General features: G+C 66.0%; 114 protein-coding genes and 2 pseudogenes (2 of these 116 cut by a window edge). 63 read left to right on the plus strand and 53 right to left on the minus strand.

The features are described from left to right. From BMY03_RS20615 to BMY03_RS20625, 3 genes are all read left to right on the plus strand, one after another. Nucleotides 1-3,102, plus strand: the 3' portion of a protein-coding gene (locus BMY03_RS20615; protein ID WP_094012133.1) for an efflux RND transporter permease subunit. 9 nt of this gene lie to the left of the window's left edge; 3,102 of the gene's 3,111 nt are visible here — the last part of the coding sequence; its start codon lies beyond the left edge, outside the window; it ends in the stop codon at nt 3,100-3,102. Beyond that, nucleotides 3,099-4,583, plus strand: a complete 1,485-nt coding sequence (locus BMY03_RS20620) for an efflux transporter outer membrane subunit (RefSeq protein WP_094012134.1) — start codon at nt 3,099-3,101, stop codon at nt 4,581-4,583. The genes BMY03_RS20615 and BMY03_RS20620 overlap by 4 nt, the downstream gene beginning before the upstream one ends. A gap of 136 nt (nt 4,584-4,719) precedes the next feature. After that, nucleotides 4,720-5,529 carry a substrate-binding periplasmic protein gene (locus BMY03_RS20625; protein ID WP_094012135.1) on the plus strand — a complete coding sequence of 270 codons (810 nt, stop codon included), beginning with the start codon at nt 4,720-4,722 and terminating at the stop codon, nt 5,527-5,529. Nucleotides 5,530-5,559: 30 nt separating this feature from the next. On the opposite strand, the gene BMY03_RS20630 is transcribed toward BMY03_RS20625, so the two are convergent. Continuing rightward, nucleotides 5,560-5,841, minus strand: a complete 282-nt coding sequence (locus BMY03_RS20630) for a hypothetical protein (RefSeq protein WP_094012136.1) — start codon at nt 5,839-5,841, stop codon at nt 5,560-5,562. 309 nt (nt 5,842-6,150) lie between these two features. Between BMY03_RS20630 and BMY03_RS20635 the strand changes: the two genes are divergently transcribed. Then, entirely contained in the window at nt 6,151-8,238 is a 2,088-nt protein-coding gene (locus BMY03_RS20635; protein ID WP_094012137.1) for a putative bifunctional diguanylate cyclase/phosphodiesterase, read from the plus strand. Here the strand turns inward: BMY03_RS20635 and BMY03_RS20640 are convergent. Beyond that, nucleotides 8,235-8,498, minus strand: a complete 264-nt coding sequence (locus BMY03_RS20640; protein WP_094012138.1) for a DUF1652 domain-containing protein — start codon at nt 8,496-8,498, stop codon at nt 8,235-8,237. The genes BMY03_RS20635 and BMY03_RS20640 overlap by 4 nt on opposite strands. A 291-nt stretch (nt 8,499-8,789) precedes the next feature. On the opposite strand from BMY03_RS20640, the gene BMY03_RS20645 reads away from it, so the two are divergent. Further along, the gene (locus BMY03_RS20645; protein WP_094012139.1) at nt 8,790-10,016 is read left to right on the plus strand and encodes a pyridoxal phosphate-dependent aminotransferase; all 1,227 of its coding nucleotides are present in this window, start codon (nt 8,790-8,792) and stop codon (nt 10,014-10,016) included. On the opposite strand, the gene BMY03_RS20650 is transcribed toward BMY03_RS20645, so the two are convergent. Together BMY03_RS20650 and BMY03_RS20655 are read right to left on the minus strand one after the other, a co-directional pair. Continuing rightward, nucleotides 9,933-10,589, minus strand: a complete 657-nt coding sequence (locus BMY03_RS20650) for a DUF1345 domain-containing protein (protein ID WP_023630793.1) — start codon at nt 10,587-10,589, stop codon at nt 9,933-9,935. The two genes, BMY03_RS20645 and BMY03_RS20650, sit on opposite strands and share 84 nt — an antisense overlap. A gap of 69 nt (nt 10,590-10,658) precedes the next feature. Then, entirely contained in the window at nt 10,659-11,840 is a 1,182-nt protein-coding gene (locus BMY03_RS20655) for an NnrS family protein (protein ID WP_094012208.1), read from the minus strand. Nucleotides 11,841-12,055: 215 nt separating this feature from the next. Between BMY03_RS20655 and BMY03_RS20660 the strand changes: the two genes are divergently transcribed. Beyond that, complete coding sequence (locus tag BMY03_RS20660) at nt 12,056-12,970, plus strand: site-specific integrase (protein WP_023630795.1); 915 nt, start codon at nt 12,056-12,058, stop codon at nt 12,968-12,970. A gap of 22 nt (nt 12,971-12,992) precedes the next feature. Here the strand turns inward: BMY03_RS20660 and BMY03_RS20665 are convergent, their stop codons facing one another. Continuing rightward, entirely contained in the window at nt 12,993-14,171 is a 1,179-nt protein-coding gene (locus tag BMY03_RS20665; protein WP_094012140.1) for a type II secretion system F family protein, read from the minus strand. 11 nt (nt 14,172-14,182) lie between these two features. Next, nucleotides 14,183-14,608, minus strand: a complete 426-nt coding sequence (gspG, locus tag BMY03_RS20670) for a type II secretion system major pseudopilin GspG (protein WP_094012141.1) — start codon at nt 14,606-14,608, stop codon at nt 14,183-14,185. Nucleotides 14,609-14,793: 185 nt separating this feature from the next. Here gspG and BMY03_RS20675 point away from each other — a divergent pair, with 185 nt between their 5' ends. The 4 genes from BMY03_RS20675 to BMY03_RS20690 all read left to right on the plus strand — a co-directional run bounded on the left by BMY03_RS20675 (nt 14,794) and on the right by BMY03_RS20690 (nt 20,162). Continuing rightward, nucleotides 14,794-15,393, plus strand: coding sequence for a lytic transglycosylase domain-containing protein (locus BMY03_RS20675; RefSeq protein WP_094012142.1), 600 nt, complete (start codon nt 14,794-14,796; stop codon nt 15,391-15,393). A 143-nt stretch (nt 15,394-15,536) separates the two neighbouring features. Beyond that, the gene (locus BMY03_RS20680) at nt 15,537-16,982 is read left to right on the plus strand and encodes an ATP-binding protein (protein ID WP_094012143.1); all 1,446 of its coding nucleotides are present in this window, start codon (nt 15,537-15,539) and stop codon (nt 16,980-16,982) included. Between the two features lie 290 nt (nt 16,983-17,272). After that, nucleotides 17,273-18,766 (plus strand): sensor histidine kinase, encoded by a 1,494-nt coding sequence (locus BMY03_RS20685; protein WP_094012144.1) that lies wholly within the window; start codon nt 17,273-17,275, stop codon nt 18,764-18,766. After that, entirely contained in the window at nt 18,735-20,162 is a 1,428-nt protein-coding gene (locus BMY03_RS20690; protein ID WP_094012145.1) for a sigma-54-dependent transcriptional regulator, read from the plus strand. The genes BMY03_RS20685 and BMY03_RS20690 overlap by 32 nt, the downstream gene beginning before the upstream one ends. A 165-nt stretch (nt 20,163-20,327) precedes the next feature. Here the strand turns inward: BMY03_RS20690 and BMY03_RS20695 are convergent, their stop codons facing one another. From BMY03_RS20695 to BMY03_RS20705, 3 genes are all read right to left on the minus strand, one after another. After that, nucleotides 20,328-20,627, minus strand: coding sequence for a hypothetical protein (locus tag BMY03_RS20695; RefSeq protein WP_023632980.1), 300 nt, complete (start codon nt 20,625-20,627; stop codon nt 20,328-20,330). A 108-nt stretch (nt 20,628-20,735) separates the two neighbouring features. Continuing rightward, nucleotides 20,736-22,088: a GntP family permease gene (locus BMY03_RS20700; protein WP_038706074.1), complete on the minus strand. Its 1,353-nt coding sequence runs from the start codon at nt 22,086-22,088 to the stop codon at nt 20,736-20,738. A 114-nt stretch (nt 22,089-22,202) separates the two neighbouring features. Next, nucleotides 22,203-22,742 (minus strand): gluconokinase, encoded by a 540-nt coding sequence (locus BMY03_RS20705; protein WP_094012146.1) that lies wholly within the window; start codon nt 22,740-22,742, stop codon nt 22,203-22,205. A 207-nt stretch (nt 22,743-22,949) separates the two neighbouring features. Between BMY03_RS20705 and gntR the strand changes: the two genes are divergently transcribed. After that, nucleotides 22,950-23,969 carry an HTH-type transcriptional regulator GntR gene (gntR, locus tag BMY03_RS20710; RefSeq protein ID WP_094012147.1) on the plus strand — a complete coding sequence of 340 codons (1,020 nt, stop codon included), beginning with the start codon at nt 22,950-22,952 and terminating at the stop codon, nt 23,967-23,969. Between the two features lie 112 nt (nt 23,970-24,081). Further along, on the plus strand, nt 24,082-24,768 hold the full coding sequence (locus BMY03_RS20715; RefSeq protein ID WP_232888226.1) for an RHS repeat-associated core domain-containing protein: 687 nt from the start codon (nt 24,082-24,084) through the stop codon (nt 24,766-24,768). 105 nt (nt 24,769-24,873) lie between these two features. Here the strand turns inward: BMY03_RS20715 and BMY03_RS20720 are convergent, their stop codons facing one another. Then, the gene (locus BMY03_RS20720) at nt 24,874-25,731 is read right to left on the minus strand and encodes a bile acid:sodium symporter family protein (protein WP_094012149.1); all 858 of its coding nucleotides are present in this window, start codon (nt 25,729-25,731) and stop codon (nt 24,874-24,876) included. Between the two features lie 173 nt (nt 25,732-25,904). On the opposite strand from BMY03_RS20720, the gene BMY03_RS20725 reads away from it, so the two are divergent. Further along, a complete protein-coding gene (locus BMY03_RS20725; RefSeq protein WP_094012150.1) occupies nt 25,905-26,783 on the plus strand; it encodes a Dyp-type peroxidase in 879 nt (292 codons plus the stop codon). Nucleotides 26,784-26,861: 78 nt separating this feature from the next. Here the strand turns inward: BMY03_RS20725 and BMY03_RS20730 are convergent, their stop codons facing one another. The 5 genes from BMY03_RS20730 to BMY03_RS20750 form a co-directional block, all read right to left on the minus strand. Next, nucleotides 26,862-28,148 (minus strand): alginate export family protein, encoded by a 1,287-nt coding sequence (locus tag BMY03_RS20730; protein WP_232888233.1) that lies wholly within the window; start codon nt 28,146-28,148, stop codon nt 26,862-26,864. 168 nt (nt 28,149-28,316) lie between these two features. Beyond that, nucleotides 28,317-29,084 (minus strand): SDR family oxidoreductase, encoded by a 768-nt coding sequence (locus BMY03_RS20735; RefSeq protein ID WP_094012152.1) that lies wholly within the window; start codon nt 29,082-29,084, stop codon nt 28,317-28,319. Continuing rightward, nucleotides 29,081-29,872 (minus strand): SDR family NAD(P)-dependent oxidoreductase, encoded by a 792-nt coding sequence (locus BMY03_RS20740; protein ID WP_244891347.1) that lies wholly within the window; start codon nt 29,870-29,872, stop codon nt 29,081-29,083. Before BMY03_RS20740 ends, BMY03_RS20735 begins: the two co-directional genes overlap by 4 nt. Further along, nucleotides 29,869-30,687, minus strand: a complete 819-nt coding sequence (locus BMY03_RS20745) for a molybdenum cofactor biosynthesis F family protein (protein WP_038706079.1) — start codon at nt 30,685-30,687, stop codon at nt 29,869-29,871. The genes BMY03_RS20740 and BMY03_RS20745 overlap by 4 nt, the downstream gene beginning before the upstream one ends. 114 nt (nt 30,688-30,801) lie before the next feature. Beyond that, complete coding sequence (locus BMY03_RS20750) at nt 30,802-32,289, minus strand: aldehyde dehydrogenase family protein (RefSeq protein WP_038706080.1); 1,488 nt, start codon at nt 32,287-32,289, stop codon at nt 30,802-30,804. 243 nt (nt 32,290-32,532) lie between these two features. Between BMY03_RS20750 and BMY03_RS20755 the strand changes: the two genes are divergently transcribed. The 5 genes and pseudogenes from BMY03_RS20755 (at nt 32,533) to feaR (ending at nt 37,681) form a co-directional block, all read left to right on the plus strand. Continuing rightward, a complete protein-coding gene (locus BMY03_RS20755; protein WP_094012153.1) occupies nt 32,533-33,702 on the plus strand; it encodes a p-hydroxyphenylacetate 3-hydroxylase oxygenase component in 1,170 nt (389 codons plus the stop codon). A gap of 70 nt (nt 33,703-33,772) precedes the next feature. After that, a pseudogene (locus BMY03_RS20760) lies at nt 33,773-34,282 on the plus strand (flavin reductase family protein); the annotation flags it as partial. A 223-nt stretch (nt 34,283-34,505) separates the two neighbouring features. After that, entirely contained in the window at nt 34,506-36,005 is a 1,500-nt protein-coding gene (locus BMY03_RS20765) for an APC family permease (protein WP_023631204.1), read from the plus strand. Continuing rightward, complete coding sequence (locus tag BMY03_RS20770; RefSeq protein WP_094012154.1) at nt 35,986-36,549, plus strand: DUF3156 family protein; 564 nt, start codon at nt 35,986-35,988, stop codon at nt 36,547-36,549. Before BMY03_RS20765 ends, BMY03_RS20770 begins: the two co-directional genes overlap by 20 nt. A 166-nt stretch (nt 36,550-36,715) precedes the next feature. After that, the gene (feaR, locus tag BMY03_RS20775) at nt 36,716-37,681 is read left to right on the plus strand and encodes a transcriptional regulator FeaR (RefSeq protein ID WP_023631206.1); all 966 of its coding nucleotides are present in this window, start codon (nt 36,716-36,718) and stop codon (nt 37,679-37,681) included. Between the two features lie 84 nt (nt 37,682-37,765). On the opposite strand, the gene BMY03_RS20780 is transcribed toward feaR, so the two are convergent. The 7 genes from BMY03_RS20780 to BMY03_RS20810 all read right to left on the minus strand — a co-directional run bounded on the left by BMY03_RS20780 (nt 37,766) and on the right by BMY03_RS20810 (nt 47,196). Then, nucleotides 37,766-38,131, minus strand: coding sequence for a cupin domain-containing protein (locus BMY03_RS20780; RefSeq protein WP_094012155.1), 366 nt, complete (start codon nt 38,129-38,131; stop codon nt 37,766-37,768). A gap of 30 nt (nt 38,132-38,161) precedes the next feature. Then, entirely contained in the window at nt 38,162-39,460 is a 1,299-nt protein-coding gene (locus BMY03_RS20785; RefSeq protein WP_046855715.1) for an NAD(P)/FAD-dependent oxidoreductase, read from the minus strand. Nucleotides 39,461-39,727: 267 nt separating this feature from the next. Beyond that, complete coding sequence (gene cprA / locus BMY03_RS20790; RefSeq protein WP_094012156.1) at nt 39,728-40,885, minus strand: cationic peptide resistance protein CprA; 1,158 nt, start codon at nt 40,883-40,885, stop codon at nt 39,728-39,730. A gap of 366 nt (nt 40,886-41,251) precedes the next feature. Further along, the gene (pdeM, locus tag BMY03_RS20795) at nt 41,252-41,932 is read right to left on the minus strand and encodes a ligase-associated DNA damage response endonuclease PdeM (protein WP_094012157.1); all 681 of its coding nucleotides are present in this window, start codon (nt 41,930-41,932) and stop codon (nt 41,252-41,254) included. Between the two features lie 4 nt (nt 41,933-41,936). Beyond that, entirely contained in the window at nt 41,937-44,531 is a 2,595-nt protein-coding gene (locus BMY03_RS20800) for a ligase-associated DNA damage response DEXH box helicase (protein WP_094012158.1), read from the minus strand. Next, nucleotides 44,531-46,186 (minus strand): ATP-dependent DNA ligase, encoded by a 1,656-nt coding sequence (locus BMY03_RS20805; protein ID WP_094012159.1) that lies wholly within the window; start codon nt 46,184-46,186, stop codon nt 44,531-44,533. The genes BMY03_RS20800 and BMY03_RS20805 overlap by 1 nt, the downstream gene beginning before the upstream one ends. Beyond that, a complete protein-coding gene (locus BMY03_RS20810; protein WP_094012160.1) occupies nt 46,186-47,196 on the minus strand; it encodes a ligase-associated DNA damage response exonuclease in 1,011 nt (336 codons plus the stop codon). The genes BMY03_RS20805 and BMY03_RS20810 overlap by 1 nt, the downstream gene beginning before the upstream one ends. A 173-nt stretch (nt 47,197-47,369) precedes the next feature. Here BMY03_RS20810 and BMY03_RS20815 point away from each other — a divergent pair, with 173 nt between their 5' ends. Further along, nucleotides 47,370-47,834, plus strand: coding sequence for a PA2171 family ribosome-binding persister protein (locus BMY03_RS20815; RefSeq protein WP_094012161.1), 465 nt, complete (start codon nt 47,370-47,372; stop codon nt 47,832-47,834). Between the two features lie 34 nt (nt 47,835-47,868). Here the strand turns inward: BMY03_RS20815 and BMY03_RS20820 are convergent, their stop codons facing one another. Next, nucleotides 47,869-48,372, minus strand: coding sequence for a CinA family protein (locus BMY03_RS20820; RefSeq protein ID WP_094012210.1), 504 nt, complete (start codon nt 48,370-48,372; stop codon nt 47,869-47,871). Between the two features lie 182 nt (nt 48,373-48,554). Between BMY03_RS20820 and BMY03_RS20825 the strand changes: the two genes are divergently transcribed. After that, the gene (locus BMY03_RS20825) at nt 48,555-48,788 is read left to right on the plus strand and encodes a PLD nuclease N-terminal domain-containing protein (RefSeq protein WP_094012162.1); all 234 of its coding nucleotides are present in this window, start codon (nt 48,555-48,557) and stop codon (nt 48,786-48,788) included. A gap of 9 nt (nt 48,789-48,797) precedes the next feature. Next, nucleotides 48,798-48,947 (plus strand): hypothetical protein, encoded by a 150-nt coding sequence (locus tag BMY03_RS26420; protein WP_177182939.1) that lies wholly within the window; start codon nt 48,798-48,800, stop codon nt 48,945-48,947. 16 nt (nt 48,948-48,963) lie between these two features. Here the strand turns inward: BMY03_RS26420 and BMY03_RS20830 are convergent, their stop codons facing one another. Then, nucleotides 48,964-49,794, minus strand: coding sequence for an alpha/beta fold hydrolase (locus tag BMY03_RS20830; protein ID WP_094012163.1), 831 nt, complete (start codon nt 49,792-49,794; stop codon nt 48,964-48,966). A 130-nt stretch (nt 49,795-49,924) separates the two neighbouring features. Between BMY03_RS20830 and BMY03_RS20835 the strand changes: the two genes are divergently transcribed. Next, a complete protein-coding gene (locus BMY03_RS20835) occupies nt 49,925-50,365 on the plus strand; it encodes a MerR family transcriptional regulator (RefSeq protein WP_094012164.1) in 441 nt (146 codons plus the stop codon). 32 nt (nt 50,366-50,397) lie between these two features. Here the strand turns inward: BMY03_RS20835 and BMY03_RS20840 are convergent, their stop codons facing one another. Then, entirely contained in the window at nt 50,398-51,342 is a 945-nt protein-coding gene (locus BMY03_RS20840; protein ID WP_094012211.1) for an acetoacetate decarboxylase (ADC), read from the minus strand. Nucleotides 51,343-51,546: 204 nt separating this feature from the next. Here BMY03_RS20840 and BMY03_RS20845 point away from each other — a divergent pair, with 204 nt between their 5' ends. Together BMY03_RS20845 and arfB are read left to right on the plus strand one after the other, a co-directional pair. Next, on the plus strand, nt 51,547-52,773 hold the full coding sequence (locus BMY03_RS20845; protein ID WP_038706086.1) for an NADH:flavin oxidoreductase/NADH oxidase family protein: 1,227 nt from the start codon (nt 51,547-51,549) through the stop codon (nt 52,771-52,773). 46 nt (nt 52,774-52,819) lie between these two features. Continuing rightward, entirely contained in the window at nt 52,820-53,233 is a 414-nt protein-coding gene (arfB, locus tag BMY03_RS20850) for an alternative ribosome rescue aminoacyl-tRNA hydrolase ArfB (RefSeq protein WP_023631427.1), read from the plus strand. Nucleotides 53,234-53,237: 4 nt separating this feature from the next. On the opposite strand, the gene BMY03_RS20855 is transcribed toward arfB, so the two are convergent. From BMY03_RS20855 to BMY03_RS20885, 7 genes are all read right to left on the minus strand, one after another. Beyond that, on the minus strand, nt 53,238-54,143 hold the full coding sequence (locus BMY03_RS20855; protein ID WP_094012165.1) for a MurR/RpiR family transcriptional regulator: 906 nt from the start codon (nt 54,141-54,143) through the stop codon (nt 53,238-53,240). Between the two features lie 190 nt (nt 54,144-54,333). Further along, nucleotides 54,334-55,098 (minus strand): ABC transporter ATP-binding protein, encoded by a 765-nt coding sequence (locus BMY03_RS20860; protein WP_094012166.1) that lies wholly within the window; start codon nt 55,096-55,098, stop codon nt 54,334-54,336. A gap of 19 nt (nt 55,099-55,117) precedes the next feature. Beyond that, nucleotides 55,118-56,230 carry a succinylglutamate desuccinylase/aspartoacylase family protein gene (locus BMY03_RS20865; protein ID WP_094012167.1) on the minus strand — a complete coding sequence of 371 codons (1,113 nt, stop codon included), beginning with the start codon at nt 56,228-56,230 and terminating at the stop codon, nt 55,118-55,120. A gap of 9 nt (nt 56,231-56,239) precedes the next feature. After that, nucleotides 56,240-56,938 carry an ABC transporter permease gene (locus BMY03_RS20870; RefSeq protein WP_094012168.1) on the minus strand — a complete coding sequence of 233 codons (699 nt, stop codon included), beginning with the start codon at nt 56,936-56,938 and terminating at the stop codon, nt 56,240-56,242. A gap of 12 nt (nt 56,939-56,950) precedes the next feature. After that, on the minus strand, nt 56,951-57,640 hold the full coding sequence (locus BMY03_RS20875) for an ABC transporter permease (RefSeq protein ID WP_094012169.1): 690 nt from the start codon (nt 57,638-57,640) through the stop codon (nt 56,951-56,953). A gap of 24 nt (nt 57,641-57,664) precedes the next feature. Continuing rightward, entirely contained in the window at nt 57,665-58,441 is a 777-nt protein-coding gene (locus tag BMY03_RS20880; protein WP_094012170.1) for an ABC transporter substrate-binding protein, read from the minus strand. A 211-nt stretch (nt 58,442-58,652) separates the two neighbouring features. Further along, nucleotides 58,653-59,453 (minus strand): NAD(P)H-dependent oxidoreductase, encoded by an 801-nt coding sequence (locus BMY03_RS20885; protein ID WP_094012171.1) that lies wholly within the window; start codon nt 59,451-59,453, stop codon nt 58,653-58,655. An 84-nt stretch (nt 59,454-59,537) separates the two neighbouring features. On the opposite strand from BMY03_RS20885, the gene BMY03_RS20890 reads away from it, so the two are divergent. Next, a complete protein-coding gene (locus tag BMY03_RS20890) occupies nt 59,538-60,449 on the plus strand; it encodes a LysR family transcriptional regulator (RefSeq protein WP_094012172.1) in 912 nt (303 codons plus the stop codon). On the opposite strand, the gene BMY03_RS20895 is transcribed toward BMY03_RS20890, so the two are convergent. Then, entirely contained in the window at nt 60,398-61,615 is a 1,218-nt protein-coding gene (locus BMY03_RS20895) for an MFS transporter (protein WP_094012173.1), read from the minus strand. The genes BMY03_RS20890 and BMY03_RS20895 overlap by 52 nt on opposite strands. Before the next feature lie 145 nt (nt 61,616-61,760). Between BMY03_RS20895 and BMY03_RS20900 the strand changes: the two genes are divergently transcribed. From BMY03_RS20900 to BMY03_RS26425, 23 genes are all read left to right on the plus strand, one after another. Continuing rightward, nucleotides 61,761-62,705: a LysR family transcriptional regulator gene (locus BMY03_RS20900; RefSeq protein WP_094012174.1), complete on the plus strand. Its 945-nt coding sequence runs from the start codon at nt 61,761-61,763 to the stop codon at nt 62,703-62,705. A gap of 48 nt (nt 62,706-62,753) precedes the next feature. Further along, the gene (locus tag BMY03_RS20905) at nt 62,754-63,260 is read left to right on the plus strand and encodes a P-loop nucleotide/nucleoside kinase family protein (RefSeq protein WP_094012175.1); all 507 of its coding nucleotides are present in this window, start codon (nt 62,754-62,756) and stop codon (nt 63,258-63,260) included. Between the two features lie 499 nt (nt 63,261-63,759). Next, nucleotides 63,760-63,993 (plus strand): hypothetical protein, encoded by a 234-nt coding sequence (locus tag BMY03_RS20910; RefSeq protein WP_094012176.1) that lies wholly within the window; start codon nt 63,760-63,762, stop codon nt 63,991-63,993. A 128-nt stretch (nt 63,994-64,121) separates the two neighbouring features. After that, nucleotides 64,122-64,391 (plus strand): DUF3077 domain-containing protein, encoded by a 270-nt coding sequence (locus tag BMY03_RS20915; protein ID WP_094012177.1) that lies wholly within the window; start codon nt 64,122-64,124, stop codon nt 64,389-64,391. A 192-nt stretch (nt 64,392-64,583) separates the two neighbouring features. Then, nucleotides 64,584-66,563: a cytochrome D1 domain-containing protein gene (locus tag BMY03_RS20920; RefSeq protein ID WP_094012212.1), complete on the plus strand. Its 1,980-nt coding sequence runs from the start codon at nt 64,584-64,586 to the stop codon at nt 66,561-66,563. Next, nucleotides 66,560-67,213, plus strand: a complete 654-nt coding sequence (locus tag BMY03_RS20925) for an SCO family protein (protein ID WP_094012178.1) — start codon at nt 66,560-66,562, stop codon at nt 67,211-67,213. The genes BMY03_RS20920 and BMY03_RS20925 overlap by 4 nt, the downstream gene beginning before the upstream one ends. After that, entirely contained in the window at nt 67,210-67,866 is a 657-nt protein-coding gene (locus BMY03_RS20930) for an SCO family protein (RefSeq protein ID WP_094012179.1), read from the plus strand. Before BMY03_RS20925 ends, BMY03_RS20930 begins: the two co-directional genes overlap by 4 nt. Before the next feature lie 34 nt (nt 67,867-67,900). Beyond that, nucleotides 67,901-69,382 (plus strand): cytochrome c/ABC transporter substrate-binding protein, encoded by a 1,482-nt coding sequence (locus BMY03_RS20935; RefSeq protein WP_425311899.1) that lies wholly within the window; start codon nt 67,901-67,903, stop codon nt 69,380-69,382. Nucleotides 69,383-69,401: 19 nt separating this feature from the next. Then, the gene (locus BMY03_RS20940; RefSeq protein ID WP_046855696.1) at nt 69,402-70,043 is read left to right on the plus strand and encodes a SurA N-terminal domain-containing protein; all 642 of its coding nucleotides are present in this window, start codon (nt 69,402-69,404) and stop codon (nt 70,041-70,043) included. 240 nt (nt 70,044-70,283) lie between these two features. Next, nucleotides 70,284-70,817 (plus strand): response regulator, encoded by a 534-nt coding sequence (locus tag BMY03_RS20945; RefSeq protein WP_023631301.1) that lies wholly within the window; start codon nt 70,284-70,286, stop codon nt 70,815-70,817. Between the two features lie 54 nt (nt 70,818-70,871). After that, nucleotides 70,872-72,590 carry a GspE/PulE family protein gene (locus BMY03_RS20950; RefSeq protein ID WP_094012181.1) on the plus strand — a complete coding sequence of 573 codons (1,719 nt, stop codon included), beginning with the start codon at nt 70,872-70,874 and terminating at the stop codon, nt 72,588-72,590. Further along, on the plus strand, nt 72,571-73,353 hold the full coding sequence (locus tag BMY03_RS20955; protein ID WP_038706095.1) for a hypothetical protein: 783 nt from the start codon (nt 72,571-72,573) through the stop codon (nt 73,351-73,353). The genes BMY03_RS20950 and BMY03_RS20955 overlap by 20 nt, the downstream gene beginning before the upstream one ends. 1 nt (nt 73,354) lies before the next feature. Continuing rightward, complete coding sequence (locus tag BMY03_RS20960) at nt 73,355-73,897, plus strand: pilus assembly protein (RefSeq protein WP_094012182.1); 543 nt, start codon at nt 73,355-73,357, stop codon at nt 73,895-73,897. Then, a complete protein-coding gene (gene pilO / locus BMY03_RS20965) occupies nt 73,884-74,435 on the plus strand; it encodes a type 4a pilus biogenesis protein PilO (RefSeq protein ID WP_038706097.1) in 552 nt (183 codons plus the stop codon). The genes BMY03_RS20960 and pilO overlap by 14 nt, the downstream gene beginning before the upstream one ends. After that, nucleotides 74,435-74,938: a hypothetical protein gene (locus tag BMY03_RS20970; protein WP_023632988.1), complete on the plus strand. Its 504-nt coding sequence runs from the start codon at nt 74,435-74,437 to the stop codon at nt 74,936-74,938. Before pilO ends, BMY03_RS20970 begins: the two co-directional genes overlap by 1 nt. Continuing rightward, nucleotides 74,935-76,812 carry a secretin N-terminal domain-containing protein gene (locus BMY03_RS20975; RefSeq protein WP_038706098.1) on the plus strand — a complete coding sequence of 626 codons (1,878 nt, stop codon included), beginning with the start codon at nt 74,935-74,937 and terminating at the stop codon, nt 76,810-76,812. The genes BMY03_RS20970 and BMY03_RS20975 overlap by 4 nt, the downstream gene beginning before the upstream one ends. After that, nucleotides 76,809-77,282 carry a type II secretion system protein gene (locus BMY03_RS20980; protein WP_038706099.1) on the plus strand — a complete coding sequence of 158 codons (474 nt, stop codon included), beginning with the start codon at nt 76,809-76,811 and terminating at the stop codon, nt 77,280-77,282. Before BMY03_RS20975 ends, BMY03_RS20980 begins: the two co-directional genes overlap by 4 nt. A 5-nt stretch (nt 77,283-77,287) precedes the next feature. Beyond that, nucleotides 77,288-77,662 (plus strand): type II secretion system protein, encoded by a 375-nt coding sequence (locus tag BMY03_RS20985; protein ID WP_038706100.1) that lies wholly within the window; start codon nt 77,288-77,290, stop codon nt 77,660-77,662. Continuing rightward, complete coding sequence (locus tag BMY03_RS20990) at nt 77,637-78,158, plus strand: type II secretion system protein (RefSeq protein WP_038706101.1); 522 nt, start codon at nt 77,637-77,639, stop codon at nt 78,156-78,158. Before BMY03_RS20985 ends, BMY03_RS20990 begins: the two co-directional genes overlap by 26 nt. Continuing rightward, entirely contained in the window at nt 78,155-78,550 is a 396-nt protein-coding gene (csgE, locus tag BMY03_RS20995; RefSeq protein WP_038706102.1) for a curli production assembly/transport protein CsgE, read from the plus strand. Before BMY03_RS20990 ends, csgE begins: the two co-directional genes overlap by 4 nt. Further along, nucleotides 78,547-78,966, plus strand: a complete 420-nt coding sequence (locus BMY03_RS21000) for a curli assembly protein CsgF (protein ID WP_023632251.1) — start codon at nt 78,547-78,549, stop codon at nt 78,964-78,966. The genes csgE and BMY03_RS21000 overlap by 4 nt, the downstream gene beginning before the upstream one ends. A 32-nt stretch (nt 78,967-78,998) precedes the next feature. After that, on the plus strand, nt 78,999-79,850 hold the full coding sequence (locus BMY03_RS21005) for a CsgG/HfaB family protein (RefSeq protein WP_023632252.1): 852 nt from the start codon (nt 78,999-79,001) through the stop codon (nt 79,848-79,850). 110 nt (nt 79,851-79,960) lie between these two features. After that, nucleotides 79,961-80,128 carry a DUF6021 family protein gene (locus BMY03_RS26425; protein WP_177182940.1) on the plus strand — a complete coding sequence of 56 codons (168 nt, stop codon included), beginning with the start codon at nt 79,961-79,963 and terminating at the stop codon, nt 80,126-80,128. A gap of 1 nt (nt 80,129) precedes the next feature. Here the strand turns inward: BMY03_RS26425 and BMY03_RS21010 are convergent, their stop codons facing one another. Next, a complete protein-coding gene (locus BMY03_RS21010) occupies nt 80,130-80,513 on the minus strand; it encodes a winged helix-turn-helix transcriptional regulator (protein WP_094012183.1) in 384 nt (127 codons plus the stop codon). Between the two features lie 129 nt (nt 80,514-80,642). Between BMY03_RS21010 and BMY03_RS21015 the strand changes: the two genes are divergently transcribed. Further along, entirely contained in the window at nt 80,643-81,197 is a 555-nt protein-coding gene (locus BMY03_RS21015; protein ID WP_094012184.1) for an ester cyclase, read from the plus strand. Nucleotides 81,198-81,284: 87 nt separating this feature from the next. On the opposite strand, the gene BMY03_RS21020 is transcribed toward BMY03_RS21015, so the two are convergent. Next, a complete protein-coding gene (locus BMY03_RS21020; RefSeq protein WP_244891348.1) occupies nt 81,285-82,238 on the minus strand; it encodes a polysaccharide deacetylase family protein in 954 nt (317 codons plus the stop codon). Nucleotides 82,239-82,363: 125 nt separating this feature from the next. On the opposite strand from BMY03_RS21020, the gene BMY03_RS21025 reads away from it, so the two are divergent. After that, complete coding sequence (locus tag BMY03_RS21025; RefSeq protein ID WP_094012186.1) at nt 82,364-83,242, plus strand: LysR family transcriptional regulator; 879 nt, start codon at nt 82,364-82,366, stop codon at nt 83,240-83,242. A 48-nt stretch (nt 83,243-83,290) separates the two neighbouring features. On the opposite strand, the gene BMY03_RS21030 is transcribed toward BMY03_RS21025, so the two are convergent. Both BMY03_RS21030 and BMY03_RS21035 read right to left on the minus strand, forming a co-directional pair. Continuing rightward, nucleotides 83,291-83,542 (minus strand): hypothetical protein, encoded by a 252-nt coding sequence (locus BMY03_RS21030; RefSeq protein WP_023631356.1) that lies wholly within the window; start codon nt 83,540-83,542, stop codon nt 83,291-83,293. Between the two features lie 28 nt (nt 83,543-83,570). After that, nucleotides 83,571-84,071 carry a DUF4142 domain-containing protein gene (locus BMY03_RS21035; RefSeq protein WP_094012187.1) on the minus strand — a complete coding sequence of 167 codons (501 nt, stop codon included), beginning with the start codon at nt 84,069-84,071 and terminating at the stop codon, nt 83,571-83,573. A 144-nt stretch (nt 84,072-84,215) separates the two neighbouring features. On the opposite strand from BMY03_RS21035, the gene BMY03_RS21040 reads away from it, so the two are divergent. Genes BMY03_RS21040 through BMY03_RS21050 form a run of 3 tightly spaced genes read left to right on the plus strand, consistent with a single transcriptional unit; the run spans nt 84,216 to nt 86,861 of the window. Beyond that, nucleotides 84,216-84,458 (plus strand): hypothetical protein, encoded by a 243-nt coding sequence (locus BMY03_RS21040; RefSeq protein WP_094012188.1) that lies wholly within the window; start codon nt 84,216-84,218, stop codon nt 84,456-84,458. Further along, a complete protein-coding gene (gene xth / locus BMY03_RS21045) occupies nt 84,455-85,249 on the plus strand; it encodes an exodeoxyribonuclease III (protein WP_023631359.1) in 795 nt (264 codons plus the stop codon). Before BMY03_RS21040 ends, xth begins: the two co-directional genes overlap by 4 nt. Before the next feature lie 43 nt (nt 85,250-85,292). Continuing rightward, nucleotides 85,293-86,861, plus strand: a complete 1,569-nt coding sequence (locus BMY03_RS21050) for a sensor domain-containing diguanylate cyclase (RefSeq protein WP_038706106.1) — start codon at nt 85,293-85,295, stop codon at nt 86,859-86,861. A 40-nt stretch (nt 86,862-86,901) separates the two neighbouring features. Here BMY03_RS21050 and BMY03_RS21055 read toward each other — a convergent pair whose 3' ends face one another. The 8 genes from BMY03_RS21055 to BMY03_RS21090 form a co-directional block, all read right to left on the minus strand. Beyond that, nucleotides 86,902-87,861, minus strand: coding sequence for a ribonuclease Z (locus BMY03_RS21055; RefSeq protein ID WP_038706107.1), 960 nt, complete (start codon nt 87,859-87,861; stop codon nt 86,902-86,904). A 131-nt stretch (nt 87,862-87,992) separates the two neighbouring features. Then, the gene (gene hpaI / locus BMY03_RS21060) at nt 87,993-88,793 is read right to left on the minus strand and encodes a 4-hydroxy-2-oxoheptanedioate aldolase (RefSeq protein ID WP_038706108.1); all 801 of its coding nucleotides are present in this window, start codon (nt 88,791-88,793) and stop codon (nt 87,993-87,995) included. A gap of 9 nt (nt 88,794-88,802) precedes the next feature. After that, nucleotides 88,803-89,606 (minus strand): 2-oxo-hept-4-ene-1,7-dioate hydratase, encoded by an 804-nt coding sequence (gene hpaH, locus BMY03_RS21065; RefSeq protein ID WP_094012189.1) that lies wholly within the window; start codon nt 89,604-89,606, stop codon nt 88,803-88,805. 7 nt (nt 89,607-89,613) lie between these two features. Further along, the gene (locus BMY03_RS21070) at nt 89,614-90,024 is read right to left on the minus strand and encodes a 5-carboxymethyl-2-hydroxymuconate Delta-isomerase (protein ID WP_094012190.1); all 411 of its coding nucleotides are present in this window, start codon (nt 90,022-90,024) and stop codon (nt 89,614-89,616) included. Nucleotides 90,025-90,035: 11 nt separating this feature from the next. Next, nucleotides 90,036-90,959 carry a 3,4-dihydroxyphenylacetate 2,3-dioxygenase gene (gene hpaD / locus BMY03_RS21075; RefSeq protein WP_094012191.1) on the minus strand — a complete coding sequence of 308 codons (924 nt, stop codon included), beginning with the start codon at nt 90,957-90,959 and terminating at the stop codon, nt 90,036-90,038. Nucleotides 90,960-91,060: 101 nt separating this feature from the next. Beyond that, entirely contained in the window at nt 91,061-92,521 is a 1,461-nt protein-coding gene (hpaE, locus tag BMY03_RS21080) for a 5-carboxymethyl-2-hydroxymuconate semialdehyde dehydrogenase (RefSeq protein ID WP_094012192.1), read from the minus strand. After that, nucleotides 92,518-93,297, minus strand: a complete 780-nt coding sequence (locus BMY03_RS21085) for a fumarylacetoacetate hydrolase family protein (RefSeq protein ID WP_094012193.1) — start codon at nt 93,295-93,297, stop codon at nt 92,518-92,520. Before BMY03_RS21085 ends, hpaE begins: the two co-directional genes overlap by 4 nt. Then, nucleotides 93,294-93,968: a fumarylacetoacetate hydrolase family protein gene (locus BMY03_RS21090; RefSeq protein ID WP_023631998.1), complete on the minus strand. Its 675-nt coding sequence runs from the start codon at nt 93,966-93,968 to the stop codon at nt 93,294-93,296. The genes BMY03_RS21085 and BMY03_RS21090 overlap by 4 nt, the downstream gene beginning before the upstream one ends. A 162-nt stretch (nt 93,969-94,130) precedes the next feature. Here BMY03_RS21090 and hpaA point away from each other — a divergent pair, with 162 nt between their 5' ends. Beyond that, nucleotides 94,131-95,033: a 4-hydroxyphenylacetate catabolism regulatory protein HpaA gene (hpaA, locus tag BMY03_RS21095; RefSeq protein WP_038706110.1), complete on the plus strand. Its 903-nt coding sequence runs from the start codon at nt 94,131-94,133 to the stop codon at nt 95,031-95,033. A 170-nt stretch (nt 95,034-95,203) separates the two neighbouring features. Next, nucleotides 95,204-95,626 carry a homoprotocatechuate degradation operon regulator HpaR gene (hpaR, locus tag BMY03_RS21100; protein ID WP_023632900.1) on the plus strand — a complete coding sequence of 141 codons (423 nt, stop codon included), beginning with the start codon at nt 95,204-95,206 and terminating at the stop codon, nt 95,624-95,626. A 32-nt stretch (nt 95,627-95,658) separates the two neighbouring features. Here hpaR and BMY03_RS21105 read toward each other — a convergent pair whose 3' ends face one another. Further along, nucleotides 95,659-96,255 (minus strand): TetR/AcrR family transcriptional regulator, encoded by a 597-nt coding sequence (locus tag BMY03_RS21105; protein ID WP_104443898.1) that lies wholly within the window; start codon nt 96,253-96,255, stop codon nt 95,659-95,661. 5 nt (nt 96,256-96,260) lie between these two features. Then, nucleotides 96,261-97,469: a multidrug effflux MFS transporter gene (locus tag BMY03_RS21110; protein WP_094012195.1), complete on the minus strand. Its 1,209-nt coding sequence runs from the start codon at nt 97,467-97,469 to the stop codon at nt 96,261-96,263. 339 nt (nt 97,470-97,808) lie between these two features. Here BMY03_RS21110 and BMY03_RS27050 point away from each other — a divergent pair. From BMY03_RS27050 to ku, 8 genes and pseudogenes are all read left to right on the plus strand, one after another. Continuing rightward, nucleotides 97,809-97,931 (plus strand): annotated as a pseudogene (locus BMY03_RS27050) (con-10 family general stress protein); the annotation flags it as partial. Nucleotides 97,932-97,990: 59 nt separating this feature from the next. Then, nucleotides 97,991-98,170 (plus strand): hypothetical protein, encoded by a 180-nt coding sequence (locus tag BMY03_RS21120; RefSeq protein WP_094012196.1) that lies wholly within the window; start codon nt 97,991-97,993, stop codon nt 98,168-98,170. A gap of 15 nt (nt 98,171-98,185) precedes the next feature. After that, on the plus strand, nt 98,186-99,520 hold the full coding sequence (locus tag BMY03_RS21125) for an iron-containing redox enzyme family protein (RefSeq protein ID WP_094012197.1): 1,335 nt from the start codon (nt 98,186-98,188) through the stop codon (nt 99,518-99,520). Next, nucleotides 99,520-100,476 (plus strand): methyltransferase, encoded by a 957-nt coding sequence (locus BMY03_RS21130; protein WP_094012213.1) that lies wholly within the window; start codon nt 99,520-99,522, stop codon nt 100,474-100,476. The genes BMY03_RS21125 and BMY03_RS21130 overlap by 1 nt, the downstream gene beginning before the upstream one ends. Nucleotides 100,477-100,480: 4 nt before the next feature. Beyond that, entirely contained in the window at nt 100,481-101,605 is a 1,125-nt protein-coding gene (locus BMY03_RS21135; protein ID WP_094012198.1) for a carboxylate-amine ligase, read from the plus strand. Nucleotides 101,606-101,747: 142 nt separating this feature from the next. Beyond that, nucleotides 101,748-102,653, plus strand: a complete 906-nt coding sequence (locus BMY03_RS21140) for an SDR family oxidoreductase (RefSeq protein ID WP_023631881.1) — start codon at nt 101,748-101,750, stop codon at nt 102,651-102,653. A gap of 81 nt (nt 102,654-102,734) precedes the next feature. Further along, nucleotides 102,735-102,872, plus strand: coding sequence for a PSPA7_2676 family Cys-rich small protein (locus BMY03_RS26430; RefSeq protein WP_177182941.1), 138 nt, complete (start codon nt 102,735-102,737; stop codon nt 102,870-102,872). A gap of 9 nt (nt 102,873-102,881) precedes the next feature. Continuing rightward, nucleotides 102,882-103,724 (plus strand): non-homologous end joining protein Ku, encoded by an 843-nt coding sequence (gene ku, locus BMY03_RS21145; protein WP_094012199.1) that lies wholly within the window; start codon nt 102,882-102,884, stop codon nt 103,722-103,724. 21 nt (nt 103,725-103,745) lie between these two features. Here the strand turns inward: ku and BMY03_RS21150 are convergent, their stop codons facing one another. The 6 genes in view from BMY03_RS21150 to ligD are tightly spaced (at most 10 nt apart) and all read right to left on the minus strand, a layout consistent with a single transcriptional unit that may run on beyond the window. Continuing rightward, entirely contained in the window at nt 103,746-104,408 is a 663-nt protein-coding gene (locus tag BMY03_RS21150) for a glycosyltransferase (protein ID WP_094012200.1), read from the minus strand. Continuing rightward, on the minus strand, nt 104,405-105,004 hold the full coding sequence (locus BMY03_RS21155; RefSeq protein WP_038706114.1) for a class I SAM-dependent methyltransferase: 600 nt from the start codon (nt 105,002-105,004) through the stop codon (nt 104,405-104,407). Before BMY03_RS21155 ends, BMY03_RS21150 begins: the two co-directional genes overlap by 4 nt. A gap of 10 nt (nt 105,005-105,014) precedes the next feature. Next, nucleotides 105,015-105,770, minus strand: coding sequence for a PIG-L deacetylase family protein (locus BMY03_RS21160; protein ID WP_038706115.1), 756 nt, complete (start codon nt 105,768-105,770; stop codon nt 105,015-105,017). Beyond that, on the minus strand, nt 105,767-106,807 hold the full coding sequence (locus BMY03_RS21165; RefSeq protein ID WP_038706116.1) for an acyl-CoA dehydrogenase family protein: 1,041 nt from the start codon (nt 106,805-106,807) through the stop codon (nt 105,767-105,769). The genes BMY03_RS21160 and BMY03_RS21165 overlap by 4 nt, the downstream gene beginning before the upstream one ends. Then, nucleotides 106,807-107,052 carry a hypothetical protein gene (locus BMY03_RS21170; protein ID WP_094012201.1) on the minus strand — a complete coding sequence of 82 codons (246 nt, stop codon included), beginning with the start codon at nt 107,050-107,052 and terminating at the stop codon, nt 106,807-106,809. Before BMY03_RS21170 ends, BMY03_RS21165 begins: the two co-directional genes overlap by 1 nt. After that, nucleotides 107,052-108,710, minus strand: the 3' portion of a protein-coding gene (gene ligD / locus BMY03_RS21175) for a DNA ligase D (protein ID WP_094012202.1). 813 nt of this gene lie beyond the right edge of the window; the window shows 1,659 of its 2,472 coding nt (coding positions 814-2,472); its start codon lies off the right edge, out of view; it ends in the stop codon at nt 107,052-107,054. Before ligD ends, BMY03_RS21170 begins: the two co-directional genes overlap by 1 nt.

A 108,710-nucleotide genomic window follows, 5' to 3' on the forward strand; every position in this document is an offset into this window, starting at 1 on the left:
TCCGCACCTTTCATCCGCCGGCCTGTGGCCACCATGCTGCTCAGCCTGGCGATCATGTTGCTGGGCGGGGTGAGTTTCGGCCTGCTGCCGGTGTCGCCGTTGCCGCAGATGGATTTCCCGGTGATCGTGGTACAGGCCAGCCTGCCTGGAGCCAGCCCCGAGGTCATGGCGTCCACCGTCGCCACGCCGCTGGAGCGCAAGCTTGGCGCCATTGCCGGCGTCACCACCCTGACCAGCAGTTCCAACCAGGGCTCGACCCGGGTGATCATCGGCTTTGAACTGGGCCGCGACATTGATGGTGCGGCACGCGAGGTGCAGGCCGCGATCAACGCTACCCGCAACCTGCTGCCCAGCGGCATGCGCAGCATGCCCACCTACAAGAAGATCAACCCTTCCCAGGCGCCGATCATGGTGCTGTCGCTGACCTCGCAGGTGCTGTCCAAGGGCAAGCTCTACGACCTGGCCGACACCATCCTGTCCCAGAGCCTGTCACAGGTCAGCGGGGTAGGGGAAGTACAGATCGGCGGCAGTTCGCTGCCGGCGGTGCGCATCGAGCTCGAGCCGCAACTGCTCAACCAGTACGGCCTGTCCCTGGACGATGTGCGCGCCGCGGTGGCCAACGCGAACCAGCGCCGGCCCATGGGCTTTGTCGAGGACAGCGAGCGCAACTGGCAAGTGCGCGCCAACGACCAGTTGGAGCAGGCCGAAGACTACAAGCCTATCATCATCCGCCAGCAGAATGGTTCGATCCTGCGGCTGTCGGATGTGGCCAAGGTCAGTGATGGCGTGGAAAACCGTTACAACAGTGGCTTCTTCAACGACGAGAGCGCTGTGCTGCTGGTGGTCAACCGCCAGGCCAACGCCAACATCATCCAGACCGTCGACCAGATCAAGGCCGAGCTGCCGGCACTGCAGTCGCTGTTGCCGGCCAGCGTCAAGCTCAACGTAGCCATGGACCGCTCGCCGGTGATCAAGGCCACCTTGAAGGAGGCCGAGCACACCTTGCTGATCGCGGTGGTGCTGGTGATCCTGGTGGTGTACCTGTTCCTCGGCAACTTCCGCGCCTCGCTGATCCCGAGCCTGGCGGTACCGGTGTCGCTGGTGGGTACCTTCGCCGTGATGTACCTGTGTGGGTTCTCGCTGAACAATCTGTCGCTGATGGCGCTGATCCTTGCCACCGGCCTGGTGGTGGACGATGCCATCGTGGTGCTGGAGAACATCTCCCGACACATCGAGAAGGGCGAGAGCCCGATGCGCGCGGCCTACAAAGGCGCGCAGGAGGTCGGTTTCACCCTGCTGTCGATGAACGTCTCGCTGGTGGCGGTGTTCGTCTCCATCCTGTTCATGGGGGGGATCGTTCGCGGGCTGTTCAAGGAATTCTCGATCACCCTGGCGGCGGCAATCATCGTCTCGCTGGTGGTGTCGCTGACCCTCACGCCGATGCTCTGCTCGCGCTGGCTCAAGATCCATGGCCCGCAGCAGCAGACCCGCCTGCAACGCTGGAGCGACCGTATTCACCAGCGCATGGTCGCCGGCTACGACAAGAGCCTGGGCTGGGCGCTGCGCCACAGGCGCCTGACCCTGCTCAGCCTGCTGGCCACCATCGTACTCAACATCGCGCTGTACGTGGTGGTGCCCAAGACCCTGATGCCGCAGCAGGACACCGGCCAATTGCAAGGTTTCATCCGCGGCGATGACGGGCTGTCGTTCACGGTCATGCAACCAAAGATGGAAATCTACCGCCGCGCCCTGCTCGCGGACCCGGCCGTGGAGAGTGTCGCCGGCTTCATTGGCGGCAACAGTGGTACCAATAATGCGTTCGTGCTAGTACGACTGAAACCGATCGCCGAGCGCAAGGAGAATGCGCAGAAAGTCATCGACCGCTTGCGCAAGGACCTGCCGAAGATACCCGGCGGGCGTCTGTACCTGATGGCCGACCAGGACCTGCAACTCGGTGGCGGCGGGCGCGACCAGACCACCTCCCAGTACCTGTACACCTTGCAGAGCGGCGATCTGGCCGCTTTGCGCGAATGGTTCCCCAAGGTCGCCGCCGAGCTGCGCAAACTGCCCGAGCTGACCGCCATCGACGCCCGTGACGGTGCTGGCACCCAGCAGGTGACCCTGGTGGTCGACCGTGACCAGGCCAAGCGCCTGGGCATCGACATGGACATGGTCACCGCGGTGCTCAACAACGCCTACAGCCAGCGACAGATCTCGACCATCTACGACAGCCTCAACCAGTACCAGGTGGTGCTTGAGATCAACCCGAAATACGCCTGGGACCCGAGTACCCTGGAGCAGGTGCAGGTGATCACCGCCGACGGCGCCCGGGTGCCGCTGTCCGCCTTTGCCCGCTACGAGAACAGCCTGGCCAACGACCGCGTCAGCCACGAAGGGCAGTTTGCCTCCGAGGACATCTCGTTCGATGTTGCCGAAGGCTACAGCCCCGACCAGGCCCTGGCCGCGCTGGAGCGGGCGGTGGCCAGGCTTGGCCTGCCCGAATCGGTGATCGCCAAGCTCGGTGGCGACGCGGACGCGTTCACCAAGACCGCCCAAGGCCAGCCGTTCATGATCCTCGGCGCCCTGGTGCTGGTGTATCTGGTGCTGGGCATTCTCTACGAGAGCTACATCCACCCGCTGACGATCCTCTCCACACTGCCCTCGGCCGGGGTCGGCGCCTTGCTGGCGCTGTACCTGACCGGTGGCGAATTCAGCCTGATCTCGTTGCTCGGTCTGTTCCTGCTGATCGGCGTGGTGAAGAAGAACGCCATTCTGATGATCGACTTGGCCCTGCAACTCGAGCGCCATGAAGGCTTGTCACCGGAGGCGTCGATCCGCCGTGCCTGCCTGCTGCGCCTGCGGCCGATCCTGATGACAACCCTGGCCGCGATCCTCGGCGCGCTGCCGCTGCTGCTCAGCCGCGCCGAGGGCGCCGAGATGCGCCAGCCGTTGGGCCTGACCATCATCGGCGGCCTGGTGTTCAGCCAGATCCTCACCCTCTACACCACGCCTGTGGTCTACCTGTACCTCGACCGCCTGCGCCACCGGTTCAACCGCTGGCGCGGCGTGCGCACCGACGCTGCCCTGGATACCCCGCTATGAACTTTGCCCACACCCGAATCCATCGTGCCCTCAGGCTGCTGACCCAAGGGCGCGGCTCGCGCCTGGTCAGCGCCGGGTTGTGCGTGGCCATGCTCAGCGCCTGTACCTTGAGTCCGGACTATCACCGCCCGGAGATCAGCACCCCGGCGCAGTTCAAGCAGGCCGAGGGCTGGACCCAGGCCAACCCGTCCGATGCCGTCGCCCGCGGGGCATGGTGGGAGCTGTATGGCGACAAGCAGCTCGACGCCCTGGTGGAAGAGCTCAACCGCAGCAACCAGACGGTGGCGCAGTACGAAGCGCAGTATCGTCAGGCCCAGGCGCTGGTGCGCAGCAGCCGCGCCGCGCTGTTCCCCTCATTGAACCTCACCGTTGGGAAGAACCGTTCGGCCCAGGGCACCGGGAGCTCCAGCTCGAGCCTGTCGAACAACAGCAGTGGCATCCGCGATACCTACAACGCGCAACTCGGCGTGAGCTGGGAAATCGACCTGTGGGGCAAGCTGCGTGAAGCCATGAACGCCAACGAGGCCAGTGCCGAGGCCAGCTTCGCCGATATGGCGGCCATTCGCCTGAGCCAGCAGTCGGAGCTGGTGCAGAACTACCTGCAACTGCGGGTCATCGACGCGCAGAAACGCTTGCTCGAGGCCACGGTAGCGGCCTATGAACGGTCGTTGAAGATGAACGAGAACCAGTATCGCGCCGGGGTTGCCGGGCCGGATGCCGTAGCCCAGGCACGTACCCAGCTCAAGAGCACCCAGGCCGACCTGATCGACCTGGCCTGGCAACGCGCGCAGTACGAAAACGCCATTGCCGTGCTGATGGGCAAGGCCCCGGCCGACTTCGCCCTGGCCGCGAGCGGCGACATTCCGGCATTGCCGCAGGTGCCGGTGTCGCTCCCTTCGCAGTTGCTCGAGCGCAGGCCCGACATCGCTTCAGCCGAACGCAAGGTCATGGCGGCCAACGCCAACATCGGCGTCTCCCGGGCGGCGTACTTCCCCGACCTGTCCCTGAGCATGAATGGCGGGTACTCCAGCAGCAGTTTCAACAACTGGATCGAGCTTCCCAACCGTTACTGGTCCGTCGGCCCGCAGTTGGCGTTGACGTTGTTCGATGCCGGCAAGCGTAGCGCCGAGGTGGACCGCAGCGTGGCGGTGTACGACCAGACCGTGGCGCAGTACCGGCAGGCCGTGCTGGATGGGTTCAAGGAGGTCGAGAACTACCTGGTGCAGCTCAAGGTGTATGGGGACGAAGCCGTTGTCCGGCAGGAAGCGCTCGAGGCGGCGCGGGAGTCGTTGCGCTTGACCGAGAACCAGTACAAGGCCGGGTTGATCGGTTACCTGGACGTGGTGAACGTGCAGACCACGGCGCTGAGCAGCGAACGCAGCGTGTTGACCCTGTTGCAGGGGCGGCTGGTGGCGAGCGTGCAGTTGATCGCGGCGCTTGGCGGTGGCTGGGATGCTCGCACGCAGTTGGCCGAGCAGTGACCTGCTGTTGGCGACTTGGCCCGTGACGCTGTACCGCATCTCAGATAGCCAGATGGCGCGTGGCGTTTGGCCATTTCTCGTGCAAACTGGGTAAAGCCACCTCGTCGGTGGCACAATCCATTGCACGAGGAACGCCATGAGCGGACGTTGTCTGGGCTTGTCTGTGTGGTTGTCGTGCCTGCTGGCAGTTATTCCACTGCACGGCCTGGCCACAGACAGCTGCAAGCACCTCACCGCCACCGGCAACCCGGAGTACCCACCTTATCTCTGGCGCGACCCGCATAACCCCGAGCAACTTATCGGGGCCAATGCCGACCTGCTGAAGGAGGTGGCCAAGGACCTCGGCCTGGTGGTGGATGTGGTGTATGTCGGGCCGTGGTCCAGGGCGCAGGAGGAAGTGAGCAGCGGGCGCATCGACATGCTCGCCGGCTACTTTCGTACCCAGGCGCGCGAACTGTTGACCGACTTCATCAGCCCGCCATTTCTGTTCAATTCCAGCGTGGTCTGGGTGCGCAAGGGCGAGGGCTTCGCCTACAGCGACTGGTCCGACCTCAAGGGGCGACGCGGCGGAACGCTGGTCAACAATAGCCATGGCCAGGCGTTCGACGACTACGCCCGGGCGCAGCTCCACCTCGAAGCAGTGCCCAGCGCCACCCAGGCCTTCCAGAAGTTGCTGTTCAGGCGCAGCGACTACGTGATCTTCGAGCAGTATCCCGGCATGGCCCTGGCGCGCACGTTGGGCAAGGAAAAGGAGCTGGAGGTACTTGAGCCGCCGGTGTCCAGCGAAGGGCTGTACCTGGCGCTATCGCACAAGTCGGGTTGCAACCAGCCGGCACTGCGCGAACAGCTGGCGCGCAAGATGCGGGAGCTGGTGGCAGGGCCCTTGCCCGAACAACTGGTGGCCGAAAACCTGGAGCGCTGGCAGCGTCAACAGGCCGGAAAGTGAATCGGGCTGACGCGGCGCTGTCACGCTAGCTCAGCTCTTGCACTTGGCCACGACGACCTGGCAGGTCCGCGGCGTGCCCCCGGACCTGCCGGCGTAGCGCATGCAACTGTCCAGCGACTTCCTGCTCGCCATGGCCAGTGTCGGACCGAATGCCAGGCCGCCTTCGCCGCTGCTGGGCAGCGCCTTGGCATAGCAGTTGGAGCCTTGGGCGGCGTAGCGGGTGCTGGCGTGCTTGTTCGAACAACCGGTCGAGACGAACAAGGTGATGGCGAGCAGGGCGAGGCGCACTGCATGCCGGGGCAGGGTGGCCATTGCAGGCTCCGGGAACGGCGTGGTGGTGTGTTGAGCTTAGCCGGAGTCGCTTCGCTTGGCTTGGTGTTTCTCGTGGTCAGGGATGCCAGATCGATGGGTTTGCCCGCGGTCGATGCCATGAGCAGAAGCAAACGACAAGTGGCATTATGCCTCCAGTTACTCGCGCAAAGGCTCTAACCCCTTCACTGCAGGGCTTGCGAGCGGATTTTGGATCCATCGAGAAGCGCGAAAAGCCCGTGCGTTTCAGCAAAGCTTGAGTACAATCATCGGCTTTTCCCCGGCCTGCCGGGTTCGTTCCTGGAAGTGCGAATGCTGATCGGTAGCTACTCCTCCTCGCTGGTGTTGATCTCGCTGTGCGTGGCCATCCTTGCCTCCTACACGGCCCTGGACCTGACCGGGCGCATCGCCACGGCCAAGGGCCGGGCGGTGTACCTGTGGATGGGCGGCGGGGCATTGGCCATGGGCATCGGCATCTGGTCGATGCACTTCATCGGCATGCTGGCGTTCAGCCTGCCCATCGAGCTGGGTTACGACACTGCGCTGACCGGCCTGTCGCTGCTGATCGCGGTGGCTTCGTCGGGTTTCGCCCTGTGGCTGGTGAGCCAGCCAAAGCTACCTTGGCTACAACTGGCCTTCGGTGCCTTGATCATGGGCACCGGCATCGCCTGCATGCACTACATGGGCATGGCCGCTCTGCGCATGCAACCGGGCATCGACTACGATCCGACGTTGTTCGGCGCCTCCCTGGCCATCGCGGTGGGGGCTTCGGCGGCGGCGCTTTGGATAGCCTTCCGCCTGCGCCAGCACACGCCCTATGTACGGCAGATCCGTGGCGTGGCGGCGGTGGTGATGGGGATCGCCATCGTCGGCATGCACTACACCGGCATGGCGGCGGCCAACTTCCCTGCGGGCAGTTTCTGCGGGGCATTGACCACGGGATTGGCGGGGGACGGCCTGGATTACCTGGTGCTGATCACTACCTTGGCAGTGCTGGCGGTGGCCTTGCTGACTTCGGTGCTCGATGCCCGGCTGGAAGCGCGTACGGCAGAACTGGCACGCTCGCTGACCCTGGCCAACCAGGAACTGACCCAGTTGGCCTTGCACGACACCCTGACCGGGCTGCCCAACCGCACGCTGCTGGCCGACCGGATCGACCAGGCCATCGGCCGCGTTGCAGAGCAGGGGGGCTGTTTCGCGCTGATGTTCATCGACCTGGACGGCTTCAAACCGGTCAACGACGCCTTCGGCCACCATGTCGGCGACTTGCTGCTCAAGGCGGTGGCGGCGCGGTTGCGCGGCCACCTGCATAGCCAGGACACCCTGGCGCGCATCGGCGGTGACGAATTCGTGCTGCTGGTGGAGTTGGACGAGCCCGATGACGCCATGAATGTCGCGGCCAAGCAAGTCAACCTGATGTCCAAGCCGTTCCGTGTGGCCGAGCATGACCTGCAGTTGTCGGCGAGCCTGGGCATCGTGATGTATCCCGGCAACGGCCTGGACCAGCACGAACTGCTGCGCAACGCCGACGCCGCCATGTACCACGCCAAGAGCGCCGGCAAGAACGGTTACAGCTTTTTCGATGGTTCGATGAACAGCAATGCGCGCCAGCAACTGCAGCTGCTGCAGGATCTGCGCACGGCCCTGGACCATGGCCAGTTCCGCCTGCACTATCAGCCCAAGTTCGATGCCGCGCAGCGTCTGCCCATCGGTGCCGAGGCCCTGCTGCGCTGGGAACACCCGCAACATGGGCTGATGCTGCCGGACCGTTTTATCGGCCTGGCGGAAAAGACCGGGCTGATCATACCGATCGGCGAATGGGTGTTGGGTGAAGCCTGTCGGCAGATGCGCCAGTGGCTGGGCCAAGGCAATGAGCAATGGCGAATTGCGGTGAACCTGTCGGCCATCCAGTTCTGCCATGTCGGGTTAGTCGACAGCGTGGCGCGGGCGCTGGAGGAAAACGACCTGCCGGCCAATCGCCTGACCCTGGAAATCACCGAAACCACTGCCATGCGCGATGCCGACGCCAGTCTCCAGGTGCTTCAGCGCCTCTCGGACATGGGCGTGGACCTGTCCATCGATGATTTCGGTACCGGCTATTCCAGCCTGATGTACCTCAAGCGCCTGCCGGCTAACGAACTGAAAATCGACCGCGGTTTCGTGCGCGACCTGGAGCAGGATAGCGATGACGCAGCGATCGTCTCGGCCATCGTCGCCCTGGGCCAGGCACTGGGCTTGCGCATTGTCGCCGAAGGCGTCGAAACCGACGGCCAGCAGGAATTCCTCACCCGCCTGGGTTGCGATTCGCTGCAAGGTTATCTGCTTGGCCAGCCGGTACCGCCCGACCAGTTCATGAAAGGATTGCAGGCGCTCAATGCGCGTCAGGCTCAGGTAGGCTAGACAGCGCTGCGCAGTGGGCTGGCGAGCAGGTCGAAGGTCTCCATCTCGGCCTCCACGGCCTCGATGATCCGCTCGACATCGGTGGCGTGCATGATGGTTGCGCAGGGAATGCCGGCAATGGCCAGCAGCGTCTCGCCGGTGGCACGGTCGAACAGCCGGGCGACCATGCTGCGCGGAGCGTCCATGCTGGCCTCGAAACCAAGCGGATGAAAATGCCAACGCATCACCTGGCAGGCGTTGGGGAACGTCATCTTGTTCATGCCAGCCTCCTTGTTCGTGAACGTGGTGATTGCAAAGCCGTATCAGGGTACACCGTCCTGGCCGTCAGGACTCTAACCTTAGCACCTGCCATGTCAGTATTCGCAGGAAAATATGGCAAATGTACTAATGCATGACGGCCTTCACAGTCCTGTCACGATGAACGGTGGTTTCGCAGGGGCCAGGCAAACGTTTTCCCCGTGGGTGGCGCCCGGCAGCCAGCAGCGCTCTGCTATGTTTACCCTCAGCGCTTTTCGGACCAGCGGTGCCGGCCGGCAGACAGGGAGACAGTCATGCGGTATTCCACGCTCACCCAACGCATCGCCGGTCACGCAGCTGCGGCTTGGGACATCCACTATCAGGCCCTTGAGCAGCGCCGTCAGGGGCGCGAGATCTTCCTGCTGTCGGTGGGCGATCCAGACTTCGACACGCCAGCCCCGGTGGTCGAGGCGGCTGTTGCCAGCCTGCGTCGAGGCGAAACCCATTACAGCGATGTACGCGGCAGCCTCGCCCTGCGCCAGGCTGTGGCGCGCCACTGTCAGCTGGCCGACCCCGAGCGTGTGGTGGTGACCGCCGGGGCCCAGTGCGGGCTGTTCGCGACCTGCCAGTGCCTGTTCGAGGCGGATGACGAGGTGATCGTCGCCGAGCCCATGTACGTCACCTATCAGACGGTTTTCGGTGCCTGCGGCGCGCGCGCCGTGCAGGTGCCGGTGCGGCCGGAGCAGGGGTTCCGCCTGGACCCAGCGGAAGTGGCCCGGGCGATCACGCCGCGCACTCGCGCGCTTCTGCTCAACAGCCCGCACAACCCCACGGGGACGGCAATCGGCCTGGCTGATCTGAAGTGCCTGGCGCGGTTGTGCCAGGAATACGACTTGTGGCTGATCTGCGACGATGTCTACCACTCACTGCTTTACGACGGCGAGGCAGCGAATCCACTGGGCCTGCCGGGCATGACCGAGCGCTGTGTGTCGATCGGCAGCCTGTCCAAGTCCCACGCCATGAGTGGCTGGCGCGTCGGCTGGGTGATCGGGCCGCCGGAATTCGCCCGACACCTCGGCAACCTGGTGATGAGCATGCTGTTCGGCCTGCCGGAGTTTGTCATGCAGGCGGCCTGCGTGGCCCTGGATCAGGCTGGAGATGAGGTACGGCGGATGCGCGAGGTGTACCGGGCGCGGCGCGACCGGGTGTGCGCCTCGCTTGAGGATTGCCCCGGCATCCATGCGCATCAGCCAGCCGGGGGCATGTTCGTGATGCTCGATATACGTGGTACCGGGCTCAGCGCCCAGGCGTTCGCCCAGCGTCTGTTGAACGAAGAGGGCGTGGCACTGTTGCCGGGTGATGGCTTCGGGCCCAGCGCGGCGGGGCATGTGCGGCTGGGATTGGTGCTCGCGGCGCAGGTGCTGGCACAGGTATGCCAGCGCATCCGCAACTGTGCCTCACGCGCCCTGGCCGAGCAGCCCGGCCGCGATATTGATGGTGAACCCCAGGATCGCCGTATTGAACACGAAGCCTACCAGTGAGTGGGCCAGCACCACCCGACGCATGGCCCGCCCGCCGACGCCGATGTCCGAGGTTTGCACGGCGACATTGATGGTGAACGAGAAGTAGTGAAAGTCCCAGTAGTCCGGGTTGCGCTCGCCATCGGCAAAGCGCAGCGGGGGCTCATGGCGGTCACCGGTGTAGAACAGTCGGGCGTAGTGCAGGCTGAAGATGCAGCCGATCAGCAACCAGGAACCCGCCACCGTCAGCCCGGTGTACAGGTAGTGCAAGGCCAGGGCACTGCCTTCCAGGCCGCGGCTGGACACCAGTTGCAGGGTGACCGCCGCCAGGCTGGCGATGGCCGAGACGCACACGGTGATCAGCACCAGGCCGGCGTTTTCATCTTCGATGCGGGCGACCTTGCGCACCCGCTCGGCATTGGCCCGCAGGCTCAGCCACAGGACCATGGCCAGGTAAAGCCAGACGCCGAGGTTCCAGCCGACGAGGATATGCTGCACGGTATCGCCGGCGGGGATCAGCCAGCCGCCGAGCAGGCCGGCCAGGGTGGCAATGCTCAGGCGCGGGTGGGTGCGAGTGAGGTGGTGGAAGGCCATGCGGTCCCTTGGCGGTTGAACGTGACTTCAACTGTAGACCAGATGCGGCCCTGTCGCGGGGCCAGCCCGCTAGCCCGGCATGCCGTCCACCCGCGCACGCAGCAGGATCGGCAGGTAGTGCCAGAGGAACAGCAGCAGCGCCGCGCTGGCGAACAATACCGACAACCCCAGCCCCAGCGGCGTGAACGGCGCTACGATCACGCGCGCCAGTGCCGCCAGCTGGATCAGTGCGAATGCCCAACTCATGCTGCGGGGTACCTGAAGAGGGCGTCCGGTATGCCCCAGGCTGACCCGCGCCATCATCGCCACGATCAGCCCGGTCATGGCGCCGACCGTCAGTGCATGGGCGGCCAGGCTAGGGTTGATCGGCACCCCGGCATGCCACAGCGCCAACCCCAGGCAGGCGGGAATCAGCCAGGCGTAGGCCAGGTGCAGCGACCACAGCAGCGGCATATGCCACAGGCCACGGTCGTGCCACAGCACCAGGCGCACACCATGCAGCACGGCCAGGGCGGCGAACAGCACGGCCATCAGGGGGTGTGATGCGTCGTTGAGTCCAAGCACATAGGTCAGCGGCAGCGCCACGCTGCCCAGCAGGCAGGCGCGGTCCAGCCATGGCCGGGCCGGCGTCGGGCTCATGATGCCCAAGCCACGGCGGGTGAAGAACGGGATGACCCTGCCACCTATCACACTCATCATCGCCGCCACCAGCCACAGCCCGGCGAGTACGCCTCGCCGTTGCCACAGCGGGTCGTCGCGCAGCCAGCCTATGAGGGTCAGCCACTGGCAAGCCGCGATGAGCAATACCAGGCCGATGATGGGGTAGTTGTTGCGCAGCCGTCGCTGGATGATCGGTCGCGCCAGGGCCAGCGCCACCAGGGGCAGGAACGCGCCCTCTATCAGCACCAGGAGCCAGGCGGGCAAGGGCAGGAACCAACTTGCCCGGCCCAGCAGCCAGAGCAGGAACAGTCCCTGCAGCGGTCGGCCACTGAGACCCGGGATGCCACTCCAGTTCTGCACCGCCGTGAGCAGGAAGCCGGCGACTATGGCCACAGCGAAGCCAAACAGCATTTCGTGACGGTGCCAGGCGAGCATTCCGCCGGCCGGTTCGAGCTCGTATATGCCGACGAGCACGCCGGACCACAACAGCAGGGCAACCAGGGCGAACAGGCTGCCGCCGAGGAAGAAGGGTCGAAAACCCAGGGCCCAGAGAGCCTGGCGGGGGCGGGCGGTGATCGGCTGGACGAGCATGGCGAGGACCTTGGTTCGATCGAAATGGTTGAATGGGGTACCATCACGAACCATGCCAGCGTTCAAAAGCCTTGAATATCAAGGTGATGGCACTATTTGTAGTTATTATGACTTCTTTATGATGTAGTCTTTTTGACCTTTGTCATGGTTTAAATGACTCGCTTTGCTTCGCCTTGCCTCGATAACCAGGGCGGCTTTGCTACAGGATCCCCGTTGTGACCGACCTCCTGCGCAATCCACTGCTGCAGTACCTCGCCCGTCTGGCCCCGTCCAGCCAGCTGACCATGCGCTACATCCTTCAGGACGCCGCCGACCGCCTCGGGTTTGCCGACTGCGATATCGCCGAGGTGCCCTGGCACCGCCTCGAGCCTGGCCATGTGATCGCCCTGGTCGCTGCGCTGCGTGCCGATGGTTACGCGCCCAACACATCGTCGTTGTACGTCAATGCCGTGCGTGGAGTGATGAACGAAGCCTGGCGCCAGGGTTTGATCGAGCACGAGCAGTTGTTGATGATCCGCGAGGTCAAGCCAGCAGCTGGTAGCCGCCTGCCACCGGGGCGCAACTTGCGGCGCAGCCTGATCCGCGAGCTGATGGACGTGTGCGCCGCCGACCCGCGCCCACAGGGTGTGCGAGACGCAGCCATCCTGGCGTTGCTCTACGGCACCGGGATGCGCAAATCGGAATCGGTCGATGTGAACCTTGACCAGGTGGATTTCCAGGAGCGCAGCGTGCAAGTGCTGGCCAAGGGCAACCGTCAGTTGGTCAAGTATGCCCCGGCCTGGGCCTTCGACAAGTTGCAGGCCTGGCTCGACCTGCGTCGCCAGCACCTGCCGGCCGGCGAGCGTGACGACAGCTTCCTGTTCAACCGCATCCGCCGTGGCAGCCACATCACCCGCGCGCGCATCACCAAGCACGCCATCTACTACATCGCCCGCCAGCGCGGGGCACAGGTGGGCGCCAAGATCATGCCCCATGATTTTCGCCGGGCATTTATCACCCGGGTGATCGAGGAACACGACCTGTCGATCGCGCAGAAGCTTGCGCACCACGCCAATATCCAGACCACCGCCGGGTATGACCGACGCGACGACAACGAGCGACGCAGGGCGGTGGAGCGCTTCGACTACTGATCACTGCATTTGCCTGCAAGCATTAGTGAATGCTTGATGCCAGTTCGAAGATCGGCATGTACATCAGGATCACGATCAGCCCGATCAGCAGGCCGATAAAGGTCATCAACAGCGGCTCGAACAATTTCACGAACCACTCTACCCAGCGGCCGATTTCCTGGTCGTGGAAGTCGGCGCAACGCTCGAGCATCTCACCCAGGTTGCCCGATTGTTCGCCGGCACGCAGCAGGCGCAACGAGACGGGGGTCACCAGTTGGCCGGCCTGCAGCGCATCGGACAACGGCAGGCCCTCGGCAACCCGTTGGCTGGCCTGCTCCAGACCCTCGGCCGCAGTGCTGCCCAGCAGGCCGCGGGCCATGCCCAGCGCGGTGAGGATGGGAATGCCCCCTTGCAGCAAGATCCCCAGCGACCGGTAGAAGCGCGCCAGCTCATACATCATCAGGCGCTGGTGCAGCGCGGGCAGTCGGAGCAGCAGGCGGCCGGCGCCACGGCGCACGGCCGGGTGGCGGCGCAGGGCGACGAGGGTGCCGACGCCGACAAGCGTACCCAGCCCCAGCGGCAACTGCTGGGCATGCAGGAACAGACCGATCTGCATCAGCACTCGCGACAGCCACGGCAGTTCGGTCCCCATGCCCTCGAACACCAGGCTGAAGCGGGGCACCACGTACCCCAGCAGGAACAGCACCACGCCGCCGCCCACCAGCAACAGCAGTAGCGGGTAGACCGAGGCACCGACCAGCTTCTGGCGGACCAGATCCAGCCGCTGGCGATAGCTGATGTAGCGGGTGAGGGCATCGCCCAATGCGCCGGTGCGCTCGCTGGACTGCACCAGGGCCACGTACAGGGTGGGGAACACCCGCGGCTGCTGGGCCAGGGCCTGGGACAGCGAGCGCCCCTCATAGAGTTGGCGCACCAGTTGCTCCAGGGTCTTGCGCGTCGCGCCGCCCGGGGCTTTCTCGGTCAGGCTCTCGAGGGCGTCGATCAGCGGCAGGCCGGCGCCGAGCAAGGTGGTCAGCTCCTGGCTGAACAGCATCAGGTCGAACGCCGCCACGCGTCGTCGCAGGGCCAGCCCCTGGCTGCGCACGCTGAGCACGCGCAGCCCCTGGTCCTCGGCCTGGCGCCGGGCCTGGTCGCTGTCCTCGGCCTCCACCTGCAATTGCACCACGCCCTGGCTGCCCAGGGCCTTGAGCTGATAGCGCATGGCCGGGTTCCTCATTGCCAGCTGGTGATTTCGGCGTTTTCGCCGTCACCACCGGGTTGGCCGTCCTTGCCCATCGACAGCAGGTCGTACTCGCTGCCGTTCTCGCCGGGCTGCTTGTAGATGTAGGGGCGGCCCCAAGGGTCCTGTGGCACGGCCTTCTGCAGGTAGGGGCCCGACCAGCGCGCTTCGCCACCTGGCGCGACCACCAGGGCCTGCAGGCCCTGCTCGCTGCTGGGGTAGTGGCCGACCTCCAGGCGATAGAGGTCCAGGGCCTTGCCCAGCCCCTCGATCTGCGCCCGGGCCACCTTGGCCTCGGAGCGGCCCAGCTGGCTGAAGTACTTGGGCGCGACGATGCCGGCCAACAGGCCCAGCACCACCAGCACCACCAACAGTTCAAGCAGGGTGAAGCCGCGTTGGGTACGGATGCTGCGTTGCATGGTGAAACCCTCCGGTGCATTTACCCCAGCCATGCAACAGCCGTGCACGTCTGCCCCGGGCCCTTGCGCCATGGGCCGCAGAGGCGGCACGCGGCTTGCGTCGTAGTCGCAAAGCCCGGGTTAACGGGGCATCTCCCCCACTTCGGGGGGCACGCTTGGGTTATTTGCGGCGGGAGGCGAACGACATGCGAGGACTGATCCTGGGGCTGGTGGCGGGGCTGATGGCATTCGCCGCCCAGGCCGACATCTATGTCTCGAGCGATGGCAAGGGCGGCTTCGTGCTGTCCAACGTGCACCGGCCTGGCCGGCACTACGACCGGGTCATCAGCGAACGCCCGACAGCGGGCGGGCCGGTCAATGCGCAACTGATCACCGGGCGACCCTACGCCGACCTGGTGGCGGCCGCCGCGCTGGCCCACGGTGTACCCCAGGCGTTGCTGCATGCGCTGATCAAGGCCGAGTCCGGCTATAACCCCAAGGCTCGCTCGGCCAAAGGTGCGGCGGGGCTGATGCAACTGATGCCGGACACGGCGAAGGAGATGGGTGTCAAGGATGTACTCGATCCACAGGCCAACGTGCAGGGTGGGGCGCGCTACCTCAAGCGCATGCTCACGTTGTTCGACAACGACATCACCTTGGCCGTGGCGGCCTATAACGCGGGGCCTGAGGCGGTTCTCAGCCGTGGGCGGGTGGTACCGCCGTTCGCCGAGACCCAGCGCTACGTGCCGAATGTGTTGCGTGACTATCGCCTGCTGCGCGGGCTGGCTGGGGATGCGCCGCTTTGAGGGGGGCTCCGTGATCCTTGCAGCGTCTGCAAGGGACGCGGTGAGCACCTGCCGGCCCTCACGCGCTCAATAGCCTCACCTGAGCCATGCTTTCCCCAACTTTGGGCTATAACCTGTAAAGGTGCCCAGTCGTGGAGCCCGCCATGGACCTCGCCCCCCGTCACGACACGCTGCAGCCGAGTGAAGCCGGCCCGGCGCGCAAGCCATTCCACATGCTGCGTTGGTACGCCTGGGTCAGCCTGGCGATCATCCTGTCGGTGGGGGGCGGCCTGGGCGTGATCTCCAGCCGCTTCATCATTGACGAGAGCGTGGAGCGCGATGCCTTGCTCACCGCCCAGTTCATTACCTCCATCGCTGACGCCGAAGTGCGTCATGTCGCGATCCCCAATGTGCGCACCATGGGCGAATTGCTCGACCCACGTACCGACCATGCCTTGCCCGATGTCGATCCCGAGGCGCGGCGCCGAGCCCGTGGCGAGTTCCTCGACCATATTGCGCACTTGCCGGACATGCTCCTGGCCAATATCTACGCACCCGACCGCACGGTGATCTGGTCGAGCAACCCGGCGCTGATCGGCAAGCTGATCGCATCGGATGACGACCTCGACCGGGCCTTCGAGTACAAGATGCGCGTGTCGGCCAGCTACCATGACTTCGAGCAGGCGCGCAGCGAGCAGAAGTTCGTCACCCCGCCCGAGCAACTGTTCATCGAGAACTACATCCCCTTGTTCGACGCCGACGGCGAAAACGTCATGGCGATGGTCGAAATCTACAAGGAACCCCACGACCTGATCGCGCGCATCGAGCACGGCCTGCTGCTGATCTGGCTGGCCATCGCCGTGGGTGCGGGCCTGGTGTATGTCGGCCTGTACGGCATCATGCGCCGCGCCGCGCGGCTGATGGCGGTGCAGCAGCAGCGGCTGATCGGCAACGAAACCTTCGTGGCCCTGGGCGAGGTGTCGTCGGCGGTGGCCCACAGTCTGCGCAACCCGCTGGCCAGCATTCGCTCCAGCGCCGAACTGGCCCAGGCTTTCGACGATGGCCCGGCGCAGAAGAACATCAGCGACATCATCAGCCAGGTCGACCGAATGTCGCAGTGGGTGCGTGAGCTGTTGCAGTCGTTGCGACCGCTCGGTGACGAGGCCGTGCCGGTGGATGTGGCGCAGAGCCTGCGCGACAGCCTGCAGGCGTTCACCCAGGCGCTTGAGCGCGGCGGCGTGCGCTTGCTTGTGCCTGAGCTGCCGAGCGTCAAGGTGCTGGGCCAACCGGTGCTGCTTGGGCAGATCTTCAGTTGCCTGATCGTCAACGCTCTGGAGTCCATGGAGGCCGGTGGCGAGCTACGGGTCGAAGTGGTACGCCACGACCGCCGCAGCCTGAGCCTGCGGCTTTCGGACACTGGCAAGGGCATGAATGAACAACAGCAGCGCCTGGCGTTCCGGCCATTTTTCACCACCAAGCAAGGCGGCGTTGGGGTGGGGCTGATGCTGGTCAAGAGGATCATGGAGCGCTTCGGCGGCTCGGTTCGGTTGAGCAGTCGTGAGGGGGCGGGGACCCGGGTAATATTGAATTTCAAGGTGACAGGTATTTAATCTCTAACATTAAATTCCTTTCATAAGATATTGATTTATATGTAATTGTTATCAATTGGGTAACCTATACCCAACAGTGGGGGTTTACCCAAAGAGTGAAATCAAGAAAACGTTACAAGCCAATGATCTAAAAAGAAAAAACCAGTACACCGTTATTGGCCAGGTTTTTGCTGTCACTCTTTCAGCCCGCGCTGAAACTTTCGGCAGGGGCTCGGTGGATTCACTTTGCTACTGCCAGTAGCAGAGCAGCATGCCGGTGAGCCTCATCGGCCTCCAGGTGGGACGACGCGATGCAGACGCTCGAAAACAGTGCCCCCGACAAGGCCGCGCCGCCCGCTAGCGAGTTGGCCACACCGTTGCAGGAGTTCAACCTGCTACGCTGGTTCTCGCTGGTCAGTCTGCTGATCATCGCCTCGGTGGCCGGTGGCCTGGGCTACGTTTCGACCCGTTTCGTGGTGCGCGACAGCGTGGAGCGCGATGCCATGCTCACCGCCCAGTTCATCCAGGCCATGGCGCAGGCCGAGGTGCGGCACTCGCAGCTGCCGCCGGGTATCACCATGGGTGAATTGCTCGATCCGCGCCTCGACCAGCAGCACCTGCAGTTCACCCCTCAACAGGCCGAGTCGACAAGGGTAGAGTTCCTTGACCACGTCGCGCACCTCCCCGACACCTTGCTAGCCAATGTTTATGCCCGCGACCGTACGGTGGCGTGGTCGACCAACCCGCAGCTGATCGGCCAGCGCATCGATGAAGATGACGACCTGGAGCACGCTTTCCGCTCGCGAAAGTCGGTGTCGGCCAGCTATCACAAGGCCGACGAGGAGCGCGAAGAACAGAAGTTCCAGCGCGAGCCCCGGCACCTGTTCATCGAGAACTACATCCCCTTGTTCGACAGCCAGGGCGAGCAGGTGCTGGCGATGGTCGAGATCTACAAGGAGCCGCATGACCTGGTGCGGCGCATCCATCGCGGTTATGTGCTGATCTGGGCCTCCACACTGGTCGGAGGGGCGCTGATCTACTTCGGGCTGTTCTGGATCGTGCGCCGCGCCGCCAGCCTGCTGCATCACCAGCAAGACCGCCTGGTGGCCAGCGAAACCTATGTGGCCCTGGGCGAGATGTCCTCCGCGCTGGCCCACAGCCTGCGCAACCCGCTGGCCAATATCCGCTCCAGCGCAGAACTGGCCCAGGACATCGCCAGCCCGGCGGCGCAGAAGAACATCGGCGACATCATCACCCAGGTCGACCGCATGTCGCGCTGGGTCCGCGACCTGCTGGTGTCGCTGCGCCCGACCAGCGACGAAGCCGAGTCGGTCGACCTGGTGGCGGCTGTCGAGGATGCGCGGCAGGCCTTCGCCCCGCAGATCGAGCGCAACAACGTGCGCTTCGCCTTCCACGGGCCAGCGACGCAATGGGTGGCCAGCCAGCCGTTGCAACTGACGCAGATCCTCAACAGCCTGTTTGCCAACGCCCTGGAGGCCATGCCCCAGGGTGGCGAGCTGCGCGCCGAGGTGCGCCAGCTGGAGGGGCAGCAGGCGCAACTGCAGCTCAGCGATACCGGCAAGGGCATGAGCGAGCAGCAGCGGCGCATGGTGTTCAAGCCGTTCTTCACCACCAAGCAAGGCGGCCTGGGTGTTGGCCTGGCCCTGGTCAAAAGGATCATGGAGCGCTTTGGCGGCGCGGTTGAACTGACCAGCCGCGAAGAGGAAGGAACCCGCGTCAGCCTGACTTTCAATATTGCAGCGGGAGGGGACCATGGAGCACAGCATCCTGGTGGTCGAGGATGATGAAATCCTTGCCGACAACATTCGCACCTACCTGAACCTCAAAGGCTTCGAGGTCACGGTGTGCCACAGCGCGGAACTGGCGCTGGAGCAGATCAAGCGCGCCCGGCCCGACGCCGTGCTGACCGACAATTCGCTGCCTGGCATGAGCGGCCACGAGCTGTTGCGCACGCTGGTGGCGCAGGCACCGGAGCTCAAGGTGATCATGATGACCGGCTACGGCAACGTCGAGGACGCCGTGCTGGCCATGAAGGAGGGTGCGTTCCACTACCTCACCAAGCCGGTGGTGCTGGCCGAGCTCAAGCTGATGCTGGACAAGGCCCTGGCCGCCGAGCGCATGGAGCGCACGCTGTCGTTCTACCAGGAGCGCGAGGCGCAGAAATCCGGGTTGCAGGCCTTGATCGGCGAGTCGCCGGCCATGCTCGAACTCAAGCACACCTTGCAGCAGCTGCTCGATGCCGAGCGGCGCATGGTCAGCGGCGACCTGCCGCCGGTACTGGTCGAAGGCGAGACCGGCACCGGCAAGGAGCTGGTGGCGCGCGCCCTGCATTTCGATGGCAGCCGGGCCAAGGGGCCGTTCATCGAGTTCAACTGCGCCTCGATTCCGGCCAACCTGCTGGAGGCCGAGCTGTTCGGGCATGAGAAAGGCGCCTTCACCGATGCCAAGGAGCGTCGCGTGGGCCTGGTCGAGGCGGCCGACGGTGGCACCCTGTTCCTCGACGAGATCGGCGAGATGGACCTGGTGCTGCAGGCCAAGCTGCTCAAGCTGCTGGAGGACCGCACCATTCGCCGTATCGGCGCGGTCAAGGAGCGTAAGGTCGACCTGCGGGTGATCAGCGCCACCAACTGCAACCTGGAGCAGATGGTCCAGCAGGGCAAGTTCCGCCGCGACCTGTTCTTCCGCCTGCGCATCATTGCCCTCAAGGTGCCGCGCCTGTTTGCCCGTGGCCAGGACATCTTGCGCCTGGCCCGGCACTTCCTGGCCCACCACGGGCGGCGCTACGGTAAGCCCAACCTGCGCTTCTCGGCCGAGGCCGAGGCGCTGATGCTGGGTTACAGCTGGCCTGGCAACGTCCGCGAATTGCGCAACATGCTCGAGCAGACGGTGTTGCTGGCGCCCAGCGAGGTGATCAGCGCCCACCAGTTGAACCTGTGCATGACCTTGGTCGACGAACCGCTGGCGCAGCCGGCGCAGGTGCTGGCATTCGAGGCGCCACGCCATGAGCCAGCGGCAGCGGCCAGCCTGCCGGACATGGAGCGCGACATGGTCTGCCGCACCCTCGACCGCACCGACTGGAACGTCACCAAGTCGGCACGGCTGTTGGGGCTGTCGAGGGACATGTTGCGCTACAAGATCGAGAAGCTTGGGTTGACCCGGCCGGACAAACGGCAGTGGTGAGCGGGCGGGCTGATTGCCTGTCAGTTTCGCGTTTGTGGGGCTGCCATGCAGCCCATCGCCGGCAAGCCGGCTCCCACAGGTACAGCGCAGAATTCAGCAATTGCGCGGTCCCTGTGGGAGCCGGCTGGATCGTACTGTGCTGAGTAACGCCTGGTTTCACAAAGCTTAGGGCTTACCGCCGTTGCCCGACCCTCCGCCTTCACGCCCCATCCCCTCCGAGCCGCTGTCCCCCATCCCCGGCAGGTCGCGATCATTGTTCTGCTCGGCCGGCGGGCTGTCCGGGTCATTGCCCTTGATCCGCGGGTCGGTATCCCGTGGCATGGGCTTTTCAATCGGGTTGAGGGTGCTATCCACGCCGGGCTTGGGCGCCGGGTTGTGCGGGTCGTCAGGGTAGGTGGCGCCGGTACCGGCGGCGAAGGCCAGGGGCGAGGCGAGCAGGGCGGCAAGCAGGAAGGAATGTTTCATGCGGGCAAGCTCCTTTGCGATGACAAGAAGTCGGCCCTGCCTGCGCAGGGCCTTGTTCTCATTTGGGCCATGACCCCATCAGCAAGGTGCCATCACGGCGACCAACGGTCACACCACCATCGACAGCAACATGATGAAGATGATGCCGACCACCGAGAGGATGGTTTCCATCATGCTCCAGGTCTTGAAGGTCTCGGCCACGGTCATGTTGAAGTACTGCTTGACCAGCCAGAAACCGGCGTCGTTGACGTGGGACAGGATCAACGAGCCGGCGCCGGTGGCCAGCACCAGCAGTTCGCGGTTGACCCCCGGCACCAGGTCGATCACCGGGGCGACGATGCCGGCACCGGTGATGGTGGCCACCGTGGCCGAGCCAGTGGCGATGCGGATCACCGCCGCCACCAGCCAGGCCAGCATGATCGGCGAGATCTCGGCCTGCACCGCCATCTGTCCGATCACGTTGCCCACGCCGGTGTCCACCAGCATCTGCTTGAAGCCGCCGCCGGCGCCGACGATCAGCACGATGGCGGCGGTGGGGGCCAGGCTCTGGTCGAGCATCTTCATGATCTGCTGGCGGTTGAAGCCACGGGCCGAACCGAAGGTGTAGAAGGCCAGCAGCAGGGCAGCGAGCAGGGCGGTGATAGGGTGGCCGATCAGGTCCATCCACTGGCGCACGATGTGCTCGGCTGGCAGTACCACGTCGGCGAAGGTCTTGAGCAGCATCAGCACCACCGGCAGCAGCACGGTGATCAGGGTCACGCTGAAGCTGGGCAGGTTCTGCTGGTTCGACTCGCGAGCGATCTGGTCCATCAGCTCCTGGGACGGGTTGCCAGGGATATAGCGCGAGATGAAATTACCGAACAGCGGGCCGGCAATCACCGCAGTGGGCAGGGCCACCAGCAGGCCATAGAAGATGGTCTTGCCGATGTCGGCATGGAAGATGCCGATCGCCAGCAACGGCCCCGGGTGCGGTGGCACCAGGCCGTGCACCACCGACAGGCCCGCCAGCAGCGGGATGCCGATCTTCACCAGCGACACGCCGGAGCGGCGGGCGACGATGAACACCAGCGGGATCAGCAGTACGAAGCCGATCTCGAAGAACAGCGGGATGCCCACCAGGAAGGCGGCGAACATCATTGCCCAATGCACCTTCTGCTTGCCGAAGGCGCGGATCAGGGTCTGGGCGATCTGGTCGGCGCCGCCGGAGTCGGCCATCAGCTTGCCGAGCATGGTGCCCAGGGCCAGGACGATGCCGACGAAGCCGAGCACGCCGCCGAAGCCGTCCTGGAACGACTTCATCACCTTGGCCACCGGCATGCCGGAGGTCAGGCCGAGAAAGCCCGCGGCTATGGTGAGGGCGACGAAGGGGTGGACCTTGAAATGGGTGATCAGCAGGATGAGCCCGACGATGGTGACCAGCGCGTCAAGCAGCAGGAAGGTATCGGTAGCCAGTCCGAACATGGTTCGTGAACCTCGGTCTTTTCGTTGTTGTTTTGGTATCGCGTGTCTTGCGTCATTGCGCCTGCGAAGGCATGGAGACAGCGCTGTCTTTGGTGAGCCGGAAAAACCGCCGGATCAGGCAGTCCGCGCCAGCGCCTGCTCACCGCAAGGCTTTAGCCACTGGTGCACGTCCTCGGCCAGCGTAGGCAGCGGGCGGGTGGCGTCCAGGGCCAGGGTCAGGGGCTCTGCGTGCGGCGGCTCCAGCGCTGCGAACTGGCTGTCGATCAGGCTGGCCGGCATGAAGTGACCGGGGCGCGCCAGGACGCGTTTCTCGGCTTCTTGCGGGGTCAGCTCGAGAAACACGAAGCACAGCTCGGGCACGGCCAGGCGCAGGGTGTCCCGATAGCGGCGCTTGAGGGCCGAGCAGGTGAGGATCGGGCGTTCACCCGCAGCGAGGCTGGCCTGCAGCTCCTCGCCCAGGCGCACCAGCCAACCGGCACGGTCGTCGTCGTTCAGGGGAATGCCGGCGCTCATCTTGGCGATGTTGGCGGCGGGGTGGAAGGCATCGCCTTCGATCAGGCGGCCGCCGCTGCGGGTGGCAATGGCGGCGCCGACGCTGCTTTTACCGCAGCCGGCCACGCCCATGACCACGATCGCGGACAGGGAAGTGTTCATCTGTACCTCCTGCTGGGTGAGATAGCGCTGTCTCGGTCGGGACGAGCCGAAAATCCTGCGCCACCCTCCCGGGTGTTATTGATCTTGTCTTTGGCAGTATGGACGCTGAACGCATGCCTGCTACCAAGATTGCATTGCCTGCATCCAGAGACAGCGCTACCTTAGTGACCGTTCCCCATTCCTGCAAGCAGTAAAATTACAATACTCATGTCCCGTACTGGCTCGCGTACTACCGGTCGTCCCACCCTGGCTGAAGTCGCCAGGCTTTCCGGGGTTTCCCCCATCACCGCCTCCCGCGCCCTGCGTGGCGTCAGTACGGTCGCACCGGAGCTGGCGCAGAAGGTCATGGCCGCGGCGGCGAGCCTTGGCTATGTCGCCAACCCGGCGGCCCGCGCGCTGGCGTCGGCGCGCAGCCAGTCGGTGGTGGTGTTGATCCCCTCGTTGTCCAACCAGCTGTTCATCGACACCCTCGAGGCCATTCACGAGGTGATGCGCCCCCGCGGCCTGGAAGTGCTCATTGGCAACTATCACTACGATATCGCCGAGGAAGAGAACCTGATCCGCAACTACCTGGCCTACCAGCCCTGCGGCGTGCTGCTCACCGGCTTCGAGCGCAGCGAGGCCTCGCGGCAGATGCTGGCCGCGAGCCAGGTACCGTGCGTGCACATGATGGAGCTGGGCGGCGAGGGCGATGCCTTGTCGGTAGGATTCTCCCAGCATGCGGCCGGACGCGCCGCGGCGCGGCACCTGATCGAGCGTGGCCGCCGACGCCTGGGGTTCATCGCCGCGCAACTCGACCCTCGGGTAATGCAGCGCGCCGAAGGCTTCCGTCAGGCCCTCGCCGAGGCCGGTCTGCAAGCCCCCGAGCTCGAAGTGCTCGACCCGCAACCCTCGTCCATCGGTCTGGGCGGCACGCTGTTCAGCCGCCTGCTGGCGAAGGCGCCGGATGTCGACGGCATCTTCTTCTGCAACGACGACCTGGCCCAGGGCGCGGTGCTGCAGGCGTTGCGCGAAGGCATCGAAGTGCCGGGCCGGGTGGCTATGGTCGGTTTCAACGACCTGCCGGCCTCGGCGCACATGGTCCCACGCCTGACCTCGATCCGCACCCCGCGCGCGGCGGTCGGGCGTGGTGCTGCTCAGGCGCTGCTGGCGTTGCTCGATGGCAAGCGGGTGGCTACCGGTCAGCAGGACCTGGGGTTCGAGCTGATGGTGCGCGAGAGTTCCTAAGGCCGGCGCAGCGTTGGCTGTCACCTAGCGTGCGGCGCCCACCTGGCAAAAATGTCAGTTGTGGTCGGTCGCCAGAAGCAGGACGCTGTGGCTTTCCGGCAGAGGACAGGCCGTGCCCCACTCTCGATTGCTGTACACGGATGCCCATGGCTCGGTGTTGCGCGCCCAAGGTGAAACAGGTCAGTCGGTGCTGGCCTATACCGTGCACGGCCATGATGCCAGGACTCGGCCGGTCAGTCCGTTCCTGCGCTTCAATGGCCAGGCCCCAGAGAAGTTGTCCGGCAACTATCTGCTGGGTAATGGCTATCGGACATACAGTCCGACACTGCTGCGCTTCACCTCGCCAGACGGCTTGAGCCCGTTTGGTGAGGGTGGTTTGAACGCCTATGCTTACTGTGCGGGTGACCCGATCAACAGCGTCGACCCTTCGGGGCATGCGCCTGGGAAAAAGCGTAACCCGACTGGCGGATGGCTGTTAGTGAAGAAATTCGTACGCAAAAAACTGGCGCTGGTCGAGGATGCCACCACCTTTGCAAAACTGTTTGTAGAGGTGCTCAAAAAACCGACCTGGTCGAACCGGTGGGCTGTAGTCAAGCAAACCGGCAAGATGGCAATCAAGTACGGGCCTGTTGCTCCCGTCTATTGGGTATATGACTGGCTGCGCCCAACACCGTCCGTGCCAGACCAAGTGACGGCCCCTTCCGTGCCTGCCGCCCCCCACGCTGGTGCACCTAACGGCCCAGCTGACGGCCAGTCGCCGTCAGACACACGCAACAAGCTACGGGGCGACAGTACATAAAACGGAGAGCACTCCGACCTGGAGAGGAAACCTTCGACCTCCAGCTGCAGAAGGCGCAGGGCAGCGCTCGACTCACGATGGCTGCTCTGCCACGTTCTCCAGTGCTTACCCGCGGCTGACCCACCAGCCGAACCCCGCCGCGGTGAAGAACATGATCAGGCTGTAGATCGCCGCCGGCACCGCCATGGTCGCGTTGTTCAGCAGCGACGGGCTCAGGGCCAGCGCGATGGCCAGGGTGCCGTTGTGGATGCCGATCTCCATGCCGATGGCGATCGCCTGGCGTTTCGGGATGTTCAACAGGCGTGGCACCCAGTAACCCACGCCAAGGCTGAGCAGGTTGAACAGCAACGCGGCGCCACCGACGATCGGCGCGTACTCGACTACGGTCTGCCAGTCCTTGGCCAGGGCCAGGACGATGGTGAAAGCCAGGAACAGCGCCGCGACGATCTTCATCGGCTTCTGCATTCGCGCGGAGAAGCGCCGCGCCCAGTAACGGATCAGCATGCCCAGGGCCACCGGCAGCAGGACGATGGCGAACACCTGCATGACCTTGGCGAATTGCAGGGGAATGGCCTGGTCCGATGCCATGAACCACATCAGCGACAGGTTCACCAGCAGCGGCATGGTGAGGATGGCGATCAGCGAGTTGACCGCGGTGAGGGTGATGTTCAGCGCCACGTCGCCGTGGGCCAGGTGGCTGAACAGGTTGGCCGTGGTGCCGCCGGGCGAGGCGGCCAGCAGCATCAGGCCCACCGCCAATGCCGACTCAAGGCCAAAGCCGTTGGCTATCAGGAAGCACACCAGTGGCAGCAGCAGGATCTGGCAGGCCAGGCCGATCACCACCGGCTTGGGGTACTTCACCACCCGGGCGAAGTCGGCGAGGGTCAGCGAAAGCCCCAGGCCGAGCATGATGATGCCCAGGGCCAGCGGCAGGAGGGCGGTGAGCAAGGGGGAGGCGGTCATGGGCGGTCTCTTGGGCGAAGGATCCCGAGGAGTGTAGGTGGGTGCGCAATGATAGCTAATCGTGTCTGGACGATCTTGGTAACCGTTTGTTACTGGCCTGATGACGCCATGTCGCGTTGCGATGCCGGGCCTGTGGCAGTAGCATTCGCGCTTTTGCCGAGGATTAGCCCGTCATGCCGTTCCAGCAAGGTCTGCTTGCCACCCCGGTGCCGGCCCACGCCCGTCACCTGTTCTTTGCCCTCGATTCCCTGGAAGCGCTGCCCGCCGTTCTTGACCAACTGTTGCCGCAAGTCGATGGCCACAGCCTGATCCTGGCCGTCGGCGCGCCGCTGGCCAAGGCCCTGGGTCGTGAGGTGCCGGGCCTGCGCAGTTTCCCGCAACTGGACGCGGTGGTGGAGAACCCGGCGACCCAGCACGCCCTGTGGCTGTGGCTGCGCGGTGCCGAGCGCGGCGAGCTGTTCCTGCGCGCCCAGGCACTGCAGCAGACGCTGGCGCCGGCCCTGCGCCTGGTCGACAGCGTCGACGGCTTCCTGCACCGCGGCGGCCATGACCTGACCGGCTACGAAGACGGCACCGAGAACCCGGTGGACGCAGACGCCGTCGCCGCCGCCATTGTGCCGGGCGACATCCCCGGCCTGTCGGGTTCGAGCTTCGCCGCCTTCCAGCTGTGGAAGCACGACCTGGGCTACTTCAAGTCGCTGCCCCAGGCCGAGCAGGACAACATCATCGGTCGCCGCCTGAGCGACAACGAAGAGCTCGACGACGCGCCCGAATCCGCCCACGTCAAGCGCACCGCCCAGGAGAGCTTCGCGCCCGAAGCGTTCGTGGTGCGGCGCTCGGTGGCCTGGACCGATGAGCGCGGCGCGGGCCTGGCGTTCGTCGCCCTGGGCTTCTCGCTGGACGCCTTCGAGGTGCAGCTGCGGCGCATGAGCGGGCTGGAGGATGGCGTGGTCGATGGCCTGTACCGCTTCAGCCGGCCGTTGAGTGGCGGGTATTACTGGTGCCCGCCGCTGGGTGAGCAGGGCGCAGACCTGCGTCTGTTGCTGGGCTGACAGGTCCTCATCGCGGGGCAAGCCTGCTTCCACGTCTCGGGCCTGATGCCCATCAGCGTGGGCTTGCCCCGCGATGACTCAGAACGGCACCGCCACCGTCAGCTGGCTGTAGACGTTGGTCCCGCTGCCCACCTGGTTGCCGCCATTGCTTTCATCCTTGCGCGGTTTGAACAGCCCCAGCAGCGGGGTGACGATCAGGTGCTCGTTGACCGCCCATTCCACATACAGGTCCAGCTCCTGCGCATCGAGGTTCAAGGTGTCGCGGCTACGCACTGTGTCGAAGTCGAAGAACAGCGCGCCGAGGGTCAGATTGTCCCGTGGCGTGGCCTTCAGACCGACATGGTGGATGCCGCTGTTGGTGTTGAAAGGCCCGGCGTAGTTGCCGGCGACCTCGCCCTGGATCCAGGTGCCATAGCCGCTGGAAAGCCCTGTGAACAGCAGGTCCCAGCCTGCGGAGTAGCGGGTGTAGCGGTAGGTCAGCTGCGGCGCCCAAGGGGTGTCGGCGAAGGTGTAGGCCGCTTCGCCGTACCAGGCCGTCTCATGCCCGCCGCGCTTGTCCTGCCAGGCATATTCGAAGGCCAGCCGGGTGTTCGCCAGGCCCGCACTGCCTTCACCCCGCAGGCTGTATACATCCATGCCTTCGCGGGCCTTCTGGAACTCGCTGGCCCACTGGTCGGTCACGTCGATGCCGTGGATATAGGTCAGGCCCAGGGTACCCAGGTCATGGGTGTAGTCCAGGGTGCCGGCCGCCAGCTCGGTTTCGGCCTGTGCGCGGTTGTCGGACTTGAGCCACAGCACACTGCCATGCAGCCCCTCCTGGCCGCCCAGGCGCAGCACCGCGGTGCGGTCGAAGGCGTGGCGCGCGCCCAGATAGAAGCCGCCGCCACGGTTGAGCTGGCCGTCGGCCGGGCCCTTGCCCAGGTTGGGGCCGTCGTCGTTGATCAGGAAGCCGCTGCCCAGGCGGATCACCTGGCGGCCGCCGGACAGGTCCACGCCATCCTTGCCCAGCAACGGGAACAGGTCGCCCGAGCGCCAGCCCAGGTAGGCGTCCTCGATCTTGGTGGTGCGTTCGGAGCCGTCCTGGTTGCCGCCGGCGTCGCCGTCGCCCCAGGCGCCTGAGCTGACCCAGTTGAGGGCGCCATACAGGCTGCCGTTGCCGGCCAGGCCCTGGTCGCCGCTGAGGCCGTACTTGATGAAACCTTCGCGCCATGTCGAGCCACCGGGGGTGCCATCGTAGTTGTGGCGGCTGTTGAACATGCCCCAGACCGCGAGCAGATCGGCGTTCAGGTGGCTGTCGTCGTCGGCATACAGTTCGTAGGCCGGGCTGGCCTGGCCATGGACCAGCAGGGTCAGTGCCGTGGCCATTGCGGTGCGACGTGGAGTGAGACGCATGGATCGATCCTCGTTTTTTGTGTGCGGTCTTGAGTGCCGCGTTGTTGTGGAGGCAGTGTCGAAAGGTGACGGGCTATTAGCGCGTGGAACGCTGGCGGTGGTCTTGCCCGTGGCTGCCAGCGCTCTTGCATGTCGCCGCCATCACAGGCGCGCGGCGGTCTCCGGCAGGGTGGCGCCACCGTCGACCACAAGGGTCTGGCCGGTGATGTAGCGGGCGGCGTCGGAGGCCAGGAACAGCATCGCGGCAGCGATATCGGCGGGTTCCCCCAGTCGCCCCAAGGGCACGCCCGCGGCGATCCGGGCGTTTAACTGGGTATCGCCGAGGTTGCCCATGGCCGGGGTGCGCACCATCCCCGGTTCCACGCCGTTGACCCGTACATTGAACTGCGCCAGTTCCAGTGCGGCGTTGCGGATGAAGCCGTTGACCCCGGCCTTGGACGCGGCGTAATGGCTCAGGCCCGGATAGGCCACCCGCGGGCCGGTCACCGAGGAGGTAGCCAGCACGCAGCCGCCACCTTGGCGGCGGAATAGCGGCAAGGCGCCTTGGGTGAGCCAGAACAACGCCCCCAGGTTCACCGCCAGGGTCCGTTGCAGCAGCGCCGGGTCGATCTCGGCGAACGTGGTAAGCGGGAAGTACGCGGCGTTGTGCACCAGCACATCCAGGCGTTCCAGCTTGGCTAGCAAGGTGTCGATCGCAACGGGGTCGGCCAGGTCCAGCGTTTCCCCCCGCACGTCGTGACCCAGGACCCGTTGTGCCTCCATCAGGCGCTCAAGTGCTGGCGAATCGAGATCCACGGCCATCACCTGGGCACCGCCTCGGGCGAAACCCTCGACGATGGCCTGACCGATCCCGCCCGCCGCGCCGGTGACCAGCACGGTGCGACCCTCGAAGTCGTAGCACGCTTTCATGCCGACGGCTCCAGGTGGGTGAAGGCCAGGGTCGGCACATCGACCACGGTCGAGCCGCCGTCGGCGGCGATCACCGCGCCGGTGACGATGCTGGCCTCGGCGCCGACCAGGAACTGGCATACGGCGGCTATTTCATCACTGCTGGCTGGGCGGCGCAGCGGGACGTCGGCGGTGACCCGGCGGTAGGCGCCATCAAGGTCCTCCTGGTGGTGGTCCATCAACGCCTGCATCTCCTTATCCGCCATGGGCGTGCGCACCCAGCCCGGACAGACGCAGTTGACCCGCACGCCGAAGGGCCCATAGTCGCGGGCCAGTGAGCGGGTCAGGCCGACCAGCGCATGCTTGGCGGTGGTGTAGCCGCACACCTCGGGCCCGGCGCCCAGCGCGGCGATGGAGCCCAGCAGCACCAGGCTGCCACGCCGCTCGCGCAGCAACGGCAGGCACGCCCGGGCGGTGTGGAAGGCGCTGTCGAGGTTGCTGCGCATAGCCTCGCGCCAGGCGCTGTCGCTGGTCTGCTCGGCCGCGCCCAAGCCGTGGCCGCCAGCGCAGGCTATCACCGCATCGAGGCCGCCGAACCGCGCGCGTACCTGCTCGATGAACCCCACCCAGTTGCCACTGTCCGCGGCATCGCCGGCCAGCACCAGGCCATCGCACTGCTGCGCGACGCGCTCCAGTACCTCACGGCGGCGGCCCACCAGTGCCACCTGCCAGCCCTGGCGGGCCAGGCGCAGGGCGCAGGCTTCTCCGATGCCGCTGCCGGCCCCGGTGACCAGCACGCTGCGGCTCACTGCGCATGCTCCGTGCGGTTGAGCACCCGGCAGTGGGACGACACCGGGAAGTTGGCCAGCGCATCGAAGCCGCCGCCCTGGTAGCCGAAGATCTTGCCGTCGCTGCGGTGCCGCGCCAGGTCGATCATCACCAGGCCCAGGGTGGGCACGATCTTCTCGCACCAGACGAACAGGTACAGCTGCTCGGCGATCTTGTAGTAGTACGCCCGGTCGGTGTCGCACAGGCCCTGTTCGACACCCTTGAGGCACTGCCAGCTGTAGTAGTCGGCATTGAGGTAGATGTGCTCGTACTCCTCGGTGGGGCTGTAGCGGTAGTGGTTACGCAGGCCAACCAGCTCGGTGGTCGGCGCGTGGGGGCAGGCGCCGGCCTGCCAGGGGCGGTCGATGCTGCCGTGCAGGAAGCTGGCTTCGACGCCGGTCAGTGCTTCGCCGGCCAAGGCCAGGGCGTACAAGCCGCGCTGGGTGCGGGCCTGGTCGGGCAGGCGGCCGAGCACGGCGGTGAAGGCCTGCTCGAGAGTGTCGAGCACCAGCGACACCGACCAGGCCTGGCCGGCCTCGTGCTTGATGAAGTCGACCAGGTAGATACCGGGGCGCACCGAAGTGGCTCGGTAGTCGGCGCTGCCGCTGCTGTGGCCGTCCGCCGCGTGCCAGTGCAGGCGCTCGCTGTCGAAGCGGTGCTCGATGATCCAGCCATTGGCGAAGTGCAGGGTGAGCGAGCGCCCGGACAGGTCGGCCAGTTGCGGCAGGATGAAGGCCTCGGGTGCGAAGCCTTCGGCGAGGGCGCCCACGGTGATCCAGTCGGTTTGCTTCGGCATGTCGTTGACTCCTGTGTTGGGATGCTGCCCGGCATTTACGCGGTAGAACGCCGCCAGCTACGCCGGGCACCTGCAGGCAGTAGCGGCCTAGGTCGTGGTTGGCGCTGGTGATGGTCAGTAGCGGATCATCACCGACTTCAGCTCCGTGAAGTCGTCGATGAAGGCCGAGCCGAACTCGCGGCCGATGCCGGACGCCTTGATGCCGCCGAACGGCACCGCCGGGTCGAGCAGGGTGTGCATGTTGACCCACAGGGTACCGGCCTGGATTTCCGGGATCAGGCGCATGGCCTTGCCCAGGTCGTTGGTCCACAGGCTTGCGCTCAGGCCGTAGGGCGAGGCGTTCATCAGGTGGATCAGTTCGTCCTCATGGTCATAGGGCAGGAAGGTCGCCACCGGGCCGAAGGTTTCCTGGTTGAGCAGGGTGTCGCTCGCGCTGTTGGCGAGAATGACAGTGGGCTCGACGAAGCAGCCCGGGCCTTCGCCAAGGCGGCCGCCATGGACGATGCGGTTACCTTCGGCGCGGGCGGTGGCGAACAGCTCGCCAAGCTTCTGCTGGTGCGGTTTGTTGGCTACAGGGCCGAACTGGGTGGTTTCGTCCAGGGGCGAACCTATCTTCAGTTGGCCCAGGCGTTGGGACAGGGCCTCGAGCAACGGGTCAAGGCGTGAGCGGTGCACGTAGAAACGCTCACCTGCGGCGCAGATCTGCCCGGAATGCAGGAAGCCGGCCTCGATGATGCCGTCCACCGCCTTGTCGACGACGACATCGGGCAGGAACGCCACGGCGTTCTTGCCGCCCAGTTCCAGGGTAGCCCGGGTCAGCCGGGCGCCCATGGCCGCCTGGCCGACGGCGATGCCGGTGGGCACTGAGCCGGTGAACGACACCTTGTCGGTGCCTGGGTGCTCGACCAGCGCCTTGCCCACCTGGCCACCGCCGGTCAGTACGTTGAGGGCGCCCGGAGGCAGGCCGGCCTCGCTGGCCAGTTCGGCGATGCGCAGCAGGGTCAGCGGGGTGAACTCGCTGGGCTTGAGCACGATGCTGCAGCCGGTGGTCAATGCCGAGGCCAGCTTCCACAGGGCGATCATGGTGGCGAAGTTCCACGGCACGATGCCCACCACCACCCCCACCGGCTCGCGCAGGGTAAAGGCGCTGTAGCGCTCGCCGGCGAAGGAGGGCAGCGATGGGGTGATGGTCTGGCCGGTGATCTTGGTGGCCCAGCCGGCGTAATAGCGCAGGAAGTGCGCGGCCTGCTCCACCTCGAAGGCGCGGGCGATGCCGATCAGCTTGCCCGATTGCAGGGTTTCCAGCTGGGCCAGCTCCTCGCGGTTGGCCTCCAGCAGGTCGGCCAGGCGCAACAGCACTGTGGCGCGGGCGGCGGGACTGGTGCGCGACCAGCTGGCAAACCCCTGACGTGACGATGCGACGGCGCGCTCGACATCGGCCAGGTTGGCGTCGGCGACCTGGGCGATGGCTTCGCCGTTGGCCGGGTTGTGCACGGTGATGCGGGCACCGGATTGGCTGGTCACCGTTGCGCCGTGGATGTACAGGCCGTGGTCACGGGCGAGGAAGGCGCTGACGCTGGGGAGGAGGGGGATATCGCTCATGACAGGGCTCCGGATGGGCCGCAGCGGCCCGATTTGCGCAGGTTAGAGCGCGGCAAACCGGCGTTCTTGTCTGCCCATGCCAGCCACCATGACGCAGCCTGCCAGGCCCATGAAAAGTGCAATCCGAGGTGCGGAAGTTGCATTTTCCGCCTCGTCCACCGCTCCCATACTGACCCGGCATTCATCAGCGAACGCCCGCTTCCAGGCACCGTTCGCCAGGGTCCAATAACAATGAGCCAGACCATGAAAAAGCCAAACTCCCTGCTCGAAGACCTCAAGCCCCTGTTGCCGGACATCGCCGCCCGCGCCGACCAGGCCGAGCGCGAGCGCAGCGTGCCCGCCGAAAACATCGCCGCGCTCAAGGCCATCGGCCTGCACAAGGCATTCCTGCCCAGACATTACGGCGGCCTGGAAATCAGCCTGCCGCAGTTCGCCGAATGCATCGCCGCGCTGGCCGGCGCCTGTGCCAGCACCGCCTGGGCGATGAGCCTGCTGTGCACCCACAGCCACCAGCTGGCGATGTTCCCGGCACGCCTGCAGGACGAGATCTGGGGCCACGATCCGGACGCCACCGCCAGTAGCAGCATCGCCCCGTTCGGGCGTACCGAGGAAGTCGAGGGCGGCGTGCTGTTCAGTGGCGAGATGGGCTGGAGCAGCGGCTGCGACCACGCCGAGTGGGCGATCATGGGCTTTCGCCGGAGCAACCCTGAAGGCGGCCAGGACTACTGCTTCGCCGTGCTGCCGCGCAGCGACTACCAGATCCGCGACGACTGGTTTGCCGCCGGCATGCGCGCCAGTGGTAGCCGCACGCTGATCGTCGAGCGCGCCTTCGTGCCCGAACACCGCATCCAGAAGGCCCGGGACATGATGGAGGGCCAGTCGGCGGGCTTCGGGCTGTACCCGGACAGTGCGATCTACTTCAACCCGTACCGACCGTACTTCGCCAGCGGCTTCTCCACGGTCAGCCTGGGCATCGCCGAGCGCATGCTCGAGGTCTTCAGGGACAAGACCCGCAACCGCGTACGCGCCTATACCGGCGCCGCCGTCGGCGCGGCCACCCCGGCGCTGATGCGCCTGGCCGAGTCCACCCACCAGGTGGCCGCGGCGCGGGCGCTGCTGGAAAAAAGCTGGGAGCAGATCGCCGAGTACAGCACCCGCCGTCAGTACCCGACGCGCACGGAGCTGGCCTACTGGCGCACCAACCAGGGCTACGCGGTCAAGCTGTGCATCCAGGCCGTGGATCGGCTGATGGAGGCGGCCGGTGGTGGCGCCTGGTTTGAGGGTAACGAGCTGCAGCGGCTGTTCCGCGATGCGCACATGACCGGGGCGCATGCCTACACCGACTATGACGTCTGCGCGCAGATCCTTGGCCGCGAGCTGATGGGGCTGGAGCCGGATCCGGCGATGACCTGAGCTTCAACCGATGAACATCGCTGGAGCACTGTGGGTGCGACCCAGCCCAACAACCATGATGGAGCCTTGCATGTCCATTCCCTTCGATAGCCGCGCCTTTCGCCGCGCCCTGGGCAACTTCGCCACCGGCGTAACCGTGATCACCGCCAGCGACCCCTCGGGGCGCAAGGTCGGGGTCACCGCCAACAGCTTCAATTCGGTTTCCCTCGAACCACCGCTGGTGCTCTGGAGCATCGACAAGCGCTCCAGCAGCCATGCGGTGTTCGAGGCTGCCGGGCACTTTGCCGTGAATGTGCTGGCAGCCGACCAGGTCGACCTGTCCAACACCTTCGCCCGCCCCAGCGAAGACCGCTTTGCCGGAATAGAGCACGAGACCGGCGAGGGCGGCGCGCCATTGTTGCCAGGTTGCTCGGCGCGTTTTCGCTGCGAAAAGTTCCAGCAGATCGATGGCGGTGACCACTGGATTCTCATTGGCCGGGTGCTAGCCTTCGACGACCTCGGGGGGCCGCCGCTGCTCTATCACCAAGGCGCCTATTCCAGGGTCCTGCCGCATGAGCTGATGGATCGCTGCGTGCAGGGGTAACTGCGTCGAGGTGTTCGACGCCAGTGTTGCAGTGCCTCGAAATCGAGCGCTGCAAGGCTATCGCCTGGCACCTGGCAACACGGATCAAGGTTAGCGGCAGGCAGTGGCAAGACCTGCCTGGGTGGAGGCCGCAAAGTGACGGGGCAGACCCGGCGCACGCCAGCACTTGCGGCGCGCCGGGTAAGCGGTCATCTTTCTCTCGTCCACCCAGGGCCCACCCATGACAACCAATAATAAGCTCACCGAGCACCTGAACCGCGGCAGCGTCGGCTTCCCCACCGCGCTGGCCAGCACCGTCGGCCTGATCATGGCCAGCCCGGTGATCCTCACCGCGACCATGGGGTTCGGCATCGGCGGCAGCGCCTTCGCCGTGGCCATGCTGATCGCCGCAGTGATGATGCTGGCGCAATCGACCACCTTCGCCGAGGCGGCGGCGATCCTGCCCACCACCGGCTCCGTCTACGACTACATCAACTGCGGCCTGGGCCGCTTCTTCGCCATCACCGGCACCCTGTCGGCGTACCTGATCGTGCATGTATTCGCCGGCACCGCCGAGACCATCCTTTCCGGGGTCATGGCCCTGGTGAACTTCGAACATCTCAACACCCTGGCCGAGTCGGCCGGCGGCTCCTGGCTGCTGGGGGTGGGTTTCGTGCTGGTGTTCGGCGTGCTCAACGCCTTTGGCGTGAGCGCCTTCGGTCGCGCCGAGGTGGTGCTGACCTTCGGCATGTGGACCACGCTGATGGTGTTCGGCGTGCTCGGCCTGATCGCCGCGCCCGCCGTCGAGCTGGAAGGGCCGTTCGGCGTGTCGCTGGTCGGCACCGACCTGATGACCATCCTGTCGCTGGTGGGCATGGCCATGTTCATGTTCGTCGGTTGCGAGTTCGTTACCCCCTTGGCCCCGGAATTGCGCCGTTCGGCCTGGGTGATGCCCAAGGCCATGGCGCTGGGGTTGTTCGGCGTGGCCAGTTGCATGTTCATCTATGGCGCGGCGATGAAGCGGCAGGTGGAAAACGTGGTGCTCGATGCCGCCAGCGGCGTGCACCTGCTGGACACCCCCATGGCCATCCCGCGTTTCGCCGAGCAGGTGATGGGCGATATCGGCCCGGTGTGGCTGGGCATCGGCTTCCTCTTCGCCGGCGCTGCCACCATCAACACGCTGATGGCCGGGGTGCCGCGGATTCTCTACGGCATGGCGGTGGATGGGGCATTGCCCAAGGTGTTCACCTACCTGCACCCGCGCTTCAAGACCCCGCTGCTGTGCATCCTGGTAGTGGCGCTGATCCCCTGCCTGCATGCCTGGTACCTGGGGGGCAACACCGACAACATTCTGCACCTGGTGTTGGCGGCGGTATGCGCCTGGAGCACCGCGTACCTGCTGGTGACCCTGTCGGTGGTGATCCTGCGCATCCGTCGCCCGGACCTGCCGCGGGCCTATCGCTCGCCGCTGTTCCCGCTGCCGCAGATCGTCTCCAGCATCGGCATCCTGCTGGGCATGTGGTTCATCACCCCGCCGGGCATGAACCCGGCCGATGTGTATGTGCCGTTCGCCGTGATGCTTGGCGCCACCGCCGTCTACGCGCTGTTCTGGACGTTGTGCGTGCAGAAGGTCAACCCGTTCCGGCCTGCCAGGGTCGAGGATGTGCTGGAGAAGGAATTCGCCGCTGAGCCCGGTCAACCTCATAGCGAGCAGGTGCGCCATGTCGGCAAGCTGGCTTGAGCGCCTGAGCGGGCCACGCGCTCCGGCAGGGTATCGGCCTGGGGCGACCCTGGCGCGTCTGGGGCGCAACCTCGGATTGGCGGATTTGCAATCCGCAGCATCCTTTACCTACCGCGAGGATGGTCCGCGTATCGAGGTGCGTGAGCGCACCGAAAGCCACCTGCTGATGCACCTGGTGATGTGCGAATTCATCCTGCGCGTGCCAGCCAGTGGCCAGGGCACGCTGCGCGCCGAACTGCACCACACCGGCATGCTGCGGCGCAGCGGGCTGGGCTGTCGCCTGCGCGGCGGTGATCCGCTATTGTTCAAAGCGCTCGAGGCGCGCCTGGTAGAGGTGCAGACCGTCCTGATGCCCTTGGACTTCAAGCGATTGGCCATCGACTGCAATGACGGCCAGTGGCGGGTGACCCTGGAGCACATGGGCGCCAGCGAGGTGGTCAACCGGATGCCGGCGCTGCGCCGTTACATTCCCCTCACAACCGAACAGCGCCACCATCTCTGGCTGGCGTTCGACGGGTTGGCGTACACCCTGCGCGACCTCTGAATCCTGTAGGAGCGGCTTTAGCCGCGATCACCCGCAAAGCGGGTGCCAGGCACCGCGACACCTGCATCGCGGCTGAAGCCGCTCCTGCAAGAGATGACAGTTGTACGTTCATTGATAACATGTTAACAATTGCTCCATAACAACAACCGTTGCTGTGGAGGTCGCCATGCCCCAGCCCGCTTCAGTGCACAGCGCAAGCCCGGCCCAGGACGGCCTGGAGCGCTGGACGACGGCCATGCAGAAAGTCTGCGGCCAGTTCCAGACCGAACTTGCCTTCAACCGCTCGCTGTTCATCGGCGAGATCACCACCTTCAACCGCGCCGGTCTGGCCCTGGCCAACCTGCGCACCAACGCTGGCAATATCCGCCGCCTGGGCGACAACCCCGACCGTGACGACGACCAGCATTGCTTCCTGGTCAGCCAGCGCATGGGCTACTCGCAAATCACCCAGGGCGGCGCGAGCATCCAGCTTTCGCCAGGCGAGCTGCTGTTGATGGATTCGGTGGGCCCGTGCGAGATCACTCCATTCGGCCTGATCGAGCATATTTCGCTGTCACTGTCCCGCGAGCAGGTGCGCAAGCATCTTGCGAAGCAGGGCGCGACCTTCGGCAAGATCTCTTCGACCAACGCCTGCGGGCGCATGCTGCACCTGCTGATGGACCAGCTGTGCCGTGAAGGCGACGAGGCCGGGGCAACCCAGGGCGAGGCGCTGCAGGCCGCGTTCATCGCCCTGCTGGAGCCGGGCTTCGAGCACGCTGATGACAACCCCGGCTCGCTGGCCGGGCTCGGCGGTGTCAGCCTGCGCGGCTATGTGCAGAAGGTCATCGACGAGTCGCTGGGCCAGCCTGGGTTGACCCCGGCGAACCTGGCGGAGCGCCTGAGCATTTCGGTGCGCCACCTGTACCGGTTGTTCGAAGAGGAGGGCGATAGCGTGTGTCGGTATATCCAGCGCTCGCGGCTCAAGCGCAGCGCCGATGATCTGTCCAACCCGTTCCTCAAGCGCGAGTCGATCACCTCGATCGCCTACAAGTGGGGCTTCACCGACTCGGCGCATTTCAGCCGGGCGTTCAAGAAGCAGTTCGAACAGTCGCCGAAGGATTTCAGGGCCATGGCGTTGACGGCAGGGCGCTAAAAGCATCGCCGGCAAGCCGGCTCCCACAGGTTATGCGTTCCCTGTGGAAGCCAGCTTGCCGGCGAAGCGGTCGCGAGGATGTAATCAGGCTAGCGCAAGGTAATGCTTCACAAAGGTCTCGCTCAGCACCTCCCACAGCACCGGCGTGCCCTTGGTCACGAACCAGGCATCACCCGCTTTGTAGCGCGTCACCTGCCCGGTGGATTCATCGGTCAGCTGAATCTCGCCGGTCACGATCACCGCCTGCTCGTTGAACGGATAGACCATGCGGAACTTGCCCTGGGTGGTGCCGAAATAGGCACTGCTGACCGGGTCGGTCGGGGCGCCGTGGGTCATCTTGCCGTAGCACTTGACCTCGCCTTCGAGGATGGTCGAGCCAAGGTCGGCAACGGTGCCCCAGGCGTCGAGTTCGGACAGCTGCACACCCTGGCGGACGGCGGTGAGGGTCATGGTGGTTCTCCTGGTCTTGTTCAAAAGGAATCAACGGCGGCCGTTGAAGAAGCCCGACAGCTGATGCACGGTCTTGCCTGCGGTCAGCAGCAGAGGGCGGATATGGTCCTTGCCGAGGATGCGCGCGTGCTTGACCGAACTGATCAGGTCGTAGCGGGCCGAGCCTTCGCTCATGCCCTCGGCGAGGATCTTGCAGATGATGTGACTGGGGGTGACGCCAAAGCCCGAGTAGCCCTGCACGTAGAACGCGTTGGGGCGGTTGCTCAGGGTGCCGATCTGCGGGAACAGGTTGGCGCTGGTGGCCATCGGTCCGCCCCAGGCCAGGTCGATGCGCACGTCCTTGAGGTAGGGGAAGATCTTCAGCATCAGGTTGCGATTCCAGGCCTTGAGGTCCTTGGGGATGTGCTCCACGAACGGCGTGGCGGCACCGAACAGCAGGCGGTTCTCGCGGGTGACGCGGTAGTAGTCGATCACCGGGCGGATATCGCTGTAGGCGCCGCGGATCGGGCTGATGCGCTGGATGAGCTCGTCCGATAGTGGCTCGGTCATCAACTGGAAGGCATAGGTGTTGACGGTGCGCGCATGCAGTTCGGGTTCGAGCTTGTTGAGGAAGCTGTCGCAGGCCCACAGCAGCTTGCTGGCCTTGACCGAGCCGCGCCCGGTGCGCACGGTGATGCGCTCGCCGTAGTGCACCTCCAGCGCCGGGCTGTGCTCGAAGATCCGCGCACCGTGGCCGACCAGGGCCTGGGCCTCGCCAAGCAGCAGGTTCAGCGAATGCACGTGGCCTCCGCCCATGTGCAGCAGGGCGCTGCTGTAGGCGTCGGAGCCGATGATCTGCCTGACCTCCGAGCCGCCGAGGAAGCGGATCTCGTCCTTGCCGTTGATGGCTTTGAAGTCTTTCTCCCAAGCGCGCAGGGTCTTTTCCTGGCGGGCGTTGAAGCCCATGTAGCCGTAGCCGTGGCAGAAGTCGGCGTCGATCTGGTAGCGGGCGATGCGCGCCTTGATGATGCCGGCGCCCAGCTCGCTGATCTCGAAGATCTCGCGCAGGCCTTGATCGCCCACACTGCTCTTGATCTTCTCCAGGTCGTGGCCGATGCCGGCCATGATCTGCCCGCCATTGCGCCCGGTGCCGCCGAAGCCCAGGTAGCGGGCCTCGAGCACGACGACATTGGTGATGCCTTGCTCGGCCAGTTCCAGGGCGGTGTTGATGCCCGAGAAACCGCCGCCGATCACCACGACATCGGCTTCGATGTCGCTTTCCAGGGTGGGGAAGCTGAGGTTGTACTTCTTGGTGGCGGTGTAGTACGTCGGCGTTTCGATGTTGATCATGGCGCAGCCTGGACAGTTGGAATTGTTGGACAGCACGGCTTGCACAAGCGCTGGCGGTTGCAGGTATTGAGCACCTAACGACAGGTAGGTGTCTTGCCTGGGACTGCCAGGGTTTTGCTTCAGGCTGCCAAGTTGTCCATCGCGTCCAACACCGTAGGCATACGGCGGCAGCATGACCTCCACGGGAGAAGTGGTGATCATGCGCCTCATGAATATGTTAAGTAAATCACCCTCTGTGGTAGCTTGCCTGTAGACGCCAAATGGCGCTTACTTGAAATCCCACTGCATCTGCGTGGCGATGCTCACACCGCTGGACGACTTGACGCAGACGTCCAGGTAGTCGGTGAAGCGTGGCGGCATGGCAATGCCTTCTTCCAGCAGGCGGCTGTTGTCGAACAGGTAGTTGAGGTCGGCGAAGCCGCTGTACAGGCGCAGTGCGCGCAGCACCAGCCGTGGGTTGGCCGGGCCGATGCGGGTTTCGAAATGGCTGGCGAGCGATTTGAGGTCGTCCGCCTCGACCTTGCGATAGCGCTCGCCCACCGGCTCCGCGCCATTGGCCAAGGCGAAGGCCTGGTCGATCTCGGCGAAAGTGCAGGCCGAATGATGGCCGGCGGAGATATGGTAGAGGTCATGACCCAGGAGTGGCTTGAGCGCCAGGCCGATCAGCGCCTCGGCGCAGTAGTCCACCGGGATCACGTCGATCTGCTCGTCCAGGCCGCAGGTGAAGCTTTCCAGGGCGAAGCCCATGCGGAACACCCAGAAGATGCTGCCCGAGGCCTGGCAGCCGAGGCTGCGGTGGCCGACCACGATGGATGGCCGCGCCACCACCAGCGGCAGGCTGGGCAGCTCTTCACGCATGCGCCGTTCGATCTCTGCCTTCGAGGCGGTGTAGTCCACCAGTTGCTGCGCGGCCTCGGGGAACTCCCACGATTCGCTGATCGGCGACTCGCGCTGCGGGCCGCAGCACATGGCGGTGCCGACGTGGAGGAAACGCTTGAGACGACTTGAGCGGCTCAGCACCTGGGCAAAGGCGTAGGTGCCCTCGACGTTTACCGGCCAGATATTGGGGTTCTTCGAGAACGAGGCCACGGCGGCGCAGTTGATCACCCGGTCGACCTGCATCAGGCGCGGGGTCTCGCGAGCCAGCCAGGCAGTGTCGAGGAAGTCGCCGCAGAGGATCTGCGCTTCGCTCAGGGCCTGGCTCTGGCTGTCGCCGACACCGTGCTGGCGCAGGTTGTCGCGCAGGCGTTGCAGGCCCTGCGCCGGGTTGTCGGCGCGAACGAGGAAGCACAGGGCCTCGGCATGCCCTTCGGCGATCATCTGTGCGGCGACGGCGCCACCGAGAAAACCTGTGGCACCGGTCAGCAGAATACGCTCCTGGGCTGGACACGGGAGGGTGGGCGTATGAATGGCGGGGGTGTTCATAGGTTTCCTCGGCAAGTAATTTGCCAGTGCTTCATTCTTTGGAATGGGTGTGAAAGTTACGTGAAAAGTTTGCTCGTGCGACTAATTCAAGTCCGGAGCTATTGGGTTTTTGATAAACATGGCGTGAGCCGATATCACCTCGGAAAGCGCGTCGCATGGGAATCATGGCCCTGCACCGCGCAGGCAGATAGCGGCGAAGAGCAGGGCGGCGAGTTATTGTCTGGCGGGGCGAGGGTTATTTCAATTAACTGTTGGCACGGTTATGCAGGTTTTTGGTGAAACAATTTTAATGGGCCATGAGCAGATGTAAGCAGCTGTATCGAATGTGTAAATATATTTAAATTTGCATGCGGTTAATTGTTCGTATCACTTCAATTGTTCGGGCACTTCCCAGATCCCTCCATCACCGATGACATAGACCCGCTGACCCGTTCCCGGCTGCAGCGTCATCGCGCCGGTGAAGCTGCCGAACGACGGCAACAAGGTCAGGTGCTCGCCGACCAGGAAACAAGGCAGGCGCACCTGTTGGCGGCCACGGCCGCGCAGGCGGTACGCCGGATGCACATGGCCCGCCAGTACATGCCGCTGCGGGTGCGTGCAGGGCTCGTGGTGCAGGGCGAACGGGCCGAGCGCCAGCGGCTCGGCCACCACCTCGATGCCCAGCCCGGCCGGCGGATCACCGGCATGCCGGTCATGGTTGCCACGCACCAAAGTGATGGGCAGCGCCGCATGGCGGGTGCGCCACTCGGCAAGGGCCGCCAGGGTTTGCGGGGTCCTGCCTTTGGCGCTGTGCAGGAAGTCGCCGAGAAATACCAGGTGCTGGCAGGCAAAGCGCTGCAGCAGGGCATCCAGGCGCTGCAGGTTGCAGGCGGTGGTGCCACTGGGCACCGGCTGGCCCAGTGCCCGGTAGCCGGCGGCCTTGCCCAGATGCAGGTCGGCGATCAGCAGGGTCCGCCGCTCTGGCCACCATAGGGCTTTTTCCGCCAGCAGGCAGAGTTCGGTGCCGGCCACCTTTACGCTGATGTGCGAAGGAGGGGGGCTGGCCATGGCCTCAGGACCGCTGCCTGGCCGGGCGTGGCCGGCCGTCCTTGCTGCGCCTGGCCTTGCGCGCGCGGCCAGGTTCACGCGTGTCATCCTCGACCATCAGCGTGGTCAGCGGCGCAGGCTCCTGGGCCCCGGCACCTGCGGCCTGCTCCAGGTCGCTGACCATGCGCCGGATCCGGTCGGCGAGTTTTTCCGAGCTGAGGCTCTCGCGAAAGCGCTCGACCATCAGCGGAAAGGCGAACGGTGTGGCGCGCCTGATGCTCCGCAGTTGCAGCGGCAGAGGCTGCAAGCGCTGCAGGGTCTGGCGCAGGCGTTGCACATCCAGTTCCTGGCTCAGCACCTCCTGGCGGGCCTGGGTCAGCAGCAGGTTGTCCGGATCGTGCTGCCTGAACACATCGAAGTACAGCCCGCTGGAAGCCTGCAACTGGCGCGTGCTCTTCGGCGCACCGGGGTAGCCGGTGAACACCAGCCCGGCGATCCGGGCGATCTCGCGAAAGCGCCGGCGCGCCAGCTCGCCGGCATTGAGGCTGGCCAGTACCTCGGGCAGCAGGTCTTGGCTGTCGAACAGCGCCGGGGTCAGGGCACCGGCGTAGTCGATGGCGCTGGCGCACAGCAGTTCCAGGCCGTAGTCGTTGACCGCGATGGAGAAACTCAGCGGCGTATCCCGGGCCAGGCGCCAGGCCAGCAAGCTGGCCAGGCCCAAGTGCACCGAGCGCCCGGCGAAGGGATAGAGAAACAGGTGCCAGCCCTCGCGGGACTTCAGGGTCTCGGCCAGCAGGACGTTTTTGTCGGGCAGCGCCGACCAGGCTTTCTGCACCTCCAGCAACGGGCGCAGCAGGCGCATTTCCGGGCCTTGGTACATCCCTGGGTCCGCCGCGTCCAGCTCGGCCAGCATCGCTTCGGCCAGTTCGCCCGAGAGCGGCATGCGCCCGCCGTTCCAGCGCGGGATCGCGGCCTTGCGGTCGCTGGCGCGGCGCACGTAGACGGTCATGTCGCGCACTTCCACCAGCTCAAGCGTGCGGCCAGCGAACAGGAAGTGGTCGCCCGGGCGCAGGCGGGCGATGAAGCCTTCCTCGACGCTGCCCAGCGATCCGCTGCCGCCGCGGGCCCAGAACTTCACGGTCAGGCTGGCATCGCTGACCAGGGTGCCGATGCTCATGCGGTGACGGCGTGCCAGGCGTGCGTCGGGCACCCGCCAGCGGCCTTCGGCGTCCGGCTCGGCGCGGCGGAAATCGGGGTAGGCCGTGAGCGAGAGACCGCCGTGGCGGATGAACGCCAGAGCCCATGCCCATTGCGTCTCGCTCAGGTCGCGGTACGACCAGGCGCTGCGCACTTCGGCGAGCATGTCCTGGGCATCAAAGCCATCGCCGAGGGCCATGCTCACCAGGTGCTGGACCAGCACATCCAGTGGCCGCTCGGGGGCCTGGCGCGCCTCGACCTTGCCTTGCGCCACCGCCCTGCGTGCCGCCGCCGCCTCCAGCAGCTCAAGGCTGTGGGTCGGTACCAGCGTGGCACGCGAGGGCCGGCCCGGGGCGTGGCCGGAGCGCCCGGCGCGCTGCATCAGGCGCGCCACCCCCTTGGCCGAACCGACCTGCAGTACACGCTCCACGGGCAGGAAGTCCACGCCAAGGTCCAGGCTTGAAGTGCACACCACTGCCTTCAGCTGGCCTTTCTTCAAGGCCAGCTCCACCCAGTCGCGCACCTCGCGTGACAGCGAGCCATGGTGCAGTGCCAGCAGCCCGGCCCAGTCGGGCCGCGCCTGCAGCAGTGCCTGGTACCAGGTCTCCGCCTGCGAGCGGGTGTTGGTGAACACCAGCGTGGTGGCGCTGCCCTCCAGTTGTTCGACGACTTGCCCGAGCATGCGCAGGCCCAGGTGCCCGGCCCAGGGGAAGCGTTCGATGGCGGCCGGCAGCAAGGTGTCGATGCGCAGGTCCTTGGCGTCATGCCCCTGCACCAGGCGGCCCGCCGGCATCAGCACTTGCCGGGCATGTTCCAGGTTGCCCAGCGTGGCCGAAAGCGCCCAGACCATAAGCGACGGCTGCCAAGAGCGCAGGCGGGCGAGGGCCAGTTGCAACTGCACGCCCCGTTTGTTGCCGAGCAACTCGTGCCATTCGTCCACCACCAGCATGCGCAGGCCGGCGAACGCCTCGCGCGCATTGGCCTGGGTCAGCAGCAGGGTCAGGCTTTCCGGTGTGGTGACCAGGGCGCTGGGCAGGCGCCGTGCCTGGCGGGCGCGTTCGGCGCTGCCGGTGTCACCAGTGCGCAGGCCGATGCTCCAGGCGATCCCCAGGTCATCCAGGGGGGCCTGCAGCGCCCTGGCCGTATCGGTGGCCAGGGCACGCATGGGGGTGATCCACAGCACGGTCAGCGGCGCCATTGCAGGCTTGCCGCGACCTGCTGACGTGGGCAGGGAGGCACACTGCCCGGCAAAACGATCCAGCGCGGCGAACCACACGGCATAGGTCTTGCCGGCGCCGGTGGCGGCGTGCAGCAGCCCCGATTCGCCGTCGGCCACGGCTTGCCAGACGGCCTTCTGGAAGCTGAACGGCTTCCAGCCGCGCTCGGCGAACCAGCGGCTGGAGGGCTGGCGGCGCTTGACCATCAAAGCAGCCCCTGCAAGGTGGCCAGCGTGTCGGCCTGCTCGATGGTCTTGTCGGTGCGCCAGCGCAGCATGCGTGGGAAACGCACCGCGATGCCGCTCTTGTGGCGCTTGGACAGGGCGATGCCTTCGAAGCCCAGTTCGAACACCAGGGTCGGCGTGACGCTGCGTACCGGGCCGAACTTGTCCACCGTGGTCCTGCGCACGATGGCGTCGACCTTGCGCATCTCTTCGTCGGTGAGGCCGGAGTAGGCCTTGGCGAAGGGCACCAGCACCCGCTCGCCGGGGGCACTATCGTCCCATACCGCGAAGGTGTAGTCGCTGTACAGGCTGGCGCGCCGGCCATGGCCGCGCTGGGCATAGATCAGCACCGCATCGATGCTGAACGGGTCGATCTTCCATTTCCACCACAGGCCCAGGTCACGGGTACGGCCCACGCCGTACAGCGAGTCACGGCGCTTGAGCATCATGCCCTCGACACCCAGCTGGCGCGAGGCCTCGCGCTGGCGGGCGAGCGCCTGCCAGTCGTCGCCGGTCACGCGCGGCGACAGGCGCAGGCGAGCATCGCCTATGCTACCGACCAGCGCCTCGAGCTGTGCCCGACGCTGGTCCTGGCTGCGGCTGCGCCAGTCTTCGCCTTGCCACTCCAGCAGGTCGTAGGCCAGCAGCGCCGCCGGCAACTCGTCCAGCAGCTTCTTGCCCAAGGTCTTGCGGCCGATGCGTTGCTGCAGCAGGGCGAACGGCTGGACGCCAAATGCCTGTTCGTCGCTGTCGGGTGGCGCCTTCCAGATCACCAGCTCGCCATCGAGCACGGTGCCGTCGGGCAGCGCGGCGGCGAGTTGCGCAAGCTCGGGAAAGCGCTCGGTGATCAGCTCCTCCCCCCGCGACCACAGCCAGGCACGCCCATCGCGTTTCACCAGCTGGGCGCGGATACCGTCCCACTTCCATTCCACCAGCCACTGCTGGGGCGGGCCGAGCACCGCGTCGAAGCGCTCGAGCGGCTCCTGCAGCGGGTGCGCCAGGAAGAACGGGTAGGGCTGGCCGCCGCGCTGGGCATGTTCCTCGGCCGACTCCTGGGCGATCAACGCCAGGTAGCGCTGGGGCGTCGGCTGGTGCGCAAGGTCGGTGTAGCCGACCATGCGCTGCGCCACGCGCTTGGCGTCGACCCCGGCCAACGCGGCCAGGGCGCGGGTCACCAGCAGCTTCGAGACGCCGACGCGAAAACCACCGGTGAGCAGCTTGAGGCTGACCATCAGGCTTTGCCGGTCGAGCCGCGTCCACAGCGCCTGCAAACGCGGCGCCAGTTCCTCGGGGGGCAGGCCGCGCAACGGCAGCAGTTGCTCCAGCCACCACTGCAAACTTTCATCCGCGACCTGGGTCGACTCTGGCAGCAACAGCGAAAGGGTTTCGGCGAAATCGCCGACGGCCTGGTAGCTCTCCTCGAACAACCACTCGGGCAGGCCGCACAGGCGGATCGCCAGGTCGCGCAGCACACGGGTCGGCACTACTTGGCGGGGGCGCCCGCCAGCGAGGAAGTACACCGCCCAGGCGGCATCGGCTGGTGGTGCGTCGGCCAGGTAGTCCTGCAGCGCGGCAAGCTTGGCATTGCTCGAGGTGGTGGCATCGAGCCGGGCGTAGAGTTCGGCGAAGGCTCTCATCAGTTGGTCGGCTCCAGGCTATCGTCTTCCTCGCCGTACTCGGTCTGGAAGGCTCGGGCATCAAGGCCGCGTTCGGTCAGGTAGCGAACCAGCACATTGACCTGGCCGTGAGTGACCATCACCCGCTCGGCGCCGCTCTGCTCGATGGCCCAGAGCAGGCCGGGCCAGTCGGCGTGGTCGGAGAGCACGAAGCCGCGATCGACGCCGCGCCGACGCCGCGCCCCACGCAGCAGCATCCAGCCGCTGGCGAAGGCGTCACTGTAGTCGCCGAAGCGGCGCATCCAGGTGCTGCCCCCCGCCGAGGGCGGGGCGAGGACCAGCGCCTGGCGCAGCAATGGGTCGCCCTTGCTGGTCGCCGTGGCGGGCAGGGTTTCCGGCAGGCGCACACCGGCGGCACGGTAGACCTGGTTCAGCGGCTCCACCGCGCCGTGCACCAGCACCGGGCCGATGCTGGCATCTATGCCATGGAGAATCCGCTGGGCCTTGCCGAAGGCATAGGCGAACAGCACGCTTGGACGCCCGGCGGCGGCATTGGCGCGCCACCAGGCGTCGATGTCGGCGAAAATGCAGGCCTGGTCTTGCCAACGGTAGATCGGCAGGCCGAAGGTCGATTCGCTGATGAAGGTGTGGCAGCGCACCGGTTCGAAGGCTTCGCAGGTGCCGTCCGGCCCGACCTTGTAGTCGCCGGAGGCGACCCACACCTCGCCGCGGTATGCCAGGCGTACCTGGGCCGAGCCGAGCACATGGCCGGCGGGGTGAAAGCTCAGGGTTACGCCGTGGTGCTCCAGCGGCGTGCCGTAGGGCAGGGTCTGCAGGTCGATGTCCTCGCCCAGGCGGGCGCGCAGTATCCCGGCGCCGGGCGTCGCGGCGAGGTAGTGGCGATTGCCGCGCCGGGCATGGTCGCCGTGGGCGTGGGTGATCACCGCCCGGTCGACCGGCCGCCAGGGGTCGATGTAGAAATCACCGGGTGGGCAATAAAGCCCTTCGGGGCGCGCGACGATCAGCTCCATGGCTCACCTTGGCCGAGGGGGTTAACAGCTCAGAGCCTGGCAAGGCGTGGCAGGTTCATTGTTCGTTGCAGTCACTTTGCCGCTTCGTAACCGTTCATCGTCGCCGTCGAACACCGCGTCAAAGCGTGGCTCCACTGGAGGCAATGCTGAATTCATAACCGACGAGGCCCGCCATGAATGCAATCGAATTGCTGGTACAAGACCACAAGACCGTGAAAAAGCTGCTCGACGAGCTGTCGGCCACCACCGAGCGCGCGGTGAAGACGCGTGGTGAGCTGCTTGCGCGCATCGAGCAGGAGTTGAAGGTCCATACCGAGCTCGAGGAGCGCATCCTCTACCCGGCCATCAAGCAGGCCGGTGGCCGGGAGGAGGAGAAAATGTACCACGAGGCCAAGGAGGAACACCGCACGGTGGACGCGTTGGTCCTGCCCGACCTGCTCGGCACAGCAACCGACACGGTCGAGTTCGCCGGACGGGTCAAGGTGATGAAGGAGTTGCTCGAGCACCATATCGAGGAAGAAGAGAGCGAGCTGTTCCCGACCGCAAGAAAACTGCTCGGCAAACAGGCGCTGGATGACATGGGGCAGGCCATGCAGGCGCACAAGAAACTGCTCGGAGCCGGGCATTCCGCAGCCTGACTCGTGTGCCGGGCGAGGTCATTGCAGAAGGTCCTCAAGCGCGCTCGCCGCGCAGCCAGCGTTGGTGGTAATGCGCCAGTCGCGCCAGGCCATGCAGCGCGCCTTGGCGCATCACGTCGGGGCGCTCGCCAAAGAAGCGTTGGGTGCAGGTGAACACGGCCATCGGTTCGCCGGCAAAGGCCCAGGCAAAACACAGGGTGCCTGGGGATACACCGGATTCGGGGGAGGGGCCGGCAACCCCGGTGGTGGCGATGGCGACACTGGCCTGGCTGTCGCGCAGTGCGCCGCGGGCCATTTCCCAGGCCACCGCCTCGCTGGTCAAGCCGAATCGTTCGATGGTCTGCGGGTCGACCCCGAGCAGCCGCTGCTTGGCGTGCGCAGAGTAGACCACGTAGCCGCTCTCCAGTACCTCCCCGGTGCCGGGCACCCCGGCCAGTAACGCCACCATGGCGCCTGCGGTGCAGGATTCGGCGGTGGTCAGTAGAAGGTGATTCTGCTTGAGATAGGCGAGGGCGGCGTGCACCGGGTCTTGTCGCATCGGCATGACTCACTGAGCTGTTGAGTGATGGACGCCTACGCCTGCGGTTTGGTTCAGCGCCACTGCGCGGCGCCCGTCCATCTACGGCGCGGGATCCGCGCTGAACTTTGTCGGCGCCCGGGAATTCCTCTGTCAAGGCCGCCGTGTCCATCTCCGGATCGGCGTCAGGAAGAGGATCGATCATGAGTGACCCCGTGACGTATTTCTGGATTGCCTTGGTGGCGATCCTCCTGCTGGTCGACCTGTGGGCGATCATCAGCGTGTTTCGCAGCGACAGGTCCGATGGCGTGAAGGTCTTGTGGTCGCTGCTGCTGGTGGTGTTCCCCGTGGTCGGGCTGGCCATCTGGGGTGTCGCCGGTCCGCGAGGCATCAAGCGTGGCACCGGACCGACTTCACCCGAACACAGCAAAGGTTAGGAGAAACGCATGAAACAGCAGGAGGATCGTCGCCCGCGCGAATCTGCGGGCAAAGCCGAGCGCGACAACGACGCCCATCGGCCAGACGGCTCCACCGGCACCCGGCATGACTCGACGGCGCAGAAGACCGCGCGCGGCAAGGGCCGGCGCCAGGGCTGAGCGCCGGCCCGGCCTGTCAGCTACGGAAGAAGGCGAGCAGGTCTTGGTTGATCACGTCAGCGTGGGTGGTGGGCATGCCATGGGGGTAGCCCTTGTAGGTCTTCAGGGTGCCTTTGGCCAGCAATTTGGCCGACAGCGGCCCCGAATTGTCGTAGGGCACGATCTGGTCATCGTCGCCATGCATCACCAGCACCGGCACCGTTACCTTTTTCAGCGACTCGGTGAAGTCGGTCTGGGAGAACGCGACGATGCCGTCGTAGTGCGCCTGGGCGCCGCCCATCATGCCCTGGCGCCACCAGTTGAGGATCACCCCCTGGTCCGCCTTGGCACCGGGACGGTTGTAGCCGTAGAACGGCCCCGCCGGGATATCTTGGTAGAACTGCGCGCGGTTGGCCTTGAGCTGGGCCTGGAGGTCGTCGAACACCGATTTGGGCAGCCCGCCGGGGTTGCTGTCGGTCTGGACCATCAACGGCGGCACGGCGGCGATGATGGCGGCCTTTGGCACCTTGTCCTCGGGATGGCGAGCCATGTAGTGGATCACCTCGCCACCGCCAGTGGAGTGCCCGACATGGAACGCCCCCTCGACCCCCAGGTGCTTGACCACCGCCGCCACGTCGTCGGCGTAGTGGTCCATGTCGTGGCCGTCCCAGACCTGGCTCGAACGGCCATGGCCACGGCGGTCATGGGCGACCACGCGGTAGCCTTCGGCGACGAAGAACAGCAGTTGCGCGTCCCAGTCGTCGGCGCTGAGCGGCCAGCCGTGATGGAAGAATATCACCTGGGCGTCCCGGGGGCCCCAGTCCTTGTAGAAGATCTCGAGTCCTTCCGGGGTTGTGACGTATGCCATTTCGCGTCTCCTGATTCTAGGGTGTGGAACGAGCTTTGCGGCGAAGGCGGGCCATTGAGGGTTCACTGGCCACCGGACAACTCTAGGATTAAAGTGCACTTCAAGGTCAATGCAATTGCACAGGTGCTGCATGAGAATAGGAGAGCTGGCCAAGCTCACGGGCCTGGCCCCGTCGCGTATCCGCTTCTACGAGGCCAGTGGGCTGATCAGCTCGGTCGAGCGCAAGGCCAATGGCTACCGCGACTACGATGCCGATGCCGTATGGGTGCTGGAGATGATCACCAACGCCCAGGCTGCCGGGTTTTCGCTGGAGGAGATCCGCCGCTTGCTGCCGGCCAAGGCCAAGGGCTGGCAGCACGATGAACTGCTGGGCGGGCTCAGGCGCAAGGTCGAGGAGATCGAGCGCCTGCAGGAGCGTCTGGCACGCAACAAGGCGCAGCTGCTGCTGGTGATCGAGGGCATCGAGAGCAAGCCCGAAGGCATGCAGTGCGTGGACAACTCGCAGCGGGTGCTGGAGCGGCTGCGTGAGGAAATGGTCCAGGAAAAGGCGCGGCGGGGAGCGGACCTGTAGCAGCGCCGCTGCCACAGGGTGCCTGCGTCGTTTCAATCAAGCGCCGCCAATGGTTTGGGCGCATACAGCGCGCTCTGGAACTCGGGCACATACTCATACTTGACCATCCGTCCCAGCTGCAGCTCATGGATATAGCGCGACAGCTCGCCATCACCCAGTACCAGTTCCGCTGAATCAGCCTGCATGCTCGAGGCATGGCTGACCTGCCGCGAGGTGGCGTAGCCAAAGGCCAGGCGGCCCTGGTGATCGAGGTTGGTGAAGCTGTTGGTCACAAGGCCTGGCTCGTGGGACAGCCCGTCGAGCTTCCTGGCCCTGAACACTACGTCCACCTTGCCGGACCTCGCATCGACGATATCGTAGGTCACAGCCTGGGCGTCCTCGCGCCGGTCGATCCCGGTCAGCCACTTGGGCAGGTTGTAGCCCACCACGCCGCGCACCCGTGCCAGCTCGGTGTTGACCGGCAACTTGAGCACATAGCCCCAGAAATCCTTGGCCATCGACTGCCCGACCAGAGAGAAGGGCCCGAGGTTCGCCTTGCCGGGTTTGTTGGTAATGATCGACACGGCAACCTCGTTGTAGCTGTCGTTGTCGCAGTAGTCGTAGGTGTAGGCAGTGAACGCCACCAGGCCGCGCTCAGGCCAGACCTGCAGGGGCTGCACCTGCTCCAGCACGGCGGCGGGCATCAGCGCCCGCAGGCGTTCGAGATCGGCGGTGTAGACGGCGGTGACACGGCTGTTGCGGTAGTAGAAGTTTGGCGAGTACGACTCGAACCCCATGTCGACCCGGGTTTTCTCCAGGCTCTTGAACCAGCTCAGGTCAATGTCCGGCGCCTCGGCCTGGATCACCGCCAGCGGCGGGTTGGAGCGGTAGCGGTCGTACAGCCCGCCCTTGAGCACCGGCACCGGGTGCCCGGCGATGTCAATCTGCGTGGTGCCGGCATGCTCAGGAAGGCCGTTGGCGGCGTGGGTGACGGGCATCAGCAGGGCGCCGGCCAGGGCGGTGGCGGTTCCGAGGTTCACGGTGCGGTATCTCCAGGGTGGATGATGTCGGGGCTGCGTAATCACCCTAACGTTCAACCCAACTTGAGAGTCAATGCCGATTTTTTGGCCGGTTCAGGGCTTGACCTTAAAGTTGACTTTAAAGCTAACGTCTGCGGCACGAACTTTGTTGAGGTAACGCCGATGGACGTGTTCTCCCCCCTGACCCTGCCCAATGGCGCGGTCATCCCCAACCGCATCGCCAAGGCTGCCATGGAAGAAAACATGGCCGACGCCAACCATGCGCCCTCCGACCGACTGATGCGCTTGTACGAGGCATGGGCGCAGGGTGGCGCCGGCCTGCTCATCAGCGGCAACGTGATGGTCGACAACCGCGCCATGACCGGCCCCGGTGGTGTGGTGCTGGAAGATGACCGGCACCTGGAGCGTTTTCGCCAGTGGGCCGCCATCGGCCGCTCGAAGGGCGCGCAGTTCTGGTTGCAGATCAACCACCCCGGCCGGCAGATGCCCGCGAGTCTGGGCCAGGAAACCTGGGGCCCGTCGGCCGTGGCGCTGGACCTGGGCAGTATGTCCAGGCATTTTTCCACGCCGCGGGCGATGACCCACGAAGTGATCGAGGATGTGATCCGCCGCTTCGCCAACACCGCGCGGCTGGGGGAGCAGGCTGGCTTCAGTGGGGTGGAAATCCACGCGGCCCATGGCTACCTGATCAGCCAGTTCCTTTCGCCCCTGAGCAACCAGCGCACCGACCAGTGGGGCGGCACTTTGGAAAATCGTGCGCGACTGCTGCTGGAGGTGGTCAAGGCGGTGCGTGCAGTGGTGTCACCCGGCTTCGCGGTGGCCGTCAAGCTCAACTCGGCGGACTTCCAGCGTGGCGGCTTCAGCGCAGACGATGCGCGGCAGGTGGTGGTCCTGCTCAATGAGCTGGCGGTCGACCTGGTGGAGCTGTCCGGTGGCAGCTACGAAGCCCCGGCGATGCAGGGCCAGGCCCGGGATGGCCGCACGCTGGCGCGGGAGGCGTACTTCCTTGAATTTGCCCGGGACATCCGCACGGTGGCGAAGATGCCGGTAATGGTCACTGGCGGCATCCGCCGCCGACCAGTCGCCGAGCAGGTGGTGCACAGCGGCGTCGACATGGTCGGTATCGGGACCGCGCTGGCCATTGCGCCGGCCTTGCCCCGTGACTGGCAGGCGGGGGAGGAGGCGGTGCCGGAACTGCGCCCGATCACCTGGAAGAACAAGGCGCTGGCCTCGCTGGGCAACATGGCCATGGTCAAGTTCCAGCTGCGCAGGCTGAGCGAAGCCAAGGCGCCCGATCCCCAGGTGGCGCCCTGGTGGGCGCTGCTGCGCCAGCAATTGAGTGACGCCGCCCGTGCCAGGCAGTACCGGCGGCACATGGCGCGGCAGTAAAGGCAAGGAGATGTGATAATGGCCGGGCAATCACAAGAGGCACACCATGCTGACCATCTCCAACAACGTTCATCTGCCGGATGCCGAGATCGAGCTGAGCTACATTCGCGCGCAGGGCGCCGGTGGCCAGAACGTCAACAAGGTCTCCAGCGCCGTGCACTTGCGCTTCGACATCCAGGCATCGTCACTGCCGGCATTCTACAAGGAGCGGCTGCTGGCATTACGTGACAGCCGCATCACCGCCGACGGCGTGCTGATCATCAAGGCCCAGCAGTACCGCACCCAGGAACAGAACCGCGCGGACGCCCTGGCGCGCCTGGCCGAGCTGATCATCGGCGCCGCCAAGGTCGAGAAGAAGCGCCGGCCGACCAAGCCGACCCTGGGTTCGAAGACCCGGCGTCTCGACACGAAATCCAGGCGCGGTTCGATCAAGGCAGGGCGCGGCAAGGTGGACTTCTAGGCGACTACGGTTTCAGCGTCTTGCCGCTTGGCACGTGCAGGTAGGACATCACGCTTTCGGTCAGCTCCGTGGCCAGTTTCACCGCCTCCTTGTTGCGTGCCATGACCCCGGCCACCAGCCCTTCGATCAATGCGAGCACCGCCATGTTGGAGCTGGTCAGCACCGGATGATCGGCGGGTGCGTACAACACATGGTGGGCCATGGGCGCCAGCGGCGAGGCGGGTGAGTCGGTGATCGCCAGTACCGTGGCGTTGCGTTCCTGGGCGAACCGCGACAGCTGCAGGGTGTCCTGCGAATAGCGGGGCAGGGCGATGGCCAGCAGCACGTCCTGCTCGGTGATCGCCGCCAGGCGGTAGGCGGCATTCTCGTTGCCACCTTCCATGCTGATGGCACAGGTGTCCCTGCAGAACGGCACCAGGGTCGAGGCGGCCAGCCCGGCCAGGTAGACGCTGTTGCCGAAGCCCAGCACATAGACCTTGCGCGCTTCGAGCAGGCAGCCGACGAACGCCTCGAAGGTGTCGGCCTGGTTGTTGCTGGCGGTGGTCGCCAGGTTGCTGCTGGCGCACTGGATCTGTTCGTGCAGGCCAAAGTCGCCGGCTGGGCGCAGGGCAAGTTCGTTACGCAGCTTGTCCACCGGCGAAACCATCTGTTGCAGGGTGCTCACCAGCTCGGCCTTCATGCCGCTGTAACCGCCCAGGTCCAGGGCCTTGGCCAGGCGATTGACCGCCGCCGGCGAGGTCGCGGTGGCCTGGGCCATGTCCTCGATGGTCAGCGTCGCGGCCTTCAGCGGGTGGCGCAGGATGTACTCGGCGACCTTGCGCAGCGACGGTGGCAGTTCGGCCAGGCTCTCCGACAGCTTGCGCATGACCGGCGCGGCGTAGACGGTGGTGTTCTTGGTATGGCTCGACATCCGGCGCGAAGCTCCCTGTGAATTGCCGCTAGTGTGGTGTTTTGCAAATACGACCAATAACTCGCGAGCGATTTTTGCGCTCAGGCGAGGAGCGACAACGCCGCATGAGTGCAAAAAGCGCCGCGAGTTATGGTCGTTATTTGTGAAACACCCTAGTGTATCCGAAGGCGCTCCGCGGAGCGCCTTGGGGTTACTTCAAGCTGCCGGCGAGGAACTGGCGCAGGCGCTCGGACTGCGGCCGCGCCAGCACCTCGCGTGGGTCGCCGCGTTCCTCGGCCAGGCCCTGGTGGAGGAACAGCAGCTGGTTGGACACCTCGCGGGCAAAGCTCATCTCGTGAGTGACCACGACCATGGTCCGGCCCTCCTGGGCCAGGTCCTGCATGACCTTGAGCACATCGCCGACCAGTTCCGGGTCGAGCGCCGAAGTCGGCTCGTCGAACAGCATCACCTCGGGCTCCATGGCCAGGGCCCGGGCAATCGCCACGCGCTGCTGCTCGCCTCCGGACATGTGCGCCGGGTAGGCGTCGCGGCGATGGCTGACGCCGACCTTGGCCAGGTAGTGCTCGGCTTTCTCGCGGGCCTCCTTGCGGTTCATGCCGAGCACGTGCACCGGGGCTTCCATGACGTTGTCCAGGGCGCTCATGTGCGCCCACAGGTTGAAGTGCTGGAAGACCATGCTCAGCAGCGCCCGCAGGCGCTGCAACTGGCGTGGGTCCGCCGCCCGCAGCCCGCCGCGGGGACACTCGCGCAGCTTGAGCTGTTCGCCGTTGACCAGGATCTGTCCGGCGCTGGGTTGTTCGAGCAGATTGATGCAGCGCAGGAAGGTGCTCTTGCCCGAGCCGCTGGAGCCGATGATGCTGATCACGTCGCCAGCATCGGCCTGCAACGAAACGCCCTTGAGCACCTGGTGGTTGCCGTAGCTTTTGTGCAACTCGTGGATATGCAGTTTGTTCATCAGACGGTACTCGCAGGGGTCAGTCGCTGAGCAGGCGACCTTGGCGGATGGAGGTGTTGCCGGCGACCTTGGCCAGCCACAGGCCGGGCTGGGCGAAGCGCAGGCGTTCACGGGCGTAGAGGATGCCGTCGGTGGTGGCCCTGACCACGCTGTGGCGGTCGCTGAGCGGGTCGAGCACTTCGAACAGCGGATCGCCCACGCGCACCTGCGCGCCCAGCGGCTGCAGGTAGCTGACCACGCCCGGGTGCTCGGCGTAGGCGTATTGCGCGCCGGCGAAGGGCGTGGGTTGGCAGCAGTTTTCCGGGGCGGCCGGCCACGGGCCGCGAATCATGCCCTGGTCGGCGAGGTAGCCGAGGATCTGCTCGGCGCTGGCCTGGCATTGCTCGCGTTCGGTGTCGGCCATGCCGCGCAACTCGATGGTGGTCGCCACGCAGGCCAGGGGAATCTCGGCCTCGGGGAAGTACTCGCGCAGGTGCAGCCAGGGCGCGGCGCAGGCTTCGTCGAAGGCATCGCCACCGGCGCCTTCGGCCAGCAGCGCCGCTTGTGCGCCGAGGCGCGCCGCCAGCGGCCGCAACTGCGCCCAGTGCTGCGGCATGGCGTACAGCAGCATCACCGATTCGAAATCGCAGTGCAGGTCCAGCACCAGGTCGGCGTCGCAGGCGTGGCGCAGCAGCAGGCGGCGCAGGCCATCGAGCTCCGAGTGCGGCGCGGGCAGTTCGTCGAGGAGTTCGAGCATGGCCTGGCGGATGGTCGTGACGTTGGCCTGGGCATCGCCGCCCAGGCGGCCTTCCAGGTGCGCGGCCAGCGCTTCGGTCAGCGCCGGGAAATCGCGATTGAAGTTCTTGCCGCTGTTGAACTCGAAACGGCCCTGGTGGGTGGCCTGGAACATCTGGCCGATACCGATCGGGTTGGCCAGGGGCACCAGTTCGATCACCGCGTCCAGCCGGCCCTGCGCCTCGAGCTCCAGCAACCTGCGCTTGAGTTCGATGGCCACGCGCATCCCGGGCAGTTCATCGGCGTGCAGCGAAGCCTGGATATAGGCCTTGCGCGGGCCGCTGCCAAAGCGCAGCACGCGCAGCGAACGCTCGGTGCCGCAGGCGCTCCAGGGCAGGGTATGGTCAATGTGCTGCATGAAAGCTCCTTAGTGCTTGCGCGGGGCCAGGTAGGCCAGCCAGTGGCGCTCGGCCAGCTTGAACAGGCGCACCAGCATGAACGTCAGGGCCAGGTAGATCAGCCCGGCGGTGATGAAGGCCTCGAAAGGCAGGTAGTAGCGTGCGTTGAAGGTCTTCGCCGCGCCGGTGATGTCGACCAGGGTGACGATCGACGCCAGGCTGGTGGTCTGCAGCATCATCAGTACCTCGTTGCTGTACTGCGGCAGGGCGCGGCGCAAGGCCGAAGGCAGCAGGATGCGCCGGTACAGCGTCAGGCGTGACATGCCCATGGCGCGGGCGGCCTCGACCTCGCCCCGGGGCGTCGAGCGCAGGCTCCCGGCCAGCAGCTCGGCGCTGTAGGCGCTGGTGTTGATGGCGAAGGCAAGGCAGGTGCAGAACGTCGCGCTGGACAGGTACGGCCATAGCGGGCTCTGGCGCACGGCCTCGAACTGGGCCAGGCCGTAGTACACCAGGAACAGCTGCACCAGCATCGGCGTGCCGCGGATCACGTAGGTGTAGAGCCAGGCGGGGTAGCGCAGCAGGCAGGTGCGCGAGACACGCATCAGCGCCAGGGGGATCGCCAGCGCCAGGCCGCAGGTCAGCGAAATCAGCAGCACCTTGAGGGTCAGGGCAACGCCGTTCAGGTACAGCGGCAGGTTCTGCCAGATCAGTTGATAGTCGAGCGTCATCGGGCGGCTCCCCTAGAGTTCGGCGGCTTTGAAGCCGACCGAGTAACGTTGTTCCACGCCGCGCAACAGCAGCAGCGACACACTGGTCAGCAGCAGGTACAGCGCGGCCACGGCGAGGAAGAAGGTGAACGGCTGGTGGGTGGCGTCGGCGGCGTTCTTGGCCTTGAACATCATGTCCTGCAGGCCGATCACCGAGATCAGCGCGGTGGACTTGGTCAGCACCAGCCAGTTGTTGGTGAAGCCCGGCAGCGCCAGGCGCACCATCTGCGGCAGGCTGATCCGCCAGAACACTTGCAGGCCGCTCATGCCGTAGGCGGCGCCAGCCTCGGCCTGGCCCTTGGGGATCGCCAGGAAGGCGCCGCGAAAGGTCTCCGAGAGGTAGGCGCCGAAGATGAAGCCCATGGTGCATACCCCGGCAACAAACGGGTTGATGTCGATGTACTGTTGGTAGCCCAGCGCCAGTGCCAGGCGATTGACCAGGTCCTGGCCGCCATAGAACACCAGCAGGATCAGCACCAGGTCGGGGATGCCGCGTACCACCGTGGCATAGACCTCGCCCAGTGCCGCCAGCCATCGCAACGGTGACAAACGGCAGGCCGCACCGAACAGGCCCAGGCCGATGGCCAATGCCATCGCCAGCAGTGCCAGGCTGACGCTCAGCCAGGCTCCATCGAGAATGCTCGATCCATAGCCATGAAGCATGATGAAAACCCTCGTCAGCCGGCGTTACTGGCCGTAGATGTCGAATGGGAAGTACTTGCGCTGCACCTCCTGGTAGGTGCCGTTGGCGCGGATCGCGGCGATGGCGGCGTTGAGCCGCGCGAGGTTGGCGCTGTCGCCCTTGCGCACGGCAATCCCGGCGCCGCGGCCGAAATAGTGCGGGTCGCCGATGTCCGGGCCGACCAGGGCGAAGCCTTGGCCCGCCGGGGTCTTGATGAAGCTCTCCTCGGTGTTGACGATATCGGCGAGGGTGGCGTCCAGGCGCCCGGAAACCAGGTCGAGGAAGGCTTCGTTCTGCGAGGCGTAGCGCACGATCTCGACGCCCGCCGGTTCCAGTTGTTCGGTGGCGAAGCGGTCGTAGGTCGAGGCGCGCTGCACGCCCACTTTGCGGCCCTTGAGGTCCACCGCCGGGGTTTCCAGGCGGCTGCCGGCCTTCATCGCGAACTTGCCGGGGGTGTGGTAGTACTTGTCGGTGAAATCGACCGATTTCAAGCGATCCTCGGTGATCGACATCGACGACAGCACGGCGTCTATCTTGCGTACCTTCAGCGACGGGATCATGCCGTCGAACTCCTGGATCACCCACTGGCACTTGACCTGCATCTGCGCGCACAGCGCGTTGCCGATGTCGTAGTCAAAGCCGGCGAGCTCACCTTCTGGGGTGCGGTAGGAGAAGGGCGGGTAGGCGGCCTCGATGCCGATGCGCAGGCTGGCGTCGTCGGCCTGGGCGAAGGCGCTGCAGGCACAGAGTGCCAGCGCGCCGAGAAGTCCTGTCTTGTTCATGTTCTTGACTCCGGTGGGTGGGGCGTACCGTCCAGGGCCTTGCTTGGGAGGGGCCTGGGCACGGAGAAGAACATGACATTAAATATTTCATTATGCAATACAGTGAAAATAATTGTGTCAGTGCGACTGGCTGATGATGCTCAAGCGCTATCGGGAGCCGGGCAACCAGGTGTTCGGCGTCAGAGCTGCGGCGGACACCTGGTGTCTCTCGCTAGACCGCTGTTGCCAGTACGTCGTCGGCAACATGCAAGCCTAATCTGTCCCGACCAGGTGCAAGCTCTGGCCGCAGGGTCAACGCCGGAATCGCATAATCCCCGCCGTTCTGCCGCCGGAACGGGATGGGCGCATCACTCCACAAGCCATCGAGCCGCTGGCCCAGCGCCCCACAGGCTGCCGCGAAGCCCGAGTCGTCGACCCGGCTGGTGCGATACACCGCAAACGGCGGCAGCACCTCGAACCCCGGGTAGAACAGGATGCCGTGCTGGATGGGAAACAGGATGTCGTCGAGCGGGCCGTTGATGCCGCGCTCGCTGTAATGCGAGGCCCAACCGCCCATGCTGACCATCAGCATGGCGCGCTTACCCGCCATCCGGCCCTCGCCATAGCGATCTCCCCAGTGCCGGTCGGAGTGCTCGCCGACGCCGTAGGCGAAGCCATAGGCGTACACGCGCTCGACCCAGCCCTTGAGGATCGCTGGCAGGCCGAACCACCAGAGAGGAAACTGCAGGATCACCGCGTCGGCCCACTGCAGCTTGGCCTGCTCGGCGACGATGTCGGCCGCCTGGGTGCCTTCGGCGAACGCCCGGCGCGAGGCGTCGGAGGGGTTGAAGCGCTCGCCGGCGGGGTGTTCAACGCTGTCGTCGGCGTCCAGCACAGCCTTGAACTTCATGGCATAGAGGTCCGAGACCTGGACATGGTGACCCTGGCCTTCGAGGTGGCGGACGGCGAAGTCCTTGAGGGCGGCATTGAGCGAGCGGGGTTCGGGATGGGCGTAGACGATCAGGATGTTCATGGTCGGGCTCCGGTAGGGGATGGTCAAAGCATGCGGATACCCTGCATATTGGTGAAATGAATAGATTGAATTGCAGGTATTGCCATGCATGATTCCTTGCGAAGTCTGGACCTGAACCTGCTGGTTACCCTCGACGCGTTGCTCGCCGAGCTCAACGTCACCCGCGCCGCCGAACGCCTGCACCTCGCCCAACCGACGGTCAGCGTGCAGCTGGCACGACTGCGTGATGCGCTGGGCGATCCGTTGCTGTTGCCGGGTGCCCGCGGCATGCGCCCGACCGCCCGCGCCCTGGCGCTTCGTGGGCCGTTGAGCCAGGCCCTGGAGGCGCTACGCCTGGCCATCGCCGCCGAGCGACCATTCGACCCGTCCCAGGCACAACTGACCTGGCGGGTGGCCGCGACCGATTACACCGAAGCGACCATCTTGCGCCCTGCGCTGGGCCCACTGCGTGCGGCCGCCCCCGGCACGCGCCTGGCGATCGTCGACATGAACCCGCCGACGCTGGTGCGCAAGGCCGAGCAGGGCGAGCTGGACCTGGCTTTCCACATAGCCATCGATGCGCCGCCCGGTTTGCGCCAGCGCCTGTTGTTCGCTGACCGCTACGTGCTGGCCGGGCGCGCCGATCATCCGCGACTCAGGCGCAGGCCGACGCTCAAGCAGTTCTGCGCGCTGGAGCATGTGATCGTCTCACCCGACGGCGGTGGCTTCAGCGGCCCCACCGACGACGCCCTGGCCAAACAGGGCCTGGCGCGCAACGTGGTGCTGTCGGTACCGCGTTTCTCGGGTCTTGCGGCCATGCTGGTCGATAGCGACCTGGTGGCCATGCTGCCGCAGCGCCTGGTGGCCGGGAACCCGGCTCTCGCGGTGGTGGAGGCACCCCTGGCGGTGCCGGGCTTCGAGATGCTGATGCTGTGGCCGGAGCGGGTGCACCGCGATCCTGCGCATCAGTGGTTGCGCGAGCATCTGGCCCGGGGGGTATCGATCGCGTTGCGATAGGCGCAGGGCGCGGCCAGCATCGCCGCGAGCGAGGCCAGTACGCCGATCAGGAATACCGCAGGTACCCCTTCCTGGCGGGCGAGCAAACCGGCCAGCGGCGCCGCCAGGCCGATGGAAATATCGAAGCAGGCGTCATACAAACCAATGGCCAGTCCCAGGCTGTGCAATGGCACCGCACGCAGCGCCACCAATGCCAGCAAGGGATAGATCATCGACACGCCGAAGCCGCTCAGTACCGCCCCGAGCATCGCCTGGACGGGGCTCGCCGCCAGCCACAACAGCAACTGGCCGATGGCCTCGATGGCCAGCATCGACAAGGCCATGCCCGGCCCCCCGGTGCTGTCCACCCGAGTGCCGAACAACAGGCGGGCGCAGACGTAACCCGCACCGAAGGCGGCGAGGGCATAGCCGGCGCCGCTCCACTGATGGTGCGCGTAGGTGAGCGTGATGAACGACGAGACCGACACATAGGCCACGGTCGCCAGCGCGAACACCAGACCGGGGCGCCAGATCCGAGCCAGCAGCGCCGCCAGGGGCATCGATGCGCCCGGTGTGTGGACGAGGCGGGCCGCCGGCGTGCGCAGTGCAATCAGCAGGCCGAGCAGCGGAATGATCGCCGTCACCGCCGACACCCAGGCAAAGCTTGCGACTTCACCCAACTGCGCTGCCACCGCCGCGCCGCAGGCAATACCGGCGAACATGGCGATACCAATCCAGGACAGCGCCTTGCCGGCCTGCTCTGCGCCGAACAGAGCGATCGGCCAGGTGCTGCCACCGGTAAACAGCAGGCTCTGGGCAAAGCCCATGGCGATTCGCCCGGTGATGATGGCTGCCAGACTGGCCGCAGGGGCATCCTGCAGTTGCGCGGCCACCAGGTAGCAGAGGCCGGAGGCCGCGCTGCCCAGCAGGCCCATAACCACCGTCCGTTTCGGGCCGCGACGGTCGGCAGCGGTCCCGGCGAAATGACGGGTGAGCAGGGTGGCCAGCGACTCGACGCCCATTACACACCCCACCACGAGCATGCCGTGGCCCAACTGCCCATGGACCCACAGCGGCACGCTGGCCAGCGGCATGCCCATGGTCATCAGGCCGAGGAACACCGCGGTGGCCACCGGTAGCAAGCGGCCGGTTTCGGTGTGCTGTGCTGGTTGCGTTTCAGTTGTCATGATCCAGGTCCCTGGTCAGGTAAACGGAGGGCAGGCAGGCGCTTGGGGCCACCTTGCTTTTGCCGTAGCCTATTGGAGAACCCGGGATCGATCTGGGCGATAAATTCCGCAGGTAGCGGAATTTTCGTCATCAATGGAGTAGCTGATGTACGCATCCGAACGGTTGAAGGGAATCGACGTCTTTGTCGCGGTGGCCGAAATGGGCAGTTTCAGCGCCGCCGCCGAGCGCCTTAGTCTCAGTGGGTCGGCGGTGAGCAAGGGGGTGGCGCGGCTGGAGGTGCGCCTGGGGGCGCGATTGTTCAACCGCACCACCCGCAGGTTGTCGCTGACCGAGGCGGGCGTGCTGTTCTACAAGACCTGCACCGGCGTGCTGGCTGATCTGGAAGAGGCCGAGCAGGCTATCTTCGCCGAAAGCGATGCGCCTCATGGCAAGGTACGGATCGACCTGCCAGCCGCATTTGGCCGACTGCATGTGCTGCCGCTGATCGTAGCGTTCACTCAGGCCCATCCGCGGTTGCAGCCGCATGTATCGTTTTCCGACCGCTACATCGATCCGGTGCAGGAGGGCGTGGACATTCTTGTGCGAATCGGCGGCGGGCAAGCCTGGCCCGCGGCTCTGGGGCACCAGTATTTCGGTGCCCAGCGCCTGGCGTTCTGCGCCTCGCCCGACTATCTGACGCGGCATGGCACGCCACAGGATGAGCAAGCCCTGGAGCGCCACCTGTGCATCGGCTATGGCGAGGCTACAGGCCTGGTCACGCCGTGGTACCTGGGCGGCGGCCTGCCGGGCGAGGTCAGGCAGCGGATCGTCCAGCCACACCTGGCCATCGGCGATGGCGAAGGCATGCTTGGCGCGGTACTGGCGGGCCTGGGCATCGGCCAGCTGCCGACCTGGCTGACCCGGAGTCATATCGAGCGTGGCACGCTGGTCGAGGTGTTGCCGCAGCTCACCTCACAGGGGTTGCCGATGAACCTGGTCTGGCTGAAAAGGCGAGAAGGGTTGCCCAAGGTCCGGACGTTGCTCGATTACCTGTTGCCCCGGCTCACTGCCGAGGGCAGCAGCCTCGGGGAGCCTCAGGCCAGGCAGTGATTCGACAGGGGCTTGGTTGCTCGGCATCCACTCATTCAAGGACAGTCAATGCTCATCGTCTTCAGCGGCTTGCCCGGTACCGGGAAAAGCACCATCGCCAAGCACCTGGCCGCAAGGTTCGGTGCGGTCTATCTACGTATCGACACCCTCGAGCAAGCCCTTCGACGTTCCGGCGAGCTGGCCGGGGAGGTCGGGCGTAGCGGCTACCTGGTGGCCTTTGAACTGGCGCTCGACAACCTGCGACTTGGTCGCACGGTGATCGCCGACTGTGTCAATCCCGTGGCCGAGAGCCGGGCGGCGTGGCGCGATGTGGCGACACGGGCAGGCATTCGGTTGGTGGATGTCCTGGTGATTTGTTCCGATAAGGTGGAGCACCGGCGCAGAGTCGAGCGCCGTGAGGTCGATATTCCGGGCTTGATGCCTCTGACCTGGGCCTCGGTGGTGAATCATGAGTACGAGTCGTGGGAAGAGGTGCCGTTTACGGTCGACACTGCCTTGATCTCTTCGGAGGAGGCTGCGCGGCTGATCGGTGAATGGTGTGTTTGCGGCGGATGAGTGTGGAGAGTCGAGGGTCCTGTGTATGTCTTCATCAGTGGTGAATTAGAAATAATTACATACTACGTGGTACGTATTGTGGTTGTTTCGGAGCCAGTGAACGCGTGATGGCCACAGGTGTTCGCCGTAACCCTTGCAGCGCCTATGAGACCGAGCGCCGCAAGATTTGTCGTCTTACACTTGGCTGCCCTGGCGCAGTCGTTCCCCCTGAAACATCAGACTTAACCGCTTCCTTGTAGGCCATTTCCCAAACATACTCCGACCGCTTTTTTTTCATTCCAAGGGCATCTAGTCTCGCCGGGTCGCTGCACATCAGCGACGCAGCTTTGACAGGCTGCGATGAACTGAAAGCAACATAGTTTCACCTGCAAGGGTGGCTGTGCATAGGGCACGCTCGCGTGCGCCGGTCTTTTCAGTTCCTCCGGTCTGTCAACCTATGCACAGCTGCCACCATCTGTTTGACAGCAGCGTGGATGGTTGCCCACATCAGGAACTGTTTATGCTCAAGATCGTCCCCGACCCACCCACCTTCCTTGAAGACACCCTGGTCCAGACCACCGAACACGTGCTCTGCGCCCTGGCCGTTGCGCAACAATCCGTCGCACTCATCTCCCGCTCTCCCGGTTCGATGTTGGTACTGGCCGCACTGCATGAGATGGAGGCAGTGCGCACGCTACTGGATTCGGCATTGGCGCAGTTACAGATGACCACGCAGTCGCCAACCCTGCACTGAGTATGAGTTGCCGGGCCGGCCCATCGCGGGGCAAGCCCGCCCTCACGCTTTGAACTCAGCTGGAACTCGAAACGTGGGCTTGACCCGCGATAAGGCCAGCCAGGCAAAGCCCTTTTCAAGGAGATCCCATGACGCCAGAAGACCCTCATACCACCGCCGGCAAGACCCGCTTCTACCAAGGCGAAAACAACACCCAACCGCTGTTCTGCATTGAGCCCGGCATTCCCTGTCAGCACGCCCGCGAACAGTCATCGGAACTGATGGACTGCGTACGTCACCTGACCCTGGTCGGGGTGATGGAGAGCGACCCGCGCATGGTCTGGGCCGCTCACTATCTCAGCGCCTTGGCCAAGGCGTTGATGGACGATGCCGAACTGGGTATGGGGCATCAGGTCTGAAAGAGGGGGCGCAAAGCGCCCCCGTGTTTGGGGCAGCCTCCCCAATACCTTCCACTTGTTTCTCCAACACTCTGATTTCAAACAATGTTATTGATGGCATAACGCTTGCTTTCACCCTCCACAGAACCCGTGAGTCCTGTGGAGGTGCAGCATGATCATTCCCCTCGAAGGCGCTACCCCATGCGTGCCGGCATGAACCGCAAGCTTCGCCCTGCATACCTGGGCTTGCTGCTGGGCACCGCGCTGATCGGCCTCGGCGTGGCCTACGAAAAGCTCTGGTGCGACCCCCGCGAACTGCTGCAGGAAGCCGCCGATCCCCAGGCCCTGCACACCCTCAGCCGCGACGGCGTCACCGTGGAGTTCGAGGCGCGGCCCCTGGCCGGCGGCGAACTGCGCGAGGGCGACTTTGCCAATATCCGTTTCAAGGTCAGCGACCAGAGCAGTGGCCAGCCGCTGTCGGGCATGGCCCCCGGCGCCTGGCTCGACCCTGCGCAGTCGGCACCGGTCGGTGACCGCGACAGCAGCTGCAAGGCGCGCGTGGCACTGTTTCTCAAGAGCAGCATCGGCGCTCGCCCTTTGCTCGACCTGAACAGCTACTTCCTGCTGGTGCTGAACAAGGATGCCAGCCTGACGGTGATCGACCCGACCGTGTCGGTGGGTGGGGTCACCAGCACGCTGGCGCGCATCGACCTTCCGGGGCGCCCCATGGACTGGGTGGCCAGCGGCGATGACAAGCAGGTGTTCGTGTCCATGCCCGAGCGTAACCAGGTGGCCTTGATCGACACCGAGACATTTACCCGCGTGGCCACCCTCGAGGCCGGCGAGCAGCCGCTGCGGGTGGCGCTGCAACCGGACCAGCGCCTGCTGTGGGTGGGCAACAACAGCCATGACCCGGCCAAGGGCGGGGTGACGGTGATCGATGTGCCCAGCCGCACCACGCTCAAGTCGTTCGCCACCGGCTCCGGCCACCACGAGATCGCCTTCAGCGCCGACTCGCGCTTTGTCTTCGTCAGCAACCGCGATGGCGGCACCCTGAGCGTCATCGACACCGCGCAGATGCGCCTGGTGAATACCCTCGAGGTCGGTCCGCACCCGTTGTCGGTGGCCTATTCGCCGCTGTCGCAGGCGGTGTACGTGGTCGATGGCCAGGAGGGCACGGTGCGGGTGATCGACGCCCGCAGCCACACCCTGCGCCACATGGTCAAGGCCGAACAGGGCCTGGGGCCGATGCGCTTCAGCCAGGATGGTCGTTACGGCGTGGTGCTCAACACCCTGGAGAACCAGGCGCTGGTGATCGATGCCAGTACCGACCAGCTGCTCCATCGCATCCCGGTGGCAGCCGAGCCGTACCAACTGACCTTCACCAAGGCCTACGCCTATGTGCGTGGGCTGGCTTCGCCGAAGGTGAGCATGATCAACCTGGCGAGCCTCGGGCAGGGGCGCGAGCCGATTGTCCAGGGCTTCGAGGCTGGCCCGGCGGCGCCGCGCCAGGCCGGCGACCTGCCGTTGGCCCAGGGGGTGAGCATTTCCCGCGACGACAATGCGGTGTTCGTGGTCAACCCGGTGGACAACACTACCTACTTCTATGCCGAGGGCATGAACGCGCCGATGTCGGGCTATAACAACCGCGGCCACCAGGCCCGCGCCGCGCTGGTCATCGACCGCAGTCTGCGCGAGCTGGCGCCCGGCGTGTACGGCTCGACGGTGAAGCTGCCGGCCTCCGGCACCTTCGATGTGGCGTTCCTGCTCAACCAGCCGCAGATCATCCACTGCTTCAGCACCGATGTCGCGGCGTTGCCGCAGTCGGGAAGGGCCAAGCGGGCCCACGCCGAGTTCATCGGCACCGACCAGCCGCTGCTGCAGCACACCCCGTACCTGGCCAGGGTGCGTATTGTCGGCGAGGACGGCAAGCCGCGCCTGGGGCTTGGCGACCTGAGCCTGCGCTACTTCCTGGCGCCTTCGTCGCTGCCGCGCAACGTGGCGCTGGTCGAAGTGGGCGAGGGGCTCTACCAGGCGCCGCTGGAGCTTGCCGAGGCCGGCGCCTGGTACCTGCACGTGCAGTCGCCGAGCCTAGGGCGTGCTTTCACCGAAGAAAACTACACCAGCCTGCGCGTCCTGCCGGCCGCAGCAGAGCCCACCGCTTCCCAAGGGGAACCCAGGAGTGTGCGATGAACCGTCTGCATGGTGGAAAACTGCTGGGCCTGAGCCTGCTGCTGGCCAGCAACCTGGCGCTGGCCCACGCCGGCCACGATCACGGCGGCGCTCCCGAGCAACCGCCGGCCGCTCACCAGGAGAAAGCCAGCGTGCGCTTCGCCGATGTGGCGCTGCTCGACCAGGATGGCATGCCGGTGCGCCTGGAAAAGGACTTGGTTGGCGATCATCTGGTGGTCATGGGTTTCATCTACACCAGTTGCACCACGGTGTGCCCGGTGGTGTCTTCGATCATGAGCAAGGTCCAGCAGCAACTGGGCGGGCGAGTGGGCGAAGAGATCCGCCTGGTGTCGATCAGCGTCGATCCACAGCGTGACGACTCCAGGCGCCTGGCCGGCTACGCCCGGGCATTCCAGCACGGGCCGGGGTGGAGCTGGGTGACCGGTTCGCCCTATGCCATCAGCGAAACGCTCAAGGGGCTCGGCAGCTTCAGCGCCAACCTCAGCGAACACCCGCCGTTGATCCTGGTGGGTGACGGGCGCAGCGGGCACTGGACGCGCTTCTACGGCTTCACCGACCCCAATGTGTTGATCGGCGAGGTCAACCGCCTGAGCGCGCGCCGGGTGCATGCCAAGAGCACGGCCATCGCCGGCCAGGAGGCACAGCCATGAGCGCCCACACTTCCCGCCATGCCAGCATGCGCAGTCTCGACTGGCTGGTGCTCGGCGTCTGCCTGTGGATCCTCGCCTCGGTGGCGTTCGCCCACGAGGGCCATGCGCCGACGCCACAACCGGCGCCGCAGCCCATGACCAGCGGCGGTGGCACCCGCGATGCGCAGACCTGGTTCACCGACACCGTGCTCAAGGACCAGGATGGCCGCGAGCTGCGTTTCTACAGCGATGTGCTCAAGAACAAGGTGGTGATGCTCAACGTGATCTTCACCCACTGCAACGATGCCTGCCCGCTGATCACTCGCAAATTGCGCGAGGTGCGCGAGGCCATGGGGCCGGCACTGGCGGCGCAAGTGACGTTCGTGTCGCTGAGCAGCGACCCTCTGAACGACACGCCAGAGGTGCTCAAGGCGTTTGCGCAGAAGCAGGGGGTGGATGGGCCGAACTGGCTGTTCCTGACCGGCGACAAGGCCAGTGTCGACCTGGTGCTGGGGCGGTTGGGCCAGTTCCTGCCCAGCCCCGAGCAGCACTCGACGCAGTTGATTGCCGGTGACGTGGCGGGCAAGCGCTGGAGCAAGATTCGCCCGGACGCGCCGCCTGCAGCGATCGCCCAGCGCATGCAACTGCTGGTACAGCCGTTGGCGGGGCGCTGACATCATGACCGCCGCTCTCAAGTTGGTCCTGCTCATGTTGTGTTGGTGCCTGAGCGGGGCGGTGCAACTTAGCGAACAGGAACTCGCCGGCAAACGCCTCTACCGCGAAGGCGTCTCCAGCAGCGACGCCCAGTTGCTGGCCCGGGTCGGCCCCGGCGACATGAGTGTCCCGGCCAGCGTGCTGCCCTGCGCCGGTTGCCATGGCAACGACGGGCGCGGCCGCAGCGAAGGCGGAGTGCGCCCGCCGAGCCTGGACTGGCAGCGCCTGGCCCTTGGCCCTGGCAACCGCGAGGCCAACAACCGGCGCTACCCGGCCTACACCGATGCCAGCCTGGCGCGGGTCATCCGCAGCGGCACCGACCCCGCCGGCAATCGCCTCGACCCGGCGATGCCACGCTTCGACCTGAGCCTGGCCGACCAACGCAATCTCACCGCCTACCTCAAGCGCCTGGGTGAGGACCGCGACCCCGGCGTGGAGGAGGGCACCTTGCGCCTGGGCACCTTGCTGCCCGAGCAGGGGCCGCTGGCCGAGGCCGGGCGGACGGTGCGGGCAGTGCTGGAGGATGGCGTCGCGCAGTTGAACCAGCAGGGGGGTATCCATGGGCGACGCCTGCAGCTGGTCGCGCTGGACCCAGGGCAGGACCCGGTCAGCACCGCACAGGCATTGGACACGCTGATGCAACGAGAACGGGTGTTCGCCCTGGTCGCCCCCCTGGCGCCACTGCTCGACAGCCGCCAGCTGGAGCGGGCCGGCCTGCCGCTGATCGGTGCCACGCCACGTAGCGGTGGCAACGGGCAGGTGTTCGATCCCTTGCCGGGCGTGCCCGGGCAATTGCTCAGCGTGGCGCTGCATGCCCGTGATGCCCTTGGCCTGGCGCCCGCAGCCTTGCGGGTGGTGTATGCCGGCGCAGAGCAGGCCGATGCGGCGCAGGTGCTGCTGCAGCGTTTGCGTCAACTGGGGTTCGCTACCGCGCCGCCCCTGGCGTTCATGGGCCAGGCCCCGGATGGCGAGGGCATCCTCTTCCTCGGCCACGCCCAGGCATTCACCGCGCTGGCGTCGAGCCTGCAGGCGAGCGGGCGCAACCCCTACCTGTTCGCCGCCTCGGGCCAGGTGGCCGGCGCCGTGCCGGGATTGCCACCATCATGGTCGCGGCGGGTACTGCTGGCCTATCCCTTCGTCCCCGGCGACTGGACCGCGCAAGGCCGGGCGACCCTTGCCGGGGTGCAGTTGCGCCAGGGGCTGGAGCCACGCCAGGCGTCGTTGCAGGTCAGTACCCTGTGCGCCTGGCAGCTGCTGGTCGAAGCCTTGAAGCAGATCGGGCGTGACGCCAGCCGTGAGCAGTTGTTGGTCGCCCTGGAGCAGTTGCATGACATCGATACCGGCCTCACGCCGTTGCTGGGTTTCGGTCCCGGACGCCGCCAGGGCATGACAGGTGCACATGTGGTGGAGGTAAGCCTGCCGGGCCCTGGTTTCACTGAAGTGGCACCATACCGAGCGGTGCCGGACAGCCTTTGAGATTCAGGAGAAGATCACCATGCGCACCCTGATTGCCTGCCTGTTGTCGCTGCTCGCCCTGGCCAGCCACGCCGACACCCCAGCGGCGCGGGTCAATGGCGTGGAGATCGGGGTGCTGCGCCTGGAGCGCTACTTCAGCGAATACCTCCAGGCCCAGGGGCGGGCGGTGGCGAGCATCCGCAACCCCAACCTTTACCAGCGCCTGCGCGCGCAGGCCCTGGATGAACTGATCGACAAGGAACTGCTCTGGCAGGAGGCCCAGCGCCAGGGCATAGACATCAGCGATGCGCAGGTGACGGCGCGGGTCGGCGAGGTCGAGGCGGCCTTCGGCAGCCCTGCGGTGTTCGAGCAGCGCCTGGCGCAAGCCGGCTTCGATCGGGCAGGCTTCGCTGACTACACTCGACATGAGATGGCCGCACAGCAGGTTTTCGCCCGGCTGAGCGCGGTCGAAGAACCCAGCAGCGCCGAAGTTGCAGCCTTCCATCAGGCCAACTGGCAAAGACTGCAAGGAATGCAGAACCAAAGTGATAATACTTCTGTCCTACCAGAACACGGCCTGCGCCTGGCCAGGGACGCGCTCGTCGCACAACTCCAGGGTCAGGCCCGGCAAGCCGTACGCCAACGTTTGCGTGATTCCGCTACAGTGGAGCGCGCCGACTGAGGGGGCGGGCAGGGCATTCCCCATTGTTGGGGGAAACGCCTCCGGGCAATGTGCCATCATCTTCCCCGGATATGGGGAACGACCAGCCCGCAAGCTCTGAGGTGACAGACAAGCTTCAACGATATCAACGACTTGAAAGCGGTAAGCACTGATTTTTCATGCCTGGCACGAAGCCTGCTCAAGCCTCTACAAGGCCGCACTTCGCAGACCGGGAAACCGGGCAGTTCATGGGAGTGGACCTTGGTGAACAGAGTATTGGTAGTCGATGACGAACAGACCCTTGCGCAGAACCTGCAAGCTTATCTGCAGGCGCAAGGCCTGGAGGTCCATCTCGCCCACGACGGTGCCACGGGTATCGAAGAGGCCGAGAGACAGGCACCGGACGTGATCGTGCTGGATTACCGCTTGCCCGACATGGAGGGGTTTCAGGTCCTGGAGACCGTGCGCAGGAACAGGCAATGCCATTTCGTGCTGATCACCGCCCACCCGACCGCCGAGGTCCGTGAGCGGGCCGCCGAACTGGGTGTGACCCATGTCCTGTTCAAGCCGTTCCCGCTGATGGAACTGGCCCGCGCCGTCTTCGACCTGATGGGCATCGAGCGCCAGCGCAGAAGCACCGACCAGCCGGCCGAAGGGTACGTCGAACGACGCCAGAACAGGAACGAGTCGTTCCCCTTGCAGTTGTACGATGGCAGCTGGGTCCTGGCCGACCGCCGACGCAATGGCGGCAAGCCCACCGAACCTGACGACGAACAACTGCTCACCGGGGAATAGCGGCGCCCAAGGCCCCCAAGCCCGCGGCGCCGCCCCTGAGCGGAGTCGCAGGCCATGTCCCAGGCATTCGATGCAAGCAGTAAAGGCCTCGTCGCCGGCAATCCGGAACAGGCGACCCTTTATCTTCCATACTCCCGCGACCTCCTGGCCCAGGCCCGCCAGCAAGCCGGCCAAGAGCGCCTGCTGGCCTTCCTGGAACACCTGTCCAGCGACACCCCGGCCACTTTCACCCAGCGCCTGGCCACCACCCTGCATTACCCGGTGCTCGCCACCCAGGCCCTGTTCGCCTGCGCCCCGGCCTTTGACCGGGTCAGCCTGGCGCAGTGCCTGAAACACGAATTCGCCCTGGTCGAACACGACGGCGAGCGGGTCGGTGTGTTCGCCGACCCCTTCGACAGCGCTCGCCTGGCCTGGATTGACGATTGTCTTCAGGGCGCGCCGCTGTACCTGGCCCACGCCGCCGACCTGGCCGCGTTCCTGGCCCGCCACGAGGAAAGCTTCCACGCCGTCGATGCCCTCGGTCACGAGGCTGAACCCGGCAACGAGGCCGACCCGCTGCAGCGCCTGTCGCTGACCAGCATCAGCGAAGACCAGAGCCGCGTGGTCAAGCTGGTCAACTCCACCCTGTACGACGCCCTCAAGCTGCACGCCAGCGACATCCACTTAGGCATGACCGGCCAGGGCTTGACCATCAAGTACCGCATCGACGGCGTGCTCAACGGTGCCGGCAAGGCCAGCGGCAGCGCCTTCGCCGAACAGGTGATCTCGCGGATCAAGGTGATGGCCGAGCTGGACATCGGCGAGAAACGCGTGCCCCAGGACGGTCGCTTCAAGGTGGCCATCGGCGAGCGGCAGATCGATTTCCGCGTCTCGATCATGCCGAGCATCTTCGGCGAGGACGCGGTGCTGCGGGTGCTGGACAAGCAGGACCTGTCCGACCAGGTCAGCGGCGTGCAGCTGCAGGCCCTGGGCTTCGAGACGCAAACCTTGCAGGCCCTGCGCCGGCTGGCCGCCGAGCCCTATGGCATGATCCTGGTCACCGGCCCCACCGGCAGCGGCAAGACCACCACCCTCTACGCCATGCTCAGCGAGATCAACCATGGCATGGACAAGATCATCACCATCGAAGACCCGGTCGAGTACCAGTTGCCCGGCGTGTTGCAGATCCCGGTCAACGAGAAGAAGGGCCTGACCTTCGCCCGTGGCCTGCGCTCAATCCTGCGCCACGACCCGGACAAGATCCTGGTCGGCGAGATCCGCGACCCGGACACCGCCCAGATCGCCGTGCAATCGGCGCTCACCGGACACCTGGTGTTCACCACCATCCACGCCAACAACGTATTCGACGTGATCGGCCGCTTCAGCCAGATGCAGGTCGATCCCTATAGCTTCGTCTCGGCGCTCAATGCCGTGCTGGCCCAACGCCTGGTGCGCCTGGCCTGCCCGCACTGCGCGCAGGCCAGCGAGCCGGATGACGACTTGCTGGCCGCCTCGGGCCTGGCCCGTGACGCGGTGGCCGGCTGGCGCTTCGTGCGTGCCCAGGGTTGCGGCCAGTGCCGTGGCAGCGGCTACCGCGGGCGCAGCGCGATTGCCGAACTGCTGCACCTGGACGACGACCTGCGGCAGATGATCGTCGAACGTCGCCCGCTGTCGCAGATCAAGCAGCTGGCCTGCCAACGTGGCCTGCGCCTGCTGCGCGCCTCGGCCCTGGACCTGGTCCGCGATGGCCGTACCACACTCGAGGAGATCAACCGTGTCACATTTATCGCCTGATCGGTATTGCGCGGTGCTGGGCGCCGAGGGTGTCGGCCTGGGCCATTGGCACGGCCGGCAGCATCAATGGCTGGGCAGTCGCGCGTTTGCCTGCGACGCCGCCCAGCCGGCCTGGGCCCCGGCACTGCAGGCCCTGGCCGGGCTGCTGGGTGAGCATCCGGCACGCGGCGCGCAGTTGCGCGTGCTGCTCTCGGCCCGCTACAGCCGCTTCTGTCTGGTGCCCTGGAGTGATGCCATTGGTACACCGAGCGAACTCGACGCCTATGCACGGGCCTGCTTCGAGAACCTCTACGGGCAGCCTCTGGATGACTGGCGCATTGTGCTTTCGCCGGAGCCGGCGGGCGCTGCGCGCATCGCCACCGCGCTGCCCGAAGCTTTGCTTCAAGGCCTGCAGGCCCTGGGGCGGGAAAATCGCCTGAGCCTGCGCTCGGTGCAGCCGTACCTGATGGCCGCCTACAACCGCTGCTCGGCGCAACTGACCCAAGGCGACTTCCTCTTCGTGCTGGCCGAACCGCGCCGCAGCGTACTGCTGCTGGCTTCAGGCGGTGCCTGGCAGCAGGTGCTGGCCCAGGGCTGCGCCGATAACGACCAGGCGCTGCAGGCGCTGATCGAGCGTACCTGCGAACTGTATGGCGAGCAGCTGCCTCGGGTGTACCTGCATGCCCCGGGGCGCACGGCGGCCTCGCAAATGGCCGCGGTACAGCTGTGCGCCGCCAGTGCCGAATCCGATCCGTTGTGCGCCATGTGGCGAGCGGTGGCCTGACATGCGCCGCCTCGACCTGGAATTCCAACCCCGTCACAGCAGCCCCCTGGCCTGGTCGTTGCTCGCCCTCGGCGGCGCCGTGCTGGCTGTGCTGGTGCTGGCCCAGCAGCAACTGGTGAGCGAGCAGGTGCACCTGGAAAGCCGCGTGCACCAACTCGAACTCAAGCTCGGCCGGCGCCCGGCCACCGCCGCGGTGCAGAGCAGCGCGGTGATCCGCGAGCAGGCCGAGCGCCTGGCGCAGATGCGCAGCGTCTCGCAGCAGTTGCAGCGGCCATGGCAGCAGCTGTTCGCCATGCTCGAGGCGATGCCGCAGGAGGACGTGGCGCTGCTCAGCCTGACCCCCGATGCCCGCAAGGGCCAGGTACGCATCAGTGCCGAGGCGCGCAACCTCGAGGCCATGCTGCAGTACCACCAGCGCCTGGAGCGCAGCGCCGAGCTGTCAGACGTGTCGCTACTCAACCACGAGGTGGTGGCCGGGCAGGTCGAGCATCCGGTGCGCTTCAACCTCACCGCTACCTGGGAGACCGGCCATGCGCGTCCGTAGCCTGATCGTCCATGAAGCGCTGCGGCGCCTGGGCCGGGCAGGGCTGGCCGCGGTGCTGGTCGGCGGCCTGGCCCTGGCGGTCGCCCTGGCCGGGGTGCTGCCCCAGTGGCAGGCGGTCCGCGAACTGCGTGCCAACGAAGCCGATGCCAGTGCCCAGGTGCAGCGCCTGGCGCGTGGCGAGCTCAAGGTGCAGGCCAAGCCCGAGCAGCAGGCGCTGGACGACCTGCGCCAACAACTGCCCGGCCAGCCCCAGGCCAGCGAGCTGATCGAGCGCCTGTACCACCTGGCCAGTGCCGAGCGCATCAGCTTGGCCCGTGGCGAGTACGCCCTGGGCGTGGACCCGAAGACCCAGCTGGCGCGCTACCAGATCGTCCTGCCGGTGCGCGGCAGCTACCCGCAGATCCGTGGCTTCCTCAAGGCGCTGCTCGGCCAGTTGCCGACGCTGGTGCTGGAAGACCTGGAACTGCAACGCAAGCGGATCGGTGACCGGGAACTGACCGGTCGTGTGCGCATGACCCTTTACCTGTCGAGGTCGTGATGAACACTCAGCGTGCGGTGATGTGGGCCGGTTTCCTGGGGTTGAGCGCGGCGCTGGCGTGGGCGCCGGGGCACTGGTTCGGCGTGGGGGAGAATGAGCTGGCAGGCCCTGTCGCGGAGAAAACCCGCCCACACCCGACACCCACGAACGTGGCAGCGAGCTTGCCTCGCGATGAAGCCAAAAGCCTTTCACGCGACCTGTTCCCCAGCCAGCAATGGACCCCACCCCAGGCCCTGGCCACCGTCACCGAACAACCCGTGGTCACCACCCCGGAGCCCGCCGCAGCTGCCGCCCCGACGCTGCCGTTTCGTTTCATCGGTCGCATGGGTGAGCGCGACGACCTGCAGATCTTCCTGCAGAGCGGCGAGAAGCTCTACGTCGTGCGCCAGGGTGATGTGATCGACGACACCTACCGTCTGGACCGTGTTTCGGCCACCGAGTTGAGCCTGGTCTACCTGCCACTGCATCAGCCACAGACCCTGTCTGTCGGGAGCGCACCATGAAACCGTCGAAGTTGTGCAAGCCTGCGCCGTTCGTGCTCCTGGCCCTGTGCGTGGCCATCGCCGGATGCGGCACCAGCGCCGTGCGCAAGGACAGCCAGGAACTGATCAAAGAGGGTCAGTACGAGGCCGGCATCGCTCGCCTGGAAGAAGCCCTGCGCGAAGATCCGCGCGACACCGAGCTGAACATCGCCCTGGCCCACGGCCGCCAGGCCGCGGTCGAGGCGCTGCTGACCCAGGCCGACAGCGACCGCGTGCGCCATGACTTCGCCGGCGCGCGCATGGGCTACGGCCGGGTGCTGACCATCGAGGCGAACAACCGCCGCGCCCAGGAGGGCATCCGCCAGCTGGAGCTGATCCGCACCCTCGACGACCGTGTCGCCCTTGGCCAGGCGGCACTGCGCCAGGGCGACCTGTTCGGCGCCGAGCGCTACATGCGCGAGGTGCTGCGCCTCGACCCGCAAAACCAGAAGGGCCAGATGCTGCGCAGCGACATCGAGAACGTCCAGGCCCGTACCGCCACGCCGTACCCGCAACTGCGCAGCAAGCTGGAGCGCCCGGTCACCCTGGAGTTTCGCGATGCCGACCTGAAGACCATCTTCGAGGTGCTGGCCCAGGTCGCCGGGATCAACTTCATCTTCGACAAGGACCTGCGCCCGGACATGAAGGCCACCATCTTCGTGCGCGAGGTGCGCATCGAGGACGCCGTGGCCCTGCTGCTGGAGCAGAACCAGCTGCGCCAGAAGATCGTCAACGACAACACCTTGCTGCTCTACCCGGACTCGCCGCAGAAGACCAAGGACTACCAGGAACTGGTCATGCGCACCTTCTACCTGACCAGCATCGACGCCAACACCGCGCTGAACATGGTCAAGACCATGCTCAAGACCCGCGACGTGTTCGTCGACGAGCGCCTCAACACCCTGACCATGCGCGACACCCCCGACGCCGTACGCATGGCCGAGAAGCTGCTGCAGTCCCAGGACCAGTCCAACCCCGAGGTGGTGCTGGAAGTGGAAGTGATGGAAGTGGCCACCTCGCGCATCCTCGACCTCGGCCTGCAATGGCCCAACACCTTCGGCGTGCTGACCAGCGACGGCAAGTCGGTCAGCGTGCTCGACCAGTTGCGTGGCATCGACTCCAGCCGCATCAGCATCTCGCCGGCGCCGCAGGCCAAGATCAATGCCCAGGACAAGGACATCAACACCCTGGCAAGCCCGGTGATCCGGGTCAGCAACCGCGAACAGGCGCGCATCCACATCGGCCAGCGGGTGCCGATCATCAGCGCCACCTCGGTGCCCTCGACCCAAGGCCCGGTGATCACCGAAAGCGTCACCTACCTGGATGTCGGCCTCAAGCTCGAAGTGCAGCCCACCGTGCACCTGAACAACGAGGTGGCGATCAAGGTGGCCCTGGAAGTGAGCAACGCCACGCCCCTGGAGGCCACCCGCCAGGGCACCATCCCGGTCCAGGTCGATACCCGCAACGCCCAGACCAGCCTGCGCCTGCACGATGGCGAGACCCAGGTACTGGCCGGCCTGGTGCGCAACGATCACAACGCCAGCGGCAACAAGATCCCGGGGCTGGGCGACATTCCCGGCCTGGGCCGGCTGTTCGGCAGCAACAAGGACGACATGAGCAAGTCCGAACTGGTGCTGGCGATCACCCCGCGCATCGTGCGCAACCTGCCGTACCAGAGCCCGTCGGACATGGAGTTCGCCACCGGCACCGAATCGGCCCTGCAGGTGCGCCAGCTGGCGCAACCGGCACCGGCCAGCGCGCTGCCCGCCGACGCCCCGGCTGACGAGCCGGCCGCCGCACCGCTGGTCGAGGGGCAGATGGCCGTGGTGCCAGCAGCCGCGAGGCCACGGCCATGACACGCCGCCAGCAGGGTTTCAGCCTGATCGAGGTGGTGCTGACCCTGGCGCTGCTCGGCTTGCTCGCCAGCATGGCCGCGCCCCTGACCGAGACCGTGGTGCGCCGGGGCAAGGAGCAGCAGCTGCGCGAGGCGCTGTACCAGATCCGCGACGCCATCGATGCCTACAAGCGTGCCTTCGACGCCGGCTACATCGAGAAGCGCCTGAACGCCAGCGGTTATCCGCCGAGCCTGCAGGTGCTGGTGGATGGCGTGCGCGATGTGCGCAGCGCCAAAGGCGCGAAGTTCTATTTCCTGCGCCGCATCCCCCACGACCCGCTGCGCACCGCCAAGGACGACGACCAGGGTGGCTGGGGCCTGCGCGCCTATGACAGTGCGGCCGACAGCCCACGCGAAGGCGAGGATGTGTTCGACGTGTATTCCAAGGCCAGCGGCAAGGGCCTGAACAACGTGCCCTACGGGCAATGGTGACGGCGATGAAAGCGAGCAGAGGCTTCACCCTCATCGAATTGCTGGTGGTGATGGCGATCATCGCCACCCTGATGACCATCGCCATGCCGCGCTACTTCAACAGCCTGGAGGCCTCCCGCGAGGCCACCTTGCGCCAGAGCCTGGCGGTGCTGCGCGAGGCCCTGGATCACTACTACGGCGACACCGGGCACTACCCCGATTCGATCGACCAGTTGGTGGAGCAGCGCTACCTGCGCAACACCCCGGTCGATCCGATCACCGAGCGGCGCGATGCCTGGCAGCTGGTGCCGCCGCCCGAGGGCGTGGCCGGCGCGGTGGCCGACATCAAGAGCGGAGCAACCGGGAGGGCGCGCGATGGCAGCCTCTATGCCGAATGGTGAAGCCGGCTTCACCTACCTGGGCGTGCTGCTGCTGATCGCCGTCAGCAGCGTGGCCCTGGCGGCCACCGGCACCCTGTGGGCCACCAGCCTGCAGCGCGAGCGCGAGCGCCAGCTGCTGTGGGTGGGCGGCCAGTACGCCCAGGCGCTGCGCAGCTACTACCGCGCCTCGCCGGGCCTGGCCCAGTACCCGCAGGACCTTGGGGAACTGGTGGAAGACAACCGTTTCCCGTCGCCGCAGCGCCACCTGCGCCGGCTCTACCCGGACCCTGTCGGCGGCGGCGAGGAATGGGGCCTGCTGCGCGCGGTCGATGGCCGCATCACCGGGGTGTACAGCCGCTCCGACGCCGCACCGCTCAAGCGCAGCGGTTTCGACGCTCAGTGGAGTGCCTTCGAGGGGCTGGAGCACTACAGCGACTGGCAGTTCGTCGCCGAGCAGGCCTTCGCCGAAAGCGCCGCAGGCGCCCGTCCACACGCCGGCCTGGGAGAGGCGCCATGAAACGCTTGGCCGCGTGGGTGTGCCTGTGCCTGGCCCTGTTGCATGGCCAGGCGCAGGCCGGGGCCGAGGACGAGATGATGGGCTTCATCGTCGACAACACCATCTCGCACATCGGCCACGACTTCTATCACGCCTTCAGCGACCGGCTGCGCGCCACCAGCCGGCTGGATTTCAACCTGGTGGTGCGCGAACGCCCGGATGCCCGCTGGGGCAGCCTGGTGACGGTGGAGTACGAACGCGAGGTGCTGTACCGGCGCTTCCTGCCGCCCAACACCACGCAACTCAACGACGAGGCCATCGCGGCCGCCGACCTGGTCCGCCAGCAGATCATCCAGCGCAAATTGCAACGGCTGCTGCAGGACACAACCGATCTGGAGAGGGACGAGCTATGAGCAACCACCTTGCACGACGCATCGCCGCCTGCCTGCTGGCCGCCGGCCTCGGTGGCCAGGCCCTGGCCACGGAGCTGGTGTACACCCCGGTCAACCCGTCCTTCGGCGGCAACCCGATCAATGGCGCCTGGCTGCTGAACAACGCCCAGGCGCAGAACGACTACGACGACCCCGACCTCAAGGACCGCAGTTCGGCATTCGCCGGCACCTCGGCCCTGGAGCGCTTCAGCAACCAGCTCGAGTCGCGCCTGCTCGGGCAGTTGCTGGACAACATCAGCAACGGCAACACCGGCAGCATGTCCACCGACGCCTTCCTGATCGACGTGATCGACGATTCCGGGGCGCTGAGCATCAAGGTCACCGACCGGGCGACCGGGGAAGTCTCGATCATCGAGGTCAGCGGCCTGAACCCCTGAGAGGGACGGGTCTTTACTGGGGAGAGAACGCCATGAAACGCCTGCTGAGCACACTGCTGATCCTCACCGCCCTGGCTGGCCTGCAAGGCTGCGGCCTGCGCGAGCCGATGCCCGCGGAGCAAGACTCCGAGACCCCGACGCTGACGCCGCGGGCCTCGACCTACTACGACCTGGTCAACATGCCGCGGCCACGTGGTCGGCTGATGGCGGTGGTATACGGCTTCCGCGACCAGACCGGGCAGTACAAGCCGACCCCGGCCAGCTCGTTCTCAACCAGCGTCACCCAGGGGGCGGCGAGCATGCTGATGGACGCCCTCAGCGCCAGTGGCTGGTTCGTGGTGCTCGAGCGCGAAGGCCTGCAGAACCTGCTGACCGAGCGCAAGATCATCCGCGCCTCGCAGAAGAAGCCTGACGTCGCCGAGAACATCCAGGGCGAACTGCCGCCGTTGCAGGCGGCCAACCTGATGCTCGAAGGTGGCATCATCGCCTACGACACCAACGTGCGCAGCGGCGGCGAGGGCGCCCGCTACCTGGGCATCGGCCTGTCCCGCGAGTACCGGGTCGACCAGGTCACGGTCAACCTGCGGGCGGTGGACGTACGCACCGGGCAGGTGCTGGCCAACGTGATGACCAGCAAGACCATCTACTCGGTCGGGCAGAACGCCGGGGTGTTCAAGTTCATCGAGTTCAAGAAGCTGCTCGAGGCCGAGGTCGGCTACACCACCAACGAACCGGCGCAACTGTGCGTGCTGTCGGCCATCGAAGCCGCGGTGGGCCACCTGCTGGCGCAGGGCATCGAGCGGCGGCTGTGGCAGGTGGCCGGGGATGGAGTGGGGGACAAGGCGGTGTTGGACAAGTACCTGAGTCAGTACCAGCAGCAGTAGCGACCTACGGGGCATATGGTCCGCGGATGCTCCCTGCAGTCGGCATTCAAAGCAATCAAACTTTGCAGCCGTGGCGGTATCTCCCATTAACACAACCAGGAGAAATCACCATGTCAGATCCACGCCATTCGCCGGCCAAGCAGGGCCCGCACTCATCCGAGCAGGCCACCGAACCCGATGACCTCGGCTTCGACCCGGACTCGCCGGATGTCGATGACCCGCAGGTTGATCCCCAGGGGCCGGCAAAGCCACCGAGGGATGTCGAAAAAGAGCGCTGAATCATTCGCTGTATTGGTCGTATAGCTGGCGCGCCAGCAGAATTGCCGGCATGTTCGACTCCGCCCACTGCGCCAGGCGCTCCACCGTGCCGCCCAGTGTCGCGCCCAGCTCGGTGAGGGCGTATTCGACTGTGGGCGGCACGGTCGGATACACCTGGCGCTCCACCAGGCCGTCGCGTTCGAGCCGCTTCAGGGTTTGCGACAGCACCTTCTGCGAGACGCCGGCCATATCCCGGCGCAGCTGGTTGAAACGCACCCGCTCACCGGCGCTGAGGCGGTCGATGAGCAACAGCACCCACTTGTCGGCGAGGCGCTCGAGCACCAGGCGGGCCGGGCAGTTCGGGGCGAATACGTCGTAGGCGGGGCATTCGCGGTAATGGGCCATGGGTTACTCCGAGGTAATCAGGTGAGTGAAAAGTGCCTTCTTGAGCGCCTGGGCGGGACTGGTTAGGCTTTTATCCATGGTTCGCGGCCGCGCCATACCCTCCCGTTGAATGCACTGAAGGAAATTGAGATGAACACCGAACCCAAGGCTTCGGCGCTGCGTGCTGGCCGCTGGATCACCCTGCTGCTGCTGAGCGCGGCGGCCAATCCGGGCAATGCCGGCGAGCTGGTGGCTCCGGCCACCCCGGTCGTGGACCAGAGCCTGCCCAAGGCCCAGCTGGAGCAGCAGATCCTCGCCGCCCGCCGCTACGACACCTTCTGGAACACCGGCGACGAGGCCATGGCCCGCGCCGCGCTGGCCAGCGACTTTCGCGACAACACCCTGCCGCCGGGACGACCACAGGGCGTGGAAGGGCCATTGAGCGCTTCCAGGGCATTCCGCGCAGCGGTGCCGGACCTGCGCTGCGAGGTCCTGCAGATGATCGTCGCAGGCGACCGGGTCACCGCGGCGCTGCGTTTCACCGGGCACTTCAGCGGCAAGCTGGGCGAGCACCAGGGGCAGGGCCAGGCCATCGATTTCATCGCCATGGATATCTACCGTGTCGCCGAGGGCCGGATCGCCGAGGACTGGCATCTGGAGGACAACCTTGCGTTCATGCGCCAGGCGGGGTTGGTGGGGCGCTGAACACACGGGCTGGTCTTGATCCAGGGTTACCAGGACTGGCCTCATCGCCGGCTTGCCGGCGAAAGGGCGCGAAGCGTCCCCGTTCGGTCAATCGAACACACGTGGCGGATTGACAGGTGTATCGGCCTGGGTCAGGGCCCAACGGGCAATCTCGTCCTTGCGCATGAACGATACGCCGGCATGGCCGCGGGCATAGGCGAAGAACTGATCCAGCGCGCGCACGACGGTAGGCGTGCCGCCGATGCGGTCATGCGCCGACAGCGACATCAACCGGCGCCGTTGGCGGCCTTCGGCATAGAGCACGTCGAACTCGTCCTTGAGCTCCTGCAACAGCGCGGCGCCGGTCATCGCCGTGGACCCGGCGATGCGGCCGATGTCGTTGTTGCGCAGGGTGTAGGGCACCACCGCGAACGGCTTGCCGCGCACCGGGGTGATCGAGGGTTCGTCGCGGGCCAGGTCGTCGATGTGGTAGAGAAAGCCGAGGTCCTGGAGGATGTTCAGGGTCTCGCGGGAATGACGCATCCAGAACGCGTTGAAACCTACCGGGCGTTGGCCGGTGACGCGTTCGATGATGGCGCTGGCCTGCTCGTACTGGCGACGCTCCTCTGCAGGCGTCAAGCTGTACTGCGGCGCCCAGTGCAGGCCATGGCCGGCGGCTTCGTGGCCGCGCCTGACCACCTCGGCCGCCAGCTCCGGGTAAGCCTCCACAGCCTTGCCGACCATGTGCGAGGTGACCTTGATGCCGTGCCGGTCGAACAGCGCGAGCAGGCGCGGCACGCCTTCCAGCGGGCCGTAGCGGTACCAGCTGGGGGCGATGGTGTCGGGGTAGCGTGAATCCAGAGGCGGGAAGGGGCTTTCGGCGTGTTCCGGCTGGCCACCGGACTCGAATTGCAACGACACGGAAATCACCAGTTGCGCGCCATTGGGCCAGAACCCTTTGCCACCGGCGCTATCGGGCGGCGCCCCGGTGCTGCTGCCCGGCTCTTGCGCCAGTACCGCGCCTGCCGCGACGGCGATGCCGCCGGCGAGGGTGCCTTTCATGAAATCTCTTCTGCTGGTCATCGGGTTGTTCCTGTGCGGGTGTCGATGCCGGGCAGTGTAATTAGCGAGGAAATCACCAATAATCGGGCGAAATCCAAAATCATATTTCGGAAAAATCGAAAAGCATGCTGGATAACCTGGCGTTGTTCCTGACCATCATCGAAAAAGGCAGCCTGTCGGCGGCGGGCCGCGAGCGCGGCTTGTCACCGGCCACGGTGTCCGAGCGCCTGGCGGCGCTGGAGGCGCACTACGGGGTGGCGCTGCTGACCCGCAGCACTCGTTCGCTGAGCCTCACCGACGCCGGCCGGCAACTCGCCGAGGGCGCACGGCGCCTGCTGGCCGAGGCCGACGAGCTGGAAAGCCGTCTCAGGGACGGCCAGCAGAAGATCTCCGGACTGGTGCGCCTGAGCGCGCCGGTGGACCTCGGCCAGCACCGCATCGTGCCGCTGCTCGACCGCTTCCTGGCCGAACATCCGCAAGTCTCGATCGACCTGGACCTGACCGATGGCTACGTCGACCTGGTGGGGCAGGGCATCGATTTCGCCATTCGCTACGGCACCTTGGCCGACAGTTCCCTGCGCGCACGGTCCCTGGGCGACAACCGCCGGGTGGTGTGCGCCGCGCCCGACTACCTGCGCCGCCACGGCACGCCACTGCACCCGGACGATCTGGCGCGCCACGATTGCATCGTCATGCGCTTCGGCATCCACGCCGAACGGGTCTGGCCATTTCGCCTGGACGGCGTGGCCTACCCGGTGAGCGTGCGCGGACGGCGGATTGCCAACAACGGCGAGCAGGTGCGCCGCTGGGCGTTGGACGGACACGGGCTGTGCCTGAAATCGCTTCGCGATGTGCGCGACGACCTCGACAACGGCCGGTTGGTCGAAGTGCTGGCAGACTTCAGCGCCGGCCAGGTGGCCCTGCAGATCGTCTACCCGCCGACGCGGGTGCAGCCACGGCGGGTAAGGGCGTTGATGGAGGCGATCATCGAAGGCCTGCGCTAGTGCGCCCCGTGGCAGCTGGCCGAGCCATTGCCACAGGGCGGAGCGGTATCAGCTTTCGGCTTGTCTGGCGGCCTCGACACCGGCGGACGACAGCTTGATCGGGTAGTTGACGCTGAGCGTGTGGCCGGCTTCGACATTCACGCTGCCATCGTGGATCAAGCCTTGCTCCTGCAGGGTCTTGAGCATGCCGGCCACGGCTTTCTCGCCGCGGTAGTTGTCCAGCACTTCCTTGCCCAACCCTTGCGGGTGGGCGTGCAACAGGCGGGTCAGGACTTCCGAACGCAGTGCATCATTGCTCATGGGAGCCTCGCTTTGTCAGTGGGGCGGGTTACTGGCCGTGCTTGGCCTGCAGTTCCTTGGCATGCTTCAGGTGCTCTTCGAGCTTGGGCAAGGTCTCGCCGGCGAAGGCCTTGAGTTCGGCCTTGTCGGACGAGGCGGCCTCTTTCCTGAACAGTTCCACGGCTTTCTCGTGGGCCTCGACCTGGTTGTTGACGTAGGAGCGGTCGAACGACTCGTCGCGCCATTCCAGGATCATCTTCTTGACCTTGTCGGTCAGCGCCGCTTCATCGGGCACGCTGATGTCCAGTTTGCGGGCGATGTCGCCGAGCTTCTGGTTGGCCTGGGTATGGTCGGTGACCATCTGCTGGGCGAAGGTCTTGATTTGCGGGTCCTTGCTCTTGTCCAGCGCCAGCTTGCCGGTCACCACTTCGGCGATGCCGGCTTCGGTGGCGGCGTCGACGAAGTCATCCGACGAGGCGGCCAGGGCCTGTAGCGAGGCCATGCCCAGCACCATGGAAAACCCGACCCGCTTGAGGAACAGATTGCTCATGTGTGACTCCTTATCCGTTGGCGCGACGTCAGTGTCGCGTACGGTTGAGAGCAGGCGGCGGGCAAAGGTTTAATTTTTCTGCGCGTTTTGAACCGATGCTGACCACCAAGGCTCACACCTTCAAAGGTGCAGAGGAACCCGACCATGAGCATCGAACGCAGCATTCCCGAACTCGAGGCCTGGTACGCCCAGTACGACGATGCCAGCTATCGCCGCGAATCGCCCGACGCTTATCACCATGAGCTGCTGCGCACGGCCGAGGCGCTGCGCGATGATGGCGCGATCGACTGGGACGACTGGCTCAGGCTCAAGGAACTGGCAGACCAGGCCCACCTGGGGGCACTGCAAGACGCGGTGCAGGCCCGCGTGGACGACCCCAACGCATGAAAGCGCTGAAGATCACCACGTTCAATGTCAACGGCATCCGCAGTCGCCTCGACAACCTGCTGGCCTGGCTGGCGCGCGAGCAACCCGACATCGTCTGCCTGCAGGAACTCAAGGCCAGCGACGCGCAGTTCCCCCGCGAGGCCATCGAGGCTGCCGGCTACGGCTGTCTGCATTTCGGCCAGGCGTCATGGAACGGTGTCGCCATCCTCGCCCGCGACAGTCAGCCCCTGGAGGTGCGCCGTGGCTTGCCGGGCATGGAGGACGACAGCCAGAGCCGCTATGTCGAGGCGGCGGTGCACGGCGTTCAGGTGGCCTGCCTGTACCTGCCCAATGGCAACCCGCAACCGGGCCCGAAGTTCGCCTACAAGCTGCGCTGGTTCGAAAGCCTGATCGCCCATGCCGACACCCTGCGCGGCGCCGATCACCCAGTGTTGCTGGCGGGGGACTTCAATGTGGTGCCCACCGACCAGGACATCTACAACCCGAAGTCGTGGCTCAAGGACGCGCTGCTGCAGCCCGAGTCACGCGCCTGCTACCAGCGTTTGCTGGAGCAGGGCTGGAGCGATGCGTTGCGGCAGTTGTACCCGCACGAGCGGGTCTACACCTTCTGGGACTATTTCCGTAACCACTGGCCGCGCAACGCCGGGCTGCGCATCGACCACCTGCTGCTCAACCCGGCCCTGGCGCCTTACCTGAAGGACGCAGGGGTCGACGCCTGGGTGCGCAACGAGGCCCACGCCAGCGACCATGCGCCAGTGTGGATCAGTCTCGGCACACGCAAGCGGCGCTGAACTATAGTCATTGGCGGCCAAGGCTCGATGACAAGGGATTTCAATGCGCGTAGTCAGGAAGCAGACCGAGGACGGCCTTTTCCCGGTGACCGGAGAAGGCCGCGCAGTGTCGCTGTTCCGCCTGATGCTCAGTTTCATGGCGGTGGTGATGCTGGCTTTCGTCTTGGTCGAAGGCTGGCGGATCTGGCGCGACTACCGACAAGTGTTTGCCAATGCCGAGAACGCCGTCAGCAACCTGGCCCGCGCAACTGCCCAGCATGCCGAGGATGCCATCCGCCAGGTTGACGCCATCACCGCAGCGCTGGCCGAGCGCCTGGAAGGCGATGGTTTCGACCATGTCGACCGCCCGCGCCTGCATGCATTGCTCAAGCAGCAGGCGCAGATCATGCCGCAGTTGCACGGGCTGTTCGTCTATGGCCCGGACGGTGGCTGGATCGTCACCGACAAGGACGATGTGCCAGCAGGCGCCAACAATGCCGACCGCGACTATTTCATCTATCACCGCACCCATCCCGACCGCCAGGTGCGCATTGGCTCGGTGGTGCGCAGCCGCTCCACCGGCGACCTGATCATCCCCATCTCGCGGCGCCTGGACAATGCCGACGGCGGCTTTGCCGGGGTATTGCTGGGCACCATCAAGGTCGATTGGTTCGTGGGCTACTACGGCGACTTCAAGATCGACGAGCGTGGCGCACTGGTGCTGGCCAAGCGCGACGGCACCATCCTCGTGCGTCGGCCGTTCGTCGAGCAGGTGATTGGCCGCAGCCTTGCGGCCAGCGACATCTTCCGCGAGTACCTGCCCCATGCCAGCGAAGGAGTGGCCGAGGCCGTGGCGGTGGTCGATGGCACGCCGCGCCTGTACGGGTTTCGCTCACTGAGCAGCTATCCACTGGTGGTGGAGGCAGGCTTGTCGCGCGAGTCGATCATCGCGCCGTGGCGCCACGACATGCTCAAGTCGCTGGCCGTGCTGGTGCTGCTGCTTGTCGGCGTGGCTGGGTTTGGCTGGATCGTCCTGCGCCAGTTACGCGAGCGCATCGCCATCGAGCGTGCGCTGCACCAGGCCCACCAGACCCTCAAGGCGCTGGCCCTGACCGACAGCCTGACCGGGCTGGGCAACCGCCGGCGGCTGGATGCGGTGCTGGAACCGGAGATACGTCGGGCGCGGCGCCAGGGCTACGCGTTGGCGCTGGTGATGCTCGACCTGGACTGTTTCAAGGCCTACAACGACCGCTACGGGCATCCAGCCGGCGACCAGTGCCTGCGCCGCTTCGGCGAGCTGTTGCGCCAGGCGCTGAAACGCCCGGGCGACCTGGCGGTGCGTTATGGTGGCGAGGAGTTCACCTTGTTGCTGCCCGACACCGATGCCGCAGGGGCCAGCCAGATCGTGCAGGAGATCCTGCAGTTGCTGCGCCGGCAGGCCATCGAGCACGGTGGCAGTCCGTTCGGCCATGTCACGGCCAGCGCCGGCATCGCTGTGGGTGCGCCGAAGTTGGCGACGGTCACTCCGGAGAACCTGATGGCGGCGGCGGACGCGGCGCTCTACCAGGCCAAGCGGCAGGGGCGCGATCGCTACTGCCTGGCGGCCAGTGTGGAGCAGCATCCGGCGCATTGAAGGCATCGCTCGAGGGCTGTCATGCCAGCAAGGTGCGACGTTACTCCACCTCGACCAGCACTCCGTCACGGCTAATTCGAAAGCGCGCCAGGTCCCGGGCCAGGGTCAGGTGCCCCTTGTAGTGTGCCAGTGCCTCTTCGCGTACCTCCTCGATGGAACCGCCGCGCCCACCGCCTGACTGGTAGCGGGCGCTGAAGTGCGTCAGCACCAGGTTCTTCACCGCCGCCATTTCGGCGAAGCGCGCCACCGCAGCGGCGGTGCTGTGACCGAAGCTGGCCTGGGTGCGTTCGACCACCGGTTGGGTGAAGGTGGCTTCGTGGACCAGCACGTCCACGTTGGCGGCCAGCTCGCTCAACAGCTCAGGACGGTCGTTGTCACCGCAGACGATGATCCGTTGCGCCGGACGCGTCGGTTGCAGATAGGCCTGGGGGTCGATCTGGCGACCTTCGTGCTCGACTGTCCGGCCACGGGCGATCTGCCCCCACAGCGGCCCGGCCGGGATGCCGTCGGCGCGCAGGCGCTCGGTGTCGAGGTGCGGTTGCGGATCGCGTTCCTCGAACACGAAGCCGTAGGAGGGTACCCGGTGCGACAGCTCGACCACGCCTACCTGGATATTGCCGTGGTCCAAGCCACCGAAGGTCTCCAGCGCCTGCATCTGCAACTCGAAGGGCAGGTAGGTGTCGCTCACCACCAGGCTCTGCCGCACCCAGGGATGCAGGTCGGCCGGCATGACCAGCTGCAACGGCTCCTTGCGCCCGGACATACCGGCGCTGGCCAGCAGCCCCGGCAGGCCGAAGCAGTGATCGCCGTGCACATGGGTGATGAAGATGGCGCGCAGATCGCGCACTGACAGCGGGCTGCGCAGCAGCTGGTGTTGGGTGCCTTCGCCGCAATCGACCAGGTACCACCCGTTGCCGGTGGCTTCGATGACCGCGGTCGCGCTGACGTTGCGGGCCTTGGTGGGCACCCCGGAAGAGGTGCCCAGAAACTGCAGGTCCATTGCCTGACTCCTTGATTCGACGTAGTCGCGACCCCGCAGGGCGGGGCGCGCGGAGGCTAGCATGGTGCTGCCGAGCCGGCCAGCAATGCTTTGATCGCCTCAACATCGAGCTTAAGCGCTACAAGGTCAGTCTAGTAGACACCGCCCTGGGCAATGGCGGCGATCCGTTCCTTGAAGGTGCCCGCCAGGACCTGCAAGCCGCGCATCAACACGGTGGTGTCGACGCCGACCGCGACGAACGCCGCGCCCAGTTCGATATAGCGTCGTGCCAGCGTCTCATCGGCGCTGAGGATGCCCGCTGCCTTGCCGGCGCGGGTGATGCGCACGATGGCCTCCTCGATGGCCGCCTGCACCTCGGGATGCCCCGGATTGCCGCGTTGGCCCATGGCGGCGCTGAGGTCGGCGGGGCCTATGAACACGCCATCGACGCCTTCGACGGCGCAGATTGCATCGAGGTTGGCCAGGCCTTCGCAGTTCTCCACCTGCACCAGCAGGCACATCTGGTCGTCGGCCTGGTCCAGGTAGTCGGGGATGCTGTTCCAGCGCGATGCCCGCGCCAAAGCGCTGCCGACACCGCGCACGCCGTGGGGCGGGTAGCGCATCGCCCGCACCAGCTGGCGCGCCTGCTCGGCGCTTTCGACCATGGGTACCAGCAGGGTCTGTGCGCCGATATCGAGCAACTGCTTGATCAGCGCGGTATCGCCGATCACCGGGCGCACGATGGGCTGGGCCGGGTAGGGTGCCACGGCCTGCAACTGGGCGAGCAGGCTGCGCAGGTCGTTGGGCGCGTGCTCGCCGTCGAGCAGCAGCCAGTCGAAGCCGGCGTTGGCCGCCAGCTCCGCGCAATACGGGTCGGCCAGGCCAAGCCACAGGCCGATCTGCGCCTGGCCGCTGCGCAGGCGTTGCTTGAAGGTGTTGATGGGCATGTCCATGGGCGCTCCTCAGACGAAACGGCAGGCGATCGAGCCCAGTTGATCGTAGTCGACGTGGAAGGTGTCGCCGCGGCGAGCTGCCACCGGGCGGGTGAACGAGCCGCCGAGAATGATCTGCCCGGCCAGCAGGCTCACGTCATGCGCGGCCAGCTTGTTGGCCAGCCAGGCCACACCTTTGGCCGGGTGATTAAGCACTGCGGCCGACACCCCGGACTCCTCAATCACACCGTTGCGGTACAGCACCGCCGGCACCTTGCGCAGGTCGATGTCGCCCGGGCGCACAGCACGCCCGCCCATTACCACGCCAGCGTTGGCGGCGTTGTCGGAGATGGTGTCGAACACCTTGCGGGTAGCACCGCTGAGCGGGTCGACCTGTTGGATGCGTGCATCGATGATTTCCAGCGCCGGGATCACCCACTCGGTGGCGTCGAGCACGTCGAACAGGGTCACGTTCGGCCCCTTGAGCGGCTTGCCGAGGATGAACGCCAGTTCCACCTCGACCCGCGGCACGATGAAACGCTCGAAGGGGATGTCGCTGCCCTCGTCGAACAGCATGTCGTCGAGCAGTGCGCCGTAGTCCGGCTCGCTGATGTTCGACGAGACCTGCATGGCCCGGGAGGTCAGGCCGATCTTGTGGCCGACCAGTTGGCGGCCGTCCTCGATCTTCTGTGCCACCCAGGCACGCTGGATGGCGTATGCGTCCTCGATACCGATCGAGGGGTGTTCCAGGGAAAACTGGCCGACCTGTTCGCGGGTCCGCTCGGCCTGGTCGAGGCGGGCGGCGGCTTGCTGGATGATGCGGGCGTCGAGCATGGAGACCTCAGGGCTGGCGGGTGAACAGAGGGTGCAGGCTGCTGTGCTTGGCGTCGTACACCTGGGCCTGGCTTTCGTCGATCTGCAGGGTCACGCCCACCGGGCGACGTTCCAGCAGCATATCCAGGTGCCGGCGCAACACCGCCAGCAGCGCGTCACCGACCTGCTGGTGCACCGCGGCGCTGCGTCCGCCGCCCATGCGCAGGTTGGCGTAGACGAAACCGTAGGCGCCGCGGCCATCGGCGATTGCCGCATGGGCTGCGGGGTAGGCCAGCACACGGGTGCCGCCGGTGGGGAACACCTGGCGATGGTGTTCGTCGTGCTGGGCGAGCATGCAGTCGGCCAGGGCGCGGCACAGGCCGGGCATATTGGCGTCGGCTTCGATATCCGGGCTGTAGAGCAGGACCAGATGGGGCATGGTGGTGCTCCTTACAGGCGGCTTGTGGAGGTGACCCCGGCCGGGTTCGAGGCCTGGGCGGCGGGGATCGTGCTGCCCTCCTGCGGGGTGACCGGGAAAATCGCGTTGATCTGGCCGGTGCCGGAGGAACCGAAATAAGGCGTCACCACCTCGGCCTTGCCGTCGTATCGCGACCAGCCAAGCGCGCCGAGCAACATGGCGGTGTCGTGCATGAAGCCTTCGCCATGGCCCTTGACCGCGTACTCGGGCAGCATCGCGCAGAAGTCGGCCCAGTCCCCGTCCTGCCACATGCGCACCACGCGGTGGTCGAGGGTTTCCAGGAACGGGCTCCAGACCTTGGTGGCAAACTCCGGGGCCTGGCCGTTCTGGGCGAAACGGTGGGACAGCGAGCCGCTGGCCAGGAACGCCACGCTGCCGTCGTAGTGCTCCTCGACCGCCTTGCGCATGGCCCAGCCCAGGCGGGCGCTGTCGTTGAGGTAGTGCGAGGTGCACAGCGCCGAGACCGAGATCACCTTGAAGTGCTGGTCGGTGTTCATGTAGCGCATCGGCACCAGGGTGCCGTATTCAGGCGCCAGCGTGGTGGCGTCGTGGGCCATGGTTTCCACGCCCAGGCGATTGCATTCTTGCGCGAGGATGCGTCCCAGCTCGGGGTTGCCGGGGAAGCCGTAGTTCATGTTGGCGATGAAGTGCGGCAATTCGTTGCTGGTGTACAGGCCTTCGAAGTGCGCGGCGCAGTTGATGTGGTAGTTGGCGTTGACCAGCCAGTGGGTGTCGAACACGACGAGGGTGTCGACGCCCAGTTCGCGGCAGCGCCGGCCGATCTCGAGGTGGCCGTCGATGGCCGCCTGGCGAAAGCCCTGGCGCGGGCCCGGCAGTTCGGACAGGTACATCGACGGCACGTGGGTGATCTTGGCGGCGAGAGCGAGTGTGCCCATGGGAATCTCCTGTGATTGTTGTTATGGCCGCATCGCGGGGCAAGCCCGCTCCCACGCCGATTTGGCACATTGCGTGGGAGCGGGCTTGCCCCGCGATGGCGTCAGACGCCCCAGCGCGGAATGTGATGGCTACCCATGGATATACACACGTTCTTGATCTCGGCGAAGACCTCGAAGCTGTATTGCCCGCCTTCGCGGCCGGTGCCCGAGCCCTTGACGCCGCCGAACGGTTGGCGCAGGTCGCGCACGTTCTGGCTGTTGATGAACACCATCCCCGCCTCGATGCCACGGGCCAGGCGATGGGCCTTGCCGATGTCCTGGGTCCAGATGTAAGAAGCCAGGCCGTACTCGGTGTCGTTGGCCAGTTGCAGCGCCTCGGCCTCGTCCTTGAACGGGATCAGGCACACCACCGGGCCGAAGATCTCTTCCTGGGCGATGCGCATCTTGTTGTTCACATCGGCGAACACCGTCGGCTGGATGAACTGCCCCTTGGCCAGGTGCTCCGGCAATCCAGCCGGGCGCTCCAGGCCACCGGCCAGCAGGCGCGCGCCTTCTTCCAGGCCGATGCGGATATAGCCGGTGACCTTGTCGTAGTGCTGCTGGGTGATCATCGAGCCGACCTGGGTCTTCGGGTCGGTCGGGTCACCGACGATCAGGCGTTTGGCGCGGGCGGCGAACTCGGCGACGAACTGCGGGTACACGCTCTCCTGGATGAAGATGCGGCTGCCGGCGGTGCAGCGCTCGCCGTTGAGCGAGAAGATGGTGAACAAGGCGGCATCCAACGCACGCTCGAGGTCGGCGTCCTCGAAGATCAGTACCGGCGACTTGCCGCCCAGCTCCATCGAGTACTTCTTCAGGCCGGCCGTCTGCATGATCTTCCTGCCGGTGGCGGTGCCACCGGTGAAGGAGATGGCGCGCACGTCCGGGTGACGCACCAGGGCATCGCCGGCTGTGGCGCCGTAGCCCTGGATGACATTGAGTACGCCATTGGGGATGCCGGCCTCGACCGCCAGGCGCCCCAGCTCATTGGCGGTCAGCGGCGACAGCTCGCTCATCTTCAGCACCGCGGTATTGCCCAGGGCCAGGCACGGCGCGGTCTTCCAGGTGGCGGTCATGAACGGTACGTTCCACGGCGACACCAGTGCGCACACGCCTACCGGCTGGTACAAGGTGTAGTTGAGCATCTGGTCGTCCACCGGGTAGCTGTGGCCGTCCATGCGCGTGCACACCTCGGCGAAGAAGTCGAAATTGTGCGAAGCGCGGGGAATCAGCACATTGCGCGTCTGGTGGATCGGCAGGCCGGTGTCCAGGGTTTCCAGCTCGGCCAGCTGCGGCACGTTCTGCTCGATCAGCTCACCCAGGTGGCGCATCAGGCGCGCGCGTTCCTTCGCCGGTGTATTGGCCCATTTCGGGAAGGCTTGCTTGGCCGCGGCCACGGCCAGGGCGACTTCCTCGGCGCCGCCGCTGGCGACTTCGCAGATGGCCTCGCCGGTGGCCGGGTTGTAGTTGACGAAGGTGTCGCGGCTCTCGACTTCGCGGCCATCGATCCAGTGCTTGATCATGCTGTTGCCTCTTGTGCGTTGCGGGCGAAGAACTCGGCTTCGCTGACGATCCGGTTGACCAGGCGGCCGACGCCTTCCACTTCCACCACCACCTCGTCGCCCGGGACCACGTCGGCCAGGCCTTCCGGGGTGCCGGTGGCGATCATGTCGCCGGGTTGCAGGGTCATGAAGCTGGAGAAGTATTCGATCAGGTAGGGGATATCGAAGATCATGTCGGCCGTGGTGCCTTGCTGTTTCAGCTCGCCGTTGATCCACGTACGCAGTGTCAGGTTCGACGGATCCGGCACATCGGCGGCGTCGACGATCCACGGGCCTACCGGGGTGGTGGCGTCACGGTTTTTCACCCGCAGGTTGGGGCGGTAGTAGTTCTCCAGGTAGTCGCGGATGGCGTAGTCGTTGCACACCGTGTAGCCGGCCAGGTAGTCGAGGGCGTCCTCGCGCTTGACGTTGCGCGCCAGCTTGCCGATCACCGCCACCAGTTCGCACTCGTAGTGCATGTACTTGACGTTGTCCGGGCGCCAGCTGACCTGGTTGTGCCCGGTGTAGGTGCCGGGCGACTTGACGAAGGCCAGCGGCTCGGTGGGCGGGGTGAAGGCCAGCTCGGCGGCATGGTCGGCGTAGTTCAGGCCCAGGGCGAACATGCTGCCGGTAGCCGGCGGCAGCCAGGTGACCTGGTCGGCGTCGACTACACGGCCATCGGCCAGGCGCAGTCGCTGGTCGTTTTCGACGGTGACGGTGTGGACCTGGCCGTCGAACTGGATACGGGCGTGCTTCATGGGACGAGTCCTTGTTCGGCGACGATGGGGTTGGTCAGCTGGCCGAAGCCGTCGATCTCGACCGTCACCTGGTCGCCGGGCAGCACATCGACACGGCCTTCCGGGGTGCCGGTGATCAGCACGTCGCCGGCATGCAGGGTCATGAACTCACTGATCTCGGCGATCAGCCGGGCCACGCCGCGCACGCAGTTGGCCGTGTTGTTGTGCTGGCGCAGCTCACCGTTGACCCACAGGCGAATGCCCAGCGCGTCGGGGTTGCCGACCTGCGCGGCCGGTACCAGATGCGGGCCGAACGGGCAGAAGCCGTCGCGGCACTTGGCCTTGACCGCCGGACGGTAGTAGCTGTCTTCGGGCAGGCTGAACTCGTTGACAATGGTGTAGCCCGCCACGTGCTCCAGCGCGTTGTCCAGGCTGACGCGGCTGGCGTCTTTACCAATGACCACGCCCAGGGCAGGGCCCGCTTGCAGGCGTTGGACTGCCGATGGGTAGGTCACCGGCTGGGCGTGCCCATTGCGGGTATTGGGCGTCTTGATAAACAACACCGGTTTGACCGGCGGCTGCTGGTACGGCGCTTCGTGGAAGGACGCCAGATGCTGTTGCAGCAGGCCCTGGTAGTTCAGGGCGACGCCGAACAGGCTGCCGCTGGCGACCTCGTGCAAGGCACGGCTCATGCATTTCTCCTGCGGTGGGCGAAGCGAGCGGGGCGCTTCGTGGTGTTTTTGTTAATGTGTTAACGTTATATTTAATATGTTAACGATCGTCAAGGCATTCGCCCCTGGCCGGTGGTGCTAGGATGATTTCCCCCGGCGCGTTTCACCGCTGCGAGAACAACAATGAAAGAACCACAGCCGATCCCCAACATCAACATCGGTCAGGTCTACGACCAGCGCTACAGCGACAGCGAGGTGCATTACGACCGATTGGGCAACCTGGCCGGTTTCTTCGGCCGCAACATGCCGGTGCACCGCCACGACCGCTTCTTCCAGGTGCACTATGTGAAGACCGGCAGCGTGCGGGTGTATCTGGACGAGCAGCGTTACCACGAGTCGGGGCCGATGTTCTTCCTTACCCCGCCGACCATTCCCCATGCCTTCGTCACCGAGCCTGACGCCGACGGCCATGTGCTGACCGTGCGCCAGCAACTGGTCTGGCAACTGCTGCAGGCCGAGCCTGGGCTGGCGCTCACGCCGCGCCTGCAGCCGGCGTGTGTCGCGCTCGGTCATCTGCAGGGAGCGGCGGCCGAAGAGGTGCGGCGCCTGGAGCAGCTGTTCGACTTGTTGGGCGGTGAACTGGGCCATGGCCAGGCCGGGCAGGGCACTGCGGTGCAGGATCTGGCGCGCCTGGTGATGATCAGCCTGCTGCGCCTGTGCGCCAATTCGCTGGAGGCGACGCCCGCGCGGCACGAGGACCTGCAGCTGTTTCACCGTTTCAACGAATTGATCGAGCGTCACTACCTCGACCACTGGACCCTGCCGGCCTACGCGGCAGCCTTGGGCGTGACTGAGGCGCGCCTGAACGATGTATGCCGGCGCATGGCCGACCTGCCGTCCAAGCGCCTGGTGTTCGAGCGGCTGATGCAGGAGGCGCGGCGCTTGCTGCTGTACACCGGCGGCTCGGCCAACGAGATCTGCTACCGCCTGGGGTTCAAGGACCCGGCGTACTTCAGCCGCTTCTTCCAGCGCCATGCGCAGATGACGCCGGGTGAGTATCGCCAGCGCCAGGCGGGGTTGCGTTGACATGCGGCGACGGGCTCCGGGCGGCTGGCTGTCTGCAGATCGTGCTATGGGGAAGGTAACGCGGGAATGGGTGATTGCCAGGAGCGCTGGTACTTTTCACAGGGCTGGACAGCCCGGGGGAAAATGTATTTCACTTTATTAATATCTTAATAAAACAGCCCTTGATCCTGATGACCCAACCAAGACCCTCCCTGACCTTGACCCTGCTGCAGGCCCGCGAAGCGACCATGGCGTTCTTTCGCCCGGCCCTGAATGCCCACGACCTGACCGAGCAGCAATGGCGGGTGATCCGTATCCTGCGCCAGCAGGGCGAGCTGGAAAGCCACCAGTTGGCCGACCAGGCCTGCATCCTCAAACCGAGCATGAGCGGCGTGCTCAAGCGCCTGGAGCGCGACGGCCTGGTGGCGCGGCGCAAGTCGCCGGAAGACCAGCGGCGCATCTTCATCAGCCTGACCGTGCGTGGGCAGCAGGCGTTTCTGGCGATGAGCGAGGAGATGGAGCGCAACTACCAGGAGATTCAGCGCCAGTTCGGCGCGGACAAGCTGGAGCAGTTGATGGGGTTGTTGAACGAGCTGAAGAAGGTCAGGCCCTGAAATCAATGGGGCCGCACAGCGGCCCCCATGGTCTACTGTCCGGCCAACTGCAGCGAATCATCGAGAATCTTCAGCAACGACGCTGCCCGCCGCGCATACACCGCCGGGGGCGCGTACAGCAGCTCCACATGCAGGCTGTCGATGATCCCCAGGTAGGCATCGCCATACAGCTCCAGCTTGTTGCCATCACTGCGGGCCCAGGCATGCCGGTCGCCCAGGGCCTGGCAGAAGCCCAGGCGGATCCGCTCCAGGTACGCCTCGAAGCCGCTGGTGACGATCGAGCGGATCGGCACCGGCGGCAGGAAGGCACTGCGCAGTACGAAGCGCAGATTGGCCGAGGCCGCGTAGCGCTCGGCCAGGTGCAGCGGATGCCAGTGCCCCGGCGCCTCACGGCCCGCTGCTTCATGGCCGAAGCCCGCCTCGACGTAGGCGGTCTCGTCGGCCAGGGCCCGTTCGAAGGCGCAGACGAACAACGCGTCCTTGTTGGCGAAGTGCGCGTACAGCGAGGCCTTGCGCATGCCCGCCAGGGCGGCGATCTCGCTCAGCGACGAGCCGTCGTAGCCGTGCTCGGCGAAATGCTCCACGGCATGCTCGCAGATGCGCGCGGCGGATGGGGTCAGGGCTTTCAAGGCGGTCACTCCGGGTTGACGCTGCAGGATGAGGCGCTGATTGTCTTTGCCATGGCGGCGCGGGTCAAACCGACGATGACCACGGCCGCCGCCGCCAGCAACCAGGCCCAGGCCAGCGGGCCCAGGGTGGCCAGGTGCCCGGCCAGGGGCGTGGCGCTGGACGAGATCACCAGTTGCAGCGCGCCGAGCAGGGCCGCCGTCGAGCCGACATCGCGCTGCTGCGATGACATCGCCAGGGCCATCAAGGTGGCCTCGCAAACCCCCAGGCCGAACAGCGCCAGTACCACGCCCGCCAGCAGCAGCGGCAGGCCTGCGCCAGACAGGCCGGCAATCACCGCCAGTGCTGCACCGGCACCCATGCACAGCGCCCCCCACCAGGCCACCTGGGCCACGCCGTGCCGGCTGACGCAATAGCCGGAAAGCGCCGCGCCGAGCAGGATGGCAACGCCGCAGCCGCCGAACAGCAGGCCAAAGTGCGTGCTGGAGAGGCCGAAGTGCTGCTGGTACACATAAGCCGAGCCGGCGATGTAGGCGAACAGGAAGAAGAACACCGCCGACAGGGCCAGGGCCGGGCGCAGGAACGCGCCGTCGGCGGCGATACGGCCGTAGGTACGCCATACCGTGGCCGGTGCCAGGCGCACCCGATGCGCTGGCGGCAGGGTCTCACCGAGGGTCATGGCCGAATTGACCAGGGTCAGCAGGCCGAGGCCGGCCAGCACCAGCATGATTGCCCGCCAGCCGTACGCGGCGTCGATTACCCCGCCCAGGGCCGGGGCGAGGATCGGCGCCAGGCCCTCGATGGTCATCAGCAGGGCGAAGATCTGCGCAGCCCGTGCGCCATCGGCGCTGTCGCGGACCATGCTCATGATCACCACCAGCGTCAGCGCGCTGGCCAGGCCCTGCACCAGGCGCGCCAGCAGCAGCGTGTCCAGCGACGGTGCGCCCGCAGCGGCCAGGGAGGCGATGCAGAACACCAGCAGGCCGGCGAGCAGCGGGCGACGCCGCCCCCAGGCATCCACCAGTGGCCCGAACAGCAGCTGCCCGGCGCCCATGGCCATTAGGAACACGGTCAGCGTCAGCTGAACCTGGGTATAGCCGGTGGCGAAGTCGCGGGCCATCTGCGGCAGGCTGGCCAGGTACATGTCGATGGCAGACGGGCCAAGGGCGCCGATCAGGGCGAGGGAGGCGGCGAAGCGCAAATGTGAAGCGGGCATAAGCGAAAGTCCGTGCGAGCAAAATAATAACCTACCGACCGGTAGGTCGGCGAAGTATGCCAGATATCCGCCGGGGGTCAACGCAAAGTCTGTCCAGCGGGGATCCGCTTGCGCCCCAAATACACCGTCGCCGCTTGTTTAGCGCCACCGGTCCGATCCGCTCGGAATAATCCGAATCCCTCTTTATCGCCGCACTCCCAATCCATGTACGGCACCTCGCCGTGCAACCCTTAGCCACACGAGGTTTTTGCAACCATGGCCAACAAAGACAGCAACATGACCGGTCGCCAGGACACCAACAAGCAGGACGCCAACAAGACCGGCAGCCAGGGTGGAACGAAGAACCCAGGCAATTTCGCCAATGACCGCGAAAAAGCGTCCGAAGCCGGTCGCAAGGGCGGGCAGAGCTCCGGCGGCGGCAATCGCCAGAGCGAGTCCGGCCATAAGGGCGGCCGCTCGTAAGTGAGGGCACGCGGTGCCGGGTTCGCCTGGCACCGCGCACACCCCACCAGGAGGTTTCCATGCGTATCGCACCGCTGATTTGCCTGTTGGGTAGCCTGGGCCTGCTGGCCGGTTGCTTCGACCGCGACAACGACCATCCGGCTAAAGACGCCGACCCCAGCAAGCCCTCGCTGCAGATGCAGCAACGTAATCCACCGACTGCCAACCCGACCCCAGAAACCAAGCCACAGAATCCCTAGCGCGAGGTAACCGGCATGGTGGCGATGATCCGCGACAGCGTGCGTTCGCAAACCAAACACGACATGACTGATGATGCGACGCGTCGCTACCAGGCGTTGCTGGCGGGACACGATGCCACCGCCGAGGATTGGTTGGAGGCGCAACTAAGCCGCGTGCGCGACCGCGAGGATGACCTTCCGGAAGACCCTGACCTGTTATCCCAATGGGCTGAACACCATGCGGCAGAGGTCGCTGACGACCATGCGCATTACCTGCGTCAGCGGCGCGAGGGCGCGCCCCGGCGCTACTTCGCCACTCGCGCCCAGGCGTTGTGGTTCCTGCAACAGGTCGCGCCGACCAAAGTGGTCGACGGCGCCTGGTTGCACGGGACCTTGCGGCACTGGCGCGACCCGCGTTACCACGGGTTGATCCGCACCTTTCTCGAAGAACTGGGTGACGGTGACCCACGCTGCAACCATGTGCTGATCTACCAGCGCCTGCTCAGCCGCCTGGGGTGCCTGCAAGGGCTGCCATTGGAGCCCTCGCGTTTCGTGCAGGGCTCGGTGCAATTGGCTCTCGGTCAGCACTGCGAGCGCTTCCTGCCCGAGGTGATCGGTTACAACCTGGGATATGAGCAGCCGCCGCTGCACCTGCTGATCACTACCCATGAGCTGGCCGAACTGGGTATCGACGCCCATTACTTCCAGTTGCACGTGACCATCGACAACGCCGCCAGCGGCCATGCCCGGCGTTCGCTGGAAAGCCTGCGGCTGTTGGCGCCGGCAGGGGATGAAGATTTCTATGCGCGTGTCAGGCACGGCTACCGGCTTAACGACCTGGGCATGGACACGCCTTCGCTGATCGCCAGCTTCGACCTGCAGGGCGAACTGCTCTGCGCGCTGGAGCGCAAGCGCGTGTTCGGGCAGTGCATGCACTCCGATCGCTGCCGTTTGCAAGGACGCACCATCAACCAATGGCTTGCCGAGCCGGGAGCGATGGCCGGGTTCCTCGAGGCCCTGCAGACCCAGGGGTGGATCAAGCGTGACAGTGACCCGGCGCAGAGCCGTTTCTGGACACTGATCGACGGCCCCGGCGCGGCAATGTTCGGCGTGTTCAGCGCCTACGAGAAACAGCTTTGGCACGATTGGATCGCCGGAACCTGGCAAGGGCCTCTGCCTCGCCGCGTGCCGCCCGGGCAATGGGAACAGGCGTTGGCCCTGCAGGCGGAGGCGCCCGGCCGGGCTCAGGCCTCGGAGATCGCCACGTTGATCGAGGCCATGGCCGGTAACCGGCACGCCGAACCCACGGGCCTGCGTGCCACACGCGACTACATCGCTGCCACCGGGCTGTTTCAGGGAGGGCCGCGATGATGCAACTCGACCAGAAGCAGACCCGTGCCGACGAGGCTTTGTTGCAACTCGGCCGCAGGCTGCATGCCGACGGCTACCGTTTCACCTGCGTCACCCCGGCGACCCAGGCGCGGGTCAATGCCCGACCTCAGGCCCGGCGCGCGTGCACGCTGCGGGATGTGTTCGGCTGGAGCCGGCCGTTCCCGGCTTCGCTGATCAGTGCCGACGAGCTGGAACAACTGGGCGCGGCCGACGTGCTGGAGGCGCACGGCGAGCTGTGGCGCAGCCGGGTGCGTTGGTCGAGCCTGGGTGACCTGTTGCTGGTGCATTCGGCCTGGCCGACGGACAGCAGCGACGCGGTATTCTTCGGGCCGGACAGCTACCGCTTCGCCCAGCTGATCGAGGATCACCTGCGGCTCAGCCCTCGGCGCGTGCAGCACGCTGTCGATATTGGCTGCGGCAGCGGCATCGGCGCTTTGCTGATTGCCCGCGCCGCGCGCCATGCCCAGGTCAGCGCGCTGGACATAAATCCGCTGGCGCTGCGCTACACCGCCGTCAACGCCGCCCTGGCCGGGCTGGCCAATGTGTCGGTCGAGCCCAGCGACCTGCTCACGGGCATCACCGGCACCTTCGACCTGATCGTCGCCAACCCGCCCTACATGCTCGATGCCTGCCAGCGCGTCTACCGCCACGGCGGCGGGACGCTCGGCGCCGACTTGTCGCTGCGAATCGTCGAGCAGGCCTGTGAGCGCCTGACACCGGGCGGCACATTGCTGCTGTACACCGGGGTGGCGATCGTCGAAGGGCGCGATGCGTTGCTCGAAGCGGTCCGCCTGCGCCTGGCCGGCCCTGACTTGAGCTGGCACTACCGGGAGCTGGACCCGGATGTGTTCGGCGAGCAGTTGCTCGAGCCCGGCTATGAACAGGTCGAGCGCATTGCCGCCGTGGCCCTGACTGTCACCCGCCGCGGCGGATGAGCGCATGGGGCGGCCCTGCACGTTCGGCATCGAGGAGGAGTACCTGCTGGTGGCGCTGGACAGCGGCCGGGTGCTGTCCTCGCCGTCGGCGGCACTGACCCGCCTGTGCCGTAAGGTGCTGGGGGCGTGTTTCGCCGAAGAGATGTTCCGCAGCCAGATCGAGCTGGCCTCGCCGGTATTCGAGACGCTGCACCAAGCCCGCGCTTTCCTCAGCGAGCAACGCCAGCGCCTGAGTCAGGCGCTGGCCGCCGAGGGAGCGGGCCTGTACTGCGCGGCAAGCCACCCCAGCGCCCAGTGGTTGCGCCAGCATCCACGCACAACCCCGCACTTTCGCCAGTTGTTCGACGACTACCGGCTGGTGGCCCGGCGCAGCCTGTTGAACGGCCTGCACGTGCATGTCGGGGTGCCACCGGGCCTGGATCGCATGCAGGTGATCAACCGGGTGCTGTACTGGTTGCCCTTGCTGTTGTCGCTCAGCACCTCGTCGCCCTACTGGGGCGGCCAGGACACCGGCTACATGAGCTACCGCCGCGTGGTGTGCGGGGAATGGCCGCATATGGGCCTGCCGGAACCGCTGCCGGACTGGAGCGCCTACGAGCGTTATCGGGCGCTGTTGCAACGCAGCGGCACGTTGGCCGAGGACGGCGACTTCTGGTGGGCGATCAGACCTTCGCGGCGCTTTCCGACCGTCGAACTGCGCATCTGCGACAGCTGTCCGCGGCTGGAGGATGCCTTGGCCATTGCCGGCCTGTTTCGCCATCTCGTCGAGCATGCGCTGGGGCGGCACGCTGGCGCCGCCAGCCGGGAAATGCGCTGGATCACCCAGGAGAACTACTGGCGCGCCATGCGTCATGGACGCCTTGCCACCTTCATTGGCGTGCATGAACAGCAACCGGTGAGTGCCGAAGTCTGGCTGACACAATTGCAGGCGCAATGCCCGGCCGACACTGCCGATGCCGAGTGTTCTTTCCTGCACGCCCGGCGCATCCTGCGCGAAGGCAGCAGTGCCGATCGCCAGCGCCAGGCCTATGGGTTGGCCCGCGAGCAAGGCCTGGATGAGCGTTTGGCAATGCGCAGCGTGGTCAGGCAGGTGATGGACGACCATCTGTCGGCGCCGGGTTCAGCTTGAGCAAACCATCCATCAGCCGGTTGCCTCGAAACTTGTGTGGTCCTCGTGCGGTGCCAGACGGCTTCCACGTCGAGAACAGGACCTGTATGCGGGCTTGCCCGCGCCAGACCTTACGCAGCCATTACCCGAAGGAGTCCAGCCGATGCCCCGCAAGCCCCAGGACCAGTTCACCCTACAGAACCCCCTGACCCAATATCCGCATCCGCCATTCCCCGCCCAGCATCAACCCGCCCCAGGCCTGGATGCGCACATGCAACCCAAGCCCGACCACGGCGAAACCACCTACAAGGGCTTTGGCCGCCTGGTCGGCCGGCGCGCCCTGATCACCGGCGCCGATTCGGGTATCGGCCGGGCCGTGGCCATTGCCTTCGCCCGGGAGGGCGCCGACATCGCCCTCAATTATTTGCCGACCGAGGAGCGTGATGCCCGCGAAGTGGTGCAGCTTATCGAGGCCGAGGGCCGCAAGGCCGTAGCGTTGCCCGGCGACCTGAAGGATCCGCGCTTCTGCAGCCAGTTGGTCGACCAGGCCCACGAGCGGCTCGGCGGACTCGATATCCTGGTCAACGTCGCCGGCAAGCAGGAAGCGCGCAAGGACATCGGGCAGATCAGCCACGAGCAATTCGACCATACGCTCAAGACCAACGTCTACGCGTTGTTCTGGCTTTGCCAGGCTGCCGTGCCGTTGATGCCGGCCGGGGCGACCATCATCAATACCGCGTCGATCCAGTCCTATCAGCCATCGGCCACGCTGCTCGACTACGCCACCACCAAGGCCGCCATCGTCGCCTTCACCAAGGCCCTGGCCAAGCAGGTGATCGAGCGCGGCATCCGGGTCAACGCGGTGGCCCCCGGGCCGATCTGGACCGTGCTGCAGCCCAGTGGCGGCCAGCCACCGGAGAAGATCCCCGACTTCGGCGGGCACACGCCGATGAAGCGCCCGGGCCAGCCCGCCGAGTGCGCGCCGTTGTACGTGCTGTTGGCCAGCCAGGAGTCGAGCTACATCACCGGCGAGATTTTTGGCGTCACCGGGGGCAATCCGCTGCCGTAGGGCAAAGCCGAATAAACCTTCCGCGCGCCGCGCAGTCAGTTCTAGTAAGCGCCCCGTCGAAGTGGGCCAGGGAGGTGGCTGATGAAACTCGTCTGCCTGCTGCGTGGCTGCCAATGGCGCAGCCAGTTGATCCGTGAAGTCGCCGGTCTGCAATGCCAGTGCTGCGAACGCTGTGGCGCGTTGCGCTACAGCCAGCCCGGCCTGTCCTCGAACGCATAGGAGCCAGCCATGGCCAGGGCTATCTGGAAAGGCGCGATCAGTTTCGGGCTCGTACACATCCCGGTGTCCCTCAACACCGCCGTGCGCAGTGAGCGAGTGGATTTCGACTGGCTGGACAAACGCAGCATGGAGCCGGTCGGCTACAAGCGGGTGAACAAGGTCACCGGCAAGGAAATCGACAAGGAAAACATCGTCAAGGGCGTGGAGTACGAGAAGGGCCGCTACGTGGTGATCAGCGAGGAGGAAATCCGCAAGGCCCGGCCCGAGGCGACCCAGACAATCGATATCTTCTCGTTCGTCGAAGCCGGGGAAATCCCCCTGCAACAGTTCGATACGCCGTATTACCTGAGCCCGGACCGCCGGGGCGGCAAGGTCTACGCCTTGCTGCGCGAGACCCTGGCCAGCACCGGCAAGGTGGCCCTGGCCACGGTGGTGCTGCACACCCGCCAGCACCTTGCGCTGCTGCGCCCGCTCGACGAAGCGCTGGTGATGATCACCCTGCGCTGGCCGGAGGAGGTGCGAGGGCTGGAGACCTTGGAGCTGGACAAGAGCGTGACCGACAGCAAGGTCGACAAGCGCGAGCTGGACATGGCCAAGCGCCTAGTCGAGGACATGAGCGGGCCGTGGAAGCCCGATGACTACCACGACGCGTTCCGCCAGACCATCCTTGATCTGGTCGAGGAGAAGGCCAGCAAGGGCAAGATCAAGACCGTGGAAAAAGGCGAGGGCGCCACGACGGAGAAGGGCGCGGACATCATCGACCTTACCGAGCTGCTCAAGCGCAGCCTGGGTGGCGGTGGCAAGAGCAAGGCGAAAAAGCCTGCGCCGAAACGCCCACGCAAGGCGTCGTGATCCTGCGGAGTGTCCAGGTCTCTATGGGATCTGGCCTTCCAGGCCACCGAGGTAATCCCCGAATCCCTGCCGCGCCCGGCTGTCCCCGCGGCTGCTGGTCGCCACGCTGTGCCTGGCGGTCCAGACGATCTGCGCGCCGATGGCTTCCAGCGCCAGTACCAGTTGCACATCCTCGTGGGCCGGCAACGGCTGGAAACCGCCGACCTTGGCATAGGCCTTGGCGCACACCCCAAGGTTGGCGCCGTGGATATGCCGATGGCCTTCCGTTGCCTGGTAGCGGCTGTGGTATAGCTGACGCAAGGCGGCACCCTGCCAGGGTTGCCAGCGCTCGATATGCACCGTGCCGCACACCGCGTCGGCATGCCATTGCAACTGCGACAGCAGCCAGTGGCCAGGCACGCGGCTGTCAGCGTCGGTGAACGCCAACCACTGGGCGCCGCGCTCGATCATCCAGGCCGCCCCCAGGCGGCGGGCAATGCCGACATTGCCGGCTTCCAGCGCCAGCGTGTGCACGCCATGGCGCCTGGCGATGCGCGCGCTGGCGTCGGTACAGCGATCGAGCACCACCAGCACCTCGACCTCCAGGCCCGCGGCTTCGGCCCGCGCAGCTGCCACCCGCACGGCCTTCAGGCAGTGCCCGAGGCGCCGGGCCTCGTTATGGGCGGGAATGATCACCGCGATCATGGGCAGGTCTCGTCCAGGTCGACCACCCGGGGCTGGCACGACCAGTACTCGAGCAGGAAGTCCGCCTCCTCATGGCGCAACTGCGGATACAGCGGCAGGTGCCTGGCCAGCAGGGCGTGCACTTGGCCGCCGTCCTGCGGGCAACCGGCAATCGGATGGCGCCAGTGACAGGCCAGCAGTCCGCCGTCGCCGGCCAGGCAGGCCACGGACTGTTCGATCACCTGCAACCAGTCGGTGGGGTCTAGGTAGTAGCCGATCTCGCTGAGCACGATCAGGTCGAACTGCCCGCCCGGCCAATCGCCCGGCAGGTGCCCCTGTTCGACGCGGGCATGGTCGACCCCCGCCAGGCGTTGTCGGGCCAGCCTCACGGCAGTGGCGTCGATGTCCTGGCACAGCAGGCTGGCGCAGCGCTCGGCCAGCAGCACGCTCAGTTCGCCATTGGCGCAGGCCGGCTCGAACACCCGGCCGTAGCACTGGCTGGGCAGGCTGGCCATCACCAGGTCGCGCTTGCGGCGTTCGTACCAGCGGGTGCGAAAGGCCCATGGATCGTCGTTGCCGGCATACAGGTCGGCGAAATACTGCGCGTCGAGGCTCATGGCAACTCCATTACAGGAAGATCAGTTCGAAAGGCTGCAACAGGCAGGTCTGCAGGGTGACGGGCAGCACCGGAGGGTGCTCGCCGTCTGGCTGCAACTGGCTGGCGTGGGCGGCCAGGGCCTGGCGTTTGCGCGCCAGGCGGGTGTCGTCGAGCTGTACCCGATGGGCCTGGGGCCAGGGCAGGCGCGGGTCATCGGGCGTCGCCCAATGCCACGCCCACACCGGCGCCTCGGCCAGTTGCACCCGGCGGGCCTGGGCCGCCTGGGCAGCGGCGCGGCCGGCCGCTTCGTGGTCGCAGTGGCCGTCACCGCGCCAGGTAGTCAGCAATAGGTCGTCCGGTTCAAGCAGTTGCTCCAGGTAGTTGGCCAAAAACGCTTCGTCGCGGGGCAGGGCGCCGTCCTTGAGGTTCAGGCGCCGCCAGTCCAGGCGGTTGAGGTCCAGATCCAGCTGTTGCAGGGCGTGCCGGCTTTCCTGGGGGCGCTGGTGGCGCAGGCGGTGCTCGGTCCAGTGGGCGGAATGGGGATGGCTGCCTTCGCCGTTGGTGGCGGAAATCAGCAGCAGGTCCTGCTCGCGCCCATGGAAACCGGCCAGCAGTCCGCCGGCCATGAGGATTTCATCGTCCGGGTGGGGAGCCAGCAATACCAGGCGCCGGCCGGGGGGACAGAGCTGTTCGGGCTTGAGCCACCTGGCGCGGGCCAGGTGCGCGGATTGTTGCCAGTCGCGCCAAGGGGTGCCGGCAGCCGCCTGGATACGGTTCTCGCTCATAGCTGCCAGGCTCCCGCCGGCATGCCGGTCACCTGCCTGCCGAGTTCGGCCAGGTCGCGTTCGGCATGGCTCTGGCGCAGGTACACCGGCAGGTCGGCGCTGAGCCGGGCGAAATGGCTGCTGCGGCAGAAGGGCGTGGCACCCAGCGCCCTGCCGACATGGCGGATCACCTGCTCGACGGCCTGTTCGACCTGGGCGCGGGCGCGGCGCACTTCGAAGCTGGCGTCGGCATGGGGCTGCTGGTCGATCCAGGCGGCGCATTCGCGAAGGGCGGCGCGGGCGCCGTACAAGGCGGCGTCCACCGCCCCCAGATGGGCATCGGCGTGTGGGTCGGGCCGAGGCATGCGGCAATGCTCGCGCAGGTAGTCGGCCAGGGCCTCGGCCGCGCCATACCAGCAGGCGGCTATACCGGCGCCGCCATGCCAGAATCCGGGACGAGCGAGGTACTGGCCGGGCAGGCCGATGGCCAGCCCGGGCGTGTCGTCGAATTCGATGCTGACGCTGGTGGTGGTGGCCATGCCCACCGCCTGCCACTGGTCGGCCTGGATGCGCTGGCTGGGGTGCGACAACTCGATGGCCACCAGCTGCGGCTGGTCATTCTCCCAGGCAGTGATCAGTGCCCGGTCGATCTGCAGCGCACCCGAGCACCAGGCCTTGCGCCCTTGCAGGCGCACCTGCCCGTCGTGCCGCTCGACGATGCGGGCACGGGCATCCGGCGGCTCGGCGGCCCACACGCCCCAGATCCCCTCCTGGGCATGATGGGCGGCGCCGCATTCGGCGAGGATCGCCAAGGCATCGGTATGGCCTTCATAGAGCTTGGCCAGGGTCAGGTCGCAACCGGCGACCCGCGCGAGCGTCTGCCAGCGCTTGAGGGTCTGGCCCTGGCCGGGCAGGGGCAACAGGTCGAGGTGGTCGGCCTGCATGGCCTGCAGCAGCTCCGGCAGCAAGGTGTCGAGGTCGATGGCCTGCGGGCGGGCGCCGAAGCGGCGCAGCAGGCGGTCGAGATTGGTCAGGTCGAAGTCCTGGACGATGCTCATCAACTTGGCTCCCCTTGGAGGTTTTTCTTCCAGCCACGCAGGTTCATGGCGCAAAGGCAGAATTGCAGGACGATCAGCGCCCAGGCCTGGATGTACCAACCCCACAGCGTCCACAGCAGGTTGCTGGCGATGAAGCAGCAGAAGCCGATGCGGCGCCGGCACGGGCGTTGCGAGCCGATGCACCAGGCTGCCACCACGGTCAGCAGCATGGCGGGCCATTGCAACAGGTCGAGCACGCGCTCCATCAGGCGATTCCCAGCTGCTTGCGCATGCGCACGGTGATGGACTGCCGGGTCTTGGCCATGTCCGCCCAAGGGTCGTCCACCTCGGCCAGCCGCGCCTGCAGGTTACCGATGTGCCACTGGTTGGCGCCCTTGAGCTGGGTCAGCTCTTCGCGCCAGATCGGCACCGAAACCGGCAGGCCTTCACGGGCACGCAGCGAATACGCCGCGACCGTGGTCGCGCCCTTGCCGTTGCGCAGGTAGTCGATGAAGATCCGCCCGACCCGGTTCCTGGGCCCGGAGACGGCACTGAGCCGATCCGGGAACAGGCCCGCCATATGCTCGACGAGGGCATGACTGAAGTCTTTCACTTCATCCCAACCGGCGCGACGGGTCAGTGGCACCACCAGGTGCATGCCCTTGCCGCCGCTGGTCTTGAGAAACACCTTCAGGCCCAGTTCATCGAGCAGGGTGAGGGTCAGTTGGGTCGCTTCGAGCATGGCTTTCCAGGGCAGTGCCGGATCTGGGTCGAGGTCGAGGACGAAGCGGTCGGGCTTGTCGAAATCCTTGTCGGTGGCATTCCAGGTGTGCAGTTCGAGCATGTTCATCTGCACCGCGCCCAGCAGGCTGTCAGCGCGGTTGAGCACCATCGCCGCCTGGCCGGCTTGCGCCTTGCTGTAGCTGCGCACCGCGGGGATGTGCAGCTGGCCGGCGTTCTTCTGGAAGAACAGCTCGCCACCCAGTCCGTCCGGTGCGCGTACCAGCGCCACGGGGCGGTCCTTGAGTTGCGGCAGCAACCAGTCGGCGACCTGGGCGTAGTACTCGGCGACCTGGCGCTTGGTGCTGCCGGTGCTGGCGTCGACCACGCGGTCGGGGTGGGTCAGGCGCAGGCTGCCGAGGGGCTCGGCGGGTGTCTGCGCGGCGCGCTTGGCGGGCATGGCACGCTCCAGGTCGATGACGGTGGCGGGTTTGTCGTCGCGCAGGCCGTGGAACACCGAGTGGCGCACGATGCCTTCGCGGGTCATCTGGGCGTAGGCGACTTCGGCCAGCAGTTGCGGCTTGAGCCAGTGCACGCCACGGGCCTCGGCGCCACGGGGCGGCTTGGGCAAGGCCGGCTTGTCGACTTCCAGGGGCTTGAGGCGCGCATGCAGGCTGTCCAGCGTGGTGGCGCTGAAACCGGTGCCGACCTTGCCGGCATAGCGCAGCTGGCCGCTGTCGGTGTCGTGCAGGGCCAGCAGCAGGGCGCCGAAGGCATTGCGGCTGCCTTTCGGGTCGGTGTAACCGACGATCACGAACTCCTGGCGCTGCTTGCACTTGAGCTTGATCCAGTCACTGCTGCGCCGGCCCACGTAGGGGCTGTCGGCGCGCTTGCCGATCAGGCCTTCGAGCTTCAGGCGGCAGGCGCTGTCGAGCAGCGAGTCGACCGGCTCGTTGAAGTCGGCGGAGAACTTGAGGAGGTCCGAGGGCGTGTTTTCCAGCAGCCGGGCCAGGGTGGCACGTCGCGCCTGCAGCGGTAGCTGGCGCAGATCCTCGCCACCCAGGTAGGGCAGGTCGAACAGATAATAGGTGATGCGTTCGTCGTGCTCGGTGTCGAAGGCGTTCTGCAAGGCCTGGAAGTCAGCCACACCCTGGTCGTCGACCACCACCATCTCGCCGTCAAGCCACGCCGAATCAAGCTCCAG

Source organism: Pseudomonas soli, assembly GCF_900110655.1.
GTDB classification, from domain to species: Bacteria; Pseudomonadota; Gammaproteobacteria; order Pseudomonadales; family Pseudomonadaceae; genus Aquipseudomonas; species Aquipseudomonas soli.

Excerpts from the sequence above, each read along its gene's own strand:
- BMY03_RS20735 (WP_094012152.1), bottom strand. The coding sequence starts at position 29,084 with ATGAAAGCGTGCTACGACTTCGAGGGTCGCACCGTGCTGGTCACCGGC.
- BMY03_RS20730 (WP_232888233.1), bottom strand. The coding sequence starts at position 28,148 with ATGGCCACGGCACTGACCCTGCTGGTCCATGGCCAGGCCAGCCCGGCC.
- BMY03_RS21165 (WP_038706116.1), bottom strand. The coding sequence starts at position 106,807 with ATGAGCATCGTCCAGGACTTCGACCTGACCAATCTCGACCGCCTGCTG.
- BMY03_RS20640 (WP_094012138.1), bottom strand. The coding sequence starts at position 8,498 with ATGAACAAGATGACGTTCCCCAACGCCTGCCAGGTGATGCGTTGGCAT.
- BMY03_RS21055 (WP_038706107.1), bottom strand. The coding sequence starts at position 87,861 with ATGGACCTGCAGTTTCTGGGCACCTCTTCCGGGGTGCCCACCAAGGCC.
- BMY03_RS20950 (WP_094012181.1), top strand. The coding sequence starts at position 70,872 with ATGTCCCAGGCATTCGATGCAAGCAGTAAAGGCCTCGTCGCCGGCAAT.
- BMY03_RS21170 (WP_094012201.1), bottom strand. The coding sequence starts at position 107,052 with ATGGAGCGCGTGCTCGACCTGTTGCAATGGCCCGCCATGCTGCTGACC.
- BMY03_RS20875 (WP_094012169.1), bottom strand. The coding sequence starts at position 57,640 with ATGCTTCATGGCTATGGATCGAGCATTCTCGATGGAGCCTGGCTGAGC.
- BMY03_RS20865 (WP_094012167.1), bottom strand. The coding sequence starts at position 56,230 with ATGCAGCACATTGACCATACCCTGCCCTGGAGCGCCTGCGGCACCGAG.
- BMY03_RS20825 (WP_094012162.1), top strand. The coding sequence starts at position 48,555 with ATGAGTGACCCCGTGACGTATTTCTGGATTGCCTTGGTGGCGATCCTC.
- BMY03_RS26430 (WP_177182941.1), top strand. The coding sequence starts at position 102,735 with ATGAAACTCGTCTGCCTGCTGCGTGGCTGCCAATGGCGCAGCCAGTTG.
- BMY03_RS26420 (WP_177182939.1), top strand. The coding sequence starts at position 48,798 with ATGAAACAGCAGGAGGATCGTCGCCCGCGCGAATCTGCGGGCAAAGCC.
- BMY03_RS20675 (WP_094012142.1), top strand. The coding sequence starts at position 14,794 with ATGCGAGGACTGATCCTGGGGCTGGTGGCGGGGCTGATGGCATTCGCC.
- BMY03_RS21030 (WP_023631356.1), bottom strand. The coding sequence starts at position 83,542 with ATGAGCAATGATGCACTGCGTTCGGAAGTCCTGACCCGCCTGTTGCAC.
- BMY03_RS20935 (WP_425311899.1), top strand. The coding sequence starts at position 67,901 with ATGTTGTGTTGGTGCCTGAGCGGGGCGGTGCAACTTAGCGAACAGGAA.
- BMY03_RS20690 (WP_094012145.1), top strand. The coding sequence starts at position 18,735 with ATGGAGCACAGCATCCTGGTGGTCGAGGATGATGAAATCCTTGCCGAC.
- hpaE (WP_094012192.1), bottom strand. The coding sequence starts at position 92,521 with ATGATCAAGCACTGGATCGATGGCCGCGAAGTCGAGAGCCGCGACACC.
- BMY03_RS21160 (WP_038706115.1), bottom strand. The coding sequence starts at position 105,770 with ATGAGCGAGAACCGTATCCAGGCGGCTGCCGGCACCCCTTGGCGCGAC.
- BMY03_RS20895 (WP_094012173.1), bottom strand. The coding sequence starts at position 61,615 with ATGACAACTGAAACGCAACCAGCACAGCACACCGAAACCGGCCGCTTG.
- BMY03_RS20785 (WP_046855715.1), bottom strand. The coding sequence starts at position 39,460 with ATGATCAACATCGAAACGCCGACGTACTACACCGCCACCAAGAAGTAC.
- BMY03_RS21025 (WP_094012186.1), top strand. The coding sequence starts at position 82,364 with ATGCTGGATAACCTGGCGTTGTTCCTGACCATCATCGAAAAAGGCAGC.
- csgE (WP_038706102.1), top strand. The coding sequence starts at position 78,155 with ATGAAACGCTTGGCCGCGTGGGTGTGCCTGTGCCTGGCCCTGTTGCAT.
- BMY03_RS20625 (WP_094012135.1), top strand. The coding sequence starts at position 4,720 with ATGAGCGGACGTTGTCTGGGCTTGTCTGTGTGGTTGTCGTGCCTGCTG.
- BMY03_RS21130 (WP_094012213.1), top strand. The coding sequence starts at position 99,520 with ATGCAACTCGACCAGAAGCAGACCCGTGCCGACGAGGCTTTGTTGCAA.
- gspG (WP_094012141.1), bottom strand. The coding sequence starts at position 14,608 with ATGCAACGCAGCATCCGTACCCAACGCGGCTTCACCCTGCTTGAACTG.
- BMY03_RS20835 (WP_094012164.1), top strand. The coding sequence starts at position 49,925 with ATGAGAATAGGAGAGCTGGCCAAGCTCACGGGCCTGGCCCCGTCGCGT.
- BMY03_RS21085 (WP_094012193.1), bottom strand. The coding sequence starts at position 93,297 with ATGAAGCACGCCCGTATCCAGTTCGACGGCCAGGTCCACACCGTCACC.
- BMY03_RS20665 (WP_094012140.1), bottom strand. The coding sequence starts at position 14,171 with ATGCGCTATCAGCTCAAGGCCCTGGGCAGCCAGGGCGTGGTGCAATTG.
- BMY03_RS21020 (WP_244891348.1), bottom strand. The coding sequence starts at position 82,238 with ATGAAAGGCACCCTCGCCGGCGGCATCGCCGTCGCGGCAGGCGCGGTA.
- BMY03_RS20930 (WP_094012179.1), top strand. The coding sequence starts at position 67,210 with ATGAGCGCCCACACTTCCCGCCATGCCAGCATGCGCAGTCTCGACTGG.
- BMY03_RS20880 (WP_094012170.1), bottom strand. The coding sequence starts at position 58,441 with ATGAACAAGACAGGACTTCTCGGCGCGCTGGCACTCTGTGCCTGCAGC.
- BMY03_RS20635 (WP_094012137.1), top strand. The coding sequence starts at position 6,151 with ATGCTGATCGGTAGCTACTCCTCCTCGCTGGTGTTGATCTCGCTGTGC.
- BMY03_RS20695 (WP_023632980.1), bottom strand. The coding sequence starts at position 20,627 with ATGAAACATTCCTTCCTGCTTGCCGCCCTGCTCGCCTCGCCCCTGGCC.
- BMY03_RS20830 (WP_094012163.1), bottom strand. The coding sequence starts at position 49,794 with ATGGCATACGTCACAACCCCGGAAGGACTCGAGATCTTCTACAAGGAC.
- BMY03_RS21000 (WP_023632251.1), top strand. The coding sequence starts at position 78,547 with ATGAGCAACCACCTTGCACGACGCATCGCCGCCTGCCTGCTGGCCGCC.
- arfB (WP_023631427.1), top strand. The coding sequence starts at position 52,820 with ATGCTGACCATCTCCAACAACGTTCATCTGCCGGATGCCGAGATCGAG.
- BMY03_RS20990 (WP_038706101.1), top strand. The coding sequence starts at position 77,637 with ATGGCAGCCTCTATGCCGAATGGTGAAGCCGGCTTCACCTACCTGGGC.
- BMY03_RS20770 (WP_094012154.1), top strand. The coding sequence starts at position 35,986 with ATGTCGGCAAGCTGGCTTGAGCGCCTGAGCGGGCCACGCGCTCCGGCA.
- BMY03_RS20805 (WP_094012159.1), bottom strand. The coding sequence starts at position 46,186 with ATGAGAGCCTTCGCCGAACTCTACGCCCGGCTCGATGCCACCACCTCG.
- pdeM (WP_094012157.1), bottom strand. The coding sequence starts at position 41,932 with ATGGCCAGCCCCCCTCCTTCGCACATCAGCGTAAAGGTGGCCGGCACC.
- BMY03_RS21150 (WP_094012200.1), bottom strand. The coding sequence starts at position 104,408 with ATGATCGCGGTGATCATTCCCGCCCATAACGAGGCCCGGCGCCTCGGG.
- BMY03_RS20630 (WP_094012136.1), bottom strand. The coding sequence starts at position 5,841 with ATGGCCACCCTGCCCCGGCATGCAGTGCGCCTCGCCCTGCTCGCCATC.
- BMY03_RS20905 (WP_094012175.1), top strand. The coding sequence starts at position 62,754 with ATGCTCATCGTCTTCAGCGGCTTGCCCGGTACCGGGAAAAGCACCATC.
- BMY03_RS21040 (WP_094012188.1), top strand. The coding sequence starts at position 84,216 with ATGAGCATCGAACGCAGCATTCCCGAACTCGAGGCCTGGTACGCCCAG.
- BMY03_RS20650 (WP_023630793.1), bottom strand. The coding sequence starts at position 10,589 with ATGGCCTTCCACCACCTCACTCGCACCCACCCGCGCCTGAGCATTGCC.
- BMY03_RS20920 (WP_094012212.1), top strand. The coding sequence starts at position 64,584 with ATGAACCGCAAGCTTCGCCCTGCATACCTGGGCTTGCTGCTGGGCACC.
- BMY03_RS20720 (WP_094012149.1), bottom strand. The coding sequence starts at position 25,731 with ATGACCGCCTCCCCCTTGCTCACCGCCCTCCTGCCGCTGGCCCTGGGC.
- gntR (WP_094012147.1), top strand. The coding sequence starts at position 22,950 with ATGTCCCGTACTGGCTCGCGTACTACCGGTCGTCCCACCCTGGCTGAA.
- BMY03_RS21015 (WP_094012184.1), top strand. The coding sequence starts at position 80,643 with ATGAACACCGAACCCAAGGCTTCGGCGCTGCGTGCTGGCCGCTGGATC.
- ku (WP_094012199.1), top strand. The coding sequence starts at position 102,882 with ATGGCCAGGGCTATCTGGAAAGGCGCGATCAGTTTCGGGCTCGTACAC.
- BMY03_RS21110 (WP_094012195.1), bottom strand. The coding sequence starts at position 97,469 with ATGCCCGCTTCACATTTGCGCTTCGCCGCCTCCCTCGCCCTGATCGGC.
- BMY03_RS20975 (WP_038706098.1), top strand. The coding sequence starts at position 74,935 with ATGAAACCGTCGAAGTTGTGCAAGCCTGCGCCGTTCGTGCTCCTGGCC.
- BMY03_RS20925 (WP_094012178.1), top strand. The coding sequence starts at position 66,560 with ATGAACCGTCTGCATGGTGGAAAACTGCTGGGCCTGAGCCTGCTGCTG.
- BMY03_RS20820 (WP_094012210.1), bottom strand. The coding sequence starts at position 48,372 with ATGCGACAAGACCCGGTGCACGCCGCCCTCGCCTATCTCAAGCAGAAT.
- BMY03_RS20960 (WP_094012182.1), top strand. The coding sequence starts at position 73,355 with ATGCGCCGCCTCGACCTGGAATTCCAACCCCGTCACAGCAGCCCCCTG.
- BMY03_RS21090 (WP_023631998.1), bottom strand. The coding sequence starts at position 93,968 with ATGAGCCGTGCCTTGCACGAGGTCGCCAGCGGCAGCCTGTTCGGCGTC.
- BMY03_RS20800 (WP_094012158.1), bottom strand. The coding sequence starts at position 44,531 with ATGGTCAAGCGCCGCCAGCCCTCCAGCCGCTGGTTCGCCGAGCGCGGC.
- hpaA (WP_038706110.1), top strand. The coding sequence starts at position 94,131 with ATGAAAGAACCACAGCCGATCCCCAACATCAACATCGGTCAGGTCTAC.
- BMY03_RS21005 (WP_023632252.1), top strand. The coding sequence starts at position 78,999 with ATGAAACGCCTGCTGAGCACACTGCTGATCCTCACCGCCCTGGCTGGC.
- hpaD (WP_094012191.1), bottom strand. The coding sequence starts at position 90,959 with ATGGGCACACTCGCTCTCGCCGCCAAGATCACCCACGTGCCGTCGATG.
- BMY03_RS20860 (WP_094012166.1), bottom strand. The coding sequence starts at position 55,098 with ATGAACAAACTGCATATCCACGAGTTGCACAAAAGCTACGGCAACCAC.
- BMY03_RS20985 (WP_038706100.1), top strand. The coding sequence starts at position 77,288 with ATGAAAGCGAGCAGAGGCTTCACCCTCATCGAATTGCTGGTGGTGATG.
- BMY03_RS20765 (WP_023631204.1), top strand. The coding sequence starts at position 34,506 with ATGACAACCAATAATAAGCTCACCGAGCACCTGAACCGCGGCAGCGTC.
- BMY03_RS20685 (WP_094012144.1), top strand. The coding sequence starts at position 17,273 with ATGCAGACGCTCGAAAACAGTGCCCCCGACAAGGCCGCGCCGCCCGCT.
- BMY03_RS21010 (WP_094012183.1), bottom strand. The coding sequence starts at position 80,513 with ATGGCCCATTACCGCGAATGCCCCGCCTACGACGTATTCGCCCCGAAC.
- BMY03_RS20750 (WP_038706080.1), bottom strand. The coding sequence starts at position 32,289 with ATGAGCGATATCCCCCTCCTCCCCAGCGTCAGCGCCTTCCTCGCCCGT.
- BMY03_RS26425 (WP_177182940.1), top strand. The coding sequence starts at position 79,961 with ATGTCAGATCCACGCCATTCGCCGGCCAAGCAGGGCCCGCACTCATCC.
- BMY03_RS20970 (WP_023632988.1), top strand. The coding sequence starts at position 74,435 with ATGAACACTCAGCGTGCGGTGATGTGGGCCGGTTTCCTGGGGTTGAGC.
- BMY03_RS21035 (WP_094012187.1), bottom strand. The coding sequence starts at position 84,071 with ATGAGCAATCTGTTCCTCAAGCGGGTCGGGTTTTCCATGGTGCTGGGC.
- BMY03_RS20940 (WP_046855696.1), top strand. The coding sequence starts at position 69,402 with ATGCGCACCCTGATTGCCTGCCTGTTGTCGCTGCTCGCCCTGGCCAGC.
- BMY03_RS20725 (WP_094012150.1), top strand. The coding sequence starts at position 25,905 with ATGCCGTTCCAGCAAGGTCTGCTTGCCACCCCGGTGCCGGCCCACGCC.
- BMY03_RS20815 (WP_094012161.1), top strand. The coding sequence starts at position 47,370 with ATGAATGCAATCGAATTGCTGGTACAAGACCACAAGACCGTGAAAAAG.
- BMY03_RS20655 (WP_094012208.1), bottom strand. The coding sequence starts at position 11,840 with ATGCTCGTCCAGCCGATCACCGCCCGCCCCCGCCAGGCTCTCTGGGCC.
- BMY03_RS20890 (WP_094012172.1), top strand. The coding sequence starts at position 59,538 with ATGCATGATTCCTTGCGAAGTCTGGACCTGAACCTGCTGGTTACCCTC.
- BMY03_RS20745 (WP_038706079.1), bottom strand. The coding sequence starts at position 30,687 with ATGCCGAAGCAAACCGACTGGATCACCGTGGGCGCCCTCGCCGAAGGC.
- BMY03_RS20620 (WP_094012134.1), top strand. The coding sequence starts at position 3,099 with ATGAACTTTGCCCACACCCGAATCCATCGTGCCCTCAGGCTGCTGACC.
- BMY03_RS21135 (WP_094012198.1), top strand. The coding sequence starts at position 100,481 with ATGGGGCGGCCCTGCACGTTCGGCATCGAGGAGGAGTACCTGCTGGTG.
- BMY03_RS20700 (WP_038706074.1), bottom strand. The coding sequence starts at position 22,088 with ATGTTCGGACTGGCTACCGATACCTTCCTGCTGCTTGACGCGCTGGTC.
- BMY03_RS20900 (WP_094012174.1), top strand. The coding sequence starts at position 61,761 with ATGTACGCATCCGAACGGTTGAAGGGAATCGACGTCTTTGTCGCGGTG.
- cprA (WP_094012156.1), bottom strand. The coding sequence starts at position 40,885 with ATGAACACCCCCGCCATTCATACGCCCACCCTCCCGTGTCCAGCCCAG.
- BMY03_RS21140 (WP_023631881.1), top strand. The coding sequence starts at position 101,748 with ATGCCCCGCAAGCCCCAGGACCAGTTCACCCTACAGAACCCCCTGACC.
- BMY03_RS20755 (WP_094012153.1), top strand. The coding sequence starts at position 32,533 with ATGAAAAAGCCAAACTCCCTGCTCGAAGACCTCAAGCCCCTGTTGCCG.
- BMY03_RS20780 (WP_094012155.1), bottom strand. The coding sequence starts at position 38,131 with ATGACCCTCACCGCCGTCCGCCAGGGTGTGCAGCTGTCCGAACTCGAC.
- BMY03_RS20645 (WP_094012139.1), top strand. The coding sequence starts at position 8,790 with ATGCGGTATTCCACGCTCACCCAACGCATCGCCGGTCACGCAGCTGCG.
- BMY03_RS21070 (WP_094012190.1), bottom strand. The coding sequence starts at position 90,024 with ATGCCCCATCTGGTCCTGCTCTACAGCCCGGATATCGAAGCCGACGCC.
- xth (WP_023631359.1), top strand. The coding sequence starts at position 84,455 with ATGAAAGCGCTGAAGATCACCACGTTCAATGTCAACGGCATCCGCAGT.
- BMY03_RS20910 (WP_094012176.1), top strand. The coding sequence starts at position 63,760 with ATGCTCAAGATCGTCCCCGACCCACCCACCTTCCTTGAAGACACCCTG.
- BMY03_RS20980 (WP_038706099.1), top strand. The coding sequence starts at position 76,809 with ATGACACGCCGCCAGCAGGGTTTCAGCCTGATCGAGGTGGTGCTGACC.
- BMY03_RS21050 (WP_038706106.1), top strand. The coding sequence starts at position 85,293 with ATGCGCGTAGTCAGGAAGCAGACCGAGGACGGCCTTTTCCCGGTGACC.
- BMY03_RS21120 (WP_094012196.1), top strand. The coding sequence starts at position 97,991 with ATGCGTATCGCACCGCTGATTTGCCTGTTGGGTAGCCTGGGCCTGCTG.
- BMY03_RS20705 (WP_094012146.1), bottom strand. The coding sequence starts at position 22,742 with ATGAACACTTCCCTGTCCGCGATCGTGGTCATGGGCGTGGCCGGCTGC.
- BMY03_RS20855 (WP_094012165.1), bottom strand. The coding sequence starts at position 54,143 with ATGTCGAGCCATACCAAGAACACCACCGTCTACGCCGCGCCGGTCATG.
- BMY03_RS20885 (WP_094012171.1), bottom strand. The coding sequence starts at position 59,453 with ATGAACATCCTGATCGTCTACGCCCATCCCGAACCCCGCTCGCTCAAT.
- BMY03_RS20845 (WP_038706086.1), top strand. The coding sequence starts at position 51,547 with ATGGACGTGTTCTCCCCCCTGACCCTGCCCAATGGCGCGGTCATCCCC.
- BMY03_RS21155 (WP_038706114.1), bottom strand. The coding sequence starts at position 105,004 with ATGAGCCTCGACGCGCAGTATTTCGCCGACCTGTATGCCGGCAACGAC.
- BMY03_RS20870 (WP_094012168.1), bottom strand. The coding sequence starts at position 56,938 with ATGACGCTCGACTATCAACTGATCTGGCAGAACCTGCCGCTGTACCTG.
- hpaI (WP_038706108.1), bottom strand. The coding sequence starts at position 88,793 with ATGGACATGCCCATCAACACCTTCAAGCAACGCCTGCGCAGCGGCCAG.
- BMY03_RS20915 (WP_094012177.1), top strand. The coding sequence starts at position 64,122 with ATGACGCCAGAAGACCCTCATACCACCGCCGGCAAGACCCGCTTCTAC.
- BMY03_RS21125 (WP_094012197.1), top strand. The coding sequence starts at position 98,186 with ATGGTGGCGATGATCCGCGACAGCGTGCGTTCGCAAACCAAACACGAC.
- feaR (WP_023631206.1), top strand. The coding sequence starts at position 36,716 with ATGCCCCAGCCCGCTTCAGTGCACAGCGCAAGCCCGGCCCAGGACGGC.
- BMY03_RS20680 (WP_094012143.1), top strand. The coding sequence starts at position 15,537 with ATGGACCTCGCCCCCCGTCACGACACGCTGCAGCCGAGTGAAGCCGGC.
- hpaR (WP_023632900.1), top strand. The coding sequence starts at position 95,204 with ATGACCCAACCAAGACCCTCCCTGACCTTGACCCTGCTGCAGGCCCGC.
- pilO (WP_038706097.1), top strand. The coding sequence starts at position 73,884 with ATGCGCGTCCGTAGCCTGATCGTCCATGAAGCGCTGCGGCGCCTGGGC.
- hpaH (WP_094012189.1), bottom strand. The coding sequence starts at position 89,606 with ATGCTCGACGCCCGCATCATCCAGCAAGCCGCCGCCCGCCTCGACCAG.
- BMY03_RS20810 (WP_094012160.1), bottom strand. The coding sequence starts at position 47,196 with ATGGAGCTGATCGTCGCGCGCCCCGAAGGGCTTTATTGCCCACCCGGT.
- BMY03_RS20840 (WP_094012211.1), bottom strand. The coding sequence starts at position 51,342 with ATGCCCGTCACCCACGCCGCCAACGGCCTTCCTGAGCATGCCGGCACC.